Origin of the sequence: Microbacterium sp. Mcb102, assembly GCF_024519805.1 — a bacterium.
Lineage (GTDB): Bacteria > Actinomycetota > Actinomycetes > Actinomycetales > Microbacteriaceae > Microbacterium.
This window is the reverse complement of sequence record NZ_JALJRG010000003.1, coordinates 144,182-257,051: the sequence shown is the minus strand read 5'-3', so window position 1 is coordinate 257,051 and position 112,870 is coordinate 144,182. Positions and strand designations below refer to the sequence as shown.

The window sequence follows — 112,870 nt, the reverse complement described above, 5'->3', positions numbered from 1 at the left end:
CGATGAGCGCGGCGGAGTCCTCGAAGAACACGGCCCGCAGCGTGGTGTCGCTCGTCTCCAGCACGAAGTCCCAGGTCGACGATCCGCGTTCCTTGGCCAGGCGCCGGGACTTCACCATCGCCTGTGTGAACGACGCGCCCTCCAGCACGAACGAGACGCCGAGCACGATGTACGCCACCATCGGGCTCTCCACGGGGCCGGTGTCGGACAGCTCCTGGATGCCGTGCATGATCGACACGATGGATCCGGCCGTGAAGATCCCGAAGGCCGCGATGAGCGACCACACGAAGGCGTTGCGTCCGTAGCCGAGGGGGTGCCGCGCATCCTTGGCCTTCGCGCCGCGGCGGTCGGCGATGAGGAGGAACACCTCGTTGCCGGCATCCGCCCACGAGTGCGCCGCCTCGGCGACCATCGATGCCGATGAGGTGATGATCGCCGCGATCGTCTTCGCCACCGCGACGAGGATGTTGGCGAGGAAGGCGAGGATCACGGTCACGCGGTCAGGCTACTCCCGCCGCGGGTGTGCACGACTCAGCGCGGCGCCTTCACCGGGAGCAGCAGGAGGAAGCCGGCGATCAGGACGATCACGATGCCCAGGATGCCGTAGGCGGTCTGACTCGTCAGCACGATCAGGAGCGTCCAGGCGCCGGAGGCCATCCAGCTCGCGGCGCGACCGGTCGTGGCATAGAGACCGAAGATCTCGCCCTCGCGGCCGGCGGGGGTGACCCGGGCGAGGAACGAGCGTGCCGCCGCCTGCGCCGGTCCGACGAACGCGCACAGGACGAGGCCGCCGATCCAGAAGACCATCGACCCGGCGTCCCGCAGGAAGAAGACCGCGAGACCGGCGACGATCATCGAGCCGATCGAGGCGAGGATGATCCGCTTCGGCCCGAGGCGGTCGTCGAGCCGGCCGGCGGCGATCGTGGAGACGCCGGCGATCAGGTTCGCGACGATGCCGAAGATGATGATGTCCTGCGCCTCGAAGTGGAACACGGCCGTGCCGATGATCGCTCCGAAGGCGAACACGCCGCCCAGCCCGTCGCGGAAGACGGCGCTCGCCAGCAGGTACCAGAAGGTGGGCCGGGTCTCCTCGTTGCGGTACAGCCCGGCGACGTCCTTCACCAGCAGCGGGTAGGAGGCGAAGAAGCCCACCTTGCGCTCCGGTCGGCCGAGCGACGGCTCCGGCACGTTGAGGAAGATCGGGATGCTGAAGATGATCGCCCACACGGCGCATCCGACGGCGATCAGTCGATAGGCCAGGCCGTTGTCGGTCGACATGCCGAACCAGTCGAAGGTGTCGAGCACGACCACGATCACGAGGGCGATGATGCCGCCGAGGTAGCCGAAGCCCCACCCGAGGCCCGAGATGCGGCCGACGTTCTTCGGGGTAGCGATGCCGATGAGCATCGCGTTGGAGTTCACCGCGGCGATCTCCTGGAACACGGTCGCGGCCGAGATCAGGGCGACGCCCAGCCAGAACAGGCTCGGCGTCGGTTCGACGAACCACAGGCCCAGCATGCACAGGATCAGGGCCCCGGTGCCGATCCCGAGCCAGAGCTTCTGACGCCCGGCGGCATCCGCCCGCTGGCCGAGCACCGGAGCGAGCAGCAGGATGCCGAACGCGGCGATGGTCGAGCCCAGCCCCAGCCCGGAGGCGAGGTCCGCCTCGGCGGCCAGTCGCACCCGGTCGTTCTTGTCGAGGGCTGCCACGTCCGCGGGGAGGAATCCCTCACCGACGAGGTACAGCGCCGTGAACACGAACGTGAGGATGACGGTGTTGAAGGGCTGCGTCGCCCAGTCCCACAGCGCCCAGGAGTACACCTGCTTCTTGGGGGCCGGCGTCTCGCCGCGCAGGTCGAGTCCGACGACGGCCACGGCGCCGCTGTTGGCGGTCGCCACGGGCTCGGGGACGCCCTGGCGAGATTCGGGTTCGCTCATGGGGGAAGTCTGGCGGCCCCCGGTGAACGCCCGGTGACGGCGCGCCGTACGCCGGATCGTGCGTGATCCTCGAACGGGTCAGAGCGCAGGGCCGCGCCGGATGCGGATCGGGCCGCGGGTCTCGTCGATGCGCACGCGCTCGCCCTTCTGCGTCACCACGATCTCGTCGCGGGCGGCGAGTTCCGCCGCGACGCGTCGGACGTCGTCCATGCGCGCGCGCCAGCCCTCGCCGCCGACCGCGCGCGCGACGTCGCTGGGGCAGATCGAGGAGTCCGACCGCTTGCGGGTGAGCGCTCGGATCGCCGCGGCGATGCGTTCGTCGAAGGCGTCGCCGGAGCGCGCCTCCCACCAGGGGGCGCCTCGTTCGCCGAGTGCGTTCTTGGCGTCCTGCACCCGGCGCCGGGCGTCGGGCTCCGACGCCTTCACCGCGCGCCGGGCCGCCATCAGCTCGTCGACCAGCTCCTGGCGCAGCGCATCGGGGATCGACGGATCGGATGCGCGCCACCGCCGTCCGTTCACGATGATGTGGTGGCCGTCGGGGGTGCGCTCCGGGCCGTCGTCCCGCTCGTGCGCCGCGTCCCGCTCGTGCTCCGCCATGCCGACAGTGTCTCCGGCCCGCAGCGACCGCTCCTGACCCTTGACGAGCGACGCTCACGCGTACGACGCGGCGAGCATCTCGGCGAACAGCTCCTCGGCGTCGCACTCGACGCGGTGCCGGGTGAACCAGTCGCAGATGTTCACGCAGTCGCGGTGCAGCAGATCGAGCCCCTGCGGGTTCGCGATGATGTCGACGATCTGCGGCAGGTCGATCACCCGCACTCGCCCCTCGTGCACGAGCAGGTTGTACGCCGACAGGTCGCCGTGGGCGAAGCCGGCCGCGGCGAAGATGCGCATCAGATCGACCACCTGGGCGTAGTACTCCTGCAGCTCCGCGCGGTCGCTGCGCACCTGGGCGAGTCGGGGCGCGGCCGTGCCGTCGGCGTCGCCGAGGAACTCCATCAGCAGCTCGGTGCCGTTGACCTGCACCGGGTAGGGCACGGGTGCGCCGAGCTCCCACATCCGGCACAGCGCCTCGAACTCGGCGAACGACCACTGCGCCGCGGCGACCTCGCGGCCGTGATCCGACTTCTTGGCGAGGGCGCGGGTGTCGCGGGTGTTACGGGTGCTGCGGCCCTCGGTGTAGACGGACGAGCGGTGGAAGCTGCGGTGCTCGGCGCTGCGGTAGCGCTTCGCCGCGAGCAGCGTGCGCTGGGTCGGGTCGTCCGGCACGGCGCGTTCGAGCAGGAACACGTCGGCCTCCTTGCCGGTCTTGAGGATGCCGCGCTCGGTGTCGAGCGCGCCGGCCGAGGTGACCACCCACGCGGGCCACGGCTGGGGGCCGCGCTCGGACGGGTGATCGCCGGCCAGGTGGACCAGCGCTGCCCCTCGCCGGGGTCGACGTCGGCGAAGGAGAGTTCGGTTTCGAGGGAGGAGAAGCGTGCGGGGTCGAGCGCCGCGGAGAGAGGGGCGGATGTGTCGAACCGTGCGGGTTCTGACTGAGAAGAAGCGGCTTCCGAGGAAGCGAAGAGATCAGACAAGGTGTGGCTCCGGGAGCAGGAGGCCACGCCAGGGTCAGGAGCGGGTGGCCTCGAAGGGAAGGTGGTCGGCGGTGAGCGCGACAAAGACCGTGTTCATGTCTTCGGCTCCTTCCGCTCGGGCTTCCCGGGCTCTTCCCGGTGCGTCGTCGAGCATAGGGCGTGGGTGGCGGGCGTGTCGAGGGGTGCGGGTCAGCTCCCGGTGGGCGGCGTGACCCGCACCAGCACGCCGTCGCCCTCGCCGCCGGTCGCGACCACCCAGGACCCGTCCGTCCATGCGGCGGCGTTCGCGCCGCACAGGAACGGCAGCGGATGCTGTCCGCCGGCGTCGCCGAGGCGGAGGGCGTCGGTGCGCCGGAGGGCTTCGCCGCTCGGGGTCGCCGCGCAGTGCATGCGGGGCTCGATCGCCTCTCGCGCTTCGGACGAGCCGCCGACGATCACGCCCTGCGCGTCGCTCTGCTCCGGCTCTCCACCCCACCACAGCGCCGTGCCGTCGGGAGCGACGGCGACGAGCGGGTGGTCCGCGACCTGCGGTTCGCGGCTCAGTTCCGTGCCGTCGGCTGTGAGCACGATCCGTGCGGTCGGGGTCGCGAGATACATGCGCCCGGCGTCATCGATATCGATGCCGATCGGCGGGACACCGGGTCGAGCGCCGGGCGCATCGTCGAGCTCGACCGGCCCGCTGTGCAGCAGGGTCCTGGCACCACTGTCGAGGTCGATGCGCAGCACCTCGAAGTCGAGGTAGTCGTCGGGAGGGCGCGGCTGGTAGCGCACGACGATCGCGTCGCCATCGTGCACCGCGACGTCACCGAACTCGAAGTCCCCGTAGTCGAGGTCGCCCTCGTCGCCCACGGCGTCGCCCGGCAGGTCTCGCAGCGTCATGGTCGTGGTGTCGAACACCGAGAGCATCGGCATCACGTGGACCCGGTCGCCCTGCACCACGACGAGCTCGGTCGGCGACAGTGGTGCCATCGCCCCGATCTTCGAGAGCGGGCCGCTGGGCTCGGTGTCGAACCTGGCGAGCGTCTCGCCATCGGCCCCGACGTGCAACCACGACCCGGAAGACGCGGTCCAGAACCCGCCCGCCCCGTCAGACGACAGCAGGTGCATCCCGTACGTCAGGTCGGTCGGCGGACCGGCCGGAGTCGCCTCCGGTCCGGACCCGACGAAAGAGTTCTGGAATGAGATCGGCTCCAGGGTCCAGTCGTCCGGACCGGGCGCGGGCGGCGTGCACCCGGAGACGAACATGATCGCTGCGACGACTGCGGCACCGCGCAGCATCCGCCGCCGTGACCCTCCCCGATCCTGCATCCCCACACTCTTCAGGAGCCGGCTGGGAGATCGGTGTGCCGATGTCGTCGGACGATCGGTCGGTTGCGGCGGACGCCTGATCGGGCGACGGCATCCGGATGCTGCGAGCGTGGAACCATGACCATCACAGCGCCCGTCCCCACCGTGCCGGCCTCGGCCGTCACCCGCATCCGCTACGGCGGACTGATCGTGCTGATGCTGATGGGATTCCTGCTGGTCACGGCGGAGTTCCTCCCCAACGGCGTGCTGACGGAGATGGCCGACGGCCTCGGCGTCACTCCCGGTCAGGCCGGGCAGACCGTCACTGTCACGGCCCTCGTCGGCCTCGTCGTCGCGCCGACGATCGGGCTCATCTTCCCGCGCCTCGACCGGCGGTCGCTGCTGGTGTGGATGGCGCTCGCCGCGGCGGTGTCGAACCTCATCGTGGCGATCTCGCCGAATCTGATCATCGTGCTGCTGGCGCGCTTCCTGCTGGGCGCCGCGATCAGCGCGTTCTGGGCGATGTCGATCACGGTCGCCGCCCGCCTCGCGGGGCCTGCGAACCTCGGTCGCGGCGTCATGTTCACCTCCGCCGGTGTCTCGCTGGCGACCGTGGCCGGCGTGCCGCTGGGCGTGATGCTGAGTGAGCTCGTCGACTGGCGGATGGTCTTCGCCATCGCGGGCGGGCTGATGGTGGTGCTCGCGGTCGTCCTGCGATTCACACTGCCCTCGGTTCCGGCCGAGCGCGCGTCGAGCCTGCGCCTGCTCGTCGACACGCTGCGCCGGCCGGGCATCGGACTCGGCATGGTCGGGCACGTGCTCGTGGTTCTCGGGCACTTCCTCGCCTACACGTACGTGCGTCTCGCGCTAGAGCGCATCCCCGAGGTCGACGCCTCGACGATCGTGGTGCTGCTCGCGCTCTTCGGCGTCGGCGGCCTCCTCGGCAACATCACGATCGGGCTCGTCATCGACCGCACGTTCGCGTTCTTCGCGGTGTTCGCCCCGCTGGTGATCGCCGTGTCCGTGATCTCGATGATCCTGTTCTCCGGGTCGATCCTGGGTGTGGGCATCGTGGTGGTGGTGTGGGGCTTCTTCTTCTCGTCCTGGCTGATCGTCGCGAACACCTGGGTCGGACACCGGATGCCGGATCGGCTGGAGGCCGGCGGAAGCCTCGTGGTCGTGGGCTTCCAGGGAGCGATCACCATCGCGGCCGGCGTCGGCGGGCTGCTCGTCGACACCCTGAACGTCGAGCTGGTCTACGTGCTCGGTGCGGCCGCGCTGCTCGCCGGTGCCGTGCTCTTCGGGGTGTCCAACCGGGTCAGCAGCCGCGCCTGACGAGGGTGCCCGTGACGGGTGGGGACGGGCGGGACGGCGTCAGGCGGAGACGGGGATCCGGTTGGCCATCCGCCACGACGTGGGGGTCAGCCCGGTGCGGCGGCGGAACGCCCGGCTGAACCCCTCGTCCGAGGCGTAGCCCAGCTCGCGGGAGATCTCCGAGACACTGCGTCCGGCCTCGAGCATCCGCTTGGCCGCGTCCACGCGCACCTCGGTGACGTAGTCCGCGGGGGAGCGGCCGACCGCGTTGCGGAATCGCTCCGCGAAGGTCGAGCGTGACATGGCGCCGATGCTCGCGAGGCGTTCGACCGTCCAGTCGCGGCCGGGCTCCTCATGGATGGCGTCGACGACGCGGTCGAGGAACGGGTCGTTCGACACCGACGGCCAGCCCGCCGGTGCGCAGCCGTTCGCCGCCCAGGCGCGGATGACCGACAGCAGCACCGTCGTCGCCATCATGCGGCAGATGACCGGGTCGCCCTGACGGGCCGGGAGCACGGTGTGATCGACGAGGCCCATGTTCAGGGCGAGGGCCGCGGCGGCCGGCTCGATGTCGTCGAAACCGGTGACGGTGAGGAAGGGCGGAAGCAGGGCGGGCAGCGGCGAAGCCGCATCCGCGAGCACGATCTCGGCGATCATGAGGCTCGTGTCGCCCTGGGCCTCGAGCGCGAACGGTGTGCGGCCGAGTGTGAGGAAGGCATCGCCCGCGACGAGCACGTCGCGGCGGCTGCTCGGGTCGACCATGAGGCGGTGCGAGTCCCGGTCGACGTCGAGGCGGCAGCCGTCGCCGAGCGGCGGATGCCCGTGCACGCCGCCTTCGACGATGTACACGAGGGTGATGGCGCCGGTCGGGATCGGCAGCAGTGTGCCGGAGGCGAGCGACATCCGACGGCCGACGCCGACGCGGAGGTCGACGGCGCCGAGCACCTGCGAGATCGCGTCTGCGTCCACTGTCACCATGCCTTCGGCAACGCCTCCGTCGCGTCCGCTATTCCGCATCCGACTCCTTCGAGGCGCGAAACAGGTCGCATCGCTCCGGCGTTCTCAACCATTCGGTTGATTCGACGGCGATGACGGCCGGATACGGTGGGAGGACCCCCACCCGAGGAGTTCCGTGTTCCGCACCCCCGTCCGCCTGTTCCGAGTTCTCGCGATCGCGGAGGCGATCACCTGGACGATCCTGATCGCCGCGATCATCGCCCGTGCCGTCGGCGCGCCCGGGGTCGTGGTGACGGTGGGTGGCGGCATCCACGGATTCGTGTTCCTCGCCTATGCGGCGACGGCGATCCTGGTCGCGCTGAACCAGCGCTGGCACCCCGGCGTCGGTGTGCTCGCGGTGGTCAGCGCCGTGATCCCGTACGCGACGATCCCGATGGAGATCTGGCTGCACCGCACCGGGCGCCTCGACGGTGCCTGGCGTCTCGAGGCCACGGACGACCCGCGGGATCGTCGCTGGTACGACCGCCTGATGCGGTGGTTCCTGCGGCGGCCGTGGGTGCTGGCGCTGCTGCTGGCCGTCGGCATCGTGGCGCTGTACGTCATCCTGCTGCTGGTCGGCCCTCCCGGCGGCAAGTGAGCCGCCCCGGAGTGAGCCCGGTCGGCGTGGCGATCAGGGCGTGACGACGACCGCGTTCGCGTCGGTGACGGCGTCCATGATCTTCTCCGCGTCGTTGGCCATGCAGTCCACGATCGTGTAGAGACCGACTCCGGTCTGCGTGAACGCGCGGGCGGCCATGAGCCACGACCGAGAACCCTCCACCGCGCTGACCTGACGCATCTCGACGCCGCCGTTGCCGCCCGCCATGTAGCTGAACTCGCCGGTGGTGGCGACGGGGGTGATGTCGGCCGTCGGGGTCTCCAGCAGCACGCCGAGGATCGCATCGGACGACGCGCTGTCATCGCCGTCGACGACGGGCACATCGGTCATGTGGCCCTGCCAGAACCGCACCGTGCAGGTGCCGTCTGCCGTGCCGTAAGTCCAGCCGCCGTTGCCGTCGTCGGGCGAGATCGTCTCCCACTGCTCGTCGGCGATGAATCCGTCGCCCCACTCGATGTAGGTGTCGGGATCGAGGTCGAGGCCCTCCTCGAAGGTCAGCGTCGTGCCGGGGGTGCCGCCTTCCGGGGCGTCCGTCCCGTCGGTCTCCGTGCCGGGCGACGGCGCCGCAGAGGGATCTGCTGCGGGGATCTGCGCGTACAGGCATCCGCTCAGGGGCAGGATCGCGAGCGTCACGATGGCGGCGGCGGTGCCGAGGCGGCGGGTGGCGGAGGCGGTCCACATCATGCCCGTCAGCCTAGCCACTTCAGGCGCGTCGGACGGGCTGCTGCAGCTCGGTGACCCAGTCCGACTGGTCGTCCGACACGGCGCGGACGTAGAGCTCTCGGCACGGCCCATCGTGCACCAGACCGCGGGCGAAGATCTCGGTGTGGATGCCGTGCCAGCTCTCGGCGATGCGGTCCATCGACCCGAGGTGGATGCCGCACACCGCTTCGTTCGCGGCCGGGAGTTCGATGATCTCGAACCCGTCGCGGGCGGGGCCGGAGTATGTGTACCCGACGACGACCTGCAAGCCGTCGTCGAGCGTCTCGTACTGGGCGATCGGAGTGGAGAGCGAGTGCTCGTCGCCGATGATCGCCGCCACGGCGTCGAACGACGGGCCCACGACGGCGGCGACGGACGACTGATCGGCGACGACGGTGCGGATGGCGGCGAGGCGGACGGCCGGGAGGGGCTTGTCGACGATCTCGATCGGGGACATGTGGTTCTCTTTCTCGATGAGGTGGAGGCGCCGCTCCACGTCGACGAGTCTCTCTGCGGCGACCCGGTGCTCCAGCTCGACCTCCGCGCGGCGGATCCGCAGCAGGGAGGCGATGCGGTTGGCGTCGACACCTCGGTCGAGGATCGACGAGATGTCATCGAGCCCGAAGCCCAGCTGACGCAGGGCGACGATCCGATGCAGACGATCCAGTTGCGAGGGGTCGTAGGAGCGGTAGCCGCTGAACTCGTCCACGTGGGCGGGGACGAGCAGGCCGGCCGTGTCCCAGTGCCGCAGCATGCGGTGGGTCACCTGGCCGATCTGCGCGAACGCTCCGATGGACAACATGTCTCTGTTCTCCCGTCTGCCACAGTGTCAGGGTCAAGTATCGCGTCCGGGATGTGTCGATCGATTTCGCGGCGGTGTGCGGCACCCCCGTGACCGCATATCGGTATTTTGTTTTGTGCGCCTGATCTGGCCCTTTGAATGTCGGTGGCCCCTGATTGACTCGAGATATGGCAGCACTGGTGGATGCGACGGTCGAGCAGGTGGGGACGCTCGCCGAGCTCACCGACATGCTCGTCGGGTTGGAGCGCACGATCAGCAGTCTGCAGGCCGCGCGTGACGGCGTGCTCGCGGTCGGTTCCCGGCTGGCGCTGCAGGTGGCCGACGAGGCGGAGCATCCGGATTTCGGCGATCTGACCACCCGCACGGTCGCGGCAGAGATGGCGGCGGCGCTCCGGGTGAGCGACCGCACGGTGCAGGCACGGATGACGGAGGCGGTGTGGCGGGTGGAGCGCTTCCCGCTGGTGTGGGCGGCTCAGGGGGCCGGGCGCATCAGCGCCGCACATGCACGGGCGATCTGCGATGCGGCAGAGCATCTGGAAGACGCGGCCGATCGCGACGCATACTCCGCCGAAATGGTGCCGTTCGCCGAATCGGAATCGCCGAACCGGGTGTCGCGGCATGGTCGGCGCGTCGCGGAGCGGTTCCAGTCCCGGTCGGTCGACGAGCGGCACAAGGATGCGCGGGAGAAGCGGTCGGTGTGGGTGAAAGACGTCGGCGACGGCATGTCCCAGCTCGGGCTGCTCGGCCCCGCCGCGCTCGTGCACGGCGCATTCGAGCGACTGACGCAGATGGCGCAGGGCGTACAGGAGCAGGGTGAGGCGCAAGCGCAAGCGCCATCGCACGAGCCCGAATCGCCGGAGCGGGAGGACGTCGATCAGCGCACGGTCGCGCAACTCCGCGCCGATCTCGCGCTCGACCTGCTGCTCACCGGTGCTCCGGCGGGCCATGACACTCCTGAGGGACTTCTTGCCGCAATCCAGGGAGCGGTATCCGTCACCGTTCCGGTCACGACCCTGATGGGGCACGGTACGACTCCGGCCGAACTCGACGGGCGTACACCGATCGACACCGGCACGGCGAAAGCTCTTGCGGGAGCGGCGTCCGGGTGGGATCGGATCCTCACCCACCCGATCACCGGCGCGCTCCTCGCGGTCGACCGCTACCGGCCCGGTTCCGAACTGAAACGGCATCTGCGCGCACGGGATCAACGCTGCCGATTCCCCGCCTGCGGGTATGCGGCCCGCGACTGCGATATCGACCATCATCACGATGCCGCCCGCGGCGGGCCGACCGTCGCGAGAAATCTGGGCCACCTCTGCCGCCGCCATCACGTGCTCAAACACCATTCGCCGTGGGTCGTCGAAGTGCTCGGCGACGGCGCCTATGCCTGGACGAGTCCGACGGGCAGGGTCTACGTCGATCGGGAGCAGCCTCAGAACACCGTGACGTTCGTCGAGGATCACGCGCTCGCACCCTTCTGATCAGGGGCAAGGGAGTGTGCGCGGGGCCGTTCGGGGTGCGGTTCCGCAAAGTTGAGTCGACTCGTATCAAGTTGATTTGACACGGTCGATGCTCGAGCGTACAGTTGAGCCATCGCGACTCAGGTTTCCCTGATCGCCGCAGATTTCCGCACCACAACGAACATCCAGTTCAACGAAACTTCCAACAAAGGAGAGAACACATGGCACGTGCTGTCGGTATCGACCTCGGAACCACCAACTCCGTCGTCAGCGTCCTCGAGGGTGGCGAGCCCAAGGTCATCGCCAACGCCGAGGGCTTCCGCACGACCCCCTCGGTCGTGGCCTTCACCAAAGACGGGGAGGTGCTCGTCGGTGAGACCGCGAAGCGCCAGGCCGTCACCAACGTCGACCGGACGATCGCTTCCGTCAAGCGCCACATGGGCACCGACTGGAGCTTCGACGTCGACGGCAAGAAGTGGACGCCGCAGGAGATCTCCGCGCGCATCCTCATGAAGCTCAAGCGCGACGCCGAGTCGTACCTGGGTGACACGGTGACCGACGCGGTCATCACGGTCCCCGCGTACTTCAACGACGCCGAGCGTCAGGCCACCAAGGAGGCCGGCGAGATCTCGGGCCTCAACGTCCTGCGCATCATCAACGAGCCGACCGCGGCCGCTCTGGCCTACGGCCTCGACAAGGGCAAGGAAGACGAACTCATCCTGGTCTTCGACCTGGGTGGTGGAACCTTCGACGTGTCGCTGCTCGAGGTGGGCAAGGACGACGACTTCTCCACGATCCAGGTGCGCTCGACCGCCGGTGACAACCGTCTCGGTGGAGACGACTGGGACCAGCGTCTCGTCGACTACCTGATCAAGCAGTTCAAGGAGACCACGGGCGTCGACGTCTCGGGTGACAAGATCGCCCTGCAGCGTCTCAAGGAAGCTGCCGAGCAGGCGAAGAAGGAGCTCTCCTCCTCGACCTCGACCAGCATCAACCTGCCGTACCTGTCGCTGACGGAGTCCGGCCCGGTGTCGCTTTCCGAGACCATCACCCGCGCGAAGTTCGAGGACCTCACGAAGGACCTGCTCGACCGCACCAAGAAGCCGTTCGAGGATGTCATCCGCGAAGCCGGCATCAAGGTCTCCGAGATCGACTACATCGTGCTCGTCGGTGGATCGACGCGTATGCCCGCGGTCGCCGAGCTCGTCAAGCGCGAGACCGGCAAGGACGCGAACAAGGGCGTCAATCCGGATGAGGTCGTCGCCGTCGGAGCCGCGCTCCAGGCCGGTGTCCTCAAGGGCGAGCGCAAGGACGTCCTCCTCATCGACGTCACGCCCCTGAGCCTCGGGATCGAGACCAAGGGCGGCATGATGACCAAGCTCATCGAGCGCAACACGGCCATCCCGACCAAGCGCAGCGAGACCTTCACCACGGCAGACGACAACCAGCCGTCCGTCGCGATCCAGGTCTTCCAGGGTGAGCGTGACTTCACGCGCGACAACAAGCCGCTCGGCACGTTCGAGCTGACGGGTATCGCTCCGGCTCCCCGTGGCATCCCGCAGATCGAGGTCACCTTCGACATCGACGCCAACGGCATCGTGCACGTGTCCGCCAAGGACAAGGGCACCGGCACCGAGAAGTCGATCGTCATCTCCGGCGGCTCCTCGCTGTCGAAGGAAGACATCGAGCGCATGGTGCGCGAGGCCGAGGAGCACGCGGCCGAGGACAAGGCGCGCCGCGAGGCCGCCGAGGTCCGCAACCAGGCCGAGACGCTCGCGTACTCGATCGACAAGCTGATCACCGAGAACGACGACAAGCTGCCCGAAGACGTGAAGACCGAGGTCAAGGCCGACGTCGACGCGCTCAAGACGGCGCTGGCCGGCGAAGACGACGAGGCCGTGAAGACCGCGTTCGACAAGCTCAACCAGTCCCAGTCCAAGCTCGGCGAGGCCATCTACGCCTCCTCGCAGGCGGATGCCGCAGCCGGCGCTTCGGCTGAGGGCGAGGCCCCGGCCGGTGACGCTCCCTCCTCCGAGGAAGACGTCATCGACGCCGAGGTCGTCGACGACGAGGACGAGAAGAAGTAATCATGACGGACAAGAACTTCGACGAGAACCAGTTTCCTGAGTCCGCCGAAGGTCGCAGCGAGGGGTCGGATGCTCAGGCATCCGGCCCCGCGCCGCACCACCCGGACTCCCGCGAGGCGGCAGCCGCCGAGGGGGCGGACGAGACCCCGATCGACGGCGTCGTGAATCCCGAGACCGCCGACGACCTCACGGTCGACGACATCCTCGGAGCGACGCAGACCGGCGAGGCCGCGGCAGAAGACGCCGTGCTCGCCGACCTCGAGTCGACCCTGCTGAACGACCTCAAGCGCTTGCAGGCCGAGTACGCCAACTACCGTCGCCGCACCGAGGAGCAGCGCCAGGTCGAGATCGAGCGGGCGAAGGGCGAGGCCGCCAAGGGCCTGGTCCCCGTGCTCGATGATCTCGATCGCGCCGCTCAGCACGGCGACCTCATCGACGGCACCCCGTTCGCCGTGATCGCCGACAAGGTGCGCACGGTCGTGGAGCGTCTCGGAGTGGTCGCGTACGGCGAGAAGGGCGAGGAATTCGACCCGCAGCGCCACGAGGCCATCTTCCAGCAGCCGACTCCCGGCGTGGAGAAGACCACGATCCTCGAGGTCGTCGAGGTGGGCTACCGCCTCGGAGACGTCGAGCTGCGCCCCGCGAAGGTCGTCGTCGCTGTCCCTGCGGAGTAGGTGATCGATGGCCAGCCAGGATTGGTTCGACAAGGACTTCTACAAGACCCTCGGGGTCTCCAAGGACGTCAGCGATGCGGATCTGAAGAAGACGTATCGCAAGCTCGCGCGGAAGTACCACCCGGACTCCAATCAGGGTGATGCCAAAGCAGAGGCGAAGTTCAAGGAGATCAGCGAGGCCTACTCGGTGCTCTCCGACGCCGAACAGCGCAAGGAATACGACGAGATCCGCGCCATGGGCTCGGGCGCTCGCTTCACCGCGAGCGGTCAGGGCGCCGGCGGCTTCGAAGACGTGTTCAGCCGGTTCGGTCAGCAGGGCCGAGGGCAGACCGCCGACTTCGAGGACATCTTCGCGATGTTCAACCAGGGTCAGGGCGCGAGCTTCGGCAACGGGCGCTTCGGGCAGCCGAGCGGCGGCTACCGCGGTTACGGCGGCCCGCAGCGCGGCGCCGACGTCACCGCGCGCACCACGCTCGACTTCGTCACCGCCGTGCAGGGGGAGACCATCTCCCTGCAGGGCGAAGACGGCAAGCCCTTCAAGGTGAAGATCCCCGCGGGCGTCGCCGACGGGCAGAAGATCCGTCTGCGCGGCCGTGGCCGACCCTCGCCTGACGGCGGGGAGAACGGCGACATCGTGGTGCAGATCGCGGTGCGTCCGCACCCGGTCTTCACCCGTGACGGCCTCAACCTGCGTGTCGTGGTCCCGGTCACGTTCACCGAGGCGACACTCGGCGCGACGATCGAGGTTCCGACGCTCGGCGGCGACGTGGTCAAGCTCCGGGTCGCACCCGGCACCCCCTCCGGGCGGGTGCTGCGCGTGAAGGGCCGCGGAGTCGCGACATCGAAGGGCACGGGCGACCTGCTCGCCGAGCTCCAGGTCGCGGTGCCCACGCACCTCGACGACGCCGCACGTGAGGCGCTGCAGAAGTTCCAGGAGCTCGAGCCCGAGGAGAACCCGCGGGCCGAGCTGATGGCCAAGGCGCGGCGATGACCGATCGTCGAAGCGGGCACCGGGGGCGGAGGCGTTCATGATGAATGCTGACACCCCGGTGTTCGCGATCGCGGCCGCCGCGGAGCTCTCCGGCCTCCACCCGCAGACGCTGCGGCAGTACGACCGCATCGGGCTCGTGGTCCCCGGGCGCACCACGGGCGGCTCCCGCCGCTATTCCCCCCGCAACATCGAGCAGCTGCGCGAGGTCGCCCAGCTCTCCTCCGAAGGCGTGAGCCTTCCCGCGATCGCGCGCCTGCTGGATCTCGAAGACGAGAACCGGATGCTGCGCGATCGCATCGCCGTGCTCGAGGGCGCCCTGCGCACCGAGCGCGAGAATCGTCCCGGCGTGCGCGTGTTCGCCGCCGGCTCCGCGGGGGTCGTCCCGATGCCGACCGGCCGCCGCATCCGACGCTCGACCGAGGTCGTGCTCTGGGATCCGCGCGGGAGCGCCTAGGCGCCGAGTCGATCGCGGTGTGTATCCTGTCAACAGTTAACAGGAGGTCACCATGACGCAGTCCGTGAAGCGTGGAGAGTCCCTCGGCGCGCAGGTGGCCCGTGTCCTGCGGCAGCGCATCGTGCGCGGCGAGCTCGCCCCCGGCGCGCGTATCACCGAGGAGGCCCTGGCCGAGGAGTTCTCGGTCAGCCGCGGACCGGTGCGCGACGCCCTCACCCAGCTCAGCTTCGAGAAGCTCGTCGAGGTGCAGCGCCCCCGCGGCGTGTACATCGTCGGGCTCACCCACGACGACGTCGATCAGCTCTACAGCCTGCGCGGCGCCCTCGAGCAGCTCGCGCTCTCCCGGGCGATGCGCGTCGAAGACGACTCCCGATGGACCGCGATGGCGGCCGCCGTCGGGCGCATGGGAGAGGCCGCGGATGCCGGTGATCACGCGGCCTTCGTCGCCGCCGACCTCGAATTCCACTCGCAGATCTATGCCCTCGCCGACCACCCCCGTCTGGAGGGCGCCTGGAACCAGTACCTCCCGACCTTCACCGCGCTGCTCGAGGTCACGATCAACCACGACGAAGACCTGCACGAGTCGTCCGGCGACCACGTCAAGCTCATGGACGTGATGCGCAGCGGAAAGCCCGCGCAGGCCGCGAAGGTGCTGTCCGAGCACCTCGACGGTGCCCGCGAGCGCATGCTCGCCGAGATCGCCGCCCGCGCCTGACCGCGAGCATCCGTCGATCGAGAGGCTGCGTCGGTCGGGAGGTTGCGTCAGTGTTGACTGTTAACAGTCAACACTGCTAGCCTCAGGGGGTCGACAACAAGGTCGACCCACGTAGAGGAGCAAAGATGCCCCGCAAGCGCATCACCCGGGCGGCCGCCGCGATCGCCGCCCTCGCAGCCACCGCTCTCATCGTCTCGGCCTGCACCAAGGTCGAAGAGGGCGAAGAGGCCGGCTCGGCCTTCCCCGAGAACGACATCCGGCTCATCATCCAGGCCAACCCCGGCGGAGGATCCGACCTCTCGTCGCGCGCGCTCGCCACGGAGCTCGAGAAGATCCTCGACGTCAGCGTCATCCCGGAGAACATGCCCGGTGCCGCCGGTGCCCTCGCGATGGAGTACGTGGGCGCGCAGGATCCCGACGGCTACGTCATCGGATTCGCGCCCGTCGAGATCGCCATGCTGAACACCACGCAGGGCGCCAACGTGCAGCCGGAGGACTTCGACCTGCTCGGCCAGATCATGCTCGCCCCCGGCGTCGTCACGGTCGGCGCGAACAGCGGCATCGAGACCCTCGAAGACCTCGTCACCCAGGCGAAGGCCGGTGCGGTCACCGTCGCGAACTCGGGTGCCGGCTCCATCTGGGAGGCGGCGACCATCGGACTCGGCAGTGCGACCGACGCCGAGTTCACCTCGGTGCCCTACGACGGCGGAGCGACGGCCGTCGCCGCAGCCGCCTCGGGTGAGACCGTCGCGGCCGTCTCGGGCCTCGGCGAGGCTTTGGCGCAGGGCGACGCGGTGCGCATCCTCGCCGTCATGAACGACGAGCGCCACCCCGATGCGGAAGACGTCGAGACGGTCGAAGAGGCCATCGGCGAAAACGTCATCTTCGGCGGCTGGGGTGGAATCTACGCCCCGAAGGGCCTGCCCGACGACGTGAAGTCGACCCTCGAGGCCGCGGTCAAGGATGCCGTCGAGTCGGACAGCTACCAGAAGTTCCAGGCCGACGCCGGGAACCTGGTCGTCTACCGCGACTCCGCCGAGTGGACCACGTTCGTCGACGAGCAGTTCGACCTGTTCAAGGACCTCCTGGGCTGAGAAGGCCCGGCTGAGAACACTGCGGGGCCGGCGCAGGTCGGCCCCGCAGCCGTTCCTCTTCGACGAAAGAAGGAGCATGATGTCCACCCCCGACACCGAATACCAGGGCGCACCCGCATCCCGGCGTCTCGAGATCGTGTTCGCGGTCGTCGCCCTGGCCTTCACCTCCGGCTACCTCTTCCTCTCGACGCAGATCCCGCTGCGCCGCGAAGCCGCTCCCGGGCAGATCGACGCCCGCTTCTGGCCCCTCGTCATCGGAGTCACCGGAGTGGTCGTCGCCATCGCGCTGCTCGCCGTCGCGGTCACCCGCCCGGCCCCGACCCGCGAAGACCTCGAGCGCATCCAGCCCGGCGGTTACCTGCGCGTCATCGCCACCCTCGCCATCACCGGTGCCTTCATCGCACTGTGGTCGCTAGGCTCGGTCATCCTCTTCGGCTACCGCGTCGAGGTCTTCCCCGTCGCCGCCGCCCTCTTGATGGCCGCCCTCATGCTCCTCTACGGCCACCGCCGCTGGCTGAGCCTCATCATCTACTCCGCCTCGGTCACGGCGTTCGTCTACGTCGTGTTCGGGATGCTCCTGAGGATTCCCCTGTGAACGCGCTCATGGAGGGGCTGAACTCGCTCCTCGACATCTCGATCCTGCTCTACATGCTCGTCGGCCTCCTGCTCGGCTTCATGGTCGGAGCCTTCCCCGGCATCACCGCGACCATGGCCGTCGCCCTCGCCGCCGGATTCACGATGACCCTCGAGCCCGTGCAGGGCCTCGCGGTGCTGCTGACCATCTACGTCGCCGCGAACTTCGGCGACCGGGTGCCGTCGATCCTCATCAACACCCCCGGCACTCCGGCATCCATCGCCACCACCCTCGACGGATATCCGATGGCCAAGCAGGGGAGGGCAGGACTCGCCCTGACCATCTCCGCGATCGTCTCGGCGGTCGGCATCCTCGCCTCCCTCGTGCTCTTCGCCGTCGCCGCCGTGCCCATCGCCAGCTTCGCCCGCGACTACTTCAAGTCGCCCGAGCTGTTCGCCCTGGTGGTCTTCGGCATCGCGATCATGATCGGCATCTCGTCGAAGTCGATGCTCAAGGGCATCCTCGCCGGACTCTTCGGCCTCATGCTCGGCAGCGTCGGCACCTACGCCGCGACCGCCGACCAGCGCTTCACCTTCGGAGTCCTCGAACTCGTCGAGGGTGTGAACTTCATCGCCGTCATCATCGGACTCTTCGGCATCGCCGAGCTGTTCGACCAACTGCTCACGTACCGGAAGTCGGCCGTGCGTCCGATCTCGAGCCTCGGCCGCTGGTGGCCGAACCGCGCCGAGCTGAGGCAGAGCGGGCGGGCGACCGCGGTCGGCGGCGCCGTCGGACTCGGCGTCGGTCTCATCCCCGCGGCGGGTGGCGACATCGCCGGACTCATCGGCTGGGAGCGTGCACGCAAGGTGTCGAAGCATCCCGAGATGTTCGGCAAGGGATCCATCGAGGGCGTCGCCGCGAGTGACACCGCATCCAGCGCCACGCTCGGCGGCTCGCTCACCACGACCATGGCGCTCGGCATCCCCGGCGACTCGGTCATGGCCGTGATGATCGGGTCGATGATCATCTGGGGCATCACCCCCGGACCGACGCTGTTCACCAACCGCCCGGACCTCGTTGTCTCCATCGTCGGCATCATGCTGATCGCGACGATCCTGTCGCTGGTGCTGAGCCTCATCCGCATGAAGGGCATGGTGAAGCTCCTCGATGTGCCGCAGCCGTACCTGTGGAGCGGAATCCTCATCTTCTGCATCATCGGCACCTACGCCACCTCGAACAGCCTCTCGACGGTCGTCACCATGCTCGTCTTCGGCGTGATCGGCGTGCTGCTCAAGCGCATGCAGGTTCCCGCCGGCCCCATCGTGCTCGGTCTCCTCCTCGGGCCGCTCGCCGAGGAGAACCTCGCCCGCACGCTGGCGATCCTTCCCACGCGCCCGTTCTTCGAGGTCGTCAGCCCCATCGCGATCGTGCTGCTCGCGCTGGCCGTGCTCTCGATCGTGATGCCGGCGATCCGTGCGGCCCGCAGACCTCGCGCCGAGCGCGCGGCGCTCGCGGACTCGATCCTGCACGACGACAGCATCCAGCAGATCGAGAAGGCGCACGACGAGCTCGCCGCGCAGCCGGATCTGCTCACCTCCACCGTCCGCAACGTCGACGCGCCCACGCGCCGTGCCCGCAAGTCCCGCAAGAACTCCGAGGAGACCGAGAAGTGACCCGCTACGACATCCTGACCGCCGTTCCGACCGCGTTCCGCCGCGACGGCAGCCTCGACCTCGAGGGGTCGCGTGCGATCTTCCGCTTCGTCGGCCGATCGGGCAACGAGGGCGCGTTCATCCTCGGCACGACCGGGGAGTTCCCCGCCGTCGATGTCGCCGAGTTCACGGCCCTCGTCGCCGCCGCCGTCGAAGAGCTGCAGGACCGGATGCGCGTCATCGTGCACGTCGGCCAGCCCAGCACCTTCGAGGCGGTGCGGCTCGTCGAGATCGCCAAGGGTCTCGACGTGACCGAGTTCGCCGCCCTCACGCCGTACTACCTGAAGTCGACCGAGGATGCGATCTTCGACTACTTCCAGGCGGTGTCGGATGCCGTCGGCGACGGGCGCCTCTACGTCTACATCTACCCGGCGCGCAGCGGCAACACCGTCTCGCCCGAACTGCTGGTGCGGCTCGCTGCGCTGCCGAACATCGTGGGGGCGAAGCTCAGCGAGCTGTCCCTCGACGAGATCGCTGCGTATCGCGCCGTCGTCCCCGCCGACTTCGAGCTGTACACCGGCGCCGACCGCGACCTCATCGCCGCCGTCGACGCCGGTGCGCAGGGCGTCGTGTCCGGGGTCTCGTCCGTCACCCCCAAGCCGTTCCGCGCCCTGGCCGACGCCGGACGATCGGGCGACGCCGAGGCGATCGCCGCCGCCCAGGCCGCGGTCGACGATGTCGTCTCCCTGATCGGCGGAGACATGGCCCGCATGAAGGAGGCGTACCGGGTGCTCGACGTCGTCGACGCCTACTGCCGCATGGCGATCGCCGAGCCGACCGCAGCCGAGCGCACCGCCGTCGCCGAGGTCGTCGCCGCGCACCGCTGACCGGGGCCCTCGCCGGAGGCCGATCACAGGAGATGGAAAAGTGCGCTTCCTAGCGTGGAAGCAGGGAACGACCCTGCTCCGCGCCTGGCGCGCGGGTGTCCTGCCACGAAGGAAGAACTCCTCATGACGAACACCAAAGCCTCCTCCGCCGCCCCGTCGCTGGGACTCCTCGTCCTGCGCGTCGTGGTCGGTGCGATCTTCGCCGCGCACGGCGCGCAGAAGATCTTCGAGTTCACGCTCCCCGGAACGATCGGCAGCTTCGCGGGCATGGGGATCCCCCTCCCCGAGATCGCGGCGCCGGTCGTCGCATTCGTCGAACTCGTCGGCGGACTGCTGCTGATGCTCGGGCTCTTCACGCGCCCGGTCGGCATCCTGCTGGCGGTCGACATGATCGTCGCGCTCGTCGCCGTGCACCTGCCCGCCGGGCTCTGGGTCGGAGAGGGCGGATACGAGTTCGTCGCCGTCCTCGGCGCCGCGGCGCTGGCCCTCGCGTTCACCGGCGCCGGGCGGTTCTCGGTCGACGGTGCATTCCTGCGCGGTCGAGCACCGGCCTGGCTCGCCTGACCGGAGAGCAGTGACACGGATGCCGCGGGGTGGACCCCCGCGGCATCCGTCGTATCCGGGGGATACGTGCGTTCTCCGGAGTGAGAAGACACGATAAGGTTGCGTAACCATTTCATTCTTGACACCGCTGTGAATGCGGAGTTATGGTGATGAAACCGATTTCACGCAGACCCGGCGAGAACTCGGATGCACCGTCGCATAGAACTTGCTGCCCAAAGGAGTGAACAGTGAAGTCGAACCACGCACACCCGTCCCGCCGCGCACGCGCGCTGCGGATCACCGGCCTCGTCGCCGCCGCGACCATCGCCCTGGCCGGATGCGCCGCCGGCGACGACTCGTCGGATGCCGGAAGCGCCGGGGGAGAGCTCACGTTCTCCAACTGGCAGTTCCTCGAAGACGGCAAGGGCCCGATCATCTGGGACGCCGTCAAGGGCTACACCGGCCCCGACGACAACATCGAGCTGACCAAGGTCGAGATCCCGTTCGCGAACTACGCCGACAAGCTCAGCACCGAGCTGGGTGCCGGCGGCGGCCCCGACGTGATGGTCCTCCAGGACAGCCAGTTCGCCTCGCTCGTCGACGCCGGCGTGCTCGAGCCGCTCGACGACATCGCCGATGAGCTCGGCGACACGCTCAACAACACGAACGAGGCCGGAGTCTTCGACGGCGGGCAGTACGGCTTCAACTGGGAGCGCCCGACCTACAGCACCGTCATCTACAACAAGGACATCTTCGCCGAGCTGGGGCTGGAGGTCCCGACGACGTTCGACGAGTTCCTCACCACGGCGAAGACGATCAAGGACGAGCTGGGCATCTCCGGCTGGGCCGGCCGTCACCAGACCGCCGAGATCGACGGCTGGACGCTGGAGATGGCGAACTGGATCTACGGATTCGGCGGCGAGCTCAGCGACGGGAAGAAGCTGACCATCGACAAGGCCGAGAACGTCGAGGCCGTCGAGGCGTTCCTCGAGACGTTCGCCTCGGGCGTCGCCCCCATCGGCGACGACGCGTCGACCTTCCGTGCGAAGTTCGGCCAGGGCCAGGTCGGGATGCTGTTCGAGAACTCCGGTGTCGCGACGACCATCACGAGCAACCCGGACAACGCCGTGAACGGACAGAACATGGGCGCGGCTCCGCTGCCGCTCGCGAACCCCGGCTCGAACTCGCAGCTGATCATCGCCGTCAACGCGAACAGCGACAACAAGGAGGCCGCCAAGGACTTCGTGCGCTGGGTGCTCGGAGAGGAGGGGCAGACCGCCATCCGTGCCGGCCTCGGCGCCTCCGCCATGGCCACCGACGTCGAGCCGGACGCTGCCTTCCTCGAGGCCAACCCGTGGGCGACGCAGTTCCTCGAGGCCGCCAAGACCTCGAAGTCGACCCTCGTCGAGGGCTTCGAGACCGAGAGCAAGGTCGTCTGGCGCGAGGTCCTCACCGCGGTCGAAGACCTGCGGGTCAACGGCGGCGACGTGAAGGCGAAGCTGGCCGAGGTTCAGGAGAACCTCGAAGCCGAACTCGGCTGAGCACCCCGAGGGGCGGGCGTGACCCCCGCCGCCCGCCCCTCGGCCATCCCCGCGACACGCGAAAGGACACCCGGCCATGGCCACCCCCACGCTCGAGGCGCGACCCACGACGCCCTCAGCTTCGCCGCCACGGCGACGCCGCGACACCGGCGCGATCGGACGCTTCATCGAGCGCAACGGCGCCTACCTCTTCCTCTTCCCGGCGATCGCGTACCTGGCGGTCTTCACGGTCTTCCCCCTGATCCGCGGCGTGCTGCTGTCGTTCACGGCGACCAAGCTGGTCAACCCCGCCGGGGGACGGCCGGTCGGCATGGAGAACTACGAGTACCTGCTGTCGAGCGACAAGTTCTGGTCGTCCGTCATCACGACCCTCCTCTACACGCTCTTCACGGTGGTCTTCTCGGTCGGCATCGGAACCGCCGGAGCGCTGCTGCTCAACACCGCCTTCAAGGGGCGCGGCATCATCCGTGCCATCGCGACGATCCCGTGGGCCGTGCCGACAGTGGCCGCCGCCCTCATCTTCGTCTGGATCTACAACAACGAGCAGGGCATCCTGAACCGCACCACCGCAGCTCTCGGCCTCGGTGAGCACGGCTGGCTCGTCGATCCGAAGTACGGGCTGTTCGCGGTGACGCTCGCGACGGTCTGGAAGCTCACGCCGCTCGTGATGCTGGTCATGCTCAGCGCCCTGCAGAGCGTGCCGCACGAGCTCCGCGAAGCGACCTGGGTCGACGGCGCCACCCGCTTCCAGTCCTTCCGCGCGGTCACCCTGCCCCACATCATGCCGACCGTGCGCGTCATCACGCTGCTCATGACGATCTGGTCGATCCGACGCTTCGAGATCATCTTCCTGATCACCGGTGGGGGACCGCTCGACGTCACCAACACGCTCGTCGTGAACGTCTACCGCACCGCGTTCCAGGATCAGAACCTCGGACGCGCCGCGGCCATCGGCGCCCTCGGCCTGGTGCTGTCGCTGCTGGTCACCGTCGTCTACTTCATCGTCGAGCAGATCCAAGAACGTCAGGAGAGCCAGCGATGACCACCGTGCGCATCCCCACCGATCTTCCGCGTCGCCGCGGGATCGGCGCCAAGTTCGGCAGCCTCGGCAAGGCCGTCCTCATCACACTGCTCGTCGTCTTCGCCGGATTCCCGGTGTACTGGATGCTGGCGACCTCGCTCGGCACCGAAGCTTCGCTCTACGGTGGCAGCCAGCCGCTGCTCCCCGAGGTGCAGAACATCGGCCAGTGGGGCGGCTTCCTCTCCGACATCCCGATCCTGCGCTGGCTCGGCAACTCGTTCGTGATCGCCGCCGGCACCACGATCCTCAGCCTCGTGCTGGCGACCATGGCCGCCTATGCGCTCAGCCGGTACAAGTTCCACGGCCGCGGCGTCGCCGGCTTCATCTTCTTCAGCACGCAGATGCTGCCGGAGGCGCTGATCATCGTCCCGCTGTACGCGATCTTCGCCGGCGCCGGGCTGCTCAACAGCCACTGGGGACTCGTCCTCGCCGACACCGCGTTCGTGATGCCGGTGAGCATGTTCATCATCAAGAGCGGCATCGACAAGATCCCGTACGAGATCGAGGAGTCGGCCCGCATCGACGGCTGCTCGCGCCTGCGCATCCTGACCACGATCGTGCTCCCGCTGATCATGCCGAGCATCGCAGCCGCGGCCGTCATCGCGTTCTTCGACGGCTGGAACGAGTTCATGTTCGCGAACACCTTCATCTCGTCGTCCGACCTGTGGCCGGCATCCGTGGGGCTGTCGTCGTTCCTCGGGCAGTTCTACACGCCGATGAACATCGTCATGTTGTGCGCGCTGCTGTTCGCGCTGCCCGCGATCATCTTCTTCCTGTGGGCGCAGCGCGGCATCGTGTCCGGGCTCACCGCGGGATCCGTCAAGGGCTGACCGCCCTGCAATCTGGAGTATCGATACATGTCTGAAGGACTCGACCCGCTCTTCTCGGTGCGGGACAAGGTGGTCGTCGTGACCGGCGGCTTCGGCCAGATCGGAGCGGAGTTCGTCCGCTCGCTGCACCAGCGGGGCGCGCGCGTCGCCGTGACCTCTCGCAGCGAGGTGGCCGATCCCGCCGCGCGTCTCGGCATCGACGACCCGGATGGGCGCCTGCTCGCCGTGGCGATGGACATCACCGACCAGGCCAGCGTGGACGCAGGGCTCGACCATGTCGCCGCGACCTGGGGTGTGCCGACCGTCGTCGTCAACAACGCCGGACTCGACACGCAGCCCAGCGCGCCGCCGGAGGTCTCCGGGCCGTTCGAGGAGTTCCCGGTCGACGTGTTCCGCGAGGTCGTCGACACCAACCTCGTCGGCACGTTCCTCGTGACGCAGGCGGCGGGTCGGCGGATGCGCGATGCCGGCGTCGGCGGCTCGATCGTCAATGTGGGATCCATCTACGGGATGGTGTCGCCCGTGCAGGACATCTACGCCTACAAGGCCGAGGACACGGGCATCCCCTTCATCAAGCCGGTCGCGTACTCGGCGGCGAAGTCGGGGCTCTACAACCTCACCCGCTACTGCGCCACGTACTGGGGGCGCGCGGGCATCCGCGTCAACACGCTCACGCCCTCGGGCGTCCGCCGGGACACGCAGGATGCGAAGTTCCAGGCGAACTACATCGCCCGGATGCCGATCGGCCGCATGGCCGAGGCCGACGAGTACAACGGCGCGCTGGTCTTCCTCGCGTCCGACGCCTCGACGTACATGACCGGCTCCAACCTCGTGGTCGACGGCGGGTGGACCGCATGGTGAGTGATCTTCTCGGCACGCGCCTGTTCACAGCGGCGGTCACCCCGATGCGCCGCGACGAGAGCGTCGATCACGGCGCGCTCGCGACCATGCTCGACACCGACATCCGGCGCGGCGTCGAGGGCCTCTACATCTGCGGGTCGTCCGGCGAGGGCGTGCTGCTCTCCGAGGCCGAGCGCATCGCGGTGGCCGAGACCGCGGTGACGGCTGCCGCGGGGCGCGTGCCCGTGGTCTCCCACGTCGGCGCGATGTCGACGGGGGAGGCGGCGCGCATCGCCGCCGCGGCGAAAGACGCGGGTGTCGCAGCGATCTCCATGATCCCGCCGCTGTACTACGGCTATTCGACGGCGGATGTGGTGCGGCACCTCCGCACCGTGATCGACGCGGTCGAGCTGCCCTTCATCCTCTACAACATCCCGCAGTTCACGGGGCGCGACATCTCCGAGGGCGGCTTCGACGAGCTGCTCGCGCTGCCCCAGGTGATCGGCGTCAAGCACACCTCGCGCAACCTGTACGGGGCCGAGCGGATCCTCCGCCGCTACCCGCACCTGACCCTGATCAACGGCTTCGACGAGTTCTATCTGCCGGCGCTGTCGATCGGCGCACGCGGGGCGATCGGCACCACCGTGAGCCTGCAGATAGAGCTCTTCCTGTCGCTGCGTCGACGGTTCGACGCCGGCGACCTCGCCGGAGCGCGTGCCGTGCAGGTGCGCATCAACGACACGGTCGAGGGCATGGTCGAGGTCGGCGTGTTCGGCGCAGCCAAGTACCTCGGCGGCAAGCTGTCGGTCCCGCTCGGCGACTGCCGCTCGCCGCTCCCGGCGCTCGACGACGACGGTCGTGCGCGCCTGGACGCGGTCTTCGCGCGCCTACAGGAGAACATCGCGATCACCGCCGAGGAGGACGCCCGCGACGTCTCGTGATGGGGGATCGCGAGCGTCGTCCGGAGAGGCCGGTAGGGTGAAGCATCCGGGCAGCAGAGGGCGGGAAATGACCACGATCTACGACGTCGCGAGGCGCGCAGGCGTCTCGCCGGCGACGGTCTCGCGGGTGTTCAACGGCACCAGGGTCTCGCCCGAGAAGATCGAAGCCGTGCGCGCCGCGGCGGAAGAGCTGAACTTCACGCCGAACCGCGCCGCCCGCACGCTGCGCACCCAGACGTCCGAGGTCATCGCCCTCGTCATCCCCGACATCGAGAACCCCTACTTCACGGAGATGGCCCGTGGCGTCGAGGATGTGGCCTCCGAGGCCGGTTACTCGGTGGTGCTCTGCAACTCCGACTCGCAGACCGAGAAGGAGGCGACGTACCTGCAGATCGCGATCGCCGAGCACATGTCCGGCGTCATCATCGCGGCGGCGTCGAAGGCGACGGATCTCGACAGCATCCTCTCCACCGGCCGACCGGTGGTGGCGGTCGACCGCGCCACCCGGCACGAGCTCGATCTCGTCGTCATGGCGAACCGAGAGGCGGGCGTCGCGGCGACCGAGTCCCTGATCGCCGCCGGCCACCGACGAATCGCCTACATCGGTGGTCCGGAGGACATCGACACCGCTGCCGAACGCGCCGCGGGTTGGCGAGAGGCGCTCGCAGCGGCGGGACGCGATGCCGACATCGACGAGCTGCAACGGTTCGCGACGTTCCGTGTCGACGGTGCGCGGGCGGCGATGGAGGAATTGCTCGCCCTGCCCGACCCGCCGGACGCCGTCGTCGCCGGAAACAACCTCATCGGTGTCGGAGCGATCCAGGTGCTCACCGAACACGGACTCACCCCACCGGCAGTCGGGGTCGCAGTCGTCGGGTCGCTGCCCTTCACGACGCTCTCGCCGACCGCCGTCACGATGGTGCAGCTGCCCGCCCGCCACATGGGTGTGACGGCGGCGCGCATGCTCCTCGAGCGCATCGCCGGCGACACCCACCCTGCGCGCACGGTCGTGCTGCGGGGCGAGACCCGGCAGGCGACCGCGCGGCGTTCCGCGTAGGGGTTCGCCCCGCATCGCCTCGGTGATGGACGGTGCATGCGTAACCACGATCTCCTGCTTGCATCGTGAAATCGATTTCAGCTACGCTTTCCTCAGGCGTGATCAAGGAGGACACCATGCGATGCACCCTCGGGGTGGACGTCGGCACATCGAGCACCAAAGGCGTGCTCGTGGCGCCCGACGGAACCATCATCGCCACCACCACCCGCGAGCACGACGTCTCCCGGCCGCACACCGGCTGGGTGGAGATGGATGCCTCGATCTGGTGGGACGAGTTCGTCGACATTGCCCGCGAACTGCTCGCCGCGCACCCCGATGCCGAGGTCGTCGCCGTCGGCGTCAGCGGGATGGGTCCCTGCATCCTGCTCGCCGACGAGAACGACCAGCCGGTCCGACCCGCGATCCTCTACGGCGTCGACACCCGCGCTTCCGCCCAGATCGAGAGGATCACCGCCGAGCTCGGCGTGGACGAGATCACCCGCATCGGAGGCTCGGTGCTCACGTCGCAGGCCGGCGGGCCGAAGATCGCCTGGATCGCGGAGGAGGAGCCGGCGGCCTGGGCGCGCGCCCGACGGCTGTTCATGCCCGCATCCTGGCTCGTCCGTCGGCTCACCGGCGCGTACGTCTTCGACCATCAGTCCGCGAGCCAGGTCTCTCCCCTCTACGACATCGAGAGCGAGCGGTGGCACGCCCCGTTCTGGGGTCGCTACGCCACCACGATCGTGCAGCCGCGCCTCGCGTGGGCCGGCGACATCGCCGGCACCGTCACCCTGCAGGCAGCCGAATCGACCGGAATCCCGGCAGGGACGCCCGTCATCACGGGCACGATCGACGCCTGGACCGAGGCCGTCAGCGTGGGCGCGCACGAGACCGCCGACCTGATGCTGATGTACGGGACGACGATGTTCATGGTCTTCACCAGCGCGGTGACGCCGGGGGAGCCCGCGCTGCGCACGCCGTCGATGTGGACCACGGCCGGCGCCTTCCCCGGTACCCGGAACCTCGCCGGAGGCCTCTCGACCTCCGGCGCGCTGACCGCGTGGCTCAAGGAGCTGACCGGTGCCGACTACCCGCAGCTCCTCGCCGAGGCGGAGGCATCGGGGGTCGGCGCCCGGGGTGTGCTGATGCTCCCGTACTTCGCAGGAGAGCGCACCCCCATCCAGGACCCGGACGCGCGAGGCGTGATCGCCGGGCTGACGCTCGAGCACACCAGGGGAGACCTGTACCGGGCGGCGCTCGAGGCCACCGCGTTGGGCGTGCGGCACAACGTCGAGACCATGCGGGCCGCCGGCGCCGACATCCGCCGGATCGTCGCGGTCGGCGGCGGTACGCAGGGGCGACTGTGGCTGCAGATCGTCTCCGACGTCACCGGTCTCGTGCAGGAGGTGCCGGAGACCACGATCGGTGCGAGCTACGGGGCCGCCTTCCTGGCCGCGGTCGCCGTGGCAGCCGACGGTGAGGCGCCGCTCATCACCGACTGGAACCCCATCACGGAGCGCATCACCCCGAACGCCGAGCTGCGCACCGCCTACGACACCCTGTTCGACCGCTACGTGCGTCTGTACGACGGAACGAAGGGCGTCGTCCATGAACTCGCCGCCGAGCAGCGCGGCACGTCATCCCACTCAACCCCGGAGGAATCATGACCACCTACGCACTTCCCGCCCCCGTGTCCCGCCCGGCATCCGCGCCGAAGACCGCCTACCTGATCGCGTCGGGCGACCTGCGCGAGGCCGCCAACACCGGCGGCTGGCCGGTGCAGGTCGAGCTCGAGGCCGGCGTCACCGGCGTCTTCAACGACCTGGGATGGGCCGTCGTCCGCGCCAACGACGTCGACCCCGAGACGGGCCACGGCTTCATCTCGAGCCAGCGCATGGGGCTCGAGGTCTTCAAGAACATCCCGACAGATGCTCCGCTCATCGTCGCCGAGGCCGTGTGGCAGTACTCCCATCACGTGCTCGCCGGCCTCCGCACGCACCAGGGCCCGATCCTCACGGTCGCGAACTTCGCCGGTGACTGGCCCGGCCTCGTCGGACTGCTCGGCCTGAACGCCGGTCTGACGAAGATGGACAAGCCCTACGCCACGATCTGGTCGGTCGACTTCTCGGACGACTGGTTCAAGGCCGGCATCAAGGAGTGGACGGAGACGGGTGCCATCACCCATGACGCCTCGCATGTGCGCGCGCTCCCCGCCCTCCCCGACAGCCCCGAGAAGCAGTTGGGCGAGGCCCTCGCAGCGGAGCTCCTGGCGGAGAAGGCCATCATCGGCGTCTTCGACGAGGGCTGCATGGGCATGTACAACGCGATCTTCGACGACGAGCTGCTCAACCAGACCGGCATCTACAAGGAGCGCCTGTCGCAGTCGGCCCTCTACGCCGAGATGCTCGAGGTCACCGAGGCCGAGGCGGACGCCGCGTATGACTGGCTGATCGACGCGGGCATGACCTTCCGGTACGGCGAGGATGCCACCACCGAGCTCACACGGGAGCAGGTGCAGTGGCAGCTGAAGATGTACATCGCCGCGCTCCGCATCGCCGACGACTTCGGCCTCGACGCGGTGGGCATCCAGTACCAGCAGGGGCTGAAGGACCTGGTTCCGGCCTCCGATCTCGCCGAGGGCATCCTGAACTCGACTCAGCGTCCGCCGGTGACCTCACGCGACGGTTCACGGGTGCTGCACGACGGCCGCGCGTTCCCGCACTTCAACGAGGCCGACGAGGGGGTCGCCGTGGACGCGCTGGTGACCGATCGCGTCTGGCGTGCGATGGGCCTCGTGCCCGACAACACCCTGCACGACGTGCGCTGGGGCGAGGAGTACGACGGGCAGTTCGTCTGGGTCTACGAGATCTCGGGCTCGGTTCCGGCGTCGCACCTGGGCGGATGGCAGAACGCCGAGGGCTGGCGGCAGGGGCACGTGTTCTTCCCCGCGGGCGGAGCCACGATCAACGGCGTCTCGAAGCCCGGCGAGATCGTGCTGTCGCGTGTGTTCATCGCCGACGGGATCCTGCAGGCGGACACCTTCCGCGCGTCGGTCGTCGAGCTCCCGGCCGAGGAGACCCAGCGCCGCAAGGACGCTACGAACCCGGAGTGGCCGATCGCCCACGTCGTGCTGCACGGCGTCTCCCGCGACCAGTTCATGGCCCGCCACAAGGCCAACCACGCACAGCTCGTCTACGCTCCGGATGCCGAGACGGCGGACAAGGCTCTGATCGCCAAGGCCGCGATGTTCGACGGAATGGGCATCAAGGTCAACCTGGTGGGAGACGTGGCGGTCTGACCCGGCGCTCGTCTGCCTGGAGGGCTACTGAGACCGCCAGAACCGCATCACCAGGTTCGTCAACTCCTTGTCGAGATCGTCGACCTTGGACTCGATCCGCCCGAGGCGCGCGTCGAGGCCGTCGATACGTGTCGAGAGAGCGGTGTCGAGGCCGTCGATACGTGCCGAGAGGGTGGCGTCGATGCGATCGACCTCGACGCGGATCACGCGGCTGAGCTGCGTCGTCATGAGCGTCATGCCGCCGAGCATCACAGCCGCGAAGATACCGAGCAGCGTCCATACCTGAGGGTCGTTCAAGCGCATGCCTCCAGTCTGAGTTCGGAGGCCCACGTTGTCACGGTATTCCGGTCTCGCTGCGCCACGAGCCCAGTCGTCGTGGGTACCTCGCCGAGACGAGGTGCCCGTGTAGAAGGAGTGGCCGACCGGAGGGATCAGCCCAGGTCGAAGATCTCGAGTTGACGGAGCGTGACCTCGGCCACCGCGCGCACGCGGAGCGCCGAGGTCACGGTCCGGGCTGTCAGGGTGAACGGCGTCGTGCGGTCGGCCGGCAGCTCGGCCCGGTGTGTCATCGTGACGGGCATCCACTGGCCGTCCGTCCCTTCGGCCTCCCATCGAAGGGCCGACGACGATGCCGTCGCCGCCACGGTCACGCTGACGTCGGTCACGCCGCGAGGCTCCTCGAACCGCCATCCCACCCATTCCCCGCGACGCAGCGCGACACCGGCATCCCCCGACGGCACACCGTCGTCGAAGACGCGGTCCGGATGGATGGTGTCGGTGGAGGCGACGACCTCACCGGCGCCGGGGGCCAGGTCAGGGCACCAGATCGCGAGGTCGTGGAGGGAGGAGCCCGCTTCGAGCGCTGCGGCCGGGTCGACGCCGAAGTCCAGTTCCAGCACCGCGTCGCCGGAGAGCGCGTCGATCGGCAGGTCGGCCGAGCGCAGGGGCACCCCGTCGAGTCGCGCCTCCTGCAGGATGTGGGCCGAGGGGGTGGCTCGACGCGACCGGATGCGCAGGGAGGAACCGTTTTCGCGATCCACGCGGATGTCGTCGAAGCGAGGCGACCCGATCCGCAGCCGCCCCGACGCGAGCTCCAGCGGGTAGAGGCCGAGCGCGGCCCACAGCCACCAGGCGCTCATCTCGCCGTTGTCCTCGTCGCCGGGGAAGCCCTGGCCGATGTGCGCTCCGGCGAACAGGCGCGCGGCGAGGTCGTGCACGAGCGGCGCTGACTGCCACGGTCGGTCGCTGAACGCGTACATGAACGGGATGTGGTGTGCGGGCTGGTTCGAGATCGCGCACATCCCGGAACGCAGCGCCCTCGCCTCGCGCTGCTCATGGATGACGGTGCCGTACGCGCCGCCGAAGCGTTCATCGGCGGTCTCGGGTTCGGCGAACAGGGCGTCGAGGTGGCGTCCGAGACCGGCGGGACCGCCGTAGAGGTCGGCGAGGCCCGCACCGTCGTGCACGGCGCCGACCGACATGCCCCAGGCGTTCGTCTCGACGTTGTCTCCGCCCCAGGATCGCGGATCGAACCCGGATGCGGAGAACGCCTCTTGATCGTCCCGGCCGCGGAAGAACCCGGTGTCTTCGTCGAACAGCGTGCGATACGACCGGGCGCGATTCGCGAAGTATCGGGCGAAGGATCTGTAGCGCGCGGCGTCCGCGGCCGTGGCGGACTCGGTGGCGAGCTGCGCCGCGAGCCTCCCGAGTGCGGCATCGCTCACCGCGTTCTCGATGCTCCAGCTCATGCCCTCCGGCACTTCCGAGGGGATGTATCCGGTGAACCGGCCCCTCGCGATGCCCTTGCGGCCGCGGCGCGCATCCGGCCCCGGCTCGCACGCGTTCCGCCATCCGCTCTCGAACGCGGTGACGCGGTCGAAGTCCACGCCCCAGCGTGCGGCATCGGCGAAGATCTGGTCGCTCGAGGTGCCGACCATGCTGTCGACGTATCCGGGTGCGCTCCATCGCGCCATCCACCCTCCCCGGCGGTACTGCTCGAGCTGCCCGTCGAGGAGCCGCCCAGCGAGGGAGGGATCGAGCAGGGCGAGAGCCGGCCACTCGGTGCGGTAGGTGTCCCAGTATCCGTTGTTCACGACGAGTTCGCCGTCGACGGCCGGTGCGACTCCGCTCTCGTCGTGTGACTCGCGCGCGGCGAACACGTCGGCGAATCGCCAGACCGGCGCCTCCGCGGTCCCGGCGTTCTCGGCCGCGCTGTTGGGGTACAGGTGCATCCGGTGGAGCGCGGCCGCGATCCGGGACCGATGCTCCTCGTCGGCGAGCGTGCGATAAGGGGCCTCCGCGTCCGGCAGCGGTGGGATCGTGACGCGGCCGAGCAGCCGGTTCCAGGAGGCGGCGGCCGCGCCCCGCAGCTCCTCATAGGGGATGGTTGCCGGAGCCTCGGAGTCGAGACTGTGCCGTGCCTGATCGATCGAGAGGAAGGAGATGCCGATCCGTACCTCGAGCGCCCCGCGTCCGCCGATGTACCCGGCGACCCTGCCCCGCCCGTCGTCGTCGAGTGGTCCACGCTCGTCCGTTTCGACGCCGTGCGGGGTCCGCAATATGGATCCGGCGAAGAAGCAACGGGGAGCGTTGCCCCAGTCCTCGGGCCCCTCCGGGATCCACCCCTCGAATCCGCCGGCATCCGTCCAGAAGAGACGCCCCGCGTCGGTGAGCTGATCGATGACGAAGCCGACCGGGGCGGCGGCATCCGCGCCGCGCACGCGGAACGCGGCCGTGTGCGACGTCGCCGTCATCTCGACCTGCAGGCCGTCGCCGAGATCAGCCGAGTATTCGTGCGGACGCGCCCGTTCGGAGCCGGGGGTGATCCAACGCCGCCGTCCGGCACGGCGCGAGGTGGGCGCGCCGAGGAACGGCATCAACTGCAGCACCGAGCGATCGCCGATCCACGGGCTCGGCTGATGGGAGAACTGCAGCGCTTCGAGCCGTCGCCCCTGGGGGTCGTCATGCACGAACGGCCGATACGGCCAGCGGGCGTCTTCCGCGGCGGTCGCCGGTGTGACGAACGTGAATCCGTGCGGCATCGCCACCGCCGGGATGGTGTTGCCGCGGGAGAACCGTGGACCCGAATGCGAGCCGCGGCGGGTGTCGACCCGTTCGACGGGGGTGAGGTCGGCGGAGGGAGCCCGCTCCTCGATCACGACCTGCACGAACCCGGTGCACCGCGCGGGGAGGTCGGCGGTACCGGGGAGGGATGCGGCGCAGAGCACGACCTCGACCGTGCCGCTGCGGCGTGCGAAGGGGGCGAGGGAGACGGTGTCGGCGTTCCACTGCTCGGGCAGACTCCAGCGGGCGGCGAACTGCGCCTGCGCGGTGAGCGGGAAGTCGTAGCGATCGCGCACGGCCGACGTGTCGCTCAGTCGTGCGCCGTCGGCGAAGCGCACATCGACCGTCACAGCGAGGGCTGCGTGCGGAGACAGTGTCGCCGCGGGACCGTCGGCGTAGAACGCCCAGTGCAGCACGGTGTCGGGGGAGATCTCGAGGTCGGTGAGCCCGGGCACGTCGACCCGCTGCTCGCCGGCAGAGGGATCGAAAGCGAAGGCGAACACCGGGCCGGGCAGCACGCCCGCTCGGGGACGGGACGACGGAGGATCGGCCGGCCCGTCCGCCGGCGTGAGATGCGCGGCGCTCACCCCTTGATCGCGCCCTCCTGCACGCCCTTGAAGAAGAAGCGCTGCGTGAACGAGAACATGATGACGATGGGCACGAGAGCGATCATGGTGCCGGCCGCGATCAGGCGCGGGTCGACCGAGAAGCTGCTGTTCAGATACGCCATGCCGACCGTCAGCGTGTACTTCGACGGGTCGGACAGCACGATGAGCGGCCAGAGGTAGTCGTCCCAGGCCCCGATGAATGCGAAGATCGCGACCACCGAGACCATGCCGCGGATGTTCGGCCACACGATGTGGCGGATGCGCTGCCAGGTGGTCGCACCGTCGACCGTCGCGGCATCCAGCACGTCCTTCGGGATCATGCGGCAGGCGGTGGCGATCAGGAGCACGTTCATCGCGCTGATCGCGCCGGGGAGGAAGACGCCCCAGAGGGTGTCGGCCAGCCCGAGGGCGCGGATCGTCAGGAAGTTGCTCGTCACCGTCACCTCGCCGGGGAAGAGCAGCGTGGAGAGCAGGATCGCCATCACGATCCACTTGCCGCGGAACCTCATGCAGCCCAGCGCGTAGCCCGCGAACGTGGCCAGGACGACGTTGCTGACGACCGTGCCGACCGAGACGAGCAGCGAGTGCCAGGCGTAGAGGTACACCGGGACGATGTCGGCGACCCTGCTGTAGTTCTGCAGCGTCGGCTCGCGCGGGATGAGCTCGGGCGGGAAGGAGTAAATGTTCTCCTGGGGCCCCTTGAAGGATGTCGACAGCTGCCAGATGAACGGCCCGATCACGAGCACCAGGACGAAGAGGAGGAGGGCGTATCGACCGATCAGACCGCCGAGGGTCGGCTTGCTGAAATCGCCGGATCCGCGGCGGCGGAACATGCGCTCGCGGGTCGGCGCCGACAGCTCCTCGGAGGGGCGGGCGTCCTCTGTCGAACGGGGCGGCGTGAGCGTGCTCATGCGGAGACCTTCGCCTTCTTCTCGCGATTCATGACGGCGATCGCGACGAGCGGGATGAGGGTGAGCAGGAACAGCGCCACGCTGATGGCGGACGCGTATCCGATGTTCCCGTTGAGGCCGGAGCCGACCTGGCGGATGAGCATCACGAGCGACATGTCGTATCCGCCCGGGCCGCCCGTGCTCTTCGAGAGCACATCGAGCTCGGCGAACACCCTCATGGCGGACACCGCGATGAGCACCGAGATGAGGAGCATCGCGCCGCGGACCGAGGGGATCGTCACGGACAGGAACCGGCGGAAGGACCCGGCGCCGTCGAGCATCGCCGCCTCGTGCAGCTCCTTGCCGACGTTCCCGAGCGCCGCGAGGTACACGACCATGTAGTAGCCCAGGCCCTTCCAGACCGTGAGCAGGATGGCGCAGCCGAGCAGCAGCCAGCGATCGACGAGGAACGCCATCGGCTTGTCGACCAGCCCGAGGAACTCGAGCGTCTGGTTGATGATGCCGCGGCTGTCGAACAACCAGGTCCAGATGAGGGCGACCACGACCACCGAGGCGATCACGGGGAAGTAGAACGTGGTGCGGAAGAACGAGATGCCGGGGAGCTTCTTCTGCACGAGCAGCGCCAGCAGCAGCGGCAGGATCGTGAGCAGCGGCACGCACACGACCACGTAGATGAGGCACGTCGTCAGGGCGTTCCAGAACATCTCGTCGCCGAACATGCGCTCGTAGTTCGCCCCGCCGACGAACTCGGGCGTCCGCAGGGGTTTGGCATCGGTGAAGCTGAGGAAGACCGTGTTCAGGAACGGCCAGAGCGCGAACACCAGCACCCAGGCGACGGCGGGCCCGAGGAGCAGCCAGGGTGTGAACCACCGGTGGGATCTCATCGTCTTCCGGCCGGCCGTGATGCCGGTGTCCGCGCGCATGGCTTACTTGTCCACGCGGTTGGCGTTGGCGTACTCGACGATCTTGTCGAGCTGGGCCTTCGCGTCCGCCTCGCCGTTGACCGCGAGGGCGATCTGCTGGGTCATGTACGTGGCCATGTCGGAGGTCCACTGGAACGGCAGCGCCTTGGCGTCCTTCATCGCGCCGAAGACGGTGTCGATCGCCGACAGCTGCTTCTCGTCGGTGACGGTCGCGGCGATGTTGTCGACGACCTGGTCTCCGCCCTCGGCCGTTCCGGGAGCGGTGCCGACGGCGAGCGACGAGAAGGCCACCTGGTTCTCCTCGTTCGTCGCGAACTCGGCGAAGGCGAGCGCGGCCTCCTTGTTGTCGGAGTCCGCCGAGACGTTGAGCCCCTGCACGTACAGCGGTGCGACACCGAGTCGCGGCGTCGCCACCGTGTTCTCGAGCAGCGCCGGTGCGTCCTTCTGCAGGTCGGTCGTGAAGCCGGTGCCGCCGGTGGTGAAGGCGACCTTCTCCTGGATGTACGCCTCCGCGTTTCCGCCGTAGTCACCGGTCAGGGCTTCCGCGGGCATCGCGCCGGCCGCGTACGCATCCGCGTACTTCTCGATGATCGCCGCGGCCTCGTCGGTGTTGAAGTCGAACTCGCCCTCGTCGTTGATGACCTCCATGCCGGCGGCCGTGAACGTGTCGAGGGCCGGGATCGAGGAGAGGAGCTGCACCTTGCCGTTGGATTCGGTGGCCACGTCTTTCGCGAGCGTGAGGAGCTCGTCGACCGTGGTCGGGAGGTTCTCCTCGGTGACGCCGAAGGGTGCGAGTTGCGCGAGGTTCCACCAGGAGGCGTCGCTGGAGAGGTACCAGGGCAGGCCGTACGTGCCCTCCATGCCCGGGTACTGGCTGTAGGCCTCCCAGGCGCCCGTGTTGTAGGCGGTCTTCAGGTCGGGGTCGGCGGTCTCCAGGTCGATCAGCTTGCCCGCGGCGACCAGCGGGTACGCGATGTCGGGCGGCAGGTTCAGCACATCGGGGAGGGTGTCGGCGTTCGCCTGGCTCAGGATCTTCTCCTGGTAGCCGTCGCCCGGCTGGTCGAGCCACTCGACCGTCACGTCGGGGTGCTCCTTCTCGAACGCGTCGATGAGGTCCTCGAAATACGGGGTGAACTTCTCGTTCTTGAGCGACCACGTCTGGAACTGGATGGTGCCGCTCAGCTCGCCCGATGTGTCGATGGGGCCCGCGGCGCCGGAGGTGCCGCCGCCTCCTGTGCAACTCGTCAGCGCCAGAACGCCGATGCTGAATGCTGCCAGAGCGACAATGCGTGTGCGAACTTTCATCGTGCTTCTTCCTCGAGGCGGGCGAATCCGCGCGAAGTCCGCAGGAACGGGACTACAGCGCTTTAGCAGATGAAACCATCCGATTTCCTCCCTGTCAAGGCAATCGTCCGGCGACGCACTGCCTGCAAGTGCAGGAGTGCGCACTGTTCGTTGCTCAAGCGTTATAGTGGTGCGAACTCCGCCCTCCTCGAAGGGCACGTCCGAAAGGTCTGACACATGACGCAGCGCGGCGCCCTCGATGCTCCTCTGAGGTTCGGGGCGAACTACACGCCGTCGAAGAACTGGATGCACTCCTGGCTCGACTTCACCCCCGACGACGTGCGCCGGGACTTCGCGGCTCTCGCGGAGCTCGGGCTCGATCACGTCAGGGTCTTCCCACTGTGGACCGTGCTGCAGCCGAACCGCACGCTCATCCGGGAGAAGGCCATCGACGACGTCCGTGCCGTCGTCGACATCGCCGGCGAGTTCGGCATGGATGCGGGCATCGATGTGGTCCAGGGGCACCTCTCGAGCTTCGACTTCGTCCCCTCGTGGCTGTACACGTGGCACGACAAGAACATGTTCACCGATCCACGGGCGCTCGAGGGTCAGGTCGCGCTCGTCGACCGGCTCGGTCGGGCGTTGAGTGACGCACCGAACTTCCTCGGCCTGACGCTCGGCAACGAGACGAACCAGTTCTCCGCGCACACGCACCCGTCGCCATGGCCGGTCACGCAGGACGAAGCCGGCGGCTGGATCTCGACCCTGCTGGCGGCGGCGGAGGCCGCGGCGCCGGGGATCCCGCACGTCCACAGCGAGTACGACGCCGTCTGGTACATGGACGGCCACGGCTTCACGCCCGCGCATGCGTCGCGCCTGGGGGCCATGACCACGATCCACTCCTGGATCTTCAACGGCACCGCCCAGCGCTACGGCGGTCGCTCCGTCGCCTCCGATCGCCACGCCGAGTACCTGATCGAGCTCTCCCGCGCCTTCGCGACCGATCCCGACCGGGCGGTGTGGCTGCAGGAGGTGGGCGCGCCCTCGAACTGTCTCACCGACGAGGAGATGCCGGGCTTCCTGGAGGCGACCGTGCGCTCCGCCGCGCGCACCCAGAACCTCTGGGGCATCACCTGGTGGTGCTCGCATGACGTCAGCCGCGACCTCGGTGACTTCCCCGAGCTGGAGTACACCCTCGGGCTCATCGGTCAGGACGGCGCGGCGAAACCCATCGGTCGGCGTCTCGCCGAGATCATCCCCGACCTGCGACAGCGCGTCGCGCCGCCCGTGCGGGACACGGCGATCGTGGTGGACGTGGACGAGCGCGAGGTTCCCGTGAGTCGGGCGGCGCTGAGCCCGGGCGGTGCGGTGTTCCAGGCCTGGGTCGATGCCTGCGCTGCCGGACTCGACCCGGCCCTCGTCACGTCGCGTGACGCGCAGGACCCGGTTGTCCTCGATGCGCGTGGCATCCGCCGCCTCATTCGTCCCGACCTGTCGGCCGACGTCGTCGATCCCTACGGATCGGTCAACACCGTCGTCCAGAGCTGACCGCGACCGCGGTTCGGGCCGGACGAGGTCGTTCAGGCGAGGCGCGCGGGCGGAGCGGTGCTCTCGCGTGCCGTGAGCACCGGCGTCGGACCCTCGACGCTGGGCAGGTTCACTCCCGCCTCGATCTGCTGTAACAGTAGGGTCGCCGCGCGCTCTCCGAGTTCGAAGGTGTCTCGGGTCATCGCCGTGATCGACGGGTTGATCAGTCCGGCGATGACGGAGTCGTCGAACGAGGCGAGGGAGACGTCGCGCGGCACGGCACGGCCCATCTCCTGGGCGACGCGGAGGCCTGCGACCGCCATCACGTCGTTGTCGTAGACGATCGCGGTCGGCTGCTGCCGACCGGAGAGCAGCGAGCGCGTGACCGCCGATGCTCGTGCGGGCGAGAAGTCCGTGATGATGACCTCGCCCTCGACGCCGTCGGTCCTCATGCGCCCGAGCACCTCGGCACGCAGGCGCGTGTGCTCGAGTTCGGCCGGGCCGGCGACGTAGGCGATGCGGGTGTGCCCGAGGGCGACCAGGTAGGAGAAGAGCGTCTCGGCCACCGTGTCGTCGCCGATCCAGACGCTCGGCACGGAGCCCTCCGGCGAGGGCTCGGAACCGATCATCACGGCCCGGGCGTCGAGGGCTTCGATGCGCCCGACGCGGGGATCGTCCTCGCGGGGGTCGATGAAGATGAAGCCGTCGACCTGGTTGGAGGAGCGCCACTGTCGGTGCACTTCCATCTCCTCGGCGATGTCGCTGACGAGGCGGAGCTGCAGGCTGACCTTGCTCTCCGACAGCCGTGACTCGATGCCGGCGATGAGGTCGGTGAAGAACGCCTCGGATCCCAGCGACCGTGCCGGGCGGGCGAGGGCGAAGCCGACGGTGTTGGCGCGCGCTCCGACCAGCGCTCGAGCCGCCGAGCTCGGCTGCCAGCCGTTCTCTTCGACGATGCTGAGGATGCGCTGCCTGGTCTCGTCGCTCACGCCGGGGCGGCCGTTCAGCGCGAAGGAGACGGCACCGGGAGAGACCCCTGCCATGCGCGCGATGTCGGCGATGGTGACGCGTTTCGCCGGGGTCATAGTCCCTCACCATACTTGATCGATTTAGTCTCGCGGAAGAAGTGACGATGCGTTTAGACTTGGCTACTAGATCGTTTTAGTAAATCCGATAGCATCAACACGGCGTCGCCTGTCGCGCCGCGGACCAGCACTCACCGTCGAGCCCGGAGATTCCCATGCATGACGACACCTCGCTCACCGTCGGCCGCGTCAAGCGGGTCCTCGAGGAGCGCATCCGCCCGGCGATCCACTCGGCCTCCGTGCCGCTGGACGTCGCGATCCACGAACTGCCCGGCGAGCCGATCGCTCCGGCCGAGGGGCTCGCGCTCGACTACGAAGCCGGGACCGTCGGCGCACCCTGGGGCCCGGCGTGGGGCACCACCTGGTTCAAGCTCACCGGGCGCGTGCCCGCCGAATGGGCCGGACGCCGCGTCGAGGCGCTCATCGACCTCGGATTCGACGTGAACATGACGGGCTTCCAGTGCGAGGCGCTCGCGTACCGTCGCAGCGCCGCAGGGTCCGACCCGATCCCGGTGAAGAGCATCAACCCCCGCAACCAGTGGGTGCCGATCGCCGAGGCGGCCGCGGGCGACGAGCCCGTGGAGCTGTACCTCGAGGCGGCGTCCAACCCGGTGCTGCTCGACTACCACCCCTTCCTGCCGACGCAGGAGGGCGACATCCTCACCTCCTCGAAGGAACGCCTCTACCGCGCGCGCCGGATGGACCTGGCCGTGTTCGAGCAGGAGGTCTTCGATCTGTCGCTCGACCTCGAGGTGCTGTTCGAGCTGCAGGCCGAGCTGCCGGCGACGTCGCCGCGCCGCATGCGCATCCTGCAGGCGATGGACGACGCCCTCGACGTGCTCGATCTGCAGCGCATCGTGGCGACGGCACCCGACGCCCGCGCCCGCCTCGCCGACGTGCTCGCCGCGCCCGCCGAGGCCAGCGCGCACCGCATCTCGGCCGTCGGCCACGCGCACATCGATTCCGCGTGGCTCTGGCCCGTGCGCGAGACGATCCGCAAGGTCGCACGCACCACCTCGTCGATGACGACGCTCATCGAGGAGCAGCCCGAGTTCCAGTACGGCATGTCCAGCGCGCAGCAGTACGCCTGGATCAAGGAGCATCGCCCCGAGGTGTGGGAGCGGGTCAAGGCCGCGGTCGCCGCCGGGCGTTTCCTGCCGCTCGGTGGCATGTGGGTCGAGTCCGACACCGTGATGCCGACGGGCGAGTCGCTGGTGCGGCAGTTCTCGCACGGGCAGCGGTTCTTCGAGCGCGAGTTCGGCATCCGGTCGAAGGGCGTCTGGCTGCCGGACAGCTTCGGGTACTCGCCCGCCCTGCCGCAGCTGATGCGCCGTGCCGGGTTCGAGTGGTTCTTCACGCAGAAGATCTCCTGGAACCAGCAGAACGTCTTCCCGCATCACTCCTTCCTCTGGGAGGGCATCGACGGCTCGCAGGTGTTCACGCACTTCCCGTCGATGGACACCTACAACTCGCAGCTGAGCGGCATGGAGGTCGCGAAGGCCTCGCGCCAGTTCAAGGAGAACCGACTCAGCTCGCGGTCGATCGCACCGGTCGGCTGGGGCGACGGCGGCGGCGGCACGACCCGCGAGATGACGGGCAAGGCCGAGCGCCTGCGCGACCTCGAGGGCAGTGCACAGGTCGTGTGGGAGCACCCGGACGTCTTCTTCGATGCCGCCAAGGCCGAGCTGCCGCATCCGGCGGTCTGGGTCGGCGAGCTGTACCTCGAGCTGCACCGTGGCACGCTCACCAGCCAGCACGCCACCAAGGCGCTGCACCGCTGGGCCGAGCATGCGCTGATCGAGGCCGAGCTGTGGGCCGCGACGGATGCGGTGCGCACCGGCGCCGCGTATCCGCAGGCCGAATTCGACCGGCTGTGGCAGGCCGTGCTGCTGCATGAGTTCCACGACATCCTGCCCGGCACCTCGATCGCGTGGGTGCATCGGGAGGCGGTCGCCGTGCTGAGCGACGTGCTGTCGGATGCCGAGGACATCTCCCTCGCCGCTCGCCGTTCGCTCGCCGGCGAGGGCGACCGCGAGCTGCAGTTCGAGCCGACATCGGTCGGGCGCGGACGTGCGCTCGGGGCGGCGTTCGTCGCCGAGCCGACCGCGGCGCCGGTCTCACTCACCGAGGAGAACGGCGGGTGGCGACTCGAGAACGAGCTCGTCTCCGTGCTGGTGTCGGCCGAGGGCCTGATCGTGTCCGCCATCGACAAGGCCAGCGGTCGCGAGGCGGTGGCCGAGGGCAAGGCCGCGAACCTCTTCCAGCTGCACCAGGACTTCCCGAACATGTGGGACGCGTGGGACATCGACCGGTACTACCGCAACAGCGTCGACGACCTCACTTCGGTCACGTCGATCGAAGCGTCGATGGTCGGCAGGGCCGCGCGGATCGTGGTCGTGCGTCCGTTCTCGGAGTCCACGATCGAGCAGACGATCATCCTCCACCCCGAGTCGCGCACCGTGCTGCTGCGCAACGAGATCGACTGGCACGAGACCGAGAAGCTGCTCAAGCTCGCGTTCCCGCTCGACATCCAGGCCGCGCACACCGAGGCCGAGACCCAGTTCGGCTACCAGTCACGCGTCACGCACACGAACACCAGCTGGGAAGCGGCGAAGTTCGAGACCTCGATGCACCGCTTCGTGCTGGTGCGCGAGCAGGACTTCGGCGTCGCCCTCGTCAACGACTCGATCTACGGGTACGACACCTCGCGGGAGGTGTCTGACGACGCGGTGACGACGACGGTGCGGCTGTCGCTGCTGCGGGCCCCGCGCTTCCCCGACCCCGACACCGACCACGGCCACCACGAGATCGAGGTCGGCTTCGTGATCGGAGCGGATGCCGCGGTCGCGACGGCCGAGGGAATCAGGATCAACGCGCTTCCGAGCGTCGTGCGTGGTGCGCGTGAGGTCGAGCCGCTCGTGTCGGTGCAGGGAGACGGCATCGTGGTGTCGGCGGTCAAGCTCGCCGACGACGATTCCGGCGACGTGATCGTGCGGGTGTACGAGGCGCTCGGGCGCCGAGCGGTCGGCGAGCTGGTGGTCCGCTTCGAGCACCGCGAGGTGCGCGAGGTGAGCCTGATCGAAGACGACATCGACGACGCGCGGGTCGGCGGCGAGCTGCAGCTGCGACCGTTCGAGGTGCGGACGCTGCGCATCGTGCGCTGAGGCTCGGTTCCCGTTGTGGTCGCCGGGCGGGTGCGCGACGATGGCGGGATGGCGAGCATCGACGACGTGCGGGCGATCGCCCTTGCGCTCCCCGGAGTTGAAGAGGTGGTGAGCGGCCACACCGGCGAGGCCGCGTGGCGCGTCAAGAGCGGGCAGTTCGCCTGGCTCCGCGGCCCTAGCGCGACCGACCTGCGGCAGCTCTCCGAGCTCGGGCGCGAGTGGCCAGCGGGCGAGGTGCTCGCCGTGCGTGTCGCCGACCTCGAGGAGAAGGACGCCCTGCTCGCGGCCGAGCCCGAGGCGCTGTTCACGATCCCCCACTTCGACGGATACCCCGGGCTGCTCGTGCGCCTCGACGCCGTCGACCGCGATCGGCTGGACGAGATCATCACGGATGCCTGGCTGGTGCGGGCACCCGCCGGGGTGGCGAAGGAGTGGCTCGCGGAGCGCGGGTTGGGCTGAGCGGCTTGCTGCCTCGAGGGCTGCTCAAGCGGGATCGAGTCGCAGCACGTCGGGGGACTCTCCGCCGGCGAGGTCGTCGGCGATACGGATGCTGCGCGCCAGCTCATCGAGCGCGCCGACCAGCGTGCCGAACCGCTCCTTGTCGCTGCACACCGCGGTCAGCGTCACCAGATGCGTACCCGTGTCCCAGGTGTAGGTCGCGAAGGGCGGCGACGCCGGCGAGGGCGGCATCGGCACGAGCAGCTTCTCGCCCACACCGAGCCGGGTGGGGAAGGACTCCGTGTCGTCGTAGTCCATCGGCATCGACGCTCGCGCGATCCGCACGTCGGGCGTCAGGACCTGCGCGGTCGCCATCGCCACGACCAGCTCCGGTTCGGCCTTCCAGGTCCACACCAGCACGCGGCCGTCCGCCCGCTTCATCAGCATCGGCGCCGCCTGACTCATCGCCCACGCGCCGAACCGCGATCCGGGGCGCTCGGTCGCGCCGACGGCCGCATTGACCTGGCCCAGCAGCATCCGGATCGCCGCCTTGCGGTGCCGACGGCCCTTCCATCCGAGCGAGTCCGTCACGGGAATCCACAGCTGGGGATCGGCGTCGGCAGTCAGTCGCATGGCTCCACGCTAACGGCTGAGGCTGAGGGATGCCCGGTACGCCTCGGCCGTCCGCGCAGGGCGCTCGGGTAGAGTGGCCAGCGCCCGACCAGGGCTTTCCCTTGGCCGCCACATCGTAAGGCTGCATGTCTGTGACTCCCTCCGACGATCCGATCGATCCGTCGAGCGGCCCCGCCGCCGAACCCGCGCCCCGCCCGTTGAAGATCGTGATCGGCTGCGACACGTTCGCCCCCGACATCAACGGCGCCGCCCGCTTCGCCGAGCGCCTCGCTGCGGGCCTCGTGCAGCGCGGCCACGACGTGCACGTCGTCGCCCCCAACCAGGCCTACCGGCGCGCGCAGCCGCACACCGAGGTCATCGAGGGCGAGCCGATGACCCTGCACCGGCTGCCGTCGGTGCGCTGGGCTCCCCACGACTGGCTGCGGTTCGTCTGGCCGTGGCGGTCGAAGCCCTACGCCCGCAAGGTCATCGACCAGGTGCAGCCGGATGTCGTGCACATCCAGTCGCACATCGTGATCGGCCGCGGCCTGGCCTACATCGCGCACGAGCGCGGCATCCCGGTCATCGCGACCAACCACGTCATGGCCGAGAACATCCTCGATCACACGACCATGCCGAAGTTCATCGACGACCTCGTCCTGAAGTTCGCCTGGGCCGACGCCAAGCGCACCTTCGACCTGACGCGAGCGATCACCACCCCGACCCGCCGCGCGGCCGACTTCCTCGAGAAGACCGTCGAGGTGGAGGGTGTGATCCCCGTCAGCTGCGGCATCGACCGCACGCAGTACACGCCGGTGATCGCCCCGCGCGACAAGAACCGCATCGTCTTCGTCGGCCGGCTCACCGCCGAGAAGCAGGTCGAGGTCATCCTCAAGGCGATGACGAAGCTCGACCCGGCGCTCGACACGACCTTCGACATCGTCGGCGGCGGCGACCAGCGCAAGCAGCTGGAGCACCTGGCCGCGCAGCTCGGTCTCGCCGACCGGGTCACGTTCCACGGGCGCACCACCGACGAGGAGCTCCGGGCGCTGCTGTCCCGGGCGAGTCTCTTCGTGATCGCGTCGATCGCCGAGCTGCAGTCCATCGCGACGATGGAGGCCATGGCGTCGGCGCTGCCGATCGTCGCGGCGGATGCCGTCGCCCTCCCGCACCTCGTGCACGACGGCGAGAACGGCTACCTGTTCGAGCCGGGCAACGTCGATGCGCTCGCCGCCCGCCTGACCGATGTGCTCACCGCGGAACCTGCGGAGTACGAGCGGATGCAGCGCGCATCGCTCGACGGTGTCGCGATCCACGACATCAACCGCACCCTCGACACCTTCGAGGCGCTGTACCGCGACGAGCCGCTGCCCGAGTAACCCGCTATGCACAGTGTCCCCCTCGGATCACGGCGCCACGACGCCTCGGCGACGGAGTAGCGCGCCATGCACGGTATCCCCCTCGGATCACGGCGCCGCGACGCCTCGGCGACGGAGTAGCGCGCCATGCACATCGTCTTCTTCGGCGATCAGCACCTCGACTCCCTCGGCGGAGCGCAGGTGTCGATGCGGCTCCAGCGGGAGTTCCTCGAACGCGCCGGACACACTGTCACGGTCGTCGCGCCGAAGATGCACGGCTCGCGCGTGCCGTCCGGCTCGCACGGCGGGGCGTACATCGACCTGCCGTCGATGCCGATCACGCTCGACCGCGAGTACTCGATGACGTGGCCGGGGCGCGCGACCGACCGCTTCCTCGACAAGGCCATGACCCGCCGCCCGACGGTGGACCTGGTGCACGTGCAAGCCGACTTCTGGGGCGCGTTCATCGGGCATCGCTACGCCCAGCGCCATGGCATCCCGGTCGTGCACACCATGCACAACCGCGTCGATGTCGGGATCGCGGCCGTCACTCCGCTGCACCGCCCCGTGCTCGCCGTGTTGAACGCCTGGCGCCACAGGGCGATGCGTGGGATCGGCGAACCCGTGCGGGGCGTGGACGGCTGGTCGTTCCTGCGCGGTCTCGCCGCCGGAGCATCCGCTGTGACCGCGCCATCGACGCATTTCGCCCGACGCCTCGAGCAGCACGACGTGTTCCCGCGGGTCGACGTGATCTGGAACGGCATCGACGATGACCTGCGCGCACAGACGCTCGCTGCGCGACCGGCGGCCCGGGAGCCCGGACGGCCCCGCTTCGTCTGGCTCGGACGGATGAGTCCGGAGAAGCGCCTGCTGCCGTTCCTCGACGCGTTCGTCGCCGCCGGCATCGACGCGGAACTCGAGATCATCGGCGGCGGAGGGCAGCGGGCCGCGGCCGAGAAGATCGTGCGCGGCCACGACGGCGTGCGCTTCGCCGGACGACTGACCTACCCGCAGACCCTGGAGCGGATCGCCGCCGCCGACGCGCTCGTGCAGACGTCGATCGGCTTCGAGACCCAGGGGATGACGCCGTTCGAGGCGGCCACGCTCGGCACGCCCTCCGTGATCTGTGACCCCGACATCGCGGCGGAGCTCGGCGGGGGGCTGTGGGCGGTTCCGGATGCCGGCGCCACCGCATCGGGCCGGGAGCTCGAGGCCCGACGACTCGCTGCGCTCGCGGAGGCCCTGCGGCTGGCGGCATCCGACATCGCCGCCGGCACCGCGCCGACCCCCGTGCCCGAGGTCGCCGAGGCGTTCCGCCAGTCGTCGCGCACGGCGGCCATGGTCGAGGTCTACGAGCGGGTGCTCACCGGCGCTGACGCAGGCTGAGGGTCACACGAATCGCAGGAACGCGATGCCGACCCAGCTGAAGATCATCCCGAGGGCACCGGCGCCCGCGATGCCGATCGCGACGCCGGCGAGAAGGCGCGGACCCGGGCGACGCGCGGCGATGATGCCCAGCACGAGCGCCACGAGGTAGGCGAAGAAGGAGATCACGCCGATCGCCTCATCGATCGCGTAGGCGGATCCGTATCCGAAGTTCGACGTGTAGATCAGGAGTCGCACGATCGAGGAGATGAGGTTGACCGCGAGTGTGATGACGGCGATCACGAAGGCGGTCCGCCCGAGCGCGCTGCCGGCCGGGGCGGCGGGAGCTGCCGCCGCGGCCGGCCACGACGCGGGCTGGCCCGAAGCCCCGGCCGGGTAGGCCGCAGCTGCGGGCTGGCCCGAAGCCCCGGCCGGGTATGCCGCAGCAGCGGTCGGGTAGGCCGTCGGATGCGCGGGGGCGGCGGTCGGATGCGTGGGAGCGGCGGGAGCAGCGGGGGTCGATGGCGGCGCACTGGACGCGTGGGTCGGGAACGTGTGCGTGCCGGGGTATTGCGGATCGGCGGGCAGGTGCGCGGGAGGCTGCTGGGGCTCGCTCATGACGACGAGCGTAGCCGTGGCGCCCGCGATTCGCACGGGGAGGGGATTCAGCTCTTGGCGCCGGTCAGGGCCAGCGTGCCGCCGAGCCCGATCATCATCACGCCGCCGGTGCCGGAGAGTGTCGACATGCGACGCGGCGAGCGGGCGAACCAGGCGCGCGCGGTTCCGGCGGCGAGGGCCCACACGCTGTCGCAGACCAGTGCGAGCGTCTGGAAGGTGAGACCGAGCAGAAGAAGCTGGGCCCAGACCGGGCCGGCCGCCGGGACGACGAACTGCGGGAGCACGGCCACGAAGAACGCGATCGTCTTCGGGTTGGTCAGACCGACGATGAAGCCCTGGCGCAGCAGCTTCGCGGCGGAGGCCGGCGCTCGATCCGCATCAGGGACGTGGTCGTGACGGTGGCGGATCGCCTGTACGCCGAGCCAGACCAGGTAGGCGGCGCCGACGATCTTGATGAGGGTGAACGCCACCACGGAAGACGCGACGATGGCGCCGACCCCGAAGGCCACGGCGAGAACGGCCGGTACGGTGCCGAGGGCGTTGCCGACGACGCTGAGCACGCCGGCACGGCGACCGAGCGAGAGAGAGCGGCCGATCACGAACAGCACGCTCGGACCGGGGATGGCGATGATCACGACGGAGGCGACGGCGAAGGCGACGAGGCTGTCGAGCGGGATCATGAGCCGACCATACACCGGGGGTCGAGCGCGGTTCAGCGGTAGCCGTGTCCGGACTCGGCCCTCTGGTGGACGTCGCGGCCGCCGACGCGATTCCAGTCCGTCGGCGTGGGGTGGTAGCCGTCGCGACGGAGTTCGATGACGGTGGCGATAGTCGCCCATGCGACCAGAGCGAGGAGTGCGATGACGAGTATCATGGCAGAAACGCTACGTTCGATGCCGAACTGTCACGAGTGGCAGAGTCGACTACCATCGTATGAAAACTGCCAATCGGGAGTGTGCATGAAGACAGTGGCCTGCGTCATCCAAGATGGCTTCGCGCCGTTCGAGTTCGGCGTCGCCTGCGAGGCGTTCGGACTCGATCGATCCAGCGACGGCGTGCCGAACTTCGACTTCCGCATCGTCGCCCCGCGCGCGGGTGTCGTGCACTCGAAGATCGGCTTCTCCGTCAACGTCGAGCACGACCTGGCCTTCGCGTACGAAGCCGACCTCGTGGTGTTCTGCCCGCTCCCTCGCGAGCGCTGGGGCGACATCGATCCGCTCCTGCTCGACGTCGCCCGGCACGCGGTCGACCGCGGCGCCTGGGTGATGAGCGTCTGCAGCGGGTCGTTCATCCTCGCCGCCGCCGGCGTGCTCGACGGACGTCGGGCGACGACGCACTGGATGTACGCGCACGTGATGGCCGACATGTACCCGCAGATCGACATCGACCCCGACGTGCTCTTCGTGCAGGACGGGAAGATCATCACCAGCGCCGGCACCGCCGCCGGGATCGATGCCTGCCTGCATCTGCTCCGCCAGGAGGTGGGAGCCGAGCTCACGAACCGCATCGCGCGCCGCATGGTGGTGCCGCCGCAGCGTGACGGCGGCCAGGCGCAGTTCATCGACCGTCCGATCCCCGTGGTGCCCACCGACTCGCTCGCCGCGGTCGCCGACTGGGCCGTCGAGCACCTCCGCGACGACCTCGGTGTCGATCAGCTCGCGGCCAGGGCACTGATGTCACCGCGAACCTTCGCCCGGCGCTTCAAGGCCGAGTACGGGGCGACGCCCGCCGCGTGGCTCGCGCGCCAGCGCATCATCCACGCGCAGCGGATGCTGGAGCGCACCGACCTTCCGCTCGACCACATCGCCGACGAATGCGGCTTCGGCTCGGCGGCGGTGCTCCGACAGAACTTCGCACGGGTCCTCGGACTCACCCCCACGGCCTACCGCGCGCGGTTCTCCTGCGCGTCGGACGAGTCTTCGGCGGCGTGAGCGGGCGCTCCGGTCAGAGCGCCCTGGTGGTCGAACGCTCGACCAGTGAGCAGGGCAGCAGCACGTGCGCGGCGTCCTGTTCGGGCGCGGCGAGACGCGCGAGCAGCAGCTCGACGGCGCCGTGCGCCATGTCGAGGATCGGCTGGCGCACCGTCGTGAGATCGAACGCCTGCCACGATGACATCGCCACATCGTCGAACCCGAGCACCGACACCTCATCCGGCACGCCGATTCCGAGCGCCTTCGCGGCGTTCAGGGCGCCGAAGGCCACGAGGTCGTTGTGGCAGAAGAGCGCGGTGGGGGGCTCCGGCAGCTGCAGCAGGCGAGTCGCCGCCTCGAACGCCCTCGTGTAGTCGAGGTCGGCGACGTCGAGCAGCGACGGATCGAACACGACCCCGGCGGCGTCGAGCTCCGAGAGGAACCCCTCGTGTCGGTCGCGGACGGAGGTCGTGCCGAGCGGGCCGGCGATCACTCCGATGCGTCGATGTCCGAGGGATGCGAGGTGGCGGCCCGCGATGCGACCCCCGTCGATGTTGTCGGGAGAGATCGAGTCGTTGTCGGACACGGCGCCGGGGCCCATCGTCACCGCGGGAACGCCGAGCGACACGATGCGGCCCTCGTCATCGGGCGAGAGCAGCGTGGTCGTGAGGATGACGCCGTCCACGTTCGTCTCCCGCAGGGTCCGCGCGAGGTCCTCGGTGGTGTCGGCGCGACCGCTGAGAATGAGAGCGCGGTATCCGGCTCGGTTGAGATCATCGCTGATCGTGTGCAGCAGTTCGGCGTAGTAACTGTTGCGCGGGTCGCCCAGCACGACGCCGATCGTCTGGGTGCGGCTGGTGACGAGGCTTCGGGCGCTGAGGTTGGGGCGGTAGTCGAGCTGCTGGATGGCCGCCTCGACCTTGGCGCGCACTCGCTCCGACACGCCCTCATGGCCGTTGACGATGCGGGACACCGTCGTCTGCGACACGCCCGCCGCTCGGGCGACGTCGACGCTGGTCACACCGCGGGACTTCGGCGGCATGGGCCCTCCTCTTCCGTGCCGGGCTTCCCATGCTAGACCGCGGGGAGGCGGGGAATGACTACGCAGTCCTCGGCGTGGCGCATCCGTTGCCTGCACCCCGTGAGGCGCGGAGCGTGCGCTCAGACACCCCAGTGCGCCGGTGTGGGGAACGCGTGATCGCGAACCTCGAGGCCCGTGGGGGTGACGGATGCCGTCGCATAGAGGAGCGACTGCGTGGGGTACCCGTGCGGGCGGTTGTCGCGGATGATCGCGCGGTCGTCTTCGGGGGGCAGTTCGGTCGAGGACGCCAGCAGCGCGGTCCATTCGGCCGTCCAGTCCGGGCTGTCGGCCGACGGACCCAGAGCACGGAACTCCGGCAGCCAGGCCTCGATCCGCGGAGTCGTCTCGTCGTCGAGGTCGTCGTGCGCGATCATGTGCGTGCCCGGATCGATGGGCGTCTCGCGCAGCTCGACGCCGTCCCATGACAGCACGCGCGCACCTTCGGGACCGACCTCCAGCAGGTTGAAGCCGTGCATGGGGAGCGGGGCGACGGGGGAGCGGCCCATGACCGATTCCAGTGCGAGGGATCCGCGGGAGACGGCGTGCGCATCGGGGAGGTCGCGCACGTCGGCGCGGTTCAGCAGCACGGCCAGCCGCCGTTCCGCGGGGTTCGCGGCGAGCCAGGCTCCGCCCGCGCGACGATCCCGGATCCCGATCACGCCCGAATACCGCTCCGGCCACCAGGGGCCGAGGGCGTCCCATTCCCGCTGCGGGTCTTCGTCACGCACCGCCAAGAGCCTCGCGACACCGGCATTCTCGACATCGATCACGACCGTGCACACGGGTCCAAGTCTAGGTCGAGGGCGACGACGTCGGCCCCACGGCGGCGGATGCTGCGGCAGAATCGAGATGTGAACATCGTCGTCGGAGTCACGGGCGGCATCGCCGCGTACAAGACGGTGCACCTCGTGCGCCTGCTCACGAAGGGCGGGCACGACGTGACCGTGGTGCCCACCGAGGATGCGCTGCGCTTCGTCGGGCTGCCGACGTGGGAGGCGATCAGTCGCCACCCGGTCACCACGAGTGTGCACGACGACGTGGCCAAGGTGCGGCACGTCGCACTCGGCCAGGCCGCCGAGCTTGTGATCGTGGCGCCGGCGACCGCGAACTCGATCGCCAAGATCACCGCCGGTCTCGCCGACGACCTCCTGGGTACGACCCTGCTCGCCACCGAGGCTCCGGTGCTGATCGCGCCGGCCATGCACGCCGAGATGTGGCGGAACAGGGCCACGCAGGCGAACATCGCGACGCTGCGGGAGCGCGGCGTGCACGTCGTCGGCCCGGCCGACGGAGAGCTCGCGGGCGGCGACAGCGGACCAGGACGGATGTCGGAGCCCGAGGAGATCTTCGCGGCAGCCCAAGCGCTGCTGGACCCCGGCGACCTCGCCGGGGTGCGGGTCGTCGTCTCGGCCGGGGGCACGCGCGAGCCCATCGACCCCGTACGCTTCCTCGGCAACCGGTCCAGCGGCAGGCAGGGGGCGGCCCTCGCCGCCGAGGCCGCCGCACGTGGCGCCGAGGTGACCCTGGTCGCGGCGAACATCGCGGGTGACGTGCTCGCCGAGGCGCGGCATCCGTCCATCCGCGTCGTCTCCGTCGGTGCGGCCGCCGAGCTCGCCGAAGCGATGAAGCGCGAGGCCGCAGCGGCCGATGTGGTCGTGATGGCGGCGGCCGTGGCCGACTATCGGCCGGTGGAGGTCTCGAACCGCAAGCTCACCAAGGAGGCGGGGGGAGTGCCGACCATCGAGCTGGTCGAGAACGAGGACATCGTCGCCGCACTCGCGGCGGCGCGGAAGCCCGGGCAGCTCGTCATCGCCTTCGCCGCGGAGATCCCGGAAGATGAGGCGGAACTCCTCGCCCGCGCTCGCCGCAAGCAGCAGCGCAAGGGTGTCGACCTGCTCGTGGTGAACGAGGTCGGCTGGGAGCGCGGGTTCGAGAGGGCCGAGAACACCGTGCACATCCTCGGGCCGGGCGGGACGGAAGCGGGCGTGGCCTCCGGGTCGAAACGTGCGGTCGCGGCCGCGATCTGGGACGCCGTCGCGCAGGAGCGCTGACGGGAGGCTGGGGCTGGAACAGAATCTCGGCGAGTGCTAAACTTGAGTCAACAAGACTCAACTTTTACCCCGTCTCCCGATCCGGAAGGCGGGAGACGACCAGAAGGAGCATCTCCAGGAGGAGCGCATGACCACCCCGCAGACCGGCAACCAGAACCAAGACCAGCAGTCCGCCCTCGAGCAGTTCGGCATCAACCTGACCGACCGCGCCCGCGAGGGCAAGCTCGACCCCGTGATCGGACGCGACAGCGAGATCCGTCGCGTGAGCCAGGTCCTCACCCGCCGCACCAAGAACAACCCGGTGCTGATCGGCGAGCCCGGCGTCGGCAAGACCGCCGTCGTCGAGGGTCTCGCCCAGCGCATCGTCGCGGGCGACGTGGCCGAGTCGCTCAAGGACAAGGAGCTGGTCACGCTCGACATCTCCGCCCTCGTGGCCGGCGCCATGTACCGCGGGCAGTTCGAGGAGCGGCTGAAGCAGGTCCTCAAGGAGATCACCGAGTCCGACGGTCAGGTCATCACGTTCATCGACGAGCTGCACGTGCTGATGGGCGCGGGCGGCGGCGAAGGATCGGTCGCGGCCTCCAACATGCTCAAGCCCATGCTGGCCCGCGGCGAGCTGCGGCTGATCGGTGCGACGACGCTCAACGAGTACCGCGAGTTCATCGAGAAGGATGCCGCGCTCGAGCGTCGCTTCCAGCAGGTGTACGTCGGCGAGCCCACGGTCGAGGACACCATCGCGATCCTCCGCGGGCTCAAGGGGCGCTACGAGGCGCACCACGGAGTCACGATCTCCGACAGCGCCCTCGTCGCCGCTGCCGCGCTCTCGAACCGGTACCTTCCTGCGCGTCAGCTCCCCGACAAGGCCATCGACCTGATCGACGAGTCGATGTCTCGGCTCAAGATGGAGATCGACTCCTCGCCGGTCGAGATCGACCAGCTCAAGCGCCAGGTCGACCGGCTGAAGCTGGAGGAGCTGGCCCTCAAGCGTGAGAAGGATGCCGCATCGAAGGAGCGCCTCGGCGCTCTGCGCGAGCAGCTCGTCGGCATGGAGAAGGAACTCGCGGAGCTGGAGGCCCGGTGGGCGCGTGAGCGTCAGGGGCTGAACCGGGTCGGCGAGCTCAAGAAGCAGCTCGACGACGCGATCACGCAGCGCGACCTCGCCATGCGCAACGCCGACTACACCAAGGCCTCGAAGCTGGAGTACGAGACCATCAAGCGCCTGGAGCGCGACATCGCCGAAGCCGAGCAGGCCGAGGCCGCGACCCCTGCCGAACCGCGCATGGTCAACGAGCAGGTCACCGAAGAGGACATCGCCGCGGTCATCGCCGCGTGGACCGGCATCCCCGTGGGTCGTCTGCTGCAGGGTGAGAGCGAGAAGCTGCTGCACCTCGAGAGTGAGCTCGGCAAGCGCCTGATCGGACAGAAGGATGCCGTCAAGGCGGTGTCGGATGCTGTTCGGCGCTCTCGTGCCGGCATCAGCGACCCCGGGCGTCCGACCGGGTCGTTCCTGTTCCTCGGACCGACCGGTGTCGGTAAGACCGAGCTGGCCAAGGCGCTGGCGGAGTTCCTGTTCGACGACGAGCACTCCATGGTGCGCATCGACATGTCGGAGTACGGCGAGAAGCACTCGGTGTCGCGGCTCGTCGGTGCCCCTCCGGGATACATCGGCTACGAACAGGGTGGTCAGCTGACCGAGGCGGTGCGGCGTCGTCCGTACAGCGTGATCCTGCTCGACGAGGTCGAGAAGGCGCACCCCGAGGTGTTCGACGTGCTGCTGCAGGTGCTCGACGACGGTCGCCTCACCGATGGCCAGGGTCGCACGGTCGACTTCTCGAACGTCATCCTGATCCTCACGTCGAACCTCGGCTCGCCGATCCTCATCGATCCGGTGCTGTCGCCCGAGGCCAAGCGCGAGCAGGTGATGGCGCTCGTGCGACAGGCGTTCCGCCCGGAGTTCCTGAACCGTCTCGACGACATCGTGATGTTCTCGGCCCTGAGCGAAGACGACCTCGCGCAGATCGTCGAACTCTCGGTCGACCAGCTGCACGACCGCCTGAAGGACCGCCGTCTCACGCTCGCCGTGACGCCGGATGCCCGGTCGTGGCTCGCCGAGCGCGGGTACGACCCGATGTTCGGTGCGCGGCCGCTGCGCCGCCTCATCCAGAGCGAGGTGCAGAACAAGCTGGCGACCGCGCTGCTCTCCGGCGGTGTGCGCGACGGCGACACCGTGCGGGTGGATGTCGGTGCCGACGGTGCGGGCCTCGTGCTCACGTCGACGACGCCCGAGCCCGCGCCCGAGGACGACGATGATGACGACGTGATCGAGGCGGAGCTGCTCGACTGAGCTGTTCCCCCTGAGTCGCGCACCCTCTGAGTCTCGGGGGCGCACCTCACGTTCTGAAGGAGAACTCACGCTACGAAGGAGCGGATGCTGCAGAGTATCCTTCCCGGCGTGAGTTCTCCTTCACTTCGGGAGTGTGGTCGCGCGCTGCTGTGCGATCAGGCGCGGGAGGCCGTCGCGAGGGCCCGCCCGGTGAGTGAAGCGGAGTCGCGCACGATCTCCGTCGGAGTGCCGGCGAAGACCAGCCGGCCGCCGTCCGATCCGGCGCCGGGGCCGATGTCGACGACATGATCGGCGCGTGCGACCACGCGCAGGTTGTGTTCGACGACGACCAGGGTCGCACCCTCGTCGAGCAGGTCGTCGAAGAGGGTGTTGATGGTGTCGACGTCGGTGGGGTGCAGGCCCGAGGTGGGCTCGTCGAGGATGATCCGGTCGGCAGGGTCGCGCCGCGGATCGCTGAGATGCCGGGCGAGGAGCAGCCGCTGCTTCTCACCTCCGGAGAGGGTGTCGAGCGAACGCCCGACCGGGATATAGCGCAGCCCGGTGCGCTGTACCCAGTCCAGGGCCGAGACCACATCGGGATGCGCGGAGAACAGCATGCTGACCTCGGCGGGCGTGGATGCCAGCACATCGGCGATCGAGGCGCCGTCGACCTGCACCCCGAGAGCGGTCGGGTTGAAACGCAGGCCGCCGCACGCGTCGCAGGGCAGCGAGACGTCGTCGAGGAACGCGAGCTCGGTCGTGATGTGTCCGCGCCCACGGCAGGTGGGGCAGGCTCCGCGCGAGTTGAAGCTGAACCACGACGGGTCGAGCCCCGACGCGGCGGCGAACACCTCGCGCACCGTGTCGGCGATGCGCAGGATGCTCAGCGTCGTCGACCGCGCTCCGCCACGCAGCGCGTCTTGCCCGACGACCGTGAACTCCGGATGCTGGCGCGGCAGCTCCACGGTGGCGAAGGAGCTCTTGCCCGAACCCGCGACGCCCGTGATCGCGGTGAGCACGCCGAGCGGGACGTCGACGTCGAACCCGCGCAGGTTGTGCGATCGCGCATCTTTCACGGTGATGCGACCCGTGGGTCGCCGGGTCGTTTCGCGGATCGCCAACGGCTCGGCGAGCACCCGTCCGGTGAGGGTGTCGCTGCCGCGCAGCGCTGCGGGCGTGCCCTCGAACTGCACGCTGCCGCCGGCGGAGCCCGCGCCCGGCCCGAGGTCGACCACATGGTCGGCGACCGCGATCACCTGCGGGTGGTGCTCGACGACGAGGATCGTGTTGCCCGCATCGCGCAGCCGCTGCAGCAGGGCGACGAGGCGTTGGATGTCGGCGGGGTGCAGCCCGGTGCTCGGCTCGTCGAACACGTAGGTCACGTCGGTCAGGGCACTGCCGAGGTGGCGCACGATCTTGACGCGCTGCGCCTCGCCGCCGGACAGGGTCGAGGATTCGCGGTCGAGCGTGAGGTAGCCCAGCCCGACGGAGAGCAGGGCATCGAGCACATGACGGACGCCCTCGACCGCCGGCGCCACCCGAGGGTCGTCGAAGGCGTCGAGTAGCGCATGCAGTTCGGCCACCGGCATCCGCATCCAGTCCACGATCGATCGTCCGTCGATGAGGCTCGCGCGCGCCGCTTCGTTCACCCGCGCGCCGTGGCAGTCCGGGCAGATGTGGTGGGTCACGAGCCGGTCGAGCTCTTCGCGCACCGGCGCCGACATCTTCACCGGGCGCTGCTTCAGGAACACGTCGCGCATGCGGGTGATCACCCCGTCGAACCGGGCGCTCTGCGGGAACCGTGGATCCGGGTCGTCGAGCTTGAGCTTGTCGGCGTAGAGGAACTGATCCATCTCCTCGGCCGTGTAGTCCTTCAGCGGCTTCTGGCGGTCGAACAGCCCACAGTAGGCGAACCGCTTCCACCGGTACACGCCGGGCCGGAACAGGCTGAACCGCACCGGCCCCTCATCGATGTTCTTCTCGGGATCGATCAGGGCGTCGATGTCGATGTCGTACACCGTGCCGAGCCCCTCGCAGGTCGGGCACATGCCGGAGGGATCGTTGAACGAATAGGCGGGGGAGTACCCGGCCGACGGCTCGCCGATGCGGGAGAACACCAGGCGCACGAGCGAGGCCAGGTCGGTCGCGGTCGCCACGGTCGAGCGCGCATTGCCCGTGAATCGGCGCTGGTCGATCAGCACCGTGAAGGTCAGACCGTCCATGGACTGCACGTCTGGCGCCGGCATCTGCGGCAGCCGCGAACGGATGAAGGTCGAGTACGAGTCGTTGACGAGCCGCTGCGCCTCGGCGGCGATCGTGTCGAGCACCAGCGACGACTTGCCCGATCCGGAGACGCCGGTGAAGACGGTCAGCAGTTTCTTGGGGACGTCGAGCGAGACGTCGCGGAGGTTGTTCGTCCGCGCCCCGGTGATGCGGAGGGAGTCCATCCCGAAACGCTAACGGGGCCCCCGGACAATCCGGAGGCCCCGTTCAGAGAGAGCGTAGGTCAGGCGCTGAGGACGACCGTCTCGTTGATCGGGCGACGCACGCGCGGGGCGACCTCGCGCTCCTGCAGCACCTCGGGCAGGGTCTCGATGTCACCGAACTCGCCGACGGCGAAGACCGTGGTGGGGACGAAGCGGGCCTCGAGGTCGGCGAACTCGCGGACGACCTCGGGGTCGAAGCCGCTCATCTGGTGCACGACGAGTCCATCGTGGTGGGCCTGCACCGAGAAGTGCGCGACGGCCTGACCGAGGTCGTAGAGGGCGTGGGTGATGGGGGTGCCGTCGGCCGCTGCCGTCTCGGCGATCGCGACCACGAGCACGGCGGCGTTGCCCGCCCATGCCTGGTTGAAGCCCATCAGTGCGCCGGTGACCTGGGCGTGCAGGGCGGTGCCGCGGCGGGCGACGATGAAGCGCCACGGCTGCGTGTTGTTGGCGGACGGGCTCCAGCGAGCGGCCTCGAGGGCGGTGGCGAGCTTGGCCTCGTCGATCGAGTTCTGCGCGTCGAAGGCGCGGGGGCTCCAGCGGCCGGCGAGGACGTCGAGGACGGGGTGCTCGGTCGGGGCGGTGCGGTCGATCACGGGAGTGCTCACGGAAGTGCCTTTCAGAAGGAGTGGATCGGACTCCTTCGTCCGGGTACACGGGACAGAACAGATGCATGTGCATGCATATTCCCGAATGCTGTGGTGTTCTGCGTGCCGCTAGACGGGCAGGTTGTGCGACGCGGCGTCCGCGAGCGCGCTGCGCACCGCCCGGATGGACGGGGCGGCGGCGGAGACCTTCCGTGCCGAGGAGAAGATCTCGCGGCGCGGCTCGTGGGGAAGCGGCGCCAGATCCACGGTCGGGGTGTCGCCGGCCCACACGAGCTCGGGCAGCAGCCCGACCGCGAGCCCGGCGTGGATCAGGCGCACGTGCGCCGTGAGGTCGGCGATCTCGAAGCGCACGTCGGGCTCGAACCCCGCTGTGCGGCAGAGCTCCTCGGCCCAGGCGCGGGATGCCGTGCCGGCGGGTTCCAGCACCCAGGGCTCTTCGCGGGTCGACCAGAGCTCCGCGAGGGCATCCGCATGCCGAGGTGCTCCGGGTCGACGGGCGAGGGCGATCGCGTCGTGGGCGAGCACCACCCGGTCGAGGTCGGCGTGGATCGGGCGCGTGCGCCCCGGATACTGCTCGGCGAGGATCAGGTCGAAGTCGCGGCTGGACACTCCGACCAGCCCGGTCTCCGGGTCGCACTCGGTGACCTCGACGCGCAGCGCCGGATGCCTCTCCTTGAGGGCTTCGAGGGCGCGCGGCAGCAGGGAGTGCGCGGTCGACTGGAACACGGCGATGCGCGCGGTGCCCGTCACCTCGGTGAGCGACTCGGCGACCGCGACCTCGGCGTGCTCGAGCTGATCGAGGATGCCGATGGCCTGCGTGACCAGCACGTTTCCCTGCGGCGTGAGCTGCACCCCGCGGCCGACTCGACGCAGCAGCGGCACGCCCACGTCGCGCTCCAGTGCGCTCAGCTGCTGCGACACCGAGGCCTTGCTGTACGAGAGCGCGTCGGCCACGGCGGAGAGCGTGCCGCGGCGCGACAGCTCCACGAGCATCCGCAGTCGGTTCACGTCCAGCATGGCCGTTTCCTTCGTTCAGCTTGAGTGAACAGAATCCACGCAAATCGGTTGATAGACGGAGCCTACCGAGCGGCAGGACAATGATCCAGCCGCACACGAAACCCCGGTGTGCGCTCTCTTGGAAGGTCCACCGATGCCTGTCGCCGCCGACACCACCATTCCCCGTACCGAAGACGTCGCCGCCCTCGTGCAGCGCTGGCTCGTCGAGAGCGAGACCCACCCCGTCGAGCCGGCCGCGCAGCGCCTGTCGGAGGTGCTCAAGGACCCGAACGGGCTCGCGTTCACGGTCGGCTTCGTCGACGGCGTGATGCGTCCGGAAGACCTGCGCGTGGCGGGTCGCAAGCTCGCCGAGATCTCGGAGATCACCCCGACCCTCCTGCCCGGCTACCTGCGGGCCGCGATCAAGACCGGCGGCTTCTGGGCGCCGAAGCTCCCCGGTGTCGTCGTGCCGATCTCGCGCCGCGTGCTGCGGGCCATGGTCGGGCACCTCGTGCTCGATGCCACCCCGGCCAAGCTCGGCCCGGCCATCGCGAAGCTCCGCAAGAGCGGCAACCGCCTCAACCTCAACCTGCTCGGCGAGGCCGTGCTCGGCGAGCGCGAGGCCGGGCACCGCCTGCAGGGCACGCGCGACTTCCTGGCCCGCGACGACGTCGACTACGTCTCGATCAAGGTCTCCAGCGTCGTGAGCCAGTTGTCGATGTGGTCGTTCGACGAGGCCGTTGCGGATGTCGTCGAGAAGCTGACCCCGCTCTACGAACTCGCCGCGAAGGCCGAGGCCCAGGGCAAGGCCAAGTTCATCAACCTCGACATGGAGGAGTACCGCGACCTCGACCTGACGATCGCGGCCTTCACGAGCATCCTCGACCAGCCGGGGCTGGCGAACCTCGAGGCCGGCATCGTGCTGCAGGCCTACCTGCCCGACGCCCTCGGCGCCATGCAGCACCTGCAGGAGTGGGCCACGGCCCGTCGCGCGAAGGGGGGAGCGCCGATCAAGGTGCGTGTCGTCAAGGGCGCGAACCTCGCGATGGAAGAAGTGGATGCGGCGATCCACGGCTGGCCGCTCGCGACCTACGGCACCAAGCAGGACTCCGACACCAACTACAAGCGGGTGCTCGACTGGGCGATGACCCCCGAGCGACTGGATGCCGTGCGCATCGGCGTCGCGGGCCACAACCTGTTCGACATCGCCTACACCTGGCTGCTCGCGCAGGCTCGCGGGGTCGCTGACCCTGACAGCGCCGACCCGCTCGTCGAATACGAGATGCTGCTGGGCATGGCGACCGGCCAGGCCGAGGCCGTCCGCAAGGACGTCGGCCGCCTGCTGCTCTACACACCGGTCGTCAACCCGGCCGAGTTCGACGTGGCGATCGCGTACCTGGTGCGCCGTCTCGAGGAGAACGCCAGCCCCGAGAACTTCATGTCGGCAGTGTTCGAGCTGGCCTCGAACCCGACGCTCCTCACCCGGGAGCGGGAGCGCTTCGAGCGCTCGCTGGCCGCGCTCGCGACCGACGAGCCGGCGTTCGTCCCGGCAACCCACCGCGTGCAGGACCGTACCGCGGAAGCTCCCGCCGGCACGACCGTGGGCTTCGAGAACCAGGCCGACACCGACCCGGCCATCGCCGCGAATCGTGCGTGGGGTCGCGAGATCCTCGGCCGTTCGGTCGGGTCGAGGCTGGGCCTCGACACCATCGCGATCGCCAAGGTCGAGACGGATGCCGAGCTTGACGGCATCTTCGACGCCGCGACCGCGGCCGCTGAGAAGTGGGCCGCCCTGCCCGCCGCCGACCGCGCCGCCGTGCTGCACCGTGCCGGAGACGAGCTCGCCGCGCGCCGTGGACAGCTCATCGAGATCATGGCCCATGAGGCGGGCAAGACCATCGCCGAGTCCGACCCCGAGATCAGCGAGGCCATCGACTTCGCGCACTACTACGCCGAGCGCGCCAAGGATCTTGAGACGATCTCGGGTGCCGAGTTCGTGCCCTCGAAAGTCACCGTGGTCACGCCGCCGTGGAACTTCCCGGTCGCGATCCCCGCGGGTGGCGTGCTCGCCGGCCTGGCCTCGGGATCTGCCGTGATCATCAAGCCGGCCAAGCTCACGCAGCGCTGCGGTGCCGTGATGGTCGAGGCGCTGTGGGCCGCCGGCGTGCCGCGCGACCTGCTCGCGCTCGTCGACCTCGCCTCCCGCGACCTGGGCACGCGCCTCGTCGCCGGGCCCGCGGTGGACCGTGTGATCCTCACGGGTGCGTACGAGACGGCTCAGCTGTTCCGCTCGTTCCGCTCCGACCTGCCGCTGCTCGCCGAGACCAGTGGCAAGAACGCGATCATCGTCACCCCCTCCGCCGACCTCGACCTCGCGGCCGCCGATGTGGCCCGCAGCGCGTTCGGTCACGCCGGGCAGAAGTGCTCCGCCGCATCGCTGGCGATCCTCGTGGGATCGGTCGCCGACTCCAAGCGGTTCGAGCGTCAGCTGGTGGATGCCGTGACCTCGATGCGCGTCGGACTGCCCGACGACCCGGCTACGCAGATGGGCCCGATCATCGAGCCCGCGAACGGCAAGCTCCTCACCGCGCTCACGAAGCTGGAGAAGGGCGAGCGCTGGCTCGTGAAGCCGCGCAAGCTCGACGACGAGGGGAAGCAGTGGACTCCTGGCGTCAAGACCGGCGTGCGTGAGGGCTCCTACTTCCACCTGACCGAGTTCTTCGGCCCGGTGCTCGGCATCATGCACGCCAAGGACCTGGACGAGGCCCTGCGCCTGCAGAACGCGGTCGACTACGGCCTGACCGCCGGCATCCACTCGCTCGATTCCGATGAGGTCGCCACCTGGCTCGACCGCGTCGAGGCAGGCAACCTGTACGTGAACCGCGGCATCACCGGGGCGATCGTGCAGCGTCAGCCGTTCGGCGGCTGGAAGCGCTCGGCCGTCGGCGCCGGCGCGAAGGCCGGCGGGCCGAACTACCTCTTCGGCCTCGGCGAGTGGACCCCTGCTGAGCTTCCGGCGGTCGCGCCCGGTGCTGCCGTCGTCCCCGCGGTCGGCGCGCTGCTCGACGCGGCGGGTGCCGAGCTCGACGCCGTCGAGGCGGACTGGCTGCAGCGGGCCGCGGCATCCGACGAGCGCGCCTGGGTCGACGAGTTCGGTGCGGTGAGCGACAAGTCCGGTCTCGGGGTCGAGCGCAACCTCTTCCGCTACCGTCCGGTCGCGGTCGACGTGCGCATCGCCGAGAACGCCCCGCTGGTCGACGGCATCCGCGTGCTCGCCGCCGCCCTGCGCAGCGGCAGCCCGTTCACGGTGTCGGCTCCGGCCCTGCCCTCGCGCATCGAGAAGGCGCTTCGTGCGCACGGCGTCACCGTCAAGCACGAGTCGGATGCGGCATGGACCAAGCGCTACGCGAAGGCGGCGGACTCGTGGCACCGCGTGCGTCTGGTCGGCGGCGACGCCGCAGCACTGCACGAGGCGCTCGACGGCAGCCCCGACGTGGCGGTCTGGTCGCACGCCGTGACCGGTGCCGGCCGCGTCGAGATGCTGCCGTTCCTGCACGAGCAGGCCGTGTCGATCACGAACCACCGCTTCGGCAACCCGACCACGCTCGCCGACGGCGTGATCTGACCCGGGGCTGACCCGCAGCACAACAGAGACGCACAACAGAGAAGCCCCCTGCCCCGCGCGTTGCGGAGCAGGGGGCTTTCTTCGGTTGCGCAGTCTCAGGCGCGCAGTGCGTCCCTGAGCTTGACCCGCGAACCCATGCGCAGCAGCGAGTTCTCGTAGATCTTCGCGCCGATGGCGATCGCGGCCACGCAGCTCGCGAGCAGGATCGCCAGGCTCAGCAGCGGCTCCCACCACTGCGCTTCGCCGACGAACAGGCGCATCGGCATTCCGACCGGGGCCGAGAACGGCACGTACGACATGATCGTCAGCACCAGCGGGTTGTCGTTGAACACGATGACCAGGATGTACGGCGCCATGATCAGCATCGTGATCGGCGTGGTCGTCGACCCGATGTCTTCCTGGCGGGAGACCATCGACGCGGCGGCCGCGAACATCGCCGCCAGCAGGATGAAGCCGAACAGGAAGAACACGGCGAACCAGATGATCGGCGCTCCGAGAGTCGTGAGCACCTCGCGTTGACCGGTGACGATCAGCCCGATCGTGGCGACGGCCGCGAGGGCGAGGATCTGCCCCATCGCGAGCACCGTGTTGCCGATGACCTTGCCGGCCAGCAGTGTGCGCGCCGGGATCGCCGACAGCAGCACCTCGACCACGCGGGTCTGCTTCTCTTCCACGACGCTCTGCGCGATCGTCCCGCCGAAAGTCGCGGCGGCCATCATGAACACGAGACCGAACGCGATCGCGATGAAGTACCGCAGCAGCGGGTTCGTCGTGACCGGCTCGAGGATCACGACGTCGGGCGACTGGGACAGCGCCGAGACGAGCGAGCTCGGCGCATCCTGCAGCGCGATGATCGTGTACCCCGAGGGCCCGTCGCCGGGCAGCACCGCGGCGTCGACCTTGTCGTCGCGCACGAGTTCCTCGGCGGCGGCCTGGTCGGCCACCTCGGTGACTTCGAAGCCCGGGATGGCGGATACGGCGGCGGCGGTCTCCGCGGTCGCGGCGATCGGCGTCGTCTCGGTGTTCTTGCTCGCGAAGCCGCCGAGGATGATGCCGGCGAGGGCGAGCACCAGCAGGATGCCGGTCGAGATCAGGAAGGCCTTGCTGCGCAGCTTCGATCCGATCTCGCGCTCGGCGACGAGCCAGATGCCGTTGGTGCTGCGGACGGGGGCAGGGGTGCTCACTGGATGACCTCCTTGAAGATCTGGGCGAGGGACGGATGCTTCGGCGCGAAGCTCGCGACGTCGCCGCGCTGCACGGCGGAGTGCAGCACCCGCTGCGCCGTCTCAGGGCCGTCGGCGTCGAACAGGGCATAGCCGCCCTCGAAGTCGACGACCGTCACACCGGGCTCGGTGCGCAGCCATCCGGCGTCTCCGGCGGAGACGAGTTCGTAGCGGTCGCGGGCGTGCTCGGCGCGCAGCGCATCGCGCGAGCCCGAGGCGCGGATCGTGCCGCCGGCGAGGATGACGAGGTCGTCGCACAGGCGCTCGACCACATCGAGCTGGTGGGAGGAGAACAGGATCGATGCGCCCTTCGCGGCGCTGGACTGCAGCACGCCGGCGACCACATCGACCGCGAGCGGGTCGAGGCCGGAGAACGGCTCGTCGAGGATCAGCACCTCGGGGTCGTGCACGAGCGAGGCAGCGATCTGCGCACGCTGCTGGTTACCGAGCGACAGCGACTCGATCGTGTCATTCAGCCGTTCGCCGAGGCCGAGCTCGGTGAGGAGTTCGGTCGCCCGGTCGGTCGCATCCTGCTTGCCGAAACCGTGCAGGCGGGCGAGGTACACGATCTGCTCGAGCACCTTCATCTTCGGGTAGAGGCCACGTTCCTCGGGCATGTAACCGAAGCGCCGGCGGTCCTCGGCGGTGAGCGGTGCGCCATCGAGTGCGACGCTGCCGCCGTCGGAGGACAGCAGCCCCAGGACGATGCGCATGGTGGTGGTCTTGCCGGCGCCGTTGCCGCCGACGAAGCCCGTCAAGCGGCCCGGGGCCACCGTGAAGGACACGTCGTCGAGCACGCGCCGAGAGCCGTAGCTCTTGGTGATGCCGGAGAGTTCGAGCATTCCTGTCGTCATACCTTCACGCTACGGAGCGCAGGTGTCCCGGGGCATCCCCCCTGTGACGGACCCGCGCCCGTCCACCCCGTCCGCCCCGCGGCTGACCTCGCATCTCCCGCCCCGCCCCACCCCGCCCCGCCCCACCCCCCGCTTCCGGCGCCGAGTGCACGGGATGCTGCCGAATGCACGGCTTATGCGCGTGAAGAAGCCGTGCGTTCGACGGGAAGCCGTGCGCTCGGCGACGGGGAGCGGGAGAGGGAGCGGGAGGGAGAGAGGGAGGGGGAGAGGGAGGAGCGTCAGCGACGACCGGTGTGCAGCACCGTGCGCACGACGAGACCGGCGACGAGGGCCCAGAATGCGGCGCTGACACCGAGGACGGCGATGCCGGATGCCGCGACCAGGAAGGTGACGACCGCGGGGATCCGTTCGCCCGGATCGTCGATGGCCTGCTGCACGGATGAGCCGAACGCGGCGAACAGCGCGAGGCCGGCGACCGCGGGGATCACGGCGGCGGGCGCGAGCACCACGAGAGCGGCGAAGGCAGCGGAGAACACCGCGAGCACCAGGTACGACGCCCCGGTCGAGACGCCGGCGACCCACCGTCGCTTCGGGTCGGGGTCGGCATCCGGTGAGGCGGCGAGGGCCGCGCTGATCGCTGCGAGGTTGATGGCATGACCGCCCGCCGTCGCCCCGAGCGCGGTGCCGAGGCCGGTGACGAGCATGGCCGGACGCCACGGCACCTCGTAGCCGAAGCTGCGCATGATCGCGATGCCCGGGACGTTCTGCGAGGCCATCGTCACGATGAACAGCGGCAGCGCGAGGCCGACCAGCGCGCCCACCGTGAAAGTCGGGGCCGTGAACTCGAGCCGGGGCAGCAGCACGGCGGGGTCGAAGGGTGACCCGCCGTCCACCACGGAAGCGCCGATCAGGGAGACCGCGACCACGACGGCAGCCGCGACGAACGCGAGCGGAACCGCCCACCGCGGCGCGAGCCGGGCGAACACCAGCCAGGTGAGCACGACCGGGATGACGCCCCAGGGGTTCGCGACGATGCCCGTGATCGGCGCCAGGCACAGCGGGAGCAGCACGCCGGCCAGCATCGCCTGCGCGATCGACGGCGGGATGCGGGCGATGAGAGCTCCGAGTGCCGGCCACAGCGCCGTGAGCAGGATGAGTGCGGCGGCCACGAGGAAGGCCCCGACCGCCGCCGGCCAGCCGCCCTCGACGGTGCCCGTCGCCACCAGCAACGCGGCACCGGGAGTGGACCACGCGACCGTGATCGGCATCCGATACCGCCACGCGAGCACGACGCACGCGAGGCCCATCATCAGGCTCACGGCGAGCAGTCCGCTCGCCGCTTGGGCCGCATCCGCCCCGACCGCATCCAGACCCGTCAGCACGACCGCGAACGAGCTGGTGAATCCGACGAGTGCCGTCACCACCCCCGCCAGGATCGGGCGGGACAGGGGTGCGGTTTCGGGCATGGCTCCGAGGTTATCGCGGAGCGTCGGTGTACCGGGCGCCTACGCGAGGCCCATGCGGTGCGCGAGCACGACGGCCTGCACGCGATCACGGGCCCCGAGCTTCTGCAGGATGCGCGAGACGTGCGTCTTGACCGTGGCCTCGCCGATGTACAGCGCGCGTGCGATCTCGGCATTGCTCCGCGCATCGGCGAGCAGTGTCAGCACCTCCGCCTCGCGGTCGGTGAGCGGCTCGATGAGCGTGATCTTCGGGGTCGCGCCGCTGTCGATCGGAACAGCCGTGCGTGTCGGTGCGGGGGCCGCAGCGAACCGCGCGAGGACTCGCCGGGTCACCTCGGGGGCGAGCATCCCGTCGCCGGCAGCCAGAGCGCGGACGGCGGCGATCAGGTCTTCGGCGCCGGCGTTCTTGAGCAGGAACCCGCTGGCTCCGGCATCCAGCGCCTGATACAGGTAGTCGTCCCTGTCGAAGGTCGTGACGATCGCGATGGCGGCTTCGACCGCGGGGTCGGCGACGATGCGACGGGTCGCCTCTATGCCGTCCATGTCGGGCATCTGCACGTCCATCGTGATCACGTCGGGGCGGAGCGCGGATGCCTGTGCCACGGCGTCTGCTCCCGATGAGGCTTCGCCGACCACCGTGATGTCGGGCTGGGTGTCGAGGATGGTGCGGAAGCCGGCGCGCAGCAGCGCGTGGTCGTCGACCAGCAGCACCCGGATCGGGTCGCTCATCGCCCTGCCCCCGAACTTGCCGGGGTCGGGAGAGGTACGCGGGCACGCACACGCATCCCGCCCAGCGGCCGCGACGTCACCTCGAGCGTGCCTCCGGACGCGGCGGCGCGCTCCCGCATGCCCAGCTGGCCGAGCCCCGGGCGGAGTTGGGTGATCGCGCGTCCGGTGTTGACGATCTCGAGTTCGACGCCGTCGTCGTCGTACCGCACGCGGACGTCGGCGGTCGCTCCGCTGCCGGCGTGACGGCGGGCGTTCGTGAGCGACTCCTGGGCGATGCGGTACAGGTTCACCGCGACCAGTGACGGCACGGGCACGGGTTCGCCGATCACCGTGTAGTCCGTGGGCAGCCCGGCCTCGGTCGACGCCTCCACGAGCTCGGCGATGTCGTCCAGGGCAAGGGTGGATGCCGCATCCGTCGTCTCGCCGCCCGGTGTGCGCAGAGTCTCCAACAACTGGCGCAGCTCATGGATCGCGTCGCGCGCCGAGCCCTCGACGCCGGAGAGGATGCGGGCGGCTTCCGCGGGATCGCGCTCGAGCACGAGACGCGCGGCGCCGGCTTGCACGCCCATCACCGACACGTGGTGGGCGACGACGTCGTGCAGCTCGCGGGCGATGCGCACCCGGTCGAGGGCGACGGCCTGCGCCGCGGTGACCTCGCGCTCGCGCTCCAGTTCGACGGTGCGCTGCTCGAGCACCGCCAGCTGCGCAGCTGCCGCCCAGGAGCGCTCGCCGAAGTAGTAGGCACCGCCGAAGTAGAGCACATTCAGCAGCAGCTGGATGAGCATGAAGGCGACGTACGGCGACATGGCTCCGGCGGCGACATCGGCCTTGTCGGCCTCGCTGATCGCGTCGCGGTACATCGTGATGATCAGCCACACGAACATGCCGACGATGATCCCGACCCGCACCAGCATCGCACGACGACGGTCGTTCATCCACGCGCCGACCGTGTACAGCGTGAGGAACATCACGATGTTGCCGACGTAGATCTCGGGGACGCGGATGGTGACGGCCGTGAAATAGGCCGCGGCCACGATCACGGCGGCGGTCCCGGGCCAGCGGCGGCGGAACGCCAGGGGAGCGGTGGCGACGACGGCGTAGACGAGCGCCCACCACAGGGGTGCCTGCTCGTCGCCGTAGATCTCCGCGATCGAGGAGAGCCCCGCGCTCAGCACCGCGCCGACGAACATGACGGCGGCGAGGATGACATCGGCTCGTCGTTCGCGCTCGGTCGGCGTGCGGGTGAACGCAGGGGGAGGCATCCCTCCACCGTAGAGCGACGACCGCCTCCCGGCATCCCCCGAGCGGCGGATCGGAGAGGGGCTGGTAGGCGAGATTCGCTTGTTATTGACTGACTGACATGAGCGCTGACAAGACCGAAGACGCATCCGGCCGCATCCTGATCGACCTCTTCATGACCCTCGACGGCGTCGCGCAGGGACCGGGCGGCGTCGGCGAAGACACGTCGGGTGGTTTCCGCTTCAGCGGCTGGCAGGCGGGATACCCGTCACCCGGTATGGGCGCCGAGGTGGACGACGGGATGCGGGGCCTCGATGCTCTGCTGCTCGGTCGCCGGACGTACGACATCTTCGCGTCGTACTGGCCGCAGCACACCGATGGCCCCGAGGGGCACATCGGCAGGCTGTTCGACCGCGTCCCGAAGTATGTGGCGACGAGGGATGCCGATCTCGCGCTCGACTGGCAGAGCAGCACCCGGGTGGGGGCCGATCTGGCGGCGGAGGTCGCGGCGCTGCGGGCCGCTCATCGCGAGGTGCACGTGATCGGCAGCACCGACTTCGTGCACACGCTGCTCGCCGAGGGGCTGTTCGACGAGCTGAACCTCTGGGTGTATCCGATCCTGCTCGGCGCGGGCAAGAAGGTCTTCGACGACAACGCCCTACCGTCGGTGCTGCGGCTCATCGAGCCTCCGATCACGGACGAGGCCGGCGTGATGTTCCTCCGCTACGGCCGCACCGACCGCGTGCCGGAGGTCGGTACGTTCGGGTGATCACGGTCGCTGCGACCTGAGCGTGCCGCGTCAGCCGAGCAGTCGCTCGATCACCTGCGCCACGCCGTCGTCGTCGTTCGAGGCGGTCGTCTCGTCGGCCGCGTCCTGAACCACGGGCTCCGCATGGGCCATGGCGACGCCGCGCCCGGCCCAGCGCAGCATCTCGACGTCGTTGAGCGCATCGCCGAACGCGACGACGTCGGCGCGGTCGATGCCGAGGTGCTCGCACAGACGGGCGAGGCCGGTGGCCTTCGTGACGCCCTCGGCCATCACCTCGACGAACGGAGCGCCCGACAGGGTCGCCTCGAACCCGGTCAGCCCGAGGTTGCGCAGCGTGTCGAAGAGAGCGGCAGGGGCGAGTTCCGGATGCCGGATGACGAGCTTCAGGCTCGGCGCCGCGAGCACGTGCTCGAGCGGCACGCCACCCATCGTTCGAGGGTCGCGCTTGTGGTCGGAGAGTTGGGCGATCTCGGCGTAGCCGTCCTGCGCCACGAAGGTCTCGCCGGCCTCCCGCACACTCGCGAACAGCAGGCCCGGGATGCTGGCGCGCAGCGCCTCGACCAGCGTGCGGATCGTGTCCGGTGGAAGCTCTTCGGCGAACAGCATCCGCCCGTCGCCCAGACGCACGGCATAGGCGCCGTTGCTGCACAGCGCCCAGCCGTCGAAACCCGCACCGGCCGCGATCGCCCGCAGTCCGATCGGCTGGCGTGCGGTGACGGGAATGACGTGGATGCCGCGTTCGCGAGCCGCGTCGAGCGCAGCGCGGGTGCGCGGCGTGACCGCGGATGAGGAGTCGAGCAGCGTGCCGTCGAGATCGGTGGCGATCAGCCGCACGGTCACGGAAGCAGCCGTCAGGAGAAGATCATCGGAAGGTCGTCGTCTTCTGCAGACCCGCCGAAATCGAGGTCGACGACCACAGGCACGTGATCGCTGGGCTGCTCGCCCTTGCGCTCGTTCCGGTGGATCGATGCGCCGGTCACCGCCTCGGCGAGCGTGCGCGAACCCAGGACGAAGTCGATGCGGATTCCCTCGTTGCGCGGGAACTTCAGGCGCTGGTAGTCCCAGTAGGTGAATCCCTCCGGCAGCAGCGGGCGCACCACGTCGGTGACCCCGGCATCGGCGAAGGCGAAGAACGCATCGCGCTCGGGCTGTGAGACATGCGTCGACCGACCGACGACGATGTCGGGATCGCCGTTGTCGTGGTCGAACGGGATGATGTTGAAGTCGCCGACCAGAGCGAGCGGCAGGTCGGGGTTCGCCGAGAGCTCGGCCGCCGTCGACTTCTTCAGCTGCTCCAGCCAGTGCAGCTTGTAGAGGTAGTGCGGGTCGTCGAGCGAACGGCCGTTCGGCACGTACAGGCTCCACACCCGAACCCCGTCGACCATCACGCCGAGCGCGCGGGCCTCGAGCGGAGCATCCGGTCCCTCATGTCCCTTCGCGAACCCCGGCATCCCGTCGAACGCCGTGCGCACGTCGGTGATCGGCAGGCGGCTCGCGATCGCGACGCCGTTCCACTGGTTCAGGCCGTGCACCTCGACGTGGTACCCGGCCTCTTCGAACGGTCCGTAGGGGAACTGCTCGGGCTTGCACTTGATCTCCTGCATCGCCAGCACGTCGATGTCTTCACGGACGGCGAACTCGACGGTGCGGGTGACGCGGGTGCGGATGGAGTTGACGTTCCAGGTAGCCAAGCGCATGCATCCAGCCTAGAGCCCACCTCCTACACTGGATGCCGTGACCGCACTCGACGCAGACCGCCAGACCCTCCTCGACCTCATCAAGGATGAGGCGGTGTTCCACGGCGACTTCACCCTCTCCAGCGGCAAGAAGGCGACGTACTACGTCGACATGCGCAAGCTCACGCTCGACCACAGGGCGGCTCCCGCGATCGGCCGCATCATGCTCGACCTGATCGGCGACCTCGACGTCGTGGCCGTCGGCGGGCTGACCCTCGGCGCCGACCCGATCGCCAACTCCGTGCTGCACGCATCCGTCGCCACCGATCGCCCGCTCGACGCGTTCGTGGTGCGCAAGGAGCCGAAGGACCACGGCCGCGGCCGCCAGATCGAAGGGGCCGACGTCAAGGGCAAGCGGGTCGTCGTGCTCGAAGACACTTCGACCACCGGCCAGTCGGCGCTCAAGGCCGTCGAAGCTCTGCGCAAGGAAGGCGCCGAGATCGTCGCCGTCGCCGTGATCGTCGACCGCAAGACCGGCGCGCAGGCCGCCATCGAAGCCGAGGGGCTCGAATGGCGCGCCGCCTTCGACCTCGACGACCTCGGGCTCGACCCCCAGTGACGCGCTACGCACTGGCCGTCGACGTCGGCGGCACGAAGATGGAGGCCGCGCTCGTCGCGGAGGACGGTGTGCTCGTGGCGGGCAGCCGCAGCCGGCAGGCGACCGGGCGCGAAGCCACGGTCGAGTCGTTGAACGCCGCCGTCGTCGCGATCGTCGAGCACGCGCTCGCCGCCCTGCCCACGGATGCCGAGCTCGTCGGCGCGGGCGCGGGGAGCGCCGGCCCCGTCGACCGGACGCTCGGCACGATCATGCCGGTCAACATGCCGCTCGCGCGCGGCTTCGCGCTCGCTGAGGCGGTTCGCGCCGCAGCATCCACGGTCATGGGGCGCGACGTGCGCACCGTCCTCGGCCACGATGGCGGTGCACTCGCGCTCGCCGAATCCTGGCTCGGAGCGACGCAGGGTGCCGGTGCCTCGCTGTCGATCGTCGTCTCGACCGGTGTCGGCGGCGGCTTCGTCGCGAACGGTGCGTACATCCCCGGTGCGACAGGCAACGCCGGACACCTCGGACAGGTGCGCCGTGAGGGCGGGCTGACCCTCGAGGAGATCGCCTCCGGGCCGGCGAGTGCGTCCTGGGCGCAGGAGCAGGGCTGGACCGGCACCACGGGCGAAGACCTCGCGCGCGACGCAGCGGCCGGCGACACCGTCGCTCGCTCGGCGATCGAGCGCTCGGCCCGAGCGGTGGGAGAGGCGCTGGCGGACGCCGCGACCCTGGTCGACCTCGACGTGGTCGCCATCGGCGGCGGTTTCTCGCGGGTGTCTGCGGACTACATCGACCTCGTGCAGCAGGCCCTCACCGCCAGCGCCGTGCACGAATACTCCCGGCGCACCCGCGTGGTGCGCTCGGGGCTGGCCGACGAGGGGCCCCTCATCGGCGCCGCCGCCCTCGTGCTGCGGTAGGCCCGTCGGGGAGGGCCGTGCCGGAACGCTGCTCAGCGGCTCGCCATGAGCAGGTGCCGTGGCGGTCCTTCGAGGCGCGCCACCGAGATCTTCAGGTCGGTGACGTCGGCGGCGACCGCGTCGATCCGAGAGCTGAGCTTCTCGTCGACCGCATCGATGCGGGTGCTGAGTTTCTCGTCGACGGCGTCGATGCGGTCGTCGATGCGGCGAATCATCCACGCGCCGGCGGCGAAAAGGCTCGCGCCGAGGGTGAGCACGATGCCGATCGCGCTGATGACGATCGTCCAGGTCTCCGTGGTCACGGTGTCATCCTCTTCCCGCGGTGATGAGATGCCGCGGCGGGCCTTCGAGCCGGGCGACGGAGATCTTCAGGTCGGTGACGTCGGCGGCAACCGCATCGATCCGGGTGCTGAGTTTCTCGTCGACGGCGTCGATGCGGTCGTCGATGCGGTGGATCATCCACGCGCCGGCGGCGAAGAGGCTGGCGCCGAGGGTGAGCACGATGCCGATCGCGCTGATGACGATGGTGAGGGTCTCCGTGGTCACGAGGTCATCCTCTTCCCGCGGTGATGAGGTGCCGCGGCGGGCCTTCGAGGCGGGCGACGGAGATCTTCAGGTCGGTGACGTCAGCGGCGATCGCGTCGATGTGGTCGTCGAAGCGGCGGATCATCCAGGCGCTGGCGGCGAAGAGGCTGGTGCCCAGGGTGAGTACGACGCCGACGGCGCTGATGATGATCGCGAGGACTTCAGTGGACAACGGGGCTCCCCTTGACGCGGGCGGGTTCAGAATCGACGTTACGCGGCATCTGCCGAGGCGACCTGCGGTATTCCGGCATCCGTGGAAAGGTCTTCGATACCCGGAAAGGGGGAGGGGAAGTCAGTCGGTCGTCGGTGCCGTGACGCGGGATCGCGCCGCGATCAGCACCAGCACCGGCACGAGCGCACAGAGGGCAGCAGACACGAAGAACGTCGTGCTCGATGCCGGGTCGCGGCCGACCAGCAGGATCAGCGTGGGGACGAACGTGCCGCCGACCGCGCCGCAGGCCACGAGCGCACCGGTCACGGCAGCGCTGCGAGCCGGATCGAGGCGGTCGAGGGCGAGCCCCAGGATGAGTCCGTAGCTGGGAGCGAGGAGCACGACCACCGCGGCCAACGCGATGAGTGCGCCCACCGGCGCGGACCTCACGAGCATCCCGGCCGCGGCCATCAGGACGGCCGCTCCGCTCGTCGCGGTGGCGAGGATCACGATCGGCGAGACGGAGGCCCGACGCAGGGCCGCCGCGCCGAAGCGTCCGATGGCCATCAGGGTCCAGAACGCCGAGGTTCCGAGCGCGGCGAGAGCCGGATCGACATCGAGGATCCGCTCCGGGATCACGGCCGACCAGCCCGACAGCACGGTCTCGACGCCGACGTAGAGCGGCAGCGCCGCCGCGAACGGCAGCAGCACGAGGAGCCCGCGCACGTCGCGATGCGCAGGAGCTTCGGCAAGGGAGGCCGCAGGAGTCGGGCCGGCGAGCATCACGATCGTGACGAGGGGCACCACCGCGAGGATGCCGAGAGCCGGGCGCACGTCCGACCCGAGGGCGACGAGCAGCGGCGTGACGGCAGCGCACACCGCGACCGTCCCCAGCAGTGCGCTCAGCAGTCCCGTCGCGCTGCCGACAGCCAGGGACTTCGCCGCCACCGAGCCCGAGGCCTCGACCAGCCCGAACCCGAAACCGGCGACGATCGCCGCGGCGATGAACACCCCGGGCGTGCTCGCGACGGCCACAGCGATGATGGCGGCAGCCTGAAGCGCGCTGCCGAGGATGAGCGTGGTCTGGGGCGGTCGGCGGATCAGGAGCGGACCGGAGACCAGCACGCCCACCAGCAGCCCCGCGAACAGGGCGGGCACGGCGGCGCTGAGGTCGGCCCCGATCGCCCCCTCGGCGCGGGGGAGTATCGCCGGGACGAAGGCCGCCGTGACGCCGAGCCCCGCGAATGCGGTGAACAGCCCCGCCCGTGCGCGCCCCGCGTTCGTCACGCCCCAGCCGCCCGCACGCGGTGCACGGCGGCGAACGTGTCGCGCAGCGCCTCCATCGAGCGGTCGTAGTTCGACTGGGCGACGCCGATGAAGATGCAGTCGACCACCATGAGCTGCGCGATCCGGCTGCCGAGTGCACCCGAGCGGAACCCCGTCTCGCGGGCGGCCGTCGTGAGCACGATGTCGGCCTGATCGGCCAGCGGTGCCCCGGCGTGGTTCGTGATCGCGATGGTCGTGGCGCCTGCCCGACGGGCGAGCAGGAGGAACTCGATCGTGTCGGTGGTGGCACCGCTGTGCGACACCGCGATCGCGACGTTCCCCGGTCCGAGGGTCGCCGCCGAGGTCCAAGCGGCATGCGGGTCGGACCAGTCGAGGGCCGTGCGACCGATACGGGTGAGCTTGCGCTGCAGGTCGAGCCCGACGATGGAACTCGCGCCCACGCCGAAGATGTCGACCCTGGTCGACGACGTGATGGCTTCCACCGAGGCGCGCAACGATTCGGTGTCGAGTACCTTCGCGGTGTCGGCGAGGGAGAGCGTCTCGGCGAGCGAGACCTTGGCGACGATGTCGGCCAGGGTGTCGTTGCGGTCGATGTCGCCGGAGACGGCGGGGAGGGCTGCCGTGTCGAAGGTCTCCCGTTCCACATCGCGCAGGACGTGGTTGCGCAGCTCCCGCACGTGCTCGTAGCCGAGCCGCTTGCAGAATCGCACGACCGACGTGGTGGAGGTGTCGCAGCGCTGCGCGAGCTCGGCGACCGAGAGTCCCGCGGTGCCCGCGGGATCGGCGAGGAAGAGGTCGGCGATGCGCTGCTCGCTCGGACGCAGCTCGGGACGGATCGCGCGCATGCGGACGAGGACGGGGTGTGCGCCGGCTTCTTCGCGGGCAGCTTCATTGGACATGGCGGTCTCCGATCGCTGTTCATAACAGTAGAGGAACTTCTGTTACATCTGTAGTGACCTTCGTGTACTTTTGGTACCAACCAAGACCGACGACGTTCACGGGGCGGCAGGCAACAGCGCCTGACCCGACGCCACGGCGACGCGTCCCAGCCAGGAGGAATCTGCAATGAGCACAGCACGGCGAGCGTCATTCGGCGCTCTCACCGCCACGGCCGCCGCATTGGCGCTCGTGATCACCGGTTGTTCCGCACCGGCATCGAACTCCGAGTCCTCTGAGGGCGCGGCGGGCGGCGACCTCGTCATCGGCGTCACCAGCGACCCGGACACCCTGTTCCCGTGGAAGGCGACGCAGTTCCAGGCCGTCAATGTGCTGCAGAACCTGTACGGCACGCTGACCGAGTTCGACGAGGACCTCAACGTCGTCCCCGGCCTCGCCGAGTCCTGGGACGTCTCCGACGACGGCCTCACCGTGACCTTCCACCTGCGGGAGGGCGTCACCTTCGCCGACGGCACCACGTTCGGCTCCGAAGACGTCAAGTACTCGCTCGACGCGATCGCCGCCGAGGCCACCGCCGCCGTCGCGAGCAGCTCTCTCGCCTCCGTCACCGCGGTCGAGGCCACGGACGAGACGACCGTCACCCTCACTCTGAGCGCTCCCGACGCCGCTCTCCCCGCCAACCTCGCCGTGATCAACATGGCCATGCTGTCGTCCGACGACACCGAAGAGGCGCTCAACACGACCCCGAACGGCACCGGCCCCTTCATCCTCGACGGCCGCAAGGCCAGCCAGTCGATCACGCTCGCCAAGAACGAGGACTACTGGGGCGACGCGGCACTGCTCGACACCGTCGAGTTCCGGGTGATCCCCGACGAGTCGTCGATCGTCTCGGCGATGCAGTCCGGCAACGTGCAGCTCGCGGTGTTCGACGACCCGCTGGTCGCGCAGACCGCCGAGGGCGCCAACGTCGAGGTCGCCACGACCCCGCAGCTGAGCTACCACGCCCTGCAGCTGAACGCCACGCGCGGCGACCTCGCCGACGTCAACGTGCGCCTCGCGATCCAGTGCGCGATCGACCGCCAGGAGGTGCTCGACACCGCCGCCCTCGGCGAGGGCGAGGTCACCGGCCCGATCACCTCTCCGGCGTACAAGTCCGACCCCGAGGCGCGTCCGTGCCCCGAGCGCGACCTCGACAAGGCCGCCGATTACCTCAAGAAGGCGGGCAAGGAAGACGGCGTCACCATCAAGACGATCGTCTCGCAGGGCGAGTACGCCACCTCGGTGAACGAGGCGCAGAACCTCAAGGCCCAGCTGGCCGATGCGAAGATCACGCTCGACATCGAGGTCCTCGAATCCGGCGCGTTCGTCGACCGCTGGATCGCGGCCGACTTCGACGCCGCTGTCGCGCTCAACGGCGGTCGTCCCGACCCCGACGGCATGTACGGCCGCTACTTCACCAGCACCGGAAACCTGAACAAGGTCGCCGGCTACTCCTCGCCCGAGCTCGACGCGCTGTTCGCCGAGGGACGCCAGACGGCCGACCCGGAGAAGCGCAAGGACATCTACGCGCAGGTCTCCGAGAACCTCGAGGACAACGCCGCGTGGATCTGGCTGTTCACGAGCTACACCTACACGGCGACGGCCTCGACCGTCGACGGCTTCGTCCCCATGGTGAACGGCTCGCTGCAGTACCTGCGGACCACCTCCATCAAGTAGCGGATCGAGGGGGCGCGGCAGGCCCGCGCCCCCTCCCTCCCCGACGACAGGCACCCCCACACGCGCATGTTCAGACAGATCCTCCGCAACAGCGTGCTGCGACGCATCCTCGCAGCCCTCGGCACGCTCCTCGGCGTCGCCATCTTCGTCTTCCTGATGTTGCGCGCCATCCCCGGCGACCAGATCAGCTCCGGCCTCGGCACCGAGGCGGCCGCGCTCACGCCTTCGCAGCGCGCGGCCCTCGAGGCCTACTACGGCCTGGACCAGCCGCTCTTCGTGCAGTTCTTCTCGTGGCTCGGCAACATCTTCACCGGCAACCTCGGCTTCTCGTCCCGGGCGCAGACCAGCGTCCTCGAGCTCACCGCCGCCGCCCTCCCCGTCACGTTCGAGCTCGCGATCTTCTCGATCGTGATCGCCCTCGCCATCGGCATCCCGCTCGGCATGCTCTCGGCGTCGAAGCCCGACTCGGTCCGCGACGGCTTCGGCCAGGTGGTCGGTCTCGCCGGACTATCCATCCCCGCGTTCCTGCTCGGCACCGCACTGCTGGCGGTGCTCGCCTCGTCGTTCGGCTTCAACCCCAACGGCCAGGCTTACGCCACGCTCTTCGAGGACCCGCTGCTCAACCTCCAGCAGATGCTGCTGCCGTCGATCGTGCTGGGCTTCGGCATCGCCGCGCCGATCATGCGCACGACCCGCACCGCGGTGCTCGAGATCCGCGCCAACGACTTCATCCGCACCGCGAAGGCGAAGGGCGTCCCGCCCCGCCGCCTGCAGGTGCGCCACGTGCTCGGCAATGCGCTCGTCCCGATCGTCACGATGACCGGCCTGCAGTTCGGCTACCTCCTCGGCGGCGCCGTGGTGGTGGAGCAGATCTTCTCGCTCCCCGGCATCGGACGACAGGTGCTGCTCGGCATCCAGCAGAAGGAGTACGCGCTCGTGCAGAGCACCGTCCTCGTGATCGCGCTCGCCTTCGTCATCGTCAACCTGCTCACCGACCTGCTCTACCGGGTCATCGATCCTCGGGTGCGTGCCGCATGACCGACATCTCTCAGACCTCGGCCCTCGCCCCCGGCGGCGGGCGCACCGGGGAGCGCGTGCGCCTCCTGCTGCGCAGCCGCAGCGGGCTCACCGGCCTCATCATCGTCGTGCTGCTCGCGGTGCTCAGCCTCGTCTCGGCGTTCGGGCTGCTGCCCTTCGACCCGCTCGCCCAGGACCCGCCCTCGCGCCTGCAGCCGCCATCGGCCGTGCACTGGTTCGGGACGGACCAGTTCGGTCGCGACGTGTTCTCCCGCGTCGCCGCAGGAGTCGCGAACTCGGCGCTGATCTCGGTCGTCGCGGTCGCGTTCGCCACCGTGGTCGGCACCGTGTGCGGACTCATCGCCGGCTTCTACCGCGGCTTCTCCGACGGCGCGATCACGGCCGTCACCAACGTGCTGTTCGCCTTCCCGCCGCTGCTGCTCGCCCTGTCGCTGGCGTCGGTGTTCGAGCGCAACTGGTTCACCATCGCCGTGGCCATCGCGATCGTCTACGTGCCGATCTTCATCCGCGTGACCCGAGGCCCCGTGCTCTCGCTGCGCGAGGTCGAATACGTCAAGGCCGCCAAGAGCACGGGGCAGAGCCGCATGGCGACGATGTTCAGGCACGTGCTGCCGAACATCACGTCGATCATCATCGTGCAGGTCACGCTCTCGCTGTCCTGGGCCGTGCTCACCGAGGCCTCGCTGAGCTTCCTCGGGCTCGGCACCCCGCCGCCCGCACCCTCGCTCGGTTCGATGATCTTCGAGGCGCGCACGCTCGTCACGATCGCCCCGTGGACGATGATCGCGCCCGGTGTGATCGTGGTGCTGCTCGTGGTCGGGCTGAACCTGCTCGGCGACGGCCTCCGCGACAGTCTCGACCCCCGGAACAGAGGAAAGCGATGACCACGGAGGACCTCGGCGGACTCGCCACGGAGGCCAGCGATCCCCGCTACGCGGAGCTCGACCTGATGAGCGTGGCGGAACTCGCGCAGACCATGAACGAGGCGGATGCCACGGTGCCGGTTGCCGTGCAGCGCGCCCTCGGACAGATCGTCCCCGCGATCGAGGCCACGGCCGCCCGCATGGCGCAGGGCGGTCGCCTGGTCTACGTCGGCGCCGGAACCCCCGGCCGTATCGGCGTGCTCGACGCCTCGGAGTGCCCGCCCACCTTCAGCACTCCGCCCGAACTGGTGTTCGCGATCATGGCCGGAGGGCCCGGTGCGATCGTGAACCCCGTCGAAGGCGCGGAGGACGACGCGGAGGCGGGGGCTGCGGCCATCGACGCCGCCGGCATCGGCCCGCTCGACACCGTGATCGGGATCGCCTCCAGCGGACGCACGCCGTACGTGATCGCGGCAGTGCGCCGGGCACGCGAGCGCGGGGCGCTCAGCATCGGCCTTTCGTGCAACGTCGACACCGCGCTGAGTGCCGCCGCCGAACACGGCATCGAGGTCGAGGTCGGTCCGGAGGTGCTCTCCGGCTCCACCCGTCTCAAGTCGGGTACCGCGCAGAAGCTCGTGCTCAACATGTTCTCGACCATCTCGATGGTCCGGAACGGCAAGGCCTACGGCAACCTGATGGTGGATGTGAAGGCCACCAACCACAAGCTGCGCGAGCGGGCGATCCGGATGGTGCAGACCATCGCGGGCGTCGACCGTGACGCCGCGGTGGCTGCGCTGGAGACCGCCGCCTACGACGTGAAGCTCGCGTCGATCATGATCCGCCGCGGCGAGGACCTCGCCGCGGCCACCGCACGACTGGGCGCCGCCGACGGACGGCTGCGCACCGCACTGGAGGAGAACTGATGCGCGTCCTCGGACTGATCTCCGGCACCTCGCACGACGGGATCGATGCCGCCGTCGTCGACTTCACGACCAGCGGTGGCTTCACCGCGCACGGTGTGGATCTGCACGGCACGGTGCTCGCGGCGACGAGCGTGCCTTACGCCCCCGAACTGCGGGCGCGACTGATCGCTGCCCTGCCGCCCGCCCAGACGACCCTCGCCGAGGTGGCCGAGCTCGACACGCTGATCGGACAGGCGTTCGCCGAGGTCGCGGCCGACATCGCGGCCGAGGTCGGCGGCGTCGACGCGGTGTGCTCGCACGGACAGACCGTGTACCACTGGGTCGACGGCGCGCACGCGCTGGGCACCCTGCAGATCGGGCAGCCGGCCTGGATCGCCGAGAAGGTCGGCGCCCCGGTGGTCTCCGACATCCGCATCCGCGACATCACGGTCGGCGGTCACGGCGCCCCGCTGGTGTCCTTCCTCGACGAGCTGCTGCTGCGCTCGCGCGCCGGTGTCTCCGCCGCCCTCAACCTGGGCGGCATCTCGAACATGACCGTGGTGCGCCAGGACGGCCTCGTCGCCTACGACATCGGCCCGGCGAACGCCCTGGTCGACGCGGTCATCGTGCAGCACGGCCTCAACCCGCTCGGCTACGACGACGACGCCGCGATCGCCCGCACCGGACAGGTCGACGATGCGCTGCTGGCAGCCCTGCTCGAAGACCCGTACTACGCCCTCACCCCGCCCAAGAGCACGGGCAAGGAGCACTTCCACCTCGGCTACGTGCACGAGCACCTCGCCGCACAGGGGCGGGAGATCTCCGTCGCCGATGTGGTGCGCACCCTGACCGAGCTCACGGTCCGCACTGTGGCGCGCGACGTGGGGGCCGCCGGCATCGGGTTCCTCGCCGTGTCGGGCGGCGGATGCCGCAACCCGCTGATCCTCGACGGACTGCGCGCCGCGTTGCCGGCGACCGAGGTCGTGCTCGCCGACGAGCTGGGTGCCGCGGCCGACAGCAAGGAGGCGATCCTCCTCGCCCTCATCGGCTGGTCCACGATGCACGGCGTTCCCGCGATCGTGCCCGGCGGCACCGGTGCGCGCGAGCCGCGGATCCTGGGCACCATCACGCCGGGCGTCGGCCCGCTGCAGATGCCCGAGCCCGTCGCCTCCATCGACTCCCTCGTGCTCGCGGAGGCCTCGGCATCGTGAACCTCCAGGTGCGCCCCGCCACCCCGGACGACCTGTCCGGGGTGCTCGAGGTGTTCCTCGCGTGCTGGCGGGAGAGCTACCGGGGTCTGCTCCCCGACGCGGCGATCGACGCGATGACGGATGAGCGGGCCGAGGCGCTGTGGCGCCGGGTGCTCGCCGATCCGGTGGGCGTCGTGCTCGTCGCCGAGCGCGACGGTGAGATCGTCGGGATCACCCGGTATGCCGCGACTCCCGGCGATGGCGACCGGGTCGACGGCGCGGTGCACTCGCTGTACGTCTCGCCGCGGGCCCACGGGGGCGGGATCGGCGGCGCGCTGCTGACTCAGGCGACGGCGGAGCTGCAGGATGCCGGGGCCGAGGCCGCGACACTGTGGGTGTTCGCGGCGAATGCCCCGTCGATCGGCTTCTACGAGGCCAAGGGGTGGCGCGCCGACGGAGCCACCCGCACCCAGCCGGAGTTCGGTGAGCCCGAGCAGCGCATGCGCAGGGAGTGGACATGACCGCCGCCGCAGCCGTCGCCGCCGTCCTCGCCGTGGACTCCGCGCCGCGCGGCGCCGTCGCGGGTGTCGTCACCGATGCCGGGCGCGACATCGCCGCGGGCGGCCTGGCCGATCTCGCCGGAACGCCGATGACCACCGAGACCGCGTTCGACATCGCCTCGGTGTCGAAGGTCGCCGCGACCACGACCGCGATCCTGCGACTCGTCAGCCGTGGTGAGGTGGGCTTCGACGATCCGGTCGACCGCTTCGTCCCCGGCACGTCCTGTGCGCCGGGAACGACCGTGCGTCACCTGCTGCAGCACCGCGCGGGTCTGTGGGAGTGGCAGCCGCTCTACCTCGATCACGCACACGCCGCCGACCCCGCGGCCGCGGCCGACGCGATCCCGCTCCGCTACGGCCTCGACGAGGGCCGTCACTACTCCGACCTCGGATTCCTGCTCCTCGGCCGCATCATCGCCGCCGTCACCGGGCTGCCCCTGGACGCCGCCGTCCGCGAGCTCGTTACCGTACCCCTCGGGCTCGACCGCACCGGATACGGCCCGGTCACCGCGCCCGTCGCCTCGTCGTCGGTCGGTGACGCCGCCGAACGCCGCATGGTCGCGACCGGTGAGCCCTATCCGATCCTCGCCGCCGACCGCACATTCGCCTGGCGCGAGGGCGAGATCACAGGCAGCGTGAACGACGGCAACAGCTTCCACGCCGCCGGTGGCATCTCTGGCCACGCCGGACTCTTCAGCACCGCCGACGACCTGCTCATCCTGGGTGCCGCGCTCGCCGCTCCCGAACGGCATCCCGAGCTGTGGCATCCGGATGCGACAGCCGACCTGTTCCGCGACGGACCCGACGCCGGGCAGGCGCTTGGCTGGCGCAGCGACACGGTCGCGGTCGGCGGCCGACCGACCCGGATGCTCTGGCACCCGGGCTTCACGGGCTGCGCGCTGGGATTGGTGCCGGGCACCGGCACCGCCGCGGTCCTGTTGAGCAACCGCCTCTTCGCCCCCGAACCCGCGCCGACCGAGGCGCTGTGGCGCACGGCGCTCCCCGCACTCCTGGGTGACAACGATCTGGGCGGCAACGACCTGGACGACAACGAAGGAACGAGAACACCATGAGCACCACCGAGCCCGTGCTGAGCATCAGCGGCCTCGCCGTCGCCTTCCGAACCGGTTCCGAGCTGGTCACCGCCATCAGCGACATCAGCATCGACGTCGCCGCCGGTGAGACCGTCGCGATCGTCGGGGAGTCCGGGTCGGGCAAGTCGACCACCGCCGCCGCGGTCAACCGTCTGCTGCCCGAGAACGGGGTGATCACCGCCGGCAGCATCCGCTTCGACGGGCGCGAGCTGACCGATCTGCCCGAGAACGCGATGGTCTCCCTGCGCGGTGCCGGGATCGGCCTCGTGCCGCAGGACCCGATGTCGAACCTCAACCCGCTCATGCGCGTGGGCGAGCAGATCGGCGAGGCGCTCGAGGTGCACGGCCACACCCACGGCGATGCCACGAAGGCGCGGGTCGTCGAGCTGCTCGAGATGGTGGGGATCGCGGATGCCGCGCAGCGGGCGCACCAGTACCCGCACGAGTTCTCGGGCGGTATGCGCCAGCGCGTGCTGATCGCGATGGGGCTCGCCTGCAAGCCGCGCCTGCTGATCGCCGACGAGCCCACCTCGGCCCTTGACGTGACCGTGCAGCGGCGCATCCTGGACCAGCTCGATGCGCTCACCGATGACCTCGGCACCGCCGTGTTCCTCATCACGCACGACCTGGCCCTCGCCGCCGAGCGCGCCGACCGCATCGTCGTGATGTTCCGCGGTCACATCGTGGAGGAGGGCACCTCGGCCGAGGTGCTCGGCAACCCGCAGCACGAGTACACGAAGCAGCTGCTCGCCGCGGCACCGAGCCTCGCCTCCCGCCGCGAAGCCCTGCCGCAGCGCGAGGCCGCCGCCGGGACGCCGTTCGTCGAGATCCGCGACCTCCGCAAGGAGTTCGCCCTCCGGTCTCCCAAGGCGGGCGAGCCCGAGACGTTCACCGCGGTCGACGGGGTGAGCTTCGAGATCCGTCGCGGCACGACCGTCTCGATCGTGGGCGAGTCCGGCTCGGGCAAGTCGACCACCGCGAACATGGTGCTCGGACTAGAGGACGCGACGTCGGGCTCGATCCTGTTCGACGGGCTCGACCTGACCACGCTCCGCCGCAAAAAGCTGTTCGCGCTGCGCCGCCGTGTGCAGCCGGTGTTCCAGAACCCCTACGCCTCGCTCGACCCCCGCTACACGGTCGAGCAGTCGATCGCCGAGCCGCTGCGGGTGCACCGCATCGGCACCGCGGCCACCCGTCACGCCCGCGTGCTCGAGCTGCTGGAGCAGGTCGCCCTGCCCGCGGCGATGGCCGAGCGCCTGCCGCATGAGCTGTCGGGCGGTCAGCGCCAGCGCGTCGCGATCGCCCGGGCGCTCGCGCTCGAACCCGAACTCGTGGTGCTCGACGAGGCCGTGTCGGCGCTCGACGTGCTCGTGCAGGCGCAGATCCTCGACCTGCTCGCCGACCTGCAGAAGCGCCTGGGCCTGAGCTACCTGTTCATCAGCCACGACCTCGCGGTCGTGCGGATGATCTCCGACGAGGTGCATGTCATGCAGCGCGGCGTCGTGGTCGAGAGCGGCACCCCCGAGCGCATCTTCGACGACCCGCAGCATCCCTACACCCGCGAGCTCCTCGCTGCGATCCCGGGGGCGACGCTGGCCTCCTGATCAGGAGCGGGGTCCGGGGTCAGCGGGACTTGTCGTCGTCGTCCCAGGGGCCTTCCCACCAGCCGGCGCGGCCGTCGTCCGAGCCGCCGCGCCCCCGGCGGGAGCGGACGAACTGCACGACGAAAACCGTCAGCGAGCTGAGCAGGATCAGGAAGACCACCAGGAACAGCACGTCGCTCTGATTCATGGGCGTTTCCCCTCCGCGGCATCCGCCACGATCTTCGCGATGCGGGCTGCCCGGGTCTCCGGGCGCTTGGCCATCGCGATGTGCGTGAGTCCGAACTTCTTGACGGACTTCGGGAATGCATCCCAGTTCTCGCGCGCGGCGGGCACCGCATCAAGCGCGGCGGTGAACTCCTCCGGTTCGATCCCGGCCTCCGGGCCGTCGAGCAGGGTCCACGAGCCGTTCGCCTTCGCGACCTCGAGCACACGGATGCCGGCCGGAGCGAGCAGACCCTCGGCCTCGAGTTCCGCGATCCGCGCCTTGTTCGTCGCGGCCCAGCCGCTGCCGGGGCGGCGAGGGGAGAACCACTGCCCGTTGGCGCGGTCATCGGTCCCGTCATCGAAGACGCGCACCGGGCCGTCGATCCATCCGAAGCACAGCGCCTGCCGCACGGCATCCTCGTACCCGACGCCGTCCGACGCTCCGCGCACGCTCAGCAACCAGACGCCCGCCGCGCGCTCGTGGTTCGCCTCGAGCCAGGCGCGCCAGGCCGCGGCGTCCGCCGCCCGGAGTCGTTCGCCCTCGTCGAGTGCGCCCATCGGCTACTTCTTGATCTTGACCGTCGTGATCGTCTCGGTGATCCGCGGGAGCAGGTCGGCGACCGACTGCACGATCTCATCCGGGCGGAACGGGTACTTCTCGATCTCGGCCTGGTCGCTGATGCCGGTGAGCACCAGGATCGTGTGCAGACCCGCCTCGATGCCGGCGACGACGTCGGTGTCCATGCGGTCGCCGATCATGCCCGTGCGCTTCGAGTGCGCGCCGATCTTGTTCAGGGCCGAGCGGAACATCATCGGGTTCGGCTTGCCGACCACGTACGGCTCCTTGCCGGTGGCCTTCGTGATGAGCGCGGCGATGGCTCCCGTCGCGGGCAGCGGTCCGTCGGCGCTCGGGCCCGTGGCATCCGGGTTCGTCACGATGAAGCGCGCGCCGCCGATGATGAGGCGGATGGCCTTCGTGATCGCCTCGAACGAGTAATTGCGCGTCTCGCCCACGACCACGAAATCGGGGTTGGTCTCGGTCATGATGAAACCCGCGTCGTGCAGTGCGGTGAGGATGCCGGCCTCGCCGATCACGAAGGCAGAGCCCCCGGGGAGCTGCTGCTTCAGGAAGTCGGCGGTCGCGAGGGCCGAGGTCCAGATGCGCTCCTCGGGCACGTGCAGTCCGCTGGTGCGCAGGCGAGCCGACAGGTCGCGAGCGGTGAAGATCGAGTTGTTCGTCAGCACCAGGTACGGGATGCCCGCGCTCTCCCAACCGGCGAGCAGTTCGGATGCTCCGGGGATGGCGTCGTTCTCATGGACGAGCACGCCGTCCATGTCGGTGAGCCAGCATTCGATGTCGTCACGTTGAGCCATGTGCACAGCCTAGAGGCCCCAGGCGACGCGCACCTGACCGTGTTGCGGAGGAGCTAGGCGCTGAGCCAGACCACCTGTGCCGCGCCTTCGGGCAGCGCCGTCTGCGCGCCGTCGATCTCCACCCCGGATGCCGTCACCGTGACGGTCGATGCGACCGCCAGGCCCAGCGCCTCGAGAGATCGCAGCAGCTCGGGGTCGCGGTCGTCGACGCGCAGCACCCGGCCCGCGTGCCCGGCCGGCGCATCGGCGAGGAGCACGAACGGCTCGCGCTCGATGTGACCGTCGGCATCGGGGATCGCATCGCCGTGCGGGTCGAAGCGCGGGCGGCCGAGGCGCGCATCGATGCCCTCCAGCAGCCGGTCGCTGATGGTGTGCTCGAGGACCTCGGCCTCGTCGTGCACCTCGTCCCAGCCGTAGTCGAACTCCTGCACCAGCCAGGTCTCGATCAGGCGGTGCCGGCGCACCATCGCGAGCGCGCGCAGGGTTCCGGCATCCGTCAGCCGCACCGCACCGTAGGGCACGTGCGAGACGAGACCCGCGGCGGCGAGCTTCTTCACCATCTCGGTGACAGAGGACGGGGCGATGCCGAGCTTCGCGGCGAGCACTGAGGGAGTGATCGGTGCGTCCTGCCACTCGGTGTGCGCGTAGACGGTCTTCAGATAGTCGTCAGCTGCAGGGGATGCCACCGGACCAGCTTAGGTCAGCTCGTCGCGGCGGCCAGCAGGCTGTACGCGGCCTGACCCGCGAAGAACAGGACGAGGAAGCCGAGGAGGGCGGCGGCCAGGGAGAGTCGGCCGTCGAACCCCTCGATCTCGGCGATGCCGATCTTGCGCGCGCGGAACGCCAGCACGAGAGTGGCGACGCCCAGGGCCAGCTGCACCCACGGGCTGCCGAGGCCGATGACCTTCGGGAACGCGATCAGCAGGCCGCCGATCACGCCCGTCGCGAGACCGATCCAGGTGAGGATGCGGACGTTGCGGCGGGCGTTATCGGCAGACATGCTGTCGAGCCTATCCGGGTCAGGCCCCCGTCAGGACGAGCCAGAGCAGCGCTCCGTTGAGGGCTATCAGCAGCACCGAGGCCACGATGCCGGCGGCCGTCGTCCAGCGCCGATTGGCCCAGGCGCCGAGGGTGCGTCGCTGCGCGGTGAGCACGACCAGCGGGATCAGGGCGAAGGGGATGCCGAACGAGAGCACCACCTGGCTGAGCACCAGGGCGAGTGTCGGATCGAAGCCGATGCCGAGGATGATGAGCGCGGGGATCAGCGTGACCAGGCGACGGGCGAGCAGCGGGATGCGCACGTGCAGCAGACCGTGCATGATCTCGGCCCCGGCGTAGGCGCCCACCGAGGTCGAGGCCAGTCCGGATGCGAGGAGTCCGACGGCGAAGAACGTCGCGACGACCGGACCGAGCCCCGCGGCGAGGGCGGCGTGCGCGCCCTCCAGCGAGTCGGTGCCCTCGACGCCGGCGAGGTTCGCGGCGGCGAGCAGCAGGATGCAGAGGTTCACGGAGCCGGCGATCACCATCGCGATCGATACGTCCCAGCGGGTGGCGGTGAGCAGGCGGCGGATGCGTGAGGTCTCGGTGCGCACCGCCTCGTCGCCGGCGTGGGCGGTCGTGGCGCCGAAGCGGTCACGGGCGAGGGAGGAGTGCGCGTAGATCGCGTGCGGCATGATCGTCGCGCCGAGGATGGATGCGGCCAGCAGTACCGAGCCGGTGTCTTCGAAACGCGGGACCATTCCTCCGAGCACCCCGGCCGGGTCCGGCGGCGCGACGAAGACCCCGGCGACGAAGCCGACCGTGATGATGACCATGAGCCCGATGATCACGAACTCGAACGGGCGGGCGCCGCGCCGGCTCTGCACCGTGAGCAGGATCATCGAGACCGCGCCGGTGATGAGTCCGCCCAGCAGCAAGGGCACATCGAACAGCAGGTTCAGGGCCACCGCGCCGCCGATGACCTCGGCCAGGTCCGTGGCCATGGCGACCAGCTCGGCCTGCAGCCAGTATGCGCGGCGGGCCCACGGTCGCTTCAACCGCGCGCCCAGCACCTCGGGCAGGCTCTGCCCGGTGACGACGCCCAGCTTCGCGGAGAGGTACTGGATCAGCCACGCCATGATGTTGCCCGCGAGCACGACCCACACCAGCAGGTAGCCGTACTGGGCCCCCGCGGTCATGTTGCTGGCGACGTTGCCGGGATCGAGGTACGCGACGCCGGCGACGAGGGCGGGACCGAGCAGCCACAGGCTGCGCGGGGCCCTGGCCGGGGACGCGGTCGGGGTCGTCATCGGGAGCGAGGAATTTTTAGGCACACCGAAACCGTAGCGTATTTTTCGGCACACCTAAATATCTGGATGTTCGCTCCGGCGATAGCCTGGCGAGATGGATGACGCCGCTTCGGACCCCTCGCACGCCGACACTCCGGCGGGCCCGACGCACGGCGGCTCGACTGCCCAGCCCGGCTACGGCGTCGGTCCGTGGCCCGGTGGCGAGGATGCATGGCCCGAGGGGGAGCAGTACGACCCCGAGCTCCTCGCGGCGGGCGACACCCGCAACGTGATCGACCGCTACCGCTACTGGCGGATGGAGGCGATCGTCGCCGACCTCGACACGCAGCGGCATCCGTTCCACGTCGCCATCGAGAACTGGCAGCACGACATGAACATCGGATCGATCGTGCGCAGCGCCAACGCGTTCCTCGCCGACACCGTGCACATCATCGGTCGCCGCCGCTGGAACAAGCGCGGGGCGATGGTCACAGATCGCTACCAGCACGTGGTGCACCACGAAGACGTCGAGACCTTCGCCGCCTGGGCTGCGGCGGAGGGCCTCCCGATCATCGCGGTCGACAACGTCGAGGGTGCCGTGCCCGTGGATCGCGCCGAACTCCCGCAGCACTGCGTGCTGCTGTTCGGTCAGGAAGGACCCGGGCTCTCGGCCGAGGCGCTCGCCGCAGCATCCGCCCACATCGAGATCACCCAGTACGGCTCGACGCGCTCGATCAACGCCAGCGCCGCTGCCGCCGTGATCATGTACGAGTGGTGCCGCAGGTACGCGGGCTGAGCGCCGCCGGAAACCCCTCGACAGGCGGTGGCTGCGGGCGTAGCGTGAGTGCCGATCGAGGAGGTCGACATGGCAGTCGTCACACCCATCCGCCCGTTCCTCTGGTTCGTCGACAGGGCGCAGGAGGCGATGGAGTACTACGTCTCGGTGTTCCCGAACTCGTCGATCGACAGCGTGACCTACTATCCGGATGAGAACCTCAGCGAGCACTTCGAGGGCATGACCGGGAAGGTCATCAACGGGGAGTTCACTCTGAACGGAACGCGATTCGGCTGCCTCGACGGGGGTCCGGAGTTCACCTTCAACGAGGCCGTCTCCTTCGTGATCGAGTGCGCCGACCAGGAAGAGATCGACCGCTACTGGCAGGCGCTCTCCGCGGTGCCGGAGGCGGAGGCGTGCGGCTGGTGCAAAGACCGGTTCGGCGTCAGCTGGCAGGTGCTCCCCGCCGGGCTCGACCTTCTGCAGCAGCGGCCGGAGCAGATCCAGGCGCTGATGCACATGAAGAAGATCGTGATCTCGGAGCTCGAGATCGCCTGAGCTCGCGTTCTCGGTGGCGATGAACGGCGCGCTCAGCCGCGATCGATGCCGAAGAGGTGGCGGTAGATCGCGTTGACGTCGCGATCCAGATGATCGATGCGCCCGTGGACCGAGCTGATCTCCGTGCGCACACGGGCGAACTCGCTCCGCATCTCGGTCCGCACGCTGGCGAACTCGTTGCGGACCTCGGTCCGCACGCTCTCGAACTCGTTCTGCATCGTGCGCAGGAACATCGTCGAGATCAGCGTGATCGTGCCGAACATGCCCGCGGCGAAAACGCCGATCAGCGTCCATACCTGTGGTTCCGTCATCCCCAGCATCCCTTCAGTGTCCCCCGATCATCGTCGAGTGCACCAGGGTTTCGGGACGTAGTATTCCGCGGATTCCGGTGGTGGGGGAGAAATCGCGATCCGGATCGGTGCAGTGCCGGCCAGCGGCGTCAGGCTGTCGCCGCGAGCCAGCGCCCGGATCGCACGCGCCAGCCGAGAGTGCCCAGACGCGCGAGCAGATAGACGCCGAAGAAGGCGACCGCGAGCCAAACGAGTCCCGCGGTGCCGTCGACCCCGGTCGCGGCGATGATCCACAGCGCCGGGAGGAACGGGACCAGGTTCAGGCCCCCGGCGATCGCGAGGTAGCGGGCGTCGTTCGCGCCCATGAGCACCCCGTCGAGCACGAACACGACACCCGCGATCGGTTGGGCGACGGCGAGCACGAGCAGTGCCGGCTGTACGAGGGCGGCGATCTCCGCCGAGCCGGTGAACACGATGCCGAGCACCCCGGAGAGTGCGGCGATCAGGCCGCCGACGATGACACCGAACCACGCGCCCCAGGCCACGGTGCGGGCCAGCACCCGGTGGACCTGCCGTTCGTCTCCGGCGCCCAGCTCCTTGCCGATGAGTGCCTGCGCGGCGATCGCGAGGGCATCGAGCGCGAACGCCGCGGCCGAGAAGATCGTGAACACGATCTGCCACCCGGCCAGCTCCTCGGTGCCGATGCCGGTGGCGATGCCCACGGTCGCGAGCAGGGCGACGCGCAGGCTCACGGTGCGAAGGAACAGCCATCCGCCCGACGTCGCCGTGCTGCGGATGCCGGCGCCCTGGGCACGCAGCGAGGCGCTGTGACGGGTCGCCAGGCGGCGGATGACCAGGGCGTACGCGGCGACCATGCCCCACTGCGCCGTCACGGTGCCGGCGGCCGAGCCCGCGATACCCCACCCGAGTCCGTAGATGAAGAGCCAGTTGAGCAGGGCGTTCGCGCCGAAGCCGAGCCCCGCGATCCAGAGCGGCGTCATCGTGTCCTGCATGCCGCGCAGCAGGCCGGTCGCGGCGAACACGATGAGCATCGCCGGCAGGCCCCACATCGAGATCACCAGGTACTCGTTGGCCTGCTGTGCGACGGCCTCGTTCGCGCCGAACAACGAGACCAGCCACGGTGAGGAGACCGCGCCGACGACGGCGAGCACCGCGCCGAGTCCGAGCGCGAGCCACATGCCGTTGATACCGACCGACACGGCCTCGCCCGGCTGTCCGGCGCCGAAGCGGCGGGCGACCGCCGGAGTGGTCGAGTAGGCGAGGAACACCATGAGCCCGACGATCGTCTGCAGCACGGCTCCCGCGATGCCGAGGCCGGCGAGCGGGGTGGTGCCGAGGTGTCCGACCAGGGCGGCATCCACGATCAGGAACGCGGGCTCCGCGATCAGCGCGCCGAGGGCCGGGACCGCGAGGCGCAGGATCTCTCGGTTGAGGGAGGCGCGCGCGGTCATCCTCCGAGCCTATGACCTGGCGCCGACCTCGTCCGTCCGCGCCCCCGAGAGCCGTCGTAGGGTGGGAGGGAATCGGATGCCGCGGAGGTGCATCATGACGGATCCCCGAGAAGCTGCGGCGCGCTACCGCGCGCAGCAGCAGCAGGCCGAGACCGCGGACGGCGACGAGGAGTCGGGCGTCCCACCGGGAGCCGGCGCCGCCGTCGACAGAGCCGCCTTCATCGAGACGGCGATCCAGGTGGCGATCCGTCGCGGCGAGTTCGACGATCTTCCCGGCGCGGGCAAACCGCTGGAGGGACTCGGCACCCACCACGACCCGGACTGGTGGATACGCCGCAAGATCGAGACCGAGAACCTCACCGGACTCGGCCCGCCCGCCATCCTGCTGCGCACCGAGGACCGGGAGCTCAACGACCAGCTCGACCTGCTCGGCCGCGAGTCGGACGTGCGTGACGTGCTCGAGGACTTCAACAAGCGCGTGCGCGAGGCCCGTCGCCAGCTCCAGGGCGGACCTCCCGTCGTGACCGAACCGAGGGATGTCGACGCCGAGGTCGTGGCCTGGGCGGAGCGTCGGGCGTCGCGGCCGGCGGCTGCGCCGGTGCCGGAGCCGCGCCGCCGACGCTTCGGTCGGCGACGCCGCTGAAGTCCGCTGCGCTTCCCGCGGTGAAATGCGCCTCGTTCGGCCGGATGCCGCGAGTCTGGCCGAACGAAGCGCGATCGGCCGAAGATGGTGCAGCGAATCGACCTGACGTCCGAGGCGGGTCATAGGCTGGTGCGCATGACTGACGTTCTTCCCGTGGGCCTCGCCCTTGATGAGTTCAGCTCCGACATCCGCCCGCAGGACGACCTCTATCGTCACGTGAACGGCGCCTGGCTTTCGCGCACCGAGATCCCTGGCGACAAGGCGCGGTGGGGCTCGTTCCATCTTCTCGCCGAGCAGGCCGAGAAAGACGTGCGGGCGATCATCGAGGAGTCGCAGGATGCCGAGGAGGGCACGCTCGCCCGCAAGATCGGCGACCTGTTCGCGAGCTTCATGGACACCGAGCGCATCGATGCCGCCGGTCTCTCTCCGCTGGAGGAGACCCTCGCCGAGGTCGACGCCATCGACGGCATCCCGGCGTTCCTGCGCACGGTGGGCGCCTACGACCGCGACGGTCGCGCGGCCGTGATCGGCATGTACGTCGACGGTGACCCGGGTGACCCGGAGCGCTACCTGCCCGTGCTCATGCAGGCCGGGCTGTCCCTGCCGGATGAGAGCTACTTCCGGCTCGACACGTTCGCCGATACCCGGGCCGCCTATCGCGCGCACCTCGAGCGACTGCTCGGCCTCGCCGGTGTTCCGGATGCCGCGGCGAACGCCGACCGGGCGATCGCGCTAGAGACCGAGCTCGCCGGGCACCACTGGGACAACGTGCGCAGCCGCGACGCCGTCGCGACCTACAACCTCAAGACCTGGGACGAGCTGCAGGAGCTCGCCGGCGTCGACCTGGCTCCGTGGCGCGAAGCGGTGTCGCCGTCGAACCCGGCGGCCTTCGACGAGGTCGTCGTCTCGCAGCCCAGCTTCTTCGAGGGACTCGGCTCGCTCCTCACGCCCGAGCGGCTCGACGACTGGAAGGCGTGGCTGCGGGCCAAGGTCGTGCACGCGGCGGCTCCGTACCTCACCGACGACCTGGTGCAGGAGAACTTCTCGTTCTACGGCACCGAGCTCACCGGCGTGCCGACGATCCGCGAGCGCTGGAAGCGCGGCGTCTCTCTCACCGAGGGCGCGCTCGGCGAGGCGATCGGCAAGGTCTACGTCGAGCGGCACTACCCGCCGACGGCGAAGGCCGCGATGGACGAGCTGGTCGCCCACCTGATCGAGGCGTATCGCCAGAGCATCACCGACCTCGAGTGGATGACCGCCGAGACCCGGGAGCGCGCGCTCGCCAAGCTCGACTCCTTCACGCCCAAGATCGGCCACCCCGAGGTGTGGCGCGACTACTCGAGCCTGGAGATCGACCGCACCGACCTGTTCGGCAACGTGCGCCGGGCGTCGATCTTCGAGCACGACCGGCACGTCGACAAGGTCGGCAAGCCCATCGACCGCCTCGAGTGGCACATGCCGCCGCAGATGGTCAACGCGTACTACAACCCGTCCATGAACGAGATCGTGTTCCCCGCGGCCATCCTGCAGTACCCGTTCTTCGACGCGAGCCGCGACGCCGCCGCGAACTACGGCGGGATCGGCGCGGTCATCGGGCACGAGATCGGTCACGGCTTCGACGACCAGGGCAGCCGATACGACGGCGACGGCCGACTCCAGGACTGGTGGACCGACGCCGACCGTTCGGCCTTCGAGGAGCGCACCAAGGCGCTCATCGCGCAGTACGACGCGCTCGTCCCCGAAGGGCTCGACGCCGAGCACCACGTCAACGGCGCCCTCACGATCGGTGAGAACATCGGCGATCTCGGCGGCCTCGGCATCGCACTCAAGGCCTACGAGCTCTCGCTCGGCGGCGCGGAGGCGCCGGTCATCGACGGGTACACGGGCGTGCAGCGCCTGCTGCTCTCGTGGGCGCAGGTGTGGCAGCAGAAGAGCCGCGCCGCCGAGACGCTGCGACTGCTGACCATCGATCCGCACTCGCCGAACGAGTTCCGCTGCAACCAGATCGTGCGCAACATCGATGCGTTCTACGAGGCGTTCGGCGTGGGCGAGGAAGACGCCCTGTGGCTCCCCGAGTCGTCGCGTGTGACCATCTGGTGACCAATCGTCTGACTCTGTGATGCATCCCCCGGCGGTGGGGTTACGATAGCCCTGCCGCTGGGGAGCGCTTCCCCGCGGTATCCCGCAAATCCCCCCCTCGTAAGGATCACGCGTGGGCGCTCTCGAGCCTGGTGAAGGGTTCCGCAACTCCTCGGCCCCGGAGTCTGTCGGCGGTGTGCCGGAGTCTTCTGCGGGCCGTCGCTCCCAGCGCACCAGTCGTCGCCTCCCGCGCCGCGCCGCGCTCGGGCGCCGCTCCTTCACAGCCACCCTGCGGTCGCTCGAGGGGTTGGTCGATTCCGGCGCTCAGGTGTCGGTGCACGTCGTCGACCTCGACAATCATGTGCACGTGCTGGCCGGCGACGATCACGTGACCATGCCCGTCGCGGGGCTCGGCGTCGTCCCACTGCTGATCGAGGTGGCCGCCGGTTTCCAGAGCGGAGCGCTCGATCCGTTCGAGATCATCGAGCGGGACAGTGTCGAGGCCGTGGAGACCTCCGGCCTGTGGCGGCATCTGCATGCCCCGGCGCTGCCGCTCGAGGATCTGGCCGTGCTGGCCGCGACAGCCGGCGATCCGATCGCCGTGAACGCCCTGCTGCAGAAGGTCGGACATGACCGGGTGCGCGAGCGCATCGAGTCGCTCGGCCTGCGCCGTACGGCCCTGCTCGACCGGTTCCGTGACCGCCGCGGTCCGGACGACGCCCCGCAGGTCGCCGTGGGATCCGCTCGGGAGCTCGCCGGGCTGTTCTCGGCCCTGGTGAACTCGCAGGTCGTCGACGCCGCGGTCAGCGCGCAGGTGTCGGAGTGGCTGAGCCTGAACCAGGACCTGAGTCTGGTCGCGGCATCCACCGGCCTCGACCCGTTCTCGCACGATCACGACGCGCACGGTCTGCTGTTCGTGAACAAGACCGGCCGCGATCGTGGTGTCCGCGCCGAGGCGGGAGTGCTGGCCGGACCCCGTGCCGGCGTCGCCTACTCGCTCATCGTCTGCTTCGACGACCTCTCCATCACGCACCGGCTGCGCGCGCACGACGCCTTCCGGGTGCTCGGCGTCGAGCTCATGGAGTACACGCACTGAGAGCGGTTCCGTGTCGTTGGCGTGGCCGATCCCGGACCGGCTGCGCCCGCCGCGAGACGGCGACCCGGACCCGCGCACGATCTCCCGCTGACGGCGCGGGGAGCGGAACTCAGCCGGGCAGGGACGGATGCTGCTCGGTGCTGCGCTGCTTCGGGATGAAGAGCGACAGCACGACCGCGATGATGCCGGCGGCGATCGCGAGCCAGAAGCACACCTCGAACGCGGCGCGGGTCGGAACCGCGACACCGTCGACGTCGATGCTCATCGCCGCGAGCACGCCGCCCATCACGGCCGAGGCGCTCGAGGTGCCGACCGAGCGGAACAGCGCGTTCAGTCCGTTCGAAGCGCCGGTCTCGTTCGCCGGCACCGACCGCATGATGATCATGGGCATCGCGGCGAAGGTGAAGCCGATGCCGACTCCGATGAAGATGTTGGCGACGAAGATGTGCCACACCTCGGAAGACCACAGCAGGACGAACACGTAGGCGAGCACGATCGCGCCGGCGCCGACGGTGAACAGCGGCCGCGGTCCGACCGTGCGCTCGAGCCAGCCGGAGAGCGGTGAGATCACCATCATCACGAGGCCGGCGGGCATGATCACGAGGGACGCCGCGAGCATGTCGAGCCCGAAACCGGCGCCGCCGACCGCGGGCATCTCGAGCAGCTGCGGGAACGTCACGTTCGAGGCGAACAGTGCGAACCCCATGCCGATCGCGGCGATGTTGGTGAACAGTACGGCGGGGCGCGCCGCCACCCGCAGGTCGAGCAGCGGGTCCTTCGTGCGCAGCTGGTACCAGCCCCACACCAGCAGCACGGCCAGCCCGCCGATGATGCAGACCAGTGTGAGGGGTGAGGTCCAGCCCCACTGCGCACCCCGGGAGACGAAGAGCAGGATGCCGGTGAGGCCGATGGCCAGCCCGATGGCGCCGAGCACATCGAGGCGCCCGGGGGAGCGGAGCACATCCTCGGGGATCACGGCCAGCACGAGCAGCAGTCCGACGACGCCGAGCGCGGCCGCGAGCCAGAACAGCATGTGCCAGTCGGCGTTCTGGGCGAGGAGTGCGGCGACCGGCATGCCGATCGCGCCGCCGACGCCCATGGTCGCGCTCATCAGGGCGACCGCGGTGCCGAGCCGCTCGGTCGGCAGCACGTCGCGCATGATCGCGATGCCGAGGGGGACGACGCCCGTCACGGCGCCCTGGAGTGCGCGCCCGACGATCACGCCGATGATCGAGCCGGAGACCGCGGCGATCACCGAGCCGAGGATCAGGATCGCGAGCAGCACGATCACGACGCGGCGTTTGCCGTACATGTCGCCCAGTCGGCCCGAGATCGGCGTGGCGACCGCGGCCACCAGCAGCGTGATCGTGACGACCCAGGTGGTGTCCTCGCGGGACGCGTTCAGCAGTTGCGGCAGCTCGGCCTGCAACGGCACGACGAGCGTGAACATGAACGACGAGCAGAGCCCCGCGAAGGCGAGGACGGCGACGATCGCCCACTTCGGCGGGGTTCGGGAGAGGCGCTTCCTGGCTCTGTCGTCGTTCGCACCCACCGGCTCAGGCTATCGGCGATCCGACGGTGCGGGGTCGTCGGAGAGGTCCGATCCGGGCTCCGTTTCCCCGAACCGCCCGAGGAGGGGCAGACTGGGTGCGTGCGAACCATCCGCGATCTCGACACCGTTGAACTCATCCTCGACGCGCAGGGCCTGCTCGACTCCATCCGGGGTCCGCAGCGCGTGGTGGATGCCGGCACCCTGCGCGCCCTGCAGCAGTCGGGCAACTACGTCGTCGGCTTCTTCGACGGCGAGGGCGACGAGGAACGCATGGTCGGCGCCTCCATCGCCTTCTTCGGCGAGCCCGCCCGACGTGCGATGCACTCGCACATCACGGCGCTGCTGCCGGAGTACCGCGGGCGCGGCTGGGGTCGCGAGCTCAAGGAGCACCAGCGTCAGTGGGCGTTCTCGCGCGACGTCGGACGCATCACCTGGGTGTTCGACCCGCTCGTGGCGCGCAACGCGCACTTCTTCTTCTCGGTGCTGGGCGCCCGCGCCACCGGCTACTCCGTGAACCGCTACGGCATCTTCGGCGGCGGCGACGCGGGTGACGAGAGCGACCGGCTGGACGTCGAGTGGGCGCTCGCCGACATCGCCAAGCCCCCGGCCGACGACGCGGTGGTCGAGACCCTCGAGATCCCCGCCGACATCGAGGCGATGCGCGTCTCCGACCCGGCGGCCGCCCACGAGTGGCGGCTGCGCCTGCGTGCGCAGATGGAGGGGCTGCTCGGCAGCGGCCTGACCATCGCCGGCTACGACAACGCGCGCGGCTACCTCTTCACCGCCTGAGCCGGGCGGCCGGATCGCCGATGCGGGACGCGCTCAGCGCACCCCGCGCATGAGCTTCAGCACGGGCTTGACGCTCAGCAGCAGCCCGATGCCGACGACGATGGCAATCCCCCCGAGGATCGAGAAGAAGGGCACCTCGTCGTCGGGGTTGTAGAACTGCACCAGCCAGCCGGAGATCGCCGTCCCCAGCGCGATCGACAGGAAGAACAGTGCGACCATCTGCGTGCGGAACACGCCAGGTGCGAGCTTCGTGGCGGCCGACAGGCCGACCGGCGAGATGAGCAGCTCCGCCACCGTGAACACGAAGAGGATCCCGACGATCGCCAGCAGCGGCGTGGAGTTCTCCCCGCCGCCGGCGAACGGCAGGAAGAGCAGGAACGCCGATCCCATGATGATCGCCGCGAGCGCGAACTTCACGGGCGTCGATGGTTGACGCTTTCCGAGCTTGGTCCAGATCGCGGCGAAGACACCGGACAGGATGATGATGAAGACCGGGTTGATCGACTGCACCCAGGAGACGGGCATCTCCCAGCCGAACAGGTTGCGGTTCAGACGCTGGTCGGAGTAGATCGTCAGCACCGTGAACTGCTGCTGATACAGCGACCAGAACGCGACGCTCGTGATGAACAGCGGCAGGAACGCCCACACCCGCGATCGTTCGGTCGCGTCGATGCGACGGCTGCCGAGGATCACGGAGAAGTAGGTGATCGCGGCGACGATCGTGACACCGATCACCAGGGTGGCGAGGTTGTCGGGTCGGATCACGCCGGTGAGCACCAGGACGGCGATGAGCACGATCGCGGCGGCCGCGATGAGTCCGACCAGCGGATAGCGGGACTTCGGGAGGGGGTTCGGCACCTCCCGCGCCGAGGCGGGCAGCGCCTTGCGGCCGAACGAGTACTGGATGAGCCCGAGCGTCATCCCGATGGCCGCAAGTCCGAAGCCGTAGTGGAAGCCGAGCGAGGACTGCAGGATGCCGGTGAGGATCGGGCCCAGGAACGCGCCGAGGTTGATCCCGAGGTAGAAGAGCGAGAAACCGGCATCCCGTCGCGGGTCGTCGGCGCTGTAGAGGCTGCCGACGACCGATGTGGCGTTCGCCTTGAGTCCGCCGGATCCGAGTGCCACGAGCACGAGGCCGACGCCGACGCCGACCGCGCCCGGAAGAAGGGCGAGGGCGAGGTGCCCCGCCACGATCACCATCGCGCTGACGAACAGCACGCGCTCTGCGCCGAACAGGCGGTCGGCGAGCCAGGCCCCGAGGATCGTCGAGAGGTAGACCGACCCTCCGTACGCGCCCACGATGCCGCCCGCGACCGCCTTGGGGATGCCGAGGCCGCCCTCGGTCACCTCGAAGTAGAGGTAGATGAGCAGGATGCCCTGCATGCCGTAGAAGCTGAACCGCTCCCACATCTCGACGCCGAAGATGTGCACGAGCGCCCAGGGTTGTCCGAAGAAGCGAGTGTCTTCGTCGCGAGTTCGCCGAGTGCGCGCAGGAGTGCTCATCCCAGGACGGTACTCCGCGGTGGGCCGAGGGGCCAGGTCCCGCGCGGGACGACGGATAGAATGAGGTGCCCGTGTTCACGGGTCTTCTCCCGCATCCGACCATTGGAGCCACCATGGCCGAACAGTCCCGCCTCGACAAGGTCATCGCCCTCGCCCGCCACCGCGGGTTCGTGTTCCAAGCGGGTGAGATCTACGGCGGTTCTCGATCGGCCTGGGACTACGGGCCCCTCGGTACGGAGCTCAAGGAGAACATCCGCCGCCAGTGGTGGCAGACGTTCGTGCGCGGCCGCGGCGACATGGTCGGCCTCGACTCCAGCATCATCCTCCCCAAGCGCGTGTGGGAGGCGTCGGGTCACGTCGCCACGTTCACCGATCCGCTGGTCGAGTGCCTGCAGTGCCACAAGCGCTTCCGCGCCGACAACCTCATCGAGGACTTCGAGGCGCGCAAGGGCCGCAAGGCCGAGAACGGTCTCGCCGACATCCCCTGCCCGAACTGCGGCACCAAGGGGCAGTACACCGAGCCCAAGGCGTTCTCCGGTCTGGTGAAGACGTACCTCGGGGTCGTCGACGACGAGTCGGGCCTGTACTTCCTGCGCCCCGAGACGGCGCAGGGCATCTTCGTGAACTTCTCGAACGTGCTCACCGCGAGCCGCAAGAAGCCGCCGTTCGGCATCGGCCAGGTCGGCAAGGCGTTCCGCAACGAGATCACCCCCGGCAACTTCATCTTCCGCACCCGCGAGTTCGAGCAGATGGAGATCGAGTTCTTCACGCCCCCGGCCGAGGCGCAGGAGTGGTTCGAGCACTGGGTCGAGGCCTGCTGGAACTGGTTCATCGACCTGGGCATCGACCCCGAGAACATGCGTCAGTTCGACGTGCCCGAAGACGACCGCGCGCACTACTCGGCCGGCACGATCGACGTCGAGTACAAGTTCGGGTTCGCGGGCAAGGAGTGGGGCGAGCTCATGGGCGTCGCCAACCGCACCGACTACGACCTCTCCAGCCACAGCGAGGCGTCGGGCCAGAGCCTGACGTACTTCGACCAGGCCACCGGGGAGCGCTACACCCCGTACGTGATCGAGCCGTCGTTCGGTCTCACCCGCGCCATGATGGCGTTCCTCGTCGACGCGTACCGCGAGGAGCAGGTGCCCAACGCCAAGGGCGGCACCGACGTGCGCACGGTGCTCAAGCTCGACCCGCGCCTCGCCCCGGTCAAGGCCGCCGTGCTGCCGCTGTCGCGCAACGAGAAGCTGTCGCCGCTCGCCCGCGAGGTCGCCGACACGCTCCGCAGCTCCTGGGCCGTCGACTTCGACGACGCGGGTGCGATCGGTCGCCGCTACCGTCGCCAGGACGAGATCGGCACCCCGTTCTGCGTCACGGTCGACTTCGACTCGCTCGACGACCGTGCCGTCACGGTGCGCGACCGCGACACCATGGCGCAGGAGCGCGTCTCGATCGATGAGCTGCACGCGTACCTCGCGGAGCGTCTGCGCGGCGCCTGAGGTTCCCGCGATCAAGACCCCGTCGGCCCGAGTGGCCGGCGGGGTCTTTCATGCGCTCCCGGCGACCGCCCGCGCATACCGCTCGGAGAGCAGCTGCAGCCGCGGGAGCAGCTCGGGCGGGCTCTCGACCGTGAAGTCCATCATCAGCATCCCGATGTAGGCGGCGACGGTGTCGAGGCTGTCCGCACCCGTGACGAGGATGCAGTGCTCGTCGTCGACCGGTTCGACCACGCCGACCGCGGCATGGATCCGGTCGAGCACGGCCTCGGCGGGTGCGTCGATCCGCAGTCGGGCGTGCACCTTCCAGCCGCTCACCGCGATGGTCCGCATCGCGAACGCCGTGTAGTCGCCCCCGGGGAGCGGCTGCGGATCGAAGCGGCGATGCGTCGGCATCCGCAGCTCCATCCAGTCGACGCGGTAGGTTCCCCATTCGTCGGTCTGCGGATCGCGGGCCACGAGGTACCACCGCCGCACCCAGGTGAGCAGCCGGTACGGCTCGACCAGCACGGGCGCTCCGTCGTAGTCGAAGCGCAGCCATTCCCCGTTGCGGATCGCGCTCGCGATGGCCTGCAGCGACGCGGCGTCGACTTCGGGGTCCGGGGCATCCGTGTCGTTGTTCTCCGGTGCGCGCTCGACGCTCGATCGCAGGGCGTCGACCGTGGGGCGCAGGTGCGACGGCAGCACCTGTTCCAGCTTGGCGAGGGCTCTGGCGCTCGACTCCGCGATTCCGGCGATACCGGCCGCCGCGCGGAGTCCGACGGTGACGGCCACCGCCTCCTCGTCGTCGAGCAGCAGGGGCGGCAGCTTTCCTCCTGCACCGAGCCGGTAGCCGCCGACGGACCCTCGCGTGGCGTCGACGGGATAGCCGAGGTCACGCAGTCGCTCGACGTCGTGTCGGACAGTGCGCGCCGAGACGCCGAGACGCGACGCGAGGTCGCTTCCGGAGCGCTCCGGACCGGTCTGCAAGAGCGCCAGCAACGCGAGCAGACGAGCGGTCGGGTCGGCCATCGGAACTCCTCGAAAGTGATCTGTTTATTAGGAACGAATCCAACCTAATGCCCTTCTACCTTCGAGATATGGAAAACACGACGCTCGCCTTCCGCCCCTTCACCGTCTCGGTCTCCGCCACCGAGGTCGCCGATCTCCAGGATCGCCTCGCCCGCACCCGTCTTCCGCAGCCGTCGCCGACGGACGACTGGGATGCCGGCACCCCCAACTCCTACCTGCGCGAGGCCGTCGCCGCCTGGCGAGACTTCGACTGGGCTGCGGCCCAGGAGCGGATCAACGCGGTCCCGCACTTCACCACCGAGATCGACGGCCAGACCATCCACTTCCTCCACGTGCGCTCGGCTCACGAGGGTGCGACTCCGCTGCTCCTCGCGCACACCTACCCCGGTTCGTCGGTCGACTACCTCGACCTGATCGACCGGCTCGTCGACCCGGTGGCTCACGGCGGCCGTGCCGAAGACGCCTTCGACGTCGTGATCCCGGATGCTCCGGGCTACGGGTTCTCGCAGCCTCTGGCCTCGACGGGCTGGACGGTCGGTCGGGTCGCCGCGGCGTACGACCGCCTCATGCGCGGGCTCGGCTACGACAGCTACGGCATCCACGGCTCCGACAACGGCGCGATGGTGGCCCGTGAGCTGGGTCTGCTCGAGCCCGCAGGCTTCCTCGGACTCCACGTGCTGCAGCTGTTCTCGTTCCCCTCCGGCGACCCGGCGGAGTTCGAGAAGCTGGAGCCCGCGGACTACGCCGGCCTCGAGCACATGCAGTGGTTCCAGTCCGTCGGCGGGTACAACACGATGAACGCCTCGCGCCCGCAGACCGTGTCGGTGGGGCTCAGCGACTCCCCGGTCGGGCTGCTCGCCTACAGCGAGCTGTTCAACTCGTTCGGCAACGGCACGTCGCTCGTGCCGCTCGAGAAGATCCTGCTCGAGGTCAGCGTGAACTGGTTCGCGAACGCGGCCTCGGGCATGAGCCGCAGCTACCTGGAGAACGCCAGGGCGGATGCCGCGGCAGAGGGCGCCGAGCCGCGGATCAATGCCGCACGGACCGGGGTCGCCGTGTTCGCGGACGACTTCCAGACGATCCGGGTCTTCGCCGAGCGCGACAACACGAACATCGTGCACTGGAGCCGCTTCGACGAGGGCGGACACTTCGCCGCCCTGGAGCGTCCGGACCTGCTGGCCGACGACATCCGCGAATTCTTCGCCACGCAGTCCTGATCCCGCACACTGAAGACCCGTCCGTGCCGCTGCCGCACGGGCGGGTCTCGCGTGTCAACCGGTGACGGTGAGCTGCACCTCGGGGGTGCCGCCGGCTTCGACCCACGCGAGCGAGCGTTCGAGGATGCCGCGCAGCACGTCGAGGTCGACCTGCTCCAGGTCCTTGATGTACAGGCATCCGACGCCGGTCGTATGCGGGCCGAGCTCGGCGAGAGCCTCGGAGTGGGCACCGACGCCGTCGAAGAGGTAGATCGTGGTCGCGGCCTTGCGGGGTGCGAAGCCGAGCAGTCCGCTGTCGCCCTCGGTGCCGGTCGGGTAGCGGTAGTGGCACGAACCGAAGCCGATGATCGTGCCCCAGGTCTGCGGTTCGCGTCCGGTGATCTCCTGCATGAGTGCGGTCAGCGTCTCGGCGTCCCGGCGTCGGACGGCGGGGGAGGAGCGGGCGATGAGTCCCGCGACATCATCGCCCGTGGGCTTCACTTCGGAGCCTTCGCCGCGGCCTTCATGGCCTTCTTGTGCTCGCGCACCTTCGTGAGCGACTCGGGCGAGACGATGTCGGCGACGCTGCGGTACGAGCCGTCTTCGCCGTATGCACCTGCGGCCTCGCGCCAGCCCTCGCCCGTGAAGCCGTACTGCTTGCCCAGCAGAGCCAGGAAGATCTTCGCCTTCTGCTCGCCGAATCCGGGAAGGGCTTTCAGGCGCTTCAGCACCTCGGGGCCGTCCGGGTCGCCCTCGGTCCAGAGGGCGGCGGCGTCGCCGTCCCAGTCATCGACGAGCGTCTGGCACAGCGTCTGCACGCGCGTCGCCATCGACCCGGGGAAGCGGTGCACGGCGGGCGTCTGCTTGAACGCCTCGAGGAACTCGTCCGGTGCCATGTGCGCGATGGTCGCGGCATCCGCCGCTCCGGTGCGCTGCTCGATCTTGAGCGGACCGGCGAACGCGGTCTCCATGGGGACCTGCTGATCCAGCAGCATCCCCACCAGAAGTGCGAGCGGATTGTCGGTCAGGAGGGCGTCGGCGGCGGTGTCTCCGGTGATGTGAAGGGCCATGCCTCCAGTGTCCCACCCTGCGGTCGAGGCGCGCATCGATCGGCCGATCGCGCGTGCTTCGGCCGTATGGGCGCGAAACGGCCGAGGGAAGTGCAGAAGGCCGAAGGGAGCGCGAGCGCGGGTCAGGCGGTGGCTGCGTCGTCCGCGGCAGACGCGTCGGCCTCGGGCGCGATGCCGTACAGGGCGGCGAGCGCCGCGGTGAACTCGTCGGCGCGGCCGGCGGCGGCGAGCTCGTGAGCGCGCACGGTCGGCGTGTGCAGGAGCACGCCCGAGAGGTGACGCAGAGCCTGTTCCACCTTGCCGTCCTCATCGCCGCGCGCACGGGCACGGTCGATCTCGCGCTCGAGCAGCTCGAAGATGTGCGAGCGGAGTGCCACGACCGACGGGGTCACGCTCTGGCGGGAGCCGACCACATGGAAGGTCTCCGCGGCCTCACGGACGACGCTGCGTGCGGCATCCGTCGCCTGCAGCTCTTCGAGCGGCGCGTGCAGGCGGATGGTCTCGAGGTCGAGCAGGGCGACACCCTCGAGGGCGGCGACGGCGGGGTCGACGTTGCGCGGCATGCCGAGGTCGACCACGAGGCGACTGTGGGCGCCGACCGGGCAGCCCGCGGCGACGGCGGCGACCGGGAGCTGCAGGTGCTCCGGGCCGAGAACGGGCTCCGTCGCCGTGGTGCAGGTGATCAGCAGGCTCGAGTGCGCGGCGGTGCGGGCGTACTCGTCGGCGGCGACCGGACGGATGCCGTGCTTCGCGGCGAACACCGCGGCGCGGCCGGAGGGGGAGTACACCGAGATGTCGACGGCGCCGCGCTCGCGGAGCGTGGCGAGGGTGACCGCCGCGTAGGCGCCGGTGCCGACCAGCAGCACCCGCTCGGCGGACCAATCCGCGATGCGGCTGTCGGCCAGCTCGAGAGCGAGGCGCACGAGCGAGCGGCCGGCGCGGCCGAGGGCGGTGACGTTCTTGACCTTGCGCTGCGCCTGGCTGGCGCGCTGGAAGAGGCGCTCGAGCTCGGGCGAGGTGGTGCCGTCCTTGCGGGCGGACTTCAGAGCGCGGCGCACCTGACCGGCGATCTCACCCTCGCCGGAGACGACGGATTCGAGACCGGAAGCGACTGAGAAGAGGTGCTCGGCGACGCGGCGGCCCGAGTGCACCGTGTAGGCGCCGTCGAGTTCGGTGGCGGGGATACCGGTGGCGGATTCGACCGCCTCGATGACCGCTTCGACCCCGATGGCGCCGGCCGCGGTGAGCGGTTCGTCCATTTCCACGTACGCCTCGAACCGGTTGCACGTCGCGAGGACCACGGCACCCTGCACGCACGGCGTCATACCCACGATGGTGGGAGCGACGTCGTCGGGGGTGCGGCTCAGGCGTTCGAGCAATTCGAAGGAGGCGGTCTTGTGACTCGCCGTCACACACAGCAGCACAGATCGATTGTACCGGAGAGCGTGGCGACCGGGATTCGACCGGGCGAACTCGGCGGCCGCATAAGGGCGGAATGGGAGGATGGGGGCATGGCCCTCTCCGACGCTCCGCTCCTGCGCGCCCTCGCAGGCGACCGCCCCGCCCATGCTCCGGTGTGGTTCATGCGGCAGGCCGGCAGGTCGCTCCCCGAGTACCGCGACCTGCGGGTCGGGACCCGGATGCTCGACGCCTGCCTCACCCCCGACCTCGCCGCCGAGATCACGCTGCAGCCGGTACGCCGCCACGGGGTGGATGCGGCCGTCTTCTTCAGTGACATCGTCATCCCGCTGCGCCTCGCCGGGGTCGACGTCGAGATCGAGCCGGGGCGTGGGCCGGTGTTCGCGAACCCGGTGCGCACCGCATCCGACGTCGATCGCATCACGGCCATCGACCCCGACGGCCTCGACGGCACGGCGATCGCCGAGGCCGTGCGCCTCGTCACGGCCGAGCTCGGCGACACCCCGCTGATCGGTTTCGCGGGTGCCCCCTTCACTCTCGCGGCCTACCTCGTCGAGGGCGGCCCCTCCAAGGAGCACCTGCGTGCACGGGGCATGATGCACTCCGACCCCGACTCGTGGAACCGTCTCGCCGGCTGGCTCGCGAAGGTCTCGCGCCGCTTCCTCGAGACCCAGCGCGATGCCGGGGCATCCGTCGTGCAGCTCTTCGACAGCTGGGCCGGCTCGCTGAGCACCGCGGACTACCGCGCCTTCGTCGCCCCGCACTCCCGCGCGGCACTCGAGGGCATCGGCCTGCCGACCATCCACTTCGGTGTCGGCACGGGTCCGTTCCTCGCCGACATGCGCCTCGACGGCATCGCCGACGGTGTCGGCGTCGACTGGCGTCAGCCGCTGGATGAGGCCGCCGCGATCCTCGGCCCGGATGTCACGGTGCAGGGCAACATCGACCCCGCCCTGCTCTCCGCCCCCTGGCCCGTGCTGGAGGCACACGTGCGCGACGTGATCGAGCGCGGCCGCGCGGCCCGGGCGCACATCCTCAACCTCGGCCACGGCGTCCCGCCCGAGACCGACCCCGACCAGCTCACCCGCATCGTCGAGCTCGCGCACACCGTCTGACGCTCAGGCCGAGACGGCCGATGGGAGAATTGACCGCATGATCTCTGAGCCGTCTTCCGCCGAGCCGTCCGACCTCGCCGCCCGCGCGGCGGAGAAGCACGTCGTCGTCATCGGCGGCGGCATCGGCGGACTCGTCGCCGCGCGCGAGTGCGCCAAGGTCGGCATGCAGGTGACGCTGCTCGAAGCCGCAGACGAACTGGGTGGCGCGATCCGCCGGATCGAGCTCGACGGAGTCGTCGTGGACGCCGGCGCCGAGAGCTACGCGACCAGGGGCGGCCTGGTGCGGGCACTGGTCGAGGAGCTGGGGCTGGCCGACCGTATCGTCGCCCCTCGGCCGGGCGGTGCATGGCTCGCCGGCATCCCGGGCGTGGGTGCGGCGCCGCTGCCTGTCGGCGGCATCCTCGGCATCCCCGCGAACCCCTTCCAGGACGACGTCCGTCGCATCCTCGGGTGGTCCGGAGTCTGGCGCGCCTACCTCGACCGAGTGCGTCCGCCGCTCACGATCGGCCACCAGCTGAGCCTGGGCAAGCTGGTCTCCTCGCGGATGGGATCGAAGGTGCGGGACCGCCTCGTCGCTCCCGTGACCACCGGCGTCTACTCCGCATCTCCCGACGACGTCGACATCGACATCGCGGCTCCCGGCCTCAATGCCGCGCTCACCCGCGTCGGGTCGCTGTCCGGTGCGGTGCAATCTCTTCGGGACGATGCGGCAGCGAAGGCCGGCGTCGCCACGGCGGCGAAGACCCCCGGCGCCGCGGTCGAGGGGCTGTCCGGCGGGATGAGCGGGCTCGTCGATGCGCTGGCCGACGACCTGACCCGTCTCGGGGCCGAGGTGCGCACGGGCGTGCGCGTGCGGGGCCTCCGCAAGACCGCGAAGGGCTGGGACGTCGAGACCGAGGCCGTGCCGATGGTCGCCCCGGCGGCCGCAGAAGAGGCTGATGCAGTGGTCGCCGAACTGCACGCGGCCGAGGTGGTCGAGGCCGAGCCCGTGATCGAGCAGATCGCCGCCGACGCGGTCATCGTCGCCACGCCCGAGGCCGCCGCCCGCGCGCTCCTCTCCGCTGCGGTGCCGGCGCTGAAGAAGGCCGAGGCCGCCGCGTCGCCCGAGATCGAGATCGTCACGCTCCTGCTCGACGCCCCCGCGCTGGATGCCGCGCCGCGCGGCACCGGCGTGCTCACGGTGCCCGACAGCCACACGGCCAAGGCGCTCACGCACTCGACCGCGAAGTGGGCCTGGGTGCGGGAAGCCGCAGGTCGGCGACACCTCGTCCGGGTCTCGTTCGGAGCGCAGGGCGAGCCCGCCGCGACGGCGGCGCTGAGCGACGAGGCCGCCGCCGATCTGGCGCGGACCGAAGCCGCCACGATGCTCGGAGTCGCCCTCGCCCCCGAAGCCGTGATCGCCACGCACCGCGGTCGGTTCGTGCAGTCGCAGCCGGCGTCGATCATCGGTTCCGGTGAGCGTCGCGCCGCCGCACGTGCCGCGGTGCAGGCCGTCCCCGGTATCGCGGCGGTGGGAGCCTGGCTCGCCGGCACCGGCCTCGCACAGGTGATCCCGGATGCGCGCGACGAAGCCGACCGCCTGCGCCGCGCCCTGTTGTGGGAGTGAGCGCACGCTCCGTGTCAACCCTCTGACCCATAGATGCCGAAATCGGCATACGGGGCTACGCTGGGAGCCTGGTCGCGGGGAGCGGAAGCCTGCGGGCCATCCAAGCCGGGCGAAGCAGGCCGGACAACCGGAACTAGGTGAGGAGACCCCATGAAGGGGAAGATCGGACTCGTCGTCGGACTCGGCGTGGGCTACGTCCTCGGCACCCGTGCCGGACGTGAGCGCTATGAGCAGATCAAGACGCAGTGGCTGAAGGTGTGGGAACTCGATCCCGTGCAGGAGCAGGTCTCCAAGGTCAAGGGCTTCGTCGGTGACAAGGCTGCGGCCGTGCCGGGCGCTCTCTGGACCGGCGTCGTCAAGGTGGCCAAGTCGGTGACGGGCAACGGCACACCCGGGCAGCGGCTCGACTCCGCCATCGCCACCGGCCGCGAGGCGGCGGAAGACCTGGCCGAAGCCACCGAGGAGGCCGTCGAGGCGGCGAAGGCGACCGCCAAGACGAGCAAGCCCGCGTCGAAGCCGGCCGCGTCGAAGTCCACTGCCTCCAAGTCCACGGCCTCCAAGTCCACGGCCTCGAAGTCCGCACCCAAGAAGACCGGCGCCTGACATGCCCCGCGGATACCGAGATCGTGCCGACGACAGTCTGCTGACCCTCCTCGGGGATCTTCCGGAACTCGTCACGAATCTGGTCAAGGCCGAGATCGACGCCGCCAAGGCGTGGGTCTCGCGCACCTCGAAGGATGCCGGCATCGGTTCCGTGTGGTTCGTCGTCGCGCTGTTCTTCCTGTTCTGGGCCGTGCCGGTGATCCTCGTTTTCGCGATCGCGGGGCTGTCGTCCTGGTGGCCGGTGTGGCTGTCGGCGATCGTCGTGTTCGGCATCCTGATCCTCGCCGTGCTGCTGTTCGCGCTGCTGGGCATCCTGAAGTTCCGCAAGGTTCTCCGCCGTCAGAACCCGGCGCAGGCCGTGGCCGAAGACATCCGACTCGTGAAGGAGGCCGGCGATGACGAATTCTGAGTCCCTGCCGCGCACCGTCGTCCCCGCAGGCATCGTCGACCCGGTGACCTCCGCTCGAGCCGAGCTGAAGGCGGCGCTGGCCGCCATCGAGGTGAAGGGGAACATCCCCCGCCGCGTCGAGAAGGCATCGACCCGCGCTGCGGCGAAGGCCAGGGTCTTCGCCGACCGCAATCCGCTCGGCGCGATCGCCGCGACCGTCGGCATCGCAGCCGTCGTGGGGGGCGCGGTCTGGGCGATCGCGCGCGCCATTTCACGCTGACGACCGCATTCCAGGATGCCGCTGATTCCCCCGGTCGGGGGGATTAGCGGCTCCTGCGCAAACGAGGCAGACTGGGGAGCATGATGTCCGAAGAGCGCGATGAGAACCCGTCCGGCTTCACCCTCTGGGCCGTCTGGCGACGAAACCCCGACGTTCCCGTGACGGAGACCGAGTCGACCGAGCTCGAGACGATCGTCTCCTACGTCGAGGACTCCGGCGTGACCGTCCGCGGCTTCTACGACGTCTCCGGCCTCAAGGCCGACGCCGATCTCATGGTCTGGCTGCACGGCGAGACCGCCGAGGAGCTGCAGAAGGCGCTGCGTCGCCTGCGCCGCACCGAACTGCTCCGCCCGCTCCTCCCGGTGTGGAACGTCATGGGCGTGCACCGCGACGCCGAGTTCAACCGCGCCCACGTGCCCGGCTTCCTCCGCGGGGTCGAGCCGAAGGACTGGCTGTGTCTCTACCCGTTCGTGCGCACGCCGGAGTGGTACCTGGCCCCCGAGGAGGAGCGTCGCAAGATGCTCGCCGACCACGGCCGCAAGGGCGCTGCGTTCACCGGCGTCCTCGCCAACACGGTCGCCTCGTTCGCGCTCGGCGACTACGAGTGGCTGCTGCCCCTCGAGGCCGACGAGCTCACCGACCTCGTCGACCTGATGCGCGACCTCCGCTACACCGACGCCCGCCTGTACGTGAAGGAGGAGGTGCCCTTCTACACGGGGCGCAGACTCCGGTTCGACGAGATCGCGGACGTTCTGCAGTAAGCGCCATGAGCACCCCCATCCGTCTGGGCACCCGTCGCAGCGCGCTCGCGCAGGCGCAGTCCGGTCATGTCGCCACGGCCCTCGAGAAGCTCTCGGGGCGCCGGGTCGAGCTCGTCCCCATCACCAGCGAGGGTGACACCAATCGCGCCTCGCTCTCCGAGATCGGCGGCCAGGGCATCTTCGCCACGCGACTTCGCGAGGCCCTGCTCGCCGGGGAGTGCGACTTCCTGGTGCACTCCCTGAAGGATCTGCCCACGGCCATCCCCGACGGCCTCGTGATCGCGGCGACCCCGAAGCGGGAGGATCCGCGTGACGTGGTGCTCACCCGTGACGGCATCCCGCTGCACGAGCTGCGCTCCGGGAGTACGGTCGGCACCGGCTCGCCGCGCCGCATCGCCCAGGTGCGCAGGCGGGCGCCGGGCGCCGAAGTCGTCGACATCCGCGGCAACGTCGACTCCCGGCTGGCGCGGGTCTCCACCGGAGAGCTCGACGCGGTGATCCTCGCCGCGGCAGGGCTCTCGAGGCTCGGGGCGGAGTCTCCGCTGCGTCGCGAGGAGCTCGGTCTCGCCGAGTGGCCGACCGCGCCGGGCCAGGGTTCTCTCGCCGTCGAAACACGGGAGGACGCGCCGGAGGAGCTGCGCACGGCGCTCGCCGCTCTCGACGACCTCGACACCCGACTCGCCATCACGGTGGAGCGCGCGATCCTCGAAGGACTCGACGCGGGATGCCAGGCGCCGATGGCCGCTCACGCCGTGGTCGACGGGTCCTCGATCCGTGTCAGGACCGTCGTCTACGCCGTCGACGGCGGGCGCCGGATCGGCCTCGACGTCACCGAAGACCTGAACGGGGAGTATATTCGTCGGAACGGCAGTGGCAATGGAGCGGATGCTGCCGATGGTGCAGACCCGGTGCACGCAGCGCGCGAGCTCGGGTTCACTGTTGCCCGTCGGCTGCTCGATCAAGGGGCGGCCGGCCTCGTACCCCGAGAGCAATAAACCCTCATGACCACTTCCGAAATCAAGCAGGACCGACCGCTGGACGGCTGGCGCATTCTTGTGCCGCGTGGCGGGCCGTGGGGCGACAGCGTCGCCGCGAGCCTGCGCGCACTGGGCGCGGTGCCCGTCGTCGCGCCGCTCATCAACTTCGCGCCGACCACCGATCAGGCGACGCTCGACACCGCGCTGGCGCAGCTGGCCGCGGGCGAGTTCGACTGGCTGACCGTCACGAGCGCCACGACCGTCGATGTGCTCTTCGCGCATCGAGCCGTCATCCCTCGGTCGACGAAGATCGCTGCCGTGGGCGAGACCACCGCGGCCGCCCTGCAGGCGGTCGGCTACGAGGTCACGCTGGTGCCCGAGCAGGACAACTCGGCCGAGGGCATGGCGCAGCAGCTCATCGCTCTCGAACAGGAGCCGCGCCGCATCCTCGCGCTCCGCAGCGAGATCGCGAAGCCCGTGCTCAGCCTGCTCCTCTCCGAGGCGGGTCACGACGTGCACGGCGTGGTCGCCTACCGCACGGTGGGCGTCCCGGTGACCGAGCGCATCCGCCGCGACGTCGAGAACGGCCGGATCAACGCGATCCTCATCACGAGCGGCTCCGTCGCCGAGCAGGTGCGCGAGCAGTTCCCGGAGATCCCCGACGAGACGCTGCTCGCCGCCATCGGTCCACGGACCGCGAACGATGCGCAGCGTGCGGGCCTCCCGGTGTCGGTGGTCGCCGACCGGCAGACCATCGATGCGCTGATCGATGCGGTCTCGCACTTCACACTTCCGCACGCGGCCGACGAGTTCGCGCCGTGAGCTACCCCGATGTCCGACTGAGACGCCTGCGTCAGTCGCGGGCCGTGCGTGATCTCGTGCGCGAGACCTCGCTGCAGCCCCGACAGCTCGTCCTGCCGCTCTTCGTCCGCGAAGGCATCGCGGAGCCGGTGCAGATCGGTTCGATGCCCGGGGTTGCCCAGCACTCGATCGACTCGCTGCGTGCTGCCGCCGTCGAGGCGGCGGAGGCCGGCGTCGGCGGCGTGATGCTGTTCGGTGTGCCGTCGGTTCGCGACGCTCGCGGGTCCGGAGCAGACGACCCGCGCGGCATCCTGAACGTCGCGACCGAAGCGCTGGCCGCCGAGGTCGGCGACGCGCTCGTCGTGCAGACCGACCTGTGCCTGGACGAGTTCACCGATCACGGCCACTGCGGCGTGCTCGCGGCCGACGGTTCCGTGGACAACGACGCGACGCTCGAGCGCTACGCCTCGATGGCTCTCGCTCAGGCCCGTGCCGGATCCCAGCTGCTCGGACTGTCGGGGATGATGGACGGCCAGGTCGCGGTGATCCGCGCGGCGCTCGACGCCGAGGGCTTCACCGACACGCTCCTCCTCGCCTACGCCGCCAAGTACGCGAGCGCCTTCTACGGCCCCTTCCGCGAGGCCGTGGATTCTCAGCTCCGGGGTGACCGTCGCACGTACCAGCTCGATCCGGGCAACCGGCGCGAGGGCGTCCGCGAGGCCGTCGTCGACGAGGCCGAGGGCGCGGACATCGTCATGGTGAAGCCGGCGATGGCCTTCCTCGACGTGCTGCGCGAGGTGCGCGACACCGTGAGCATCCCGGTCTGGGCGTACCAGGTGTCCGGCGAGTACGCGATGATCGAGGCCGCCGGCGCGAACGGCTGGATCGACCGCCGGGCCGCCGTGCTCGAATCCCTGCTCTCCATCCGCCGCGCGGGTGCCGATGCCGTGCTGACCTACTGGGCGACCGAGGCCGCCGGCTGGCTGCGCGACTGATACCTCCGAGGATCTCTCATGACCGACCGCAATGACGACCTGTTCTCCGCTGCCCGCGCGGTGATCCCGGGTGGGGTCAACTCACCCGTGCGCGCCTATGGCTCGGTGGGAGGCACGCCGCGATTCCTCGCTTCGGCGAAGGGCGGCACCGTGACGGATGCCGCGGGGCGCGAGTATGTCGACCTCGTCGCCTCCTGGGGCCCCGCTCTCCTCGGGCACGCGCACCCGGAGATCGTCGCTGCGGTGCAGGAAGCCGCGGCTCGAGGACTCTCGTTCGGCGCCCCGACCGAGGGTGAGGTCGAGCTCGCCGCGCTCATCGCCGACCGTGTCCGCTTCGGTGAGATCCGTCCCATCGAACGTGTGCGTCTGGTGTCCACCGGCACCGAGGCGACCATGACGGCGATCCGCCTCGCGCGCGGCGCGACCGGTCGCGACCTGCTCGTGAAGTTCGCCGGGCACTACCACGGTCACTCCGACGGGCTTCTCGCGGAGGCGGGTTCCGGTGTCGCGACGCTGGCGCTCCCCGGTTCGGCCGGTGTCCCGGCGCCGATCGCCGCACAGACCCTGGTGATCGGTTACAACGACCCCGAGGCGCTGGCCGCGGTGTTCGCCGAGCACGGCCCGCGCATCGCCGCGGTGATCGTCGAGGCGTCGGCCGCGAACATGGGAGTCGTCGCCCCCCTGCCCGGCTTCAACCGCCTGATCGCGGAGACCGCGCACGCATATGGTGCCCTCATGATCCTCGACGAGGTGCTCACGGGCTTCCGCGTGCACCCGGCGGGGTTCTGGGGTCTGCAGGCGGCGGCGGGCGAGGACTATCTGCCCGACATCTTCACCTTCGGCAAGGTCGTCGGCGGAGGCATGCCCCTGGCCGCGCTCGGCGGTCGCGCCGAGGTCATGGACCTGCTCGCACCTCTCGGCCCGGTCTACCAGGCGGGAACCCTGTCGGGGAACCCGCTGTCGGTCGCTGCGGGCCTGGCGACCTTGCGACTCGCGACCCCCGAGGTGTACGCCACGGTGGACGCGGCATCCGCCCGGGTGTCGGCCGCCCTCGATGCCGCCCTCACGTCGGCCGGCGTCACGCATGCCGTGGCCCGAGCCGGCAACCTGTTCAGCGCGTCGTTCCGTGCGTCCGAGCCGCGGAACTACGCCGAGGCGCAGGCGCAGGAGTCGGTCCGCTACGCCCCGTTCTTCCACTCCCTGCGGGAGCAGGGCGTCGCTCT

At 69.7% G+C, this 112,870-nt stretch carries 108 protein-coding genes (2 of these 108 cut by a window edge); 59 read left to right on the top strand and 49 right to left on the bottom strand.

Annotated elements, in window-relative coordinates; translation table 11 throughout:
* The 5 genes from OC372_RS10165 to OC372_RS10145 form a co-directional block, all read right to left on the bottom strand.
* A protein-coding gene (locus OC372_RS10165) for a cation diffusion facilitator family transporter (protein ID WP_262001811.1) crosses the window boundary here: on the bottom strand, window positions 1-496 show its 5' portion. It extends 422 nt beyond the left edge of the window; the window shows 496 of its 918 coding nt (coding positions 1-496); the start codon lies at window positions 494-496; the stop codon falls past the left edge of the window.
* A 35-nt stretch (window positions 497-531) separates the two neighbouring features.
* On the bottom strand, window positions 532-1,938 hold the full coding sequence (locus OC372_RS10160; RefSeq protein ID WP_262001809.1) for an MFS transporter: 1,407 nt from the start codon (window positions 1,936-1,938) through the stop codon (window positions 532-534).
* Window positions 1,939-2,016: 78 nt separating this feature from the next.
* A complete protein-coding gene (locus OC372_RS10155; RefSeq protein ID WP_262001807.1) occupies window positions 2,017-2,535 on the bottom strand; it encodes a DUF3253 domain-containing protein in 519 nt (172 codons plus the stop codon).
* Between the two features lie 54 nt (window positions 2,536-2,589).
* Window positions 2,590-3,294 carry a serine protein kinase RIO gene (locus tag OC372_RS10150; RefSeq protein WP_262001805.1) on the bottom strand — a complete coding sequence of 235 codons (705 nt, stop codon included), beginning with the start codon at window positions 3,292-3,294 and terminating at the stop codon, window positions 2,590-2,592.
* Between the two features lie 410 nt (window positions 3,295-3,704).
* Window positions 3,705-4,823, bottom strand: a complete 1,119-nt coding sequence (locus OC372_RS10145; RefSeq protein ID WP_262001803.1) for a hypothetical protein — start codon at window positions 4,821-4,823, stop codon at window positions 3,705-3,707.
* A 117-nt stretch (window positions 4,824-4,940) separates the two neighbouring features.
* Between OC372_RS10145 and OC372_RS10140 the strand changes: the two genes are divergently transcribed.
* Window positions 4,941-6,137: an MFS transporter gene (locus OC372_RS10140; RefSeq protein WP_262001801.1), complete on the top strand. Its 1,197-nt coding sequence runs from the start codon at window positions 4,941-4,943 to the stop codon at window positions 6,135-6,137.
* Between the two features lie 39 nt (window positions 6,138-6,176).
* Here the strand turns inward: OC372_RS10140 and OC372_RS10135 are convergent, their stop codons facing one another.
* The gene (locus OC372_RS10135) at window positions 6,177-7,094 is read right to left on the bottom strand and encodes a helix-turn-helix domain-containing protein (protein ID WP_262001799.1); all 918 of its coding nucleotides are present in this window, start codon (window positions 7,092-7,094) and stop codon (window positions 6,177-6,179) included.
* A 154-nt stretch (window positions 7,095-7,248) separates the two neighbouring features.
* On the opposite strand from OC372_RS10135, the gene OC372_RS10130 reads away from it, so the two are divergent.
* On the top strand, window positions 7,249-7,710 hold the full coding sequence (locus tag OC372_RS10130; protein WP_262001797.1) for a DUF3817 domain-containing protein: 462 nt from the start codon (window positions 7,249-7,251) through the stop codon (window positions 7,708-7,710).
* 33 nt (window positions 7,711-7,743) lie between these two features.
* On the opposite strand, the gene OC372_RS10125 is transcribed toward OC372_RS10130, so the two are convergent.
* Together OC372_RS10125 and OC372_RS10120 are read right to left on the bottom strand one after the other, a co-directional pair.
* Complete coding sequence (locus OC372_RS10125; protein WP_029261329.1) at window positions 7,744-8,415, bottom strand: hypothetical protein; 672 nt, start codon at window positions 8,413-8,415, stop codon at window positions 7,744-7,746.
* Between the two features lie 19 nt (window positions 8,416-8,434).
* Window positions 8,435-9,235 (bottom strand): MerR family transcriptional regulator, encoded by an 801-nt coding sequence (locus tag OC372_RS10120; protein ID WP_262001796.1) that lies wholly within the window; start codon window positions 9,233-9,235, stop codon window positions 8,435-8,437.
* A 167-nt stretch (window positions 9,236-9,402) separates the two neighbouring features.
* On the opposite strand from OC372_RS10120, the gene OC372_RS10115 reads away from it, so the two are divergent.
* The 19 genes from OC372_RS10115 to OC372_RS10025 all read left to right on the top strand — a co-directional run bounded on the left by OC372_RS10115 (window position 9,403) and on the right by OC372_RS10025 (window position 29,933).
* Window positions 9,403-10,716: an HNH endonuclease signature motif containing protein gene (locus OC372_RS10115; protein ID WP_105711537.1), complete on the top strand. Its 1,314-nt coding sequence runs from the start codon at window positions 9,403-9,405 to the stop codon at window positions 10,714-10,716.
* 200 nt (window positions 10,717-10,916) lie between these two features.
* Window positions 10,917-12,782: a molecular chaperone DnaK gene (dnaK, locus tag OC372_RS10110; RefSeq protein WP_262001793.1), complete on the top strand. Its 1,866-nt coding sequence runs from the start codon at window positions 10,917-10,919 to the stop codon at window positions 12,780-12,782.
* 2 nt (window positions 12,783-12,784) lie between these two features.
* Window positions 12,785-13,456, top strand: a complete 672-nt coding sequence (locus OC372_RS10105) for a nucleotide exchange factor GrpE (RefSeq protein WP_105711539.1) — start codon at window positions 12,785-12,787, stop codon at window positions 13,454-13,456.
* A 7-nt stretch (window positions 13,457-13,463) separates the two neighbouring features.
* Complete coding sequence (locus OC372_RS10100) at window positions 13,464-14,447, top strand: DnaJ C-terminal domain-containing protein (protein WP_029261334.1); 984 nt, start codon at window positions 13,464-13,466, stop codon at window positions 14,445-14,447.
* Between the two features lie 40 nt (window positions 14,448-14,487).
* A complete protein-coding gene (locus OC372_RS10095; protein ID WP_029261335.1) occupies window positions 14,488-14,901 on the top strand; it encodes a heat shock protein transcriptional repressor HspR in 414 nt (137 codons plus the stop codon).
* A 52-nt stretch (window positions 14,902-14,953) separates the two neighbouring features.
* A complete protein-coding gene (locus tag OC372_RS10090; protein WP_029261340.1) occupies window positions 14,954-15,616 on the top strand; it encodes a GntR family transcriptional regulator in 663 nt (220 codons plus the stop codon).
* 125 nt (window positions 15,617-15,741) lie between these two features.
* On the top strand, window positions 15,742-16,710 hold the full coding sequence (locus tag OC372_RS10085; protein ID WP_262001789.1) for a tripartite tricarboxylate transporter substrate binding protein: 969 nt from the start codon (window positions 15,742-15,744) through the stop codon (window positions 16,708-16,710).
* Window positions 16,711-16,786: 76 nt separating this feature from the next.
* On the top strand, window positions 16,787-17,305 hold the full coding sequence (locus OC372_RS10080) for a tripartite tricarboxylate transporter TctB family protein (RefSeq protein WP_262001787.1): 519 nt from the start codon (window positions 16,787-16,789) through the stop codon (window positions 17,303-17,305).
* Window positions 17,302-18,957, top strand: coding sequence for a tripartite tricarboxylate transporter permease (locus OC372_RS10075; protein ID WP_262001785.1), 1,656 nt, complete (start codon window positions 17,302-17,304; stop codon window positions 18,955-18,957). The genes OC372_RS10080 and OC372_RS10075 overlap by 4 nt, the downstream gene beginning before the upstream one ends.
* The gene (locus OC372_RS10070; RefSeq protein WP_262001783.1) at window positions 18,954-19,823 is read left to right on the top strand and encodes a dihydrodipicolinate synthase family protein; all 870 of its coding nucleotides are present in this window, start codon (window positions 18,954-18,956) and stop codon (window positions 19,821-19,823) included. Before OC372_RS10075 ends, OC372_RS10070 begins: the two co-directional genes overlap by 4 nt.
* A 123-nt stretch (window positions 19,824-19,946) precedes the next feature.
* Window positions 19,947-20,387 carry a DoxX family protein gene (locus OC372_RS10065; protein ID WP_105711546.1) on the top strand — a complete coding sequence of 147 codons (441 nt, stop codon included), beginning with the start codon at window positions 19,947-19,949 and terminating at the stop codon, window positions 20,385-20,387.
* A gap of 227 nt (window positions 20,388-20,614) precedes the next feature.
* A complete protein-coding gene (locus OC372_RS10060; RefSeq protein ID WP_091031893.1) occupies window positions 20,615-21,907 on the top strand; it encodes an ABC transporter substrate-binding protein in 1,293 nt (430 codons plus the stop codon).
* Window positions 21,908-21,983: 76 nt separating this feature from the next.
* The gene (locus tag OC372_RS10055; RefSeq protein ID WP_105711547.1) at window positions 21,984-22,949 is read left to right on the top strand and encodes a carbohydrate ABC transporter permease; all 966 of its coding nucleotides are present in this window, start codon (window positions 21,984-21,986) and stop codon (window positions 22,947-22,949) included.
* Complete coding sequence (locus OC372_RS10050) at window positions 22,946-23,818, top strand: carbohydrate ABC transporter permease (protein WP_081860046.1); 873 nt, start codon at window positions 22,946-22,948, stop codon at window positions 23,816-23,818. The genes OC372_RS10055 and OC372_RS10050 overlap by 4 nt, the downstream gene beginning before the upstream one ends.
* Window positions 23,819-23,845: 27 nt before the next feature.
* Entirely contained in the window at window positions 23,846-24,679 is an 834-nt protein-coding gene (locus OC372_RS10045; RefSeq protein WP_105711549.1) for an SDR family oxidoreductase, read from the top strand.
* A complete protein-coding gene (locus OC372_RS10040; RefSeq protein WP_262001779.1) occupies window positions 24,673-25,599 on the top strand; it encodes a dihydrodipicolinate synthase family protein in 927 nt (308 codons plus the stop codon). The genes OC372_RS10045 and OC372_RS10040 overlap by 7 nt, the downstream gene beginning before the upstream one ends.
* A 67-nt stretch (window positions 25,600-25,666) precedes the next feature.
* The gene (locus OC372_RS10035; protein WP_105711551.1) at window positions 25,667-26,656 is read left to right on the top strand and encodes a LacI family DNA-binding transcriptional regulator; all 990 of its coding nucleotides are present in this window, start codon (window positions 25,667-25,669) and stop codon (window positions 26,654-26,656) included.
* 116 nt (window positions 26,657-26,772) lie between these two features.
* The gene (locus tag OC372_RS10030; protein ID WP_262001776.1) at window positions 26,773-28,302 is read left to right on the top strand and encodes an FGGY-family carbohydrate kinase; all 1,530 of its coding nucleotides are present in this window, start codon (window positions 26,773-26,775) and stop codon (window positions 28,300-28,302) included.
* Window positions 28,299-29,933, top strand: coding sequence for a fucose isomerase (locus OC372_RS10025; RefSeq protein WP_262001774.1), 1,635 nt, complete (start codon window positions 28,299-28,301; stop codon window positions 29,931-29,933). The genes OC372_RS10030 and OC372_RS10025 overlap by 4 nt, the downstream gene beginning before the upstream one ends.
* Window positions 29,934-29,957: 24 nt before the next feature.
* Here OC372_RS10025 and OC372_RS10020 read toward each other — a convergent pair whose 3' ends face one another.
* From OC372_RS10020 to OC372_RS10000, 5 genes are all read right to left on the bottom strand, one after another.
* Window positions 29,958-30,236: a hypothetical protein gene (locus tag OC372_RS10020; protein ID WP_262001772.1), complete on the bottom strand. Its 279-nt coding sequence runs from the start codon at window positions 30,234-30,236 to the stop codon at window positions 29,958-29,960.
* Window positions 30,237-30,364: 128 nt separating this feature from the next.
* Window positions 30,365-33,583: a GH92 family glycosyl hydrolase gene (locus OC372_RS10015; RefSeq protein ID WP_262001770.1), complete on the bottom strand. Its 3,219-nt coding sequence runs from the start codon at window positions 33,581-33,583 to the stop codon at window positions 30,365-30,367.
* Entirely contained in the window at window positions 33,580-34,515 is a 936-nt protein-coding gene (locus OC372_RS10010; RefSeq protein ID WP_105711555.1) for a carbohydrate ABC transporter permease, read from the bottom strand. Before OC372_RS10010 ends, OC372_RS10015 begins: the two co-directional genes overlap by 4 nt.
* On the bottom strand, window positions 34,512-35,438 hold the full coding sequence (locus OC372_RS10005) for a carbohydrate ABC transporter permease (RefSeq protein WP_105711556.1): 927 nt from the start codon (window positions 35,436-35,438) through the stop codon (window positions 34,512-34,514). Before OC372_RS10005 ends, OC372_RS10010 begins: the two co-directional genes overlap by 4 nt.
* Window positions 35,439-35,441: 3 nt before the next feature.
* Window positions 35,442-36,743, bottom strand: a complete 1,302-nt coding sequence (locus OC372_RS10000; RefSeq protein ID WP_105711557.1) for an ABC transporter substrate-binding protein — start codon at window positions 36,741-36,743, stop codon at window positions 35,442-35,444.
* A 216-nt stretch (window positions 36,744-36,959) separates the two neighbouring features.
* Here OC372_RS10000 and OC372_RS09995 point away from each other — a divergent pair, with 216 nt between their 5' ends.
* A complete protein-coding gene (locus OC372_RS09995; RefSeq protein ID WP_262001767.1) occupies window positions 36,960-38,270 on the top strand; it encodes a glycoside hydrolase 5 family protein in 1,311 nt (436 codons plus the stop codon).
* A 32-nt stretch (window positions 38,271-38,302) separates the two neighbouring features.
* On the opposite strand, the gene OC372_RS09990 is transcribed toward OC372_RS09995, so the two are convergent.
* Complete coding sequence (locus tag OC372_RS09990) at window positions 38,303-39,334, bottom strand: LacI family DNA-binding transcriptional regulator (protein WP_105711559.1); 1,032 nt, start codon at window positions 39,332-39,334, stop codon at window positions 38,303-38,305.
* Window positions 39,335-39,489: 155 nt separating this feature from the next.
* Between OC372_RS09990 and OC372_RS09985 the strand changes: the two genes are divergently transcribed.
* Together OC372_RS09985 and OC372_RS09980 are read left to right on the top strand one after the other, a co-directional pair.
* Window positions 39,490-42,498: an alpha-mannosidase gene (locus OC372_RS09985; protein WP_262001764.1), complete on the top strand. Its 3,009-nt coding sequence runs from the start codon at window positions 39,490-39,492 to the stop codon at window positions 42,496-42,498.
* 48 nt (window positions 42,499-42,546) lie between these two features.
* Window positions 42,547-42,957 (top strand): MmcQ/YjbR family DNA-binding protein, encoded by a 411-nt coding sequence (locus tag OC372_RS09980; RefSeq protein WP_262001763.1) that lies wholly within the window; start codon window positions 42,547-42,549, stop codon window positions 42,955-42,957.
* 24 nt (window positions 42,958-42,981) lie between these two features.
* On the opposite strand, the gene OC372_RS09975 is transcribed toward OC372_RS09980, so the two are convergent.
* Window positions 42,982-43,569 carry a hypothetical protein gene (locus OC372_RS09975; RefSeq protein ID WP_262001761.1) on the bottom strand — a complete coding sequence of 196 codons (588 nt, stop codon included), beginning with the start codon at window positions 43,567-43,569 and terminating at the stop codon, window positions 42,982-42,984.
* Window positions 43,570-43,694: 125 nt separating this feature from the next.
* On the opposite strand from OC372_RS09975, the gene OC372_RS09970 reads away from it, so the two are divergent.
* Both OC372_RS09970 and OC372_RS09965 read left to right on the top strand, forming a co-directional pair.
* On the top strand, window positions 43,695-44,927 hold the full coding sequence (locus OC372_RS09970) for a glycosyltransferase (RefSeq protein ID WP_262001759.1): 1,233 nt from the start codon (window positions 43,695-43,697) through the stop codon (window positions 44,925-44,927).
* A gap of 126 nt (window positions 44,928-45,053) precedes the next feature.
* A complete protein-coding gene (locus tag OC372_RS09965) occupies window positions 45,054-46,292 on the top strand; it encodes a glycosyltransferase (protein WP_262001757.1) in 1,239 nt (412 codons plus the stop codon).
* Window positions 46,293-46,295: 3 nt separating this feature from the next.
* On the opposite strand, the gene OC372_RS09960 is transcribed toward OC372_RS09965, so the two are convergent.
* From OC372_RS09960 to OC372_RS09950, 3 genes are read right to left on the bottom strand one after another with little or no spacing between them, the layout of a single operon-like run.
* A complete protein-coding gene (locus OC372_RS09960) occupies window positions 46,296-46,889 on the bottom strand; it encodes a hypothetical protein (protein WP_262001756.1) in 594 nt (197 codons plus the stop codon).
* A gap of 47 nt (window positions 46,890-46,936) precedes the next feature.
* Entirely contained in the window at window positions 46,937-47,569 is a 633-nt protein-coding gene (locus tag OC372_RS09955; protein WP_029262802.1) for a LysE family translocator, read from the bottom strand.
* Between the two features lie 32 nt (window positions 47,570-47,601).
* Window positions 47,602-47,763: a hypothetical protein gene (locus OC372_RS09950; RefSeq protein WP_181156328.1), complete on the bottom strand. Its 162-nt coding sequence runs from the start codon at window positions 47,761-47,763 to the stop codon at window positions 47,602-47,604.
* 85 nt (window positions 47,764-47,848) lie between these two features.
* Here OC372_RS09950 and OC372_RS09945 point away from each other — a divergent pair, with 85 nt between their 5' ends.
* Window positions 47,849-48,820 (top strand): GlxA family transcriptional regulator, encoded by a 972-nt coding sequence (locus tag OC372_RS09945; RefSeq protein WP_262001753.1) that lies wholly within the window; start codon window positions 47,849-47,851, stop codon window positions 48,818-48,820.
* 13 nt (window positions 48,821-48,833) lie between these two features.
* On the opposite strand, the gene OC372_RS09940 is transcribed toward OC372_RS09945, so the two are convergent.
* Window positions 48,834-49,841: a LacI family DNA-binding transcriptional regulator gene (locus OC372_RS09940; protein ID WP_262001751.1), complete on the bottom strand. Its 1,008-nt coding sequence runs from the start codon at window positions 49,839-49,841 to the stop codon at window positions 48,834-48,836.
* A 119-nt stretch (window positions 49,842-49,960) separates the two neighbouring features.
* Complete coding sequence (locus OC372_RS09935; RefSeq protein ID WP_262001749.1) at window positions 49,961-50,662, bottom strand: NRDE family protein; 702 nt, start codon at window positions 50,660-50,662, stop codon at window positions 49,961-49,963.
* A 69-nt stretch (window positions 50,663-50,731) separates the two neighbouring features.
* Between OC372_RS09935 and coaBC the strand changes: the two genes are divergently transcribed.
* Window positions 50,732-51,931, top strand: coding sequence for a bifunctional phosphopantothenoylcysteine decarboxylase/phosphopantothenate--cysteine ligase CoaBC (gene coaBC / locus OC372_RS09930; RefSeq protein ID WP_105711577.1), 1,200 nt, complete (start codon window positions 50,732-50,734; stop codon window positions 51,929-51,931).
* Between the two features lie 127 nt (window positions 51,932-52,058).
* Window positions 52,059-54,275 (top strand): ATP-dependent Clp protease ATP-binding subunit, encoded by a 2,217-nt coding sequence (locus tag OC372_RS09925; protein ID WP_262001746.1) that lies wholly within the window; start codon window positions 52,059-52,061, stop codon window positions 54,273-54,275.
* A gap of 155 nt (window positions 54,276-54,430) precedes the next feature.
* Here OC372_RS09925 and OC372_RS09920 read toward each other — a convergent pair whose 3' ends face one another.
* From OC372_RS09920 to OC372_RS09910, 3 genes are all read right to left on the bottom strand, one after another.
* On the bottom strand, window positions 54,431-56,701 hold the full coding sequence (locus OC372_RS09920) for an ATP-binding cassette domain-containing protein (RefSeq protein ID WP_262001744.1): 2,271 nt from the start codon (window positions 56,699-56,701) through the stop codon (window positions 54,431-54,433).
* Between the two features lie 59 nt (window positions 56,702-56,760).
* On the bottom strand, window positions 56,761-57,348 hold the full coding sequence (locus tag OC372_RS09915) for a nitroreductase family protein (protein WP_262001742.1): 588 nt from the start codon (window positions 57,346-57,348) through the stop codon (window positions 56,761-56,763).
* Between the two features lie 108 nt (window positions 57,349-57,456).
* Window positions 57,457-58,365 (bottom strand): LysR substrate-binding domain-containing protein, encoded by a 909-nt coding sequence (locus OC372_RS09910; protein WP_262001740.1) that lies wholly within the window; start codon window positions 58,363-58,365, stop codon window positions 57,457-57,459.
* Window positions 58,366-58,498: 133 nt separating this feature from the next.
* Between OC372_RS09910 and OC372_RS09905 the strand changes: the two genes are divergently transcribed.
* Window positions 58,499-61,969 carry a bifunctional proline dehydrogenase/L-glutamate gamma-semialdehyde dehydrogenase gene (locus tag OC372_RS09905; RefSeq protein WP_262001738.1) on the top strand — a complete coding sequence of 1,157 codons (3,471 nt, stop codon included), beginning with the start codon at window positions 58,499-58,501 and terminating at the stop codon, window positions 61,967-61,969.
* A 95-nt stretch (window positions 61,970-62,064) separates the two neighbouring features.
* Here OC372_RS09905 and OC372_RS09900 read toward each other — a convergent pair whose 3' ends face one another.
* The 5 genes from OC372_RS09900 to OC372_RS09880 form a co-directional block, all read right to left on the bottom strand.
* Window positions 62,065-63,153, bottom strand: coding sequence for an ABC transporter permease (locus tag OC372_RS09900; RefSeq protein WP_262001736.1), 1,089 nt, complete (start codon window positions 63,151-63,153; stop codon window positions 62,065-62,067).
* Window positions 63,150-64,034, bottom strand: coding sequence for an ABC transporter ATP-binding protein (locus OC372_RS09895; RefSeq protein WP_262002101.1), 885 nt, complete (start codon window positions 64,032-64,034; stop codon window positions 63,150-63,152). The genes OC372_RS09900 and OC372_RS09895 overlap by 4 nt, the downstream gene beginning before the upstream one ends.
* Window positions 64,035-64,324: 290 nt before the next feature.
* Window positions 64,325-65,512, bottom strand: a complete 1,188-nt coding sequence (locus OC372_RS09890) for a benzoate/H(+) symporter BenE family transporter (RefSeq protein ID WP_262001735.1) — start codon at window positions 65,510-65,512, stop codon at window positions 64,325-64,327.
* A gap of 39 nt (window positions 65,513-65,551) precedes the next feature.
* Window positions 65,552-66,238 carry a response regulator gene (locus tag OC372_RS09885; RefSeq protein WP_262001733.1) on the bottom strand — a complete coding sequence of 229 codons (687 nt, stop codon included), beginning with the start codon at window positions 66,236-66,238 and terminating at the stop codon, window positions 65,552-65,554.
* On the bottom strand, window positions 66,235-67,500 hold the full coding sequence (locus tag OC372_RS09880; RefSeq protein ID WP_262001731.1) for a sensor histidine kinase: 1,266 nt from the start codon (window positions 67,498-67,500) through the stop codon (window positions 66,235-66,237). Before OC372_RS09880 ends, OC372_RS09885 begins: the two co-directional genes overlap by 4 nt.
* Before the next feature lie 98 nt (window positions 67,501-67,598).
* Here OC372_RS09880 and OC372_RS09875 point away from each other — a divergent pair, with 98 nt between their 5' ends.
* Window positions 67,599-68,246, top strand: coding sequence for a dihydrofolate reductase family protein (locus OC372_RS09875; RefSeq protein WP_262001729.1), 648 nt, complete (start codon window positions 67,599-67,601; stop codon window positions 68,244-68,246).
* 30 nt (window positions 68,247-68,276) lie between these two features.
* On the opposite strand, the gene OC372_RS09870 is transcribed toward OC372_RS09875, so the two are convergent.
* Window positions 68,277-69,086, bottom strand: coding sequence for an HAD family hydrolase (locus OC372_RS09870; protein WP_262001727.1), 810 nt, complete (start codon window positions 69,084-69,086; stop codon window positions 68,277-68,279).
* Window positions 69,087-69,097: 11 nt separating this feature from the next.
* Window positions 69,098-69,943 (bottom strand): exodeoxyribonuclease III, encoded by an 846-nt coding sequence (locus OC372_RS09865; RefSeq protein WP_262001726.1) that lies wholly within the window; start codon window positions 69,941-69,943, stop codon window positions 69,098-69,100.
* A gap of 37 nt (window positions 69,944-69,980) precedes the next feature.
* On the opposite strand from OC372_RS09865, the gene pyrE reads away from it, so the two are divergent.
* Together pyrE and OC372_RS09855 are read left to right on the top strand one after the other, a co-directional pair.
* Window positions 69,981-70,541: an orotate phosphoribosyltransferase gene (gene pyrE / locus OC372_RS09860; protein ID WP_029262822.1), complete on the top strand. Its 561-nt coding sequence runs from the start codon at window positions 69,981-69,983 to the stop codon at window positions 70,539-70,541.
* Window positions 70,538-71,440, top strand: a complete 903-nt coding sequence (locus tag OC372_RS09855) for an ROK family protein (protein WP_262001723.1) — start codon at window positions 70,538-70,540, stop codon at window positions 71,438-71,440. Before pyrE ends, OC372_RS09855 begins: the two co-directional genes overlap by 4 nt.
* 32 nt (window positions 71,441-71,472) lie before the next feature.
* On the opposite strand, the gene OC372_RS09850 is transcribed toward OC372_RS09855, so the two are convergent.
* From OC372_RS09850 to OC372_RS09830, 5 genes are all read right to left on the bottom strand, one after another.
* Window positions 71,473-71,742 (bottom strand): hypothetical protein, encoded by a 270-nt coding sequence (locus OC372_RS09850; protein WP_262001721.1) that lies wholly within the window; start codon window positions 71,740-71,742, stop codon window positions 71,473-71,475.
* A gap of 4 nt (window positions 71,743-71,746) precedes the next feature.
* Complete coding sequence (locus tag OC372_RS09845) at window positions 71,747-71,986, bottom strand: hypothetical protein (protein ID WP_105711194.1); 240 nt, start codon at window positions 71,984-71,986, stop codon at window positions 71,747-71,749.
* Window positions 71,987-71,990: 4 nt separating this feature from the next.
* Window positions 71,991-72,197, bottom strand: a complete 207-nt coding sequence (locus OC372_RS09840; protein WP_262001719.1) for a hypothetical protein — start codon at window positions 72,195-72,197, stop codon at window positions 71,991-71,993.
* Window positions 72,198-72,317: 120 nt separating this feature from the next.
* Complete coding sequence (locus tag OC372_RS09835) at window positions 72,318-73,463, bottom strand: MFS transporter (protein WP_262001717.1); 1,146 nt, start codon at window positions 73,461-73,463, stop codon at window positions 72,318-72,320.
* Window positions 73,460-74,362: a MurR/RpiR family transcriptional regulator gene (locus OC372_RS09830; protein WP_029261268.1), complete on the bottom strand. Its 903-nt coding sequence runs from the start codon at window positions 74,360-74,362 to the stop codon at window positions 73,460-73,462. The genes OC372_RS09835 and OC372_RS09830 overlap by 4 nt, the downstream gene beginning before the upstream one ends.
* A 166-nt stretch (window positions 74,363-74,528) precedes the next feature.
* On the opposite strand from OC372_RS09830, the gene OC372_RS09825 reads away from it, so the two are divergent.
* The 8 genes from OC372_RS09825 (at window position 74,529) to OC372_RS09790 (ending at window position 83,327) form a co-directional block, all read left to right on the top strand.
* The gene (locus OC372_RS09825; protein WP_262001716.1) at window positions 74,529-76,076 is read left to right on the top strand and encodes an ABC transporter substrate-binding protein; all 1,548 of its coding nucleotides are present in this window, start codon (window positions 74,529-74,531) and stop codon (window positions 76,074-76,076) included.
* A 66-nt stretch (window positions 76,077-76,142) separates the two neighbouring features.
* On the top strand, window positions 76,143-77,114 hold the full coding sequence (locus OC372_RS09820) for an ABC transporter permease (RefSeq protein ID WP_262001715.1): 972 nt from the start codon (window positions 76,143-76,145) through the stop codon (window positions 77,112-77,114).
* Window positions 77,111-77,998 carry an ABC transporter permease gene (locus tag OC372_RS09815; RefSeq protein WP_091031742.1) on the top strand — a complete coding sequence of 296 codons (888 nt, stop codon included), beginning with the start codon at window positions 77,111-77,113 and terminating at the stop codon, window positions 77,996-77,998. Before OC372_RS09820 ends, OC372_RS09815 begins: the two co-directional genes overlap by 4 nt.
* Window positions 77,995-78,900 (top strand): N-acetylmuramic acid 6-phosphate etherase, encoded by a 906-nt coding sequence (murQ, locus tag OC372_RS09810; protein WP_262001714.1) that lies wholly within the window; start codon window positions 77,995-77,997, stop codon window positions 78,898-78,900. The genes OC372_RS09815 and murQ overlap by 4 nt, the downstream gene beginning before the upstream one ends.
* Complete coding sequence (locus OC372_RS09805; RefSeq protein ID WP_262001713.1) at window positions 78,900-80,090, top strand: anhydro-N-acetylmuramic acid kinase; 1,191 nt, start codon at window positions 78,900-78,902, stop codon at window positions 80,088-80,090. Before murQ ends, OC372_RS09805 begins: the two co-directional genes overlap by 1 nt.
* Entirely contained in the window at window positions 80,087-80,590 is a 504-nt protein-coding gene (locus OC372_RS09800) for a GNAT family N-acetyltransferase (RefSeq protein WP_262001712.1), read from the top strand. The genes OC372_RS09805 and OC372_RS09800 overlap by 4 nt, the downstream gene beginning before the upstream one ends.
* Complete coding sequence (locus tag OC372_RS09795) at window positions 80,587-81,702, top strand: serine hydrolase domain-containing protein (protein ID WP_262001711.1); 1,116 nt, start codon at window positions 80,587-80,589, stop codon at window positions 81,700-81,702. Before OC372_RS09800 ends, OC372_RS09795 begins: the two co-directional genes overlap by 4 nt.
* Complete coding sequence (locus tag OC372_RS09790) at window positions 81,699-83,327, top strand: ABC transporter ATP-binding protein (RefSeq protein ID WP_262001710.1); 1,629 nt, start codon at window positions 81,699-81,701, stop codon at window positions 83,325-83,327. Before OC372_RS09795 ends, OC372_RS09790 begins: the two co-directional genes overlap by 4 nt.
* 19 nt (window positions 83,328-83,346) lie before the next feature.
* Here OC372_RS09790 and OC372_RS09785 read toward each other — a convergent pair whose 3' ends face one another.
* Genes OC372_RS09785 through OC372_RS09760 form a run of 6 tightly spaced genes read right to left on the bottom strand, consistent with a single transcriptional unit; the run spans window position 83,347 to window position 87,193 of the window.
* The gene (locus tag OC372_RS09785; protein WP_181156300.1) at window positions 83,347-83,514 is read right to left on the bottom strand and encodes a hypothetical protein; all 168 of its coding nucleotides are present in this window, start codon (window positions 83,512-83,514) and stop codon (window positions 83,347-83,349) included.
* Complete coding sequence (locus OC372_RS09780) at window positions 83,511-84,089, bottom strand: YdeI/OmpD-associated family protein (RefSeq protein ID WP_262001709.1); 579 nt, start codon at window positions 84,087-84,089, stop codon at window positions 83,511-83,513. The genes OC372_RS09785 and OC372_RS09780 overlap by 4 nt, the downstream gene beginning before the upstream one ends.
* 3 nt (window positions 84,090-84,092) lie before the next feature.
* Window positions 84,093-84,905 (bottom strand): HAD-IIA family hydrolase, encoded by an 813-nt coding sequence (locus tag OC372_RS09775; protein WP_029261258.1) that lies wholly within the window; start codon window positions 84,903-84,905, stop codon window positions 84,093-84,095.
* A gap of 53 nt (window positions 84,906-84,958) precedes the next feature.
* Window positions 84,959-85,591 carry a metal-dependent transcriptional regulator gene (locus OC372_RS09770; RefSeq protein WP_262001708.1) on the bottom strand — a complete coding sequence of 211 codons (633 nt, stop codon included), beginning with the start codon at window positions 85,589-85,591 and terminating at the stop codon, window positions 84,959-84,961.
* A 14-nt stretch (window positions 85,592-85,605) separates the two neighbouring features.
* Window positions 85,606-85,905, bottom strand: coding sequence for a hypothetical protein (locus OC372_RS09765; protein WP_105711206.1), 300 nt, complete (start codon window positions 85,903-85,905; stop codon window positions 85,606-85,608).
* A 19-nt stretch (window positions 85,906-85,924) separates the two neighbouring features.
* Complete coding sequence (locus tag OC372_RS09760) at window positions 85,925-87,193, bottom strand: Nramp family divalent metal transporter (protein WP_262001707.1); 1,269 nt, start codon at window positions 87,191-87,193, stop codon at window positions 85,925-85,927.
* Between the two features lie 94 nt (window positions 87,194-87,287).
* Between OC372_RS09760 and OC372_RS09755 the strand changes: the two genes are divergently transcribed.
* Entirely contained in the window at window positions 87,288-87,968 is a 681-nt protein-coding gene (locus OC372_RS09755; protein WP_262001706.1) for a TrmH family RNA methyltransferase, read from the top strand.
* 69 nt (window positions 87,969-88,037) lie between these two features.
* Window positions 88,038-88,505, top strand: a complete 468-nt coding sequence (locus OC372_RS09750) for a VOC family protein (protein ID WP_262001705.1) — start codon at window positions 88,038-88,040, stop codon at window positions 88,503-88,505.
* A 32-nt stretch (window positions 88,506-88,537) separates the two neighbouring features.
* On the opposite strand, the gene OC372_RS09745 is transcribed toward OC372_RS09750, so the two are convergent.
* Both OC372_RS09745 and OC372_RS09740 read right to left on the bottom strand, forming a co-directional pair.
* Window positions 88,538-88,816: a hypothetical protein gene (locus OC372_RS09745; RefSeq protein ID WP_262001704.1), complete on the bottom strand. Its 279-nt coding sequence runs from the start codon at window positions 88,814-88,816 to the stop codon at window positions 88,538-88,540.
* A 128-nt stretch (window positions 88,817-88,944) separates the two neighbouring features.
* A complete protein-coding gene (locus tag OC372_RS09740) occupies window positions 88,945-90,267 on the bottom strand; it encodes an MATE family efflux transporter (RefSeq protein WP_262001703.1) in 1,323 nt (440 codons plus the stop codon).
* A gap of 94 nt (window positions 90,268-90,361) precedes the next feature.
* On the opposite strand from OC372_RS09740, the gene OC372_RS09735 reads away from it, so the two are divergent.
* The 3 genes from OC372_RS09735 (at window position 90,362) to OC372_RS09725 (ending at window position 94,085) form a co-directional block, all read left to right on the top strand.
* Window positions 90,362-90,910 carry a DUF1992 domain-containing protein gene (locus tag OC372_RS09735; RefSeq protein WP_262001702.1) on the top strand — a complete coding sequence of 183 codons (549 nt, stop codon included), beginning with the start codon at window positions 90,362-90,364 and terminating at the stop codon, window positions 90,908-90,910.
* A gap of 135 nt (window positions 90,911-91,045) precedes the next feature.
* Entirely contained in the window at window positions 91,046-93,010 is a 1,965-nt protein-coding gene (locus OC372_RS09730; RefSeq protein WP_262001701.1) for a M13 family metallopeptidase, read from the top strand.
* 112 nt (window positions 93,011-93,122) lie between these two features.
* Window positions 93,123-94,085, top strand: a complete 963-nt coding sequence (locus tag OC372_RS09725; RefSeq protein ID WP_262001700.1) for a serine hydrolase — start codon at window positions 93,123-93,125, stop codon at window positions 94,083-94,085.
* A gap of 109 nt (window positions 94,086-94,194) precedes the next feature.
* Here OC372_RS09725 and OC372_RS09720 read toward each other — a convergent pair whose 3' ends face one another.
* A complete protein-coding gene (locus tag OC372_RS09720; RefSeq protein ID WP_262001699.1) occupies window positions 94,195-95,637 on the bottom strand; it encodes an MFS transporter in 1,443 nt (480 codons plus the stop codon).
* A gap of 99 nt (window positions 95,638-95,736) precedes the next feature.
* On the opposite strand from OC372_RS09720, the gene OC372_RS09715 reads away from it, so the two are divergent.
* Window positions 95,737-96,426 carry a GNAT family N-acetyltransferase gene (locus OC372_RS09715; protein WP_029261247.1) on the top strand — a complete coding sequence of 230 codons (690 nt, stop codon included), beginning with the start codon at window positions 95,737-95,739 and terminating at the stop codon, window positions 96,424-96,426.
* A gap of 33 nt (window positions 96,427-96,459) precedes the next feature.
* On the opposite strand, the gene OC372_RS09710 is transcribed toward OC372_RS09715, so the two are convergent.
* Complete coding sequence (locus OC372_RS09710; protein WP_262001698.1) at window positions 96,460-97,929, bottom strand: peptide MFS transporter; 1,470 nt, start codon at window positions 97,927-97,929, stop codon at window positions 96,460-96,462.
* 113 nt (window positions 97,930-98,042) lie between these two features.
* On the opposite strand from OC372_RS09710, the gene OC372_RS09705 reads away from it, so the two are divergent.
* On the top strand, window positions 98,043-99,428 hold the full coding sequence (locus OC372_RS09705) for a glycine--tRNA ligase (protein WP_029261245.1): 1,386 nt from the start codon (window positions 98,043-98,045) through the stop codon (window positions 99,426-99,428).
* A gap of 48 nt (window positions 99,429-99,476) precedes the next feature.
* Here OC372_RS09705 and OC372_RS09700 read toward each other — a convergent pair whose 3' ends face one another.
* The gene (locus OC372_RS09700; protein WP_105711212.1) at window positions 99,477-100,436 is read right to left on the bottom strand and encodes a helix-turn-helix transcriptional regulator; all 960 of its coding nucleotides are present in this window, start codon (window positions 100,434-100,436) and stop codon (window positions 99,477-99,479) included.
* Between the two features lie 68 nt (window positions 100,437-100,504).
* Here OC372_RS09700 and OC372_RS09695 point away from each other — a divergent pair, with 68 nt between their 5' ends.
* The gene (locus OC372_RS09695; protein WP_262001697.1) at window positions 100,505-101,653 is read left to right on the top strand and encodes an epoxide hydrolase family protein; all 1,149 of its coding nucleotides are present in this window, start codon (window positions 100,505-100,507) and stop codon (window positions 101,651-101,653) included.
* Window positions 101,654-101,707: 54 nt separating this feature from the next.
* On the opposite strand, the gene OC372_RS09690 is transcribed toward OC372_RS09695, so the two are convergent.
* From OC372_RS09690 to OC372_RS09680, 3 genes are all read right to left on the bottom strand, one after another.
* Window positions 101,708-102,133 (bottom strand): DUF1801 domain-containing protein, encoded by a 426-nt coding sequence (locus tag OC372_RS09690; protein WP_105711214.1) that lies wholly within the window; start codon window positions 102,131-102,133, stop codon window positions 101,708-101,710.
* Window positions 102,130-102,702 carry an HhH-GPD-type base excision DNA repair protein gene (locus OC372_RS09685; RefSeq protein ID WP_262001696.1) on the bottom strand — a complete coding sequence of 191 codons (573 nt, stop codon included), beginning with the start codon at window positions 102,700-102,702 and terminating at the stop codon, window positions 102,130-102,132. Before OC372_RS09685 ends, OC372_RS09690 begins: the two co-directional genes overlap by 4 nt.
* A gap of 122 nt (window positions 102,703-102,824) precedes the next feature.
* Entirely contained in the window at window positions 102,825-104,126 is a 1,302-nt protein-coding gene (locus tag OC372_RS09680; protein WP_262001695.1) for a glutamyl-tRNA reductase, read from the bottom strand.
* An 87-nt stretch (window positions 104,127-104,213) separates the two neighbouring features.
* Here OC372_RS09680 and hemE point away from each other — a divergent pair, with 87 nt between their 5' ends.
* The 10 genes from hemE to OC372_RS09630 form a co-directional block, all read left to right on the top strand.
* A complete protein-coding gene (hemE, locus tag OC372_RS09675; protein ID WP_262001694.1) occupies window positions 104,214-105,236 on the top strand; it encodes a uroporphyrinogen decarboxylase in 1,023 nt (340 codons plus the stop codon).
* Window positions 105,237-105,273: 37 nt separating this feature from the next.
* Window positions 105,274-106,842 carry a protoporphyrinogen/coproporphyrinogen oxidase gene (locus tag OC372_RS09670; RefSeq protein WP_262001693.1) on the top strand — a complete coding sequence of 523 codons (1,569 nt, stop codon included), beginning with the start codon at window positions 105,274-105,276 and terminating at the stop codon, window positions 106,840-106,842.
* Window positions 106,843-106,992: 150 nt separating this feature from the next.
* A complete protein-coding gene (locus OC372_RS09665) occupies window positions 106,993-107,445 on the top strand; it encodes a hypothetical protein (protein ID WP_029261237.1) in 453 nt (150 codons plus the stop codon).
* Between the two features lies 1 nt (window position 107,446).
* Window positions 107,447-107,854, top strand: a complete 408-nt coding sequence (locus OC372_RS09660; RefSeq protein ID WP_029261236.1) for a phage holin family protein — start codon at window positions 107,447-107,449, stop codon at window positions 107,852-107,854.
* A complete protein-coding gene (locus OC372_RS09655; RefSeq protein ID WP_029261235.1) occupies window positions 107,841-108,113 on the top strand; it encodes a hypothetical protein in 273 nt (90 codons plus the stop codon). The genes OC372_RS09660 and OC372_RS09655 overlap by 14 nt, the downstream gene beginning before the upstream one ends.
* Before the next feature lie 80 nt (window positions 108,114-108,193).
* Window positions 108,194-108,874, top strand: coding sequence for a hydrogen peroxide-dependent heme synthase (gene hemQ / locus OC372_RS09650; RefSeq protein ID WP_029261234.1), 681 nt, complete (start codon window positions 108,194-108,196; stop codon window positions 108,872-108,874).
* 5 nt (window positions 108,875-108,879) lie between these two features.
* Window positions 108,880-109,869: a hydroxymethylbilane synthase gene (gene hemC, locus OC372_RS09645; protein WP_029261233.1), complete on the top strand. Its 990-nt coding sequence runs from the start codon at window positions 108,880-108,882 to the stop codon at window positions 109,867-109,869.
* Between the two features lie 6 nt (window positions 109,870-109,875).
* The gene (locus OC372_RS09640) at window positions 109,876-110,673 is read left to right on the top strand and encodes a uroporphyrinogen-III synthase (protein ID WP_029261232.1); all 798 of its coding nucleotides are present in this window, start codon (window positions 109,876-109,878) and stop codon (window positions 110,671-110,673) included.
* Complete coding sequence (hemB, locus tag OC372_RS09635; protein WP_262001692.1) at window positions 110,670-111,647, top strand: porphobilinogen synthase; 978 nt, start codon at window positions 110,670-110,672, stop codon at window positions 111,645-111,647. The genes OC372_RS09640 and hemB overlap by 4 nt, the downstream gene beginning before the upstream one ends.
* Window positions 111,648-111,665: 18 nt before the next feature.
* On the top strand, window positions 111,666-112,870 hold the 5' portion of the coding sequence (locus tag OC372_RS09630; RefSeq protein WP_262001691.1) for a glutamate-1-semialdehyde 2,1-aminomutase. Its footprint extends 118 nt past the window's final position; the window shows 1,205 of its 1,323 coding nt (coding positions 1-1,205); it begins with the start codon at window positions 111,666-111,668; its stop codon lies beyond the right edge, outside the window.

Bases quoted from the DNA above. Each gene is read 5' to 3' on its own strand.
- murQ (WP_262001714.1), top strand. From the start codon at position 77,995: ATGACCACGGAGGACCTCGGCGGACTCGCCACGGAGGCCAGCGATCCC.
- OC372_RS10115 (WP_105711537.1), top strand. From the start codon at position 9,403: ATGGCAGCACTGGTGGATGCGACGGTCGAGCAGGTGGGGACGCTCGCC.
- OC372_RS09910 (WP_262001740.1), bottom strand. From the start codon at position 58,365: ATGCTGGACGTGAACCGACTGCGGATGCTCGTGGAGCTGTCGCGCCGC.
- OC372_RS10000 (WP_105711557.1), bottom strand. From the start codon at position 36,743: ATGAAAGTTCGCACACGCATTGTCGCTCTGGCAGCATTCAGCATCGGC.
- OC372_RS09660 (WP_029261236.1), top strand. From the start codon at position 107,447: ATGCCCCGCGGATACCGAGATCGTGCCGACGACAGTCTGCTGACCCTC.
- OC372_RS10140 (WP_262001801.1), top strand. From the start codon at position 4,941: ATGACCATCACAGCGCCCGTCCCCACCGTGCCGGCCTCGGCCGTCACC.
- OC372_RS09940 (WP_262001751.1), bottom strand. From the start codon at position 49,841: ATGCCGCCGAAGTCCCGCGGTGTGACCAGCGTCGACGTCGCCCGAGCG.
- OC372_RS09775 (WP_029261258.1), bottom strand. From the start codon at position 84,905: ATGGCTCAACGTGACGACATCGAATGCTGGCTCACCGACATGGACGGC.
- OC372_RS10155 (WP_262001807.1), bottom strand. From the start codon at position 2,535: ATGGCGGAGCACGAGCGGGACGCGGCGCACGAGCGGGACGACGGCCCG.
- OC372_RS10040 (WP_262001779.1), top strand. From the start codon at position 24,673: ATGGTGAGTGATCTTCTCGGCACGCGCCTGTTCACAGCGGCGGTCACC.
- OC372_RS09695 (WP_262001697.1), top strand. From the start codon at position 100,505: ATGGAAAACACGACGCTCGCCTTCCGCCCCTTCACCGTCTCGGTCTCC.
- hemE (WP_262001694.1), top strand. From the start codon at position 104,214: ATGGCCCTCTCCGACGCTCCGCTCCTGCGCGCCCTCGCAGGCGACCGC.
- OC372_RS10010 (WP_105711555.1), bottom strand. From the start codon at position 34,515: ATGAGCACGCTCACGCCGCCCCGTTCGACAGAGGACGCCCGCCCCTCC.
- OC372_RS09765 (WP_105711206.1), bottom strand. From the start codon at position 85,905: ATGTCTGCCGATAACGCCCGCCGCAACGTCCGCATCCTCACCTGGATC.
- OC372_RS09670 (WP_262001693.1), top strand. From the start codon at position 105,274: ATGATCTCTGAGCCGTCTTCCGCCGAGCCGTCCGACCTCGCCGCCCGC.
- OC372_RS10135 (WP_262001799.1), bottom strand. From the start codon at position 7,094: ATGGTGACAGTGGACGCAGACGCGATCTCGCAGGTGCTCGGCGCCGTC.
- OC372_RS09705 (WP_029261245.1), top strand. From the start codon at position 98,043: ATGGCCGAACAGTCCCGCCTCGACAAGGTCATCGCCCTCGCCCGCCAC.
- OC372_RS09685 (WP_262001696.1), bottom strand. From the start codon at position 102,702: ATGGCCCTTCACATCACCGGAGACACCGCCGCCGACGCCCTCCTGACC.
- OC372_RS10105 (WP_105711539.1), top strand. From the start codon at position 12,785: ATGACGGACAAGAACTTCGACGAGAACCAGTTTCCTGAGTCCGCCGAA.
- OC372_RS09700 (WP_105711212.1), bottom strand. From the start codon at position 100,436: ATGGCCGACCCGACCGCTCGTCTGCTCGCGTTGCTGGCGCTCTTGCAG.
- OC372_RS09960 (WP_262001756.1), bottom strand. From the start codon at position 46,889: ATGAGCGAGCCCCAGCAGCCTCCCGCGCACCTGCCCGCCGATCCGCAA.
- hemC (WP_029261233.1), top strand. From the start codon at position 108,880: ATGAGCACCCCCATCCGTCTGGGCACCCGTCGCAGCGCGCTCGCGCAG.
- OC372_RS09815 (WP_091031742.1), top strand. From the start codon at position 77,111: ATGACCGACATCTCTCAGACCTCGGCCCTCGCCCCCGGCGGCGGGCGC.
- OC372_RS09710 (WP_262001698.1), bottom strand. From the start codon at position 97,929: ATGAGCACTCCTGCGCGCACTCGGCGAACTCGCGACGAAGACACTCGC.
- OC372_RS10085 (WP_262001789.1), top strand. From the start codon at position 15,742: ATGCCCCGCAAGCGCATCACCCGGGCGGCCGCCGCGATCGCCGCCCTC.
- OC372_RS09875 (WP_262001729.1), top strand. From the start codon at position 67,599: ATGAGCGCTGACAAGACCGAAGACGCATCCGGCCGCATCCTGATCGAC.
- OC372_RS09795 (WP_262001711.1), top strand. From the start codon at position 80,587: ATGACCGCCGCCGCAGCCGTCGCCGCCGTCCTCGCCGTGGACTCCGCG.
- OC372_RS09830 (WP_029261268.1), bottom strand. From the start codon at position 74,362: ATGTCCAATGAAGCTGCCCGCGAAGAAGCCGGCGCACACCCCGTCCTC.
- OC372_RS09965 (WP_262001757.1), top strand. From the start codon at position 45,054: ATGCACATCGTCTTCTTCGGCGATCAGCACCTCGACTCCCTCGGCGGA.
- OC372_RS09655 (WP_029261235.1), top strand. From the start codon at position 107,841: ATGACGAATTCTGAGTCCCTGCCGCGCACCGTCGTCCCCGCAGGCATC.
- OC372_RS09990 (WP_105711559.1), bottom strand. From the start codon at position 39,334: ATGACCCCGGCGAAACGCGTCACCATCGCCGACATCGCGCGCATGGCA.
- OC372_RS09730 (WP_262001701.1), top strand. From the start codon at position 91,046: ATGACTGACGTTCTTCCCGTGGGCCTCGCCCTTGATGAGTTCAGCTCC.
- OC372_RS10080 (WP_262001787.1), top strand. From the start codon at position 16,787: ATGATGTCCACCCCCGACACCGAATACCAGGGCGCACCCGCATCCCGG.
- OC372_RS09780 (WP_262001709.1), bottom strand. From the start codon at position 84,089: ATGGGCGCACTCGACGAGGGCGAACGACTCCGGGCGGCGGACGCCGCG.
- OC372_RS09805 (WP_262001713.1), top strand. From the start codon at position 78,900: ATGCGCGTCCTCGGACTGATCTCCGGCACCTCGCACGACGGGATCGAT.
- OC372_RS10095 (WP_029261335.1), top strand. From the start codon at position 14,488: ATGAATGCTGACACCCCGGTGTTCGCGATCGCGGCCGCCGCGGAGCTC.
- OC372_RS10020 (WP_262001772.1), bottom strand. From the start codon at position 30,236: ATGCGCTTGAACGACCCTCAGGTATGGACGCTGCTCGGTATCTTCGCG.
- OC372_RS09890 (WP_262001735.1), bottom strand. From the start codon at position 65,512: ATGCCCGAAACCGCACCCCTGTCCCGCCCGATCCTGGCGGGGGTGGTG.
- OC372_RS10005 (WP_105711556.1), bottom strand. From the start codon at position 35,438: ATGCGCGCGGACACCGGCATCACGGCCGGCCGGAAGACGATGAGATCC.
- OC372_RS10125 (WP_029261329.1), bottom strand. From the start codon at position 8,415: ATGATGTGGACCGCCTCCGCCACCCGCCGCCTCGGCACCGCCGCCGCC.
- OC372_RS09820 (WP_262001715.1), top strand. From the start codon at position 76,143: ATGTTCAGACAGATCCTCCGCAACAGCGTGCTGCGACGCATCCTCGCA.
- OC372_RS09950 (WP_181156328.1), bottom strand. From the start codon at position 47,763: ATGATACTCGTCATCGCACTCCTCGCTCTGGTCGCATGGGCGACTATC.
- OC372_RS09945 (WP_262001753.1), top strand. From the start codon at position 47,849: ATGAAGACAGTGGCCTGCGTCATCCAAGATGGCTTCGCGCCGTTCGAG.
- OC372_RS09880 (WP_262001731.1), bottom strand. From the start codon at position 67,500: ATGCCTCCCCCTGCGTTCACCCGCACGCCGACCGAGCGCGAACGACGA.
- OC372_RS09665 (WP_029261237.1), top strand. From the start codon at position 106,993: ATGAAGGGGAAGATCGGACTCGTCGTCGGACTCGGCGTGGGCTACGTC.
- OC372_RS09970 (WP_262001759.1), top strand. From the start codon at position 43,695: ATGTCTGTGACTCCCTCCGACGATCCGATCGATCCGTCGAGCGGCCCC.
- OC372_RS10160 (WP_262001809.1), bottom strand. From the start codon at position 1,938: ATGAGCGAACCCGAATCTCGCCAGGGCGTCCCCGAGCCCGTGGCGACC.
- OC372_RS10090 (WP_029261340.1), top strand. From the start codon at position 14,954: ATGACGCAGTCCGTGAAGCGTGGAGAGTCCCTCGGCGCGCAGGTGGCC.
- OC372_RS09760 (WP_262001707.1), bottom strand. From the start codon at position 87,193: ATGACGACCCCGACCGCGTCCCCGGCCAGGGCCCCGCGCAGCCTGTGG.
- OC372_RS09975 (WP_262001761.1), bottom strand. From the start codon at position 43,569: ATGCGACTGACTGCCGACGCCGATCCCCAGCTGTGGATTCCCGTGACG.
- OC372_RS10055 (WP_105711547.1), top strand. From the start codon at position 21,984: ATGGCCACCCCCACGCTCGAGGCGCGACCCACGACGCCCTCAGCTTCG.
- hemQ (WP_029261234.1), top strand. From the start codon at position 108,194: ATGATGTCCGAAGAGCGCGATGAGAACCCGTCCGGCTTCACCCTCTGG.
- OC372_RS09905 (WP_262001738.1), top strand. From the start codon at position 58,499: ATGCCTGTCGCCGCCGACACCACCATTCCCCGTACCGAAGACGTCGCC.
- OC372_RS09865 (WP_262001726.1), bottom strand. From the start codon at position 69,943: ATGCGCTTGGCTACCTGGAACGTCAACTCCATCCGCACCCGCGTCACC.
- OC372_RS09640 (WP_029261232.1), top strand. From the start codon at position 109,876: ATGACCACTTCCGAAATCAAGCAGGACCGACCGCTGGACGGCTGGCGC.
- OC372_RS09925 (WP_262001746.1), top strand. From the start codon at position 52,059: ATGACCACCCCGCAGACCGGCAACCAGAACCAAGACCAGCAGTCCGCC.
- OC372_RS09790 (WP_262001710.1), top strand. From the start codon at position 81,699: ATGAGCACCACCGAGCCCGTGCTGAGCATCAGCGGCCTCGCCGTCGCC.
- OC372_RS09920 (WP_262001744.1), bottom strand. From the start codon at position 56,701: ATGGACTCCCTCCGCATCACCGGGGCGCGGACGAACAACCTCCGCGAC.
- OC372_RS10045 (WP_105711549.1), top strand. From the start codon at position 23,846: ATGTCTGAAGGACTCGACCCGCTCTTCTCGGTGCGGGACAAGGTGGTC.
- OC372_RS10050 (WP_081860046.1), top strand. From the start codon at position 22,946: ATGACCACCGTGCGCATCCCCACCGATCTTCCGCGTCGCCGCGGGATC.
- OC372_RS09755 (WP_262001706.1), top strand. From the start codon at position 87,288: ATGGATGACGCCGCTTCGGACCCCTCGCACGCCGACACTCCGGCGGGC.
- OC372_RS09980 (WP_262001763.1), top strand. From the start codon at position 42,547: ATGGCGAGCATCGACGACGTGCGGGCGATCGCCCTTGCGCTCCCCGGA.
- OC372_RS09985 (WP_262001764.1), top strand. From the start codon at position 39,490: ATGCATGACGACACCTCGCTCACCGTCGGCCGCGTCAAGCGGGTCCTC.
- OC372_RS10065 (WP_105711546.1), top strand. From the start codon at position 19,947: ATGACGAACACCAAAGCCTCCTCCGCCGCCCCGTCGCTGGGACTCCTC.
- dnaK (WP_262001793.1), top strand. From the start codon at position 10,917: ATGGCACGTGCTGTCGGTATCGACCTCGGAACCACCAACTCCGTCGTC.
- OC372_RS09895 (WP_262002101.1), bottom strand. From the start codon at position 64,034: ATGCTCGAACTCTCCGGCATCACCAAGAGCTACGGCTCTCGGCGCGTG.
- OC372_RS09995 (WP_262001767.1), top strand. From the start codon at position 36,960: ATGACGCAGCGCGGCGCCCTCGATGCTCCTCTGAGGTTCGGGGCGAAC.
- OC372_RS10035 (WP_105711551.1), top strand. From the start codon at position 25,667: ATGACCACGATCTACGACGTCGCGAGGCGCGCAGGCGTCTCGCCGGCG.
- OC372_RS09955 (WP_029262802.1), bottom strand. From the start codon at position 47,569: ATGATCCCGCTCGACAGCCTCGTCGCCTTCGCCGTCGCCTCCGTCGTG.
- OC372_RS09785 (WP_181156300.1), bottom strand. From the start codon at position 83,514: ATGAATCAGAGCGACGTGCTGTTCCTGGTGGTCTTCCTGATCCTGCTC.
- OC372_RS09740 (WP_262001703.1), bottom strand. From the start codon at position 90,267: ATGACCGCGCGCGCCTCCCTCAACCGAGAGATCCTGCGCCTCGCGGTC.
- OC372_RS09735 (WP_262001702.1), top strand. From the start codon at position 90,362: ATGACGGATCCCCGAGAAGCTGCGGCGCGCTACCGCGCGCAGCAGCAG.
- OC372_RS09745 (WP_262001704.1), bottom strand. From the start codon at position 88,816: ATGACGGAACCACAGGTATGGACGCTGATCGGCGTTTTCGCCGCGGGC.
- OC372_RS10030 (WP_262001776.1), top strand. From the start codon at position 26,773: ATGCGATGCACCCTCGGGGTGGACGTCGGCACATCGAGCACCAAAGGC.
- OC372_RS10025 (WP_262001774.1), top strand. From the start codon at position 28,299: ATGACCACCTACGCACTTCCCGCCCCCGTGTCCCGCCCGGCATCCGCG.
- OC372_RS09885 (WP_262001733.1), bottom strand. From the start codon at position 66,238: ATGAGCGACCCGATCCGGGTGCTGCTGGTCGACGACCACGCGCTGCTG.
- OC372_RS10100 (WP_029261334.1), top strand. From the start codon at position 13,464: ATGGCCAGCCAGGATTGGTTCGACAAGGACTTCTACAAGACCCTCGGG.
- OC372_RS09825 (WP_262001716.1), top strand. From the start codon at position 74,529: ATGAGCACAGCACGGCGAGCGTCATTCGGCGCTCTCACCGCCACGGCC.
- OC372_RS10120 (WP_262001796.1), bottom strand. From the start codon at position 9,235: ATGTTGTCCATCGGAGCGTTCGCGCAGATCGGCCAGGTGACCCACCGC.
- OC372_RS10145 (WP_262001803.1), bottom strand. From the start codon at position 4,823: ATGCAGGATCGGGGAGGGTCACGGCGGCGGATGCTGCGCGGTGCCGCA.
- OC372_RS09750 (WP_262001705.1), top strand. From the start codon at position 88,038: ATGGCAGTCGTCACACCCATCCGCCCGTTCCTCTGGTTCGTCGACAGG.